This window comes from Streptomyces sp. NPDC002623, assembly GCF_053592635.1.
The window spans coordinates 57,672-171,531 of sequence record NZ_JBSFWB010000008.1; the positions used below are offsets into that span (position 1 = coordinate 57,672).

A 113,860-nucleotide genomic window follows, 5' to 3' on the forward strand; every position below is an offset into this window, starting at 1 on the left:
CCGATCCTGCGGCCCATGTACCCCGAGGCCGATCTGGGCCCGGCCGAGGAGCGTTTCGCGCTCTTCCTCATGCAGTACTGGGGCGGCCCGACGACCTACAGCGACAACCGCGGCCACCCGCGCCTGAGGATGCGCCACGCGCCCTTCGCCGTGGACCGAGCCGCGCACGACGCCTGGCTGAAGCACATGCGCGTCGCGGTCGACGAGCTCGCCCTGCCCGAGGAGCACGAGCAGACGCTGTGGAACTACCTGACGTACGCGGCGGCGTCGATGGTGAACACCCCGGAGTGACCCTCGGGGCCGACTCTCGGCTGTGACTGTCAGCTGTGCCCCTCGGGACCGGCTCTCAGGGGTGCTGTCGACGGACGCTGAGGGACGGCATCCCGAGCCCCGAGCCCGCACGCCGTACGGCGATCGACCCGTACGGGGTGCGCAGCCGCAGCCACCCGCCGAGCGAGAGCAACGCCAGGTCCCCCGAGCCCGCCGAGGGGCGAAGGAAGCCGAGCGACTGGGCCGCGTGCACGGCCCGCACGGGAAGACCGGTCTCCCCGACCGTCCGGGACCAGATCTCCCGCCCGATCCGGTCGAGTTCGGCCCGGGTCCGCAGTTCGGCCGCCAACTCCTCGGTACGGGACCGGAATTCGGCGACGGCCGCACCGACCATCGTCCGCAGCGCGTCCGGCGCGGGCAGCCCCGCCTCGGGCCGCCAGCCACCGCGCGGCGGCAGCACACCGGCCCACGGCGGCCCGGTGACGGCCGCGGGGACGACGGCGGTGGCCGCGCCGTCGTCGACGGACTCCAGCAGCTCGCCCGCCGAGACGGTCACGTCCAGCGTGACGTCTAGGCCGTTCTCGTACGGCTTGGCCAGCCGGACCGCGCGGATCGCGAGCACCTCGAAGGACGGCGGCCGGCCGAAGACGGCGAGCGCGGTGCCGGCCGCCTGCAGCCGTACCGCGGCCCCACGGTCGTAGTGGAGCAGCCGGGAGAGGAAGGCCGCGAGGTCCGCAGCCTCCCCCTCGTCGGCGAGGTGGAGCACCGTCATGCGGCGACGGCCTCCTTCTCGGCGGCCTGGTCGTCGTCCCGGTACTCGTTCAGGAACTCACGCTCGTCCGCGGTGATCCGGCGCGGCGTTTGAGTCTCGAAGTCGAACGGCACCACGACAGTGGAGGCCTGGACGTAGACGACGTCCCCGTCCTTCACCTCGTAGGTGATGGTGAAGGACGCCGCCTTTATCTCCGTGACCCACAGCTCGATGTCCACGGGCGTGTGCCGGTGGACGAGCTGCCGCTTGTAGTCGATCTCGTGGCGCGCCACCACGGACCCCTGCTTGAAGTTCTTCTCCGGGCGGAACAGGAAGTCGATACGGGCTTCCTCCAGGTAGCGGAGGAAGACCACGTTGTTGACGTGGCCGTACGCGTCCATGTCCGCCCAGCGCAGCGGGCAGCGGTAGATGTGCCGCAAGATCGATCAGCCCCGGGTCAGCTTCTTGTAGGTGGCGCGGTGCGGACGAGCTGCGTCCGCGCCGAGACGCTCGATCTTGTTCTTCTCGTACGACTCGAAGTTGCCCTCGAACCAGAACCACTTGGAGTCACCCTCGTAGGCGAGGATGTGCGTGGCCACTCGGTCCAGGAACCACCGGTCGTGGGAGACGACCACGGCCGCACCGGGGAACTCCAGCAGCGCGTTCTCCAGGCTGCTGAGGGTCTCGACGTCGAGGTCGTTGGTCGGCTCGTCGAGGAGGAGCAGGTTGCCGCCCTGCTTGAGGGTGAGCGCGAGGTTGAGACGGTTGCGCTCACCGCCGGAGAGCACACCGGCGGGCTTCTGCTGGTCCGGCCCCTTGAACCCGAAGGCGGAGACGTACGCGCGGCTCGGCATCTCGACCTGACCGACGTTGATGTAGTCGAGCTCGTCGCTCACCACGGCCCACAGCGACTTCTTGGGGTCGATGTTCTCTCGGCTCTGGTCGACGTACGAGATCTTGACGGTCTCGCCGACCTTGATGCTGCCGGAGTCCGGCGTCTCGAGCCCCTGGATCATCTTGAAGAGCGTGGTCTTGCCGGCGCCGTTGGGGCCGATGACCCCGACGATGCCGTTACGCGGCAGCGTGAAGGAGAGATCGTCGATGAGCACCTTCTCCCCGAATGCCTTGGAGAGGTTGTTGACCTCGACGACGATGGAACCGAGCCGCGGGCCCGGCGGGATCTGGATCTCCTCGAAGTCCAGCTTCCGCATCTTGTCGGCCTCGGCCGCCATCTCCTCGTACCGGGCGAGACGGGCCTTGGACTTGGCCTGACGCCCCTTGGCGTTGGACCGCACCCAGTCGAGCTCTTCCTTCAGCCGCTTGGCGCGCTTGGCGTCCTTCTGCCCCTCGACCTTGAGGCGGGTCGCCTTGGTCTCGAGGTAGGTGGAGTAGTTGCCCTCGTAGGGGTGGGCGCGACCGCGGTCGAGCTCCAGGATCCACTCGGCGACGTTGTCGAGGAAGTACCGGTCGTGGGTGACGGCGACGACGGTGCCGGGGTACTTCGCGAGGTGCTGCTCCAGCCACTGCACGGACTCGGCGTCCAGGTGGTTGGTGGGCTCGTCGAGCAGCAGCAGGTCGGGGGCCTCGAGCAGCAGCTTGCACAGCGCGACCCGGCGGCGCTCACCACCGGACAGGTTGGTGACGGGCCAGTCGCCGGGCGGGCAGCCCAGGGCGTCCATGGCCTGCTCGAGCTGGGTGTCCAGGTCCCACGCGTTGGCGTGGTCCAGGTCCTCCTGCAGCTTGCCCATCTCGTCGAGCAGCGCGTCCGAGTAGTCGGTCGCCATCAGCTCGGCGACCTCGTTGAAGCGCTTGAGCTTGCCCATGATCTCGGCGGCGCCGTCCTGCACGTTCTCCAGGACCGTCTTGGCCTCGTCGAGCGGCGGCTCCTGCAGCAGCATGCCGACGGAGTAGCCCGGCGACAGGAAGGCATCACCGTTGGAGGGGTGCTCCAGCCCCGCCATGATCTTCAGAACGGTGGACTTACCGGCACCGTTCGGCCCGACCACACCGATCTTCGCGCCGGGGAGGAAGCTCAGCGTCACGTCGTCAAGGATGACCTTGTCGCCGTGCGCCTTGCGCGTCTTGCGCATGGTGTAGATGTACTCAGCCAAGAGAAACCGTCCGGCAGCTTGAAATCAGGCAGTGGGCAGATACACCCCATCTTGCCTGAGGTCCACCCCCGGGTGGTAACCCATATGGTCGGGGGCGGCTGACCTGGGGGTTCGGGGTTGACGGCTGGGGCTCGTCCGTCGTTGCCGGTCGCCGGTTGCCGACGAGTGGCCTCGGAGGACGTCGGACACCCGTGGTCCGCGGACCAGGTCTTCGGCGTCCGGGGCGGACTGCGGCAGGCTCCGTGCAGCGGAGATGCACCGAGAAGATGCACCGATGAGATGCACCGATGAGTTCCGCCGGCCGGGCCGGTCTACAGGACGTACGTCATCGAGACGCCGACTGGAGACCCACCATGACGAATCCCGCGCACCCCGGCCGCATGCTGTTCGTGAACATCCCCGTGGCCGACCTCGAACGCAGCAAGGCGTTCTTCGCTGGTCTCGGGTTCAGCTTCAACCCGAACTTCACCGACGAGACCGCCGCCTGCATGCTGGTCGGCGAGCACGCCTTCGTCATGCTGCTCAGCCGTGAGAAGTTCGCGCAGTTCGCGAAACTGCCGATGGCCGATCCCACCACGCACACGCTGGCGCTGTACTGCTTCAGCGTGTCCTCCCGTGACGAGGTCGATACGGTCAGCGCCGCTGCACTCGCGGCGGGCGGCTCCGAGGCGGACGGGGCAGAGGACTACGGCTTCATGTACTCACGCAGCTTCTTCGACCTCGACGGCCACGGCTGGCAGGTCATGTGGATGGACCCGGCGGCGGTGGAGCAGGGCCCCGAGGCGTTCGCGGCCTCCACACAGAACGCCGATGCCCCGGCCTGACCCAAGCGGTCGCCGACCACAGCCCCACCACCTGTAATGCCCCGGACCACGATCGGTCCGGGGCATTCGACCGACGGAGTTCATTCTCGATAGACCACTACCCTGTCGCCCGTGATCTCCAGGTCGACACGAATGCGATCCGCTGCCGCTCCAGAATCTGCCGCAGCGCTTCCGCGCGGCAGAATGACATTCACTGTCCAGGGCCCCATGTAACGATTACCGGACCACTGGAACTCCGAGGGCAACTCGACATTGATTCGGGTGAACTTGTGAGGCGGTAGGGCGACAGAGACCGGGATGGAGAATTCAACCTCCGAGCCCCCGCGTACAACGGTGGCCTCGCTGTCGAGCGTGGCCGAGTGATCGCCGCTTGCCGAACATTGGATCGCGTAATCAGAGGGGACCGTCAGATGAACAGCCTTCACCAATTCATCGGTATCGCCGCCGTTGTGCACGGTCAATTCGATCACGTGCCCGTTTTTCGCTTCACCGACCCCACTCCCTCTCGTGGAATCCTCGCCCGCCGTTTCCCCTGTCCGCAAGGAGGCGATCGTCACCGGCTCCGGCTCGACTTGACTGCTCATCGCTTCCGGCTGACACGGATGACGGAGATGGCGTAGAAGACGCAGATGGCTCGGCTAAGCGTTCGGGCTCCGCATCTGCGGAATTGCCGGATTGAGAAGCATGATGGGCACGGCGTTTTCTTCTCAAGCCACCGGCCTGGACCGGCGTACGCGCCCCGTCACTGACGGGGTCGACGCCATGGAACGCAAACGATCAGTCCTGCGCCCTGTTCTCCTTGCGGCCGGTGAGGATCAGTGCCGCTCCGCCGATGACCACCAGGCCGATGGCCGTGCCCGCGATGAGGGGGGTGACGCTGGTGCCGCCTGTCGCGGCGAGGTCGGTGTCGTTCGTGACGGAGGTGCCGCCCACCGTGGCCGGGCTCGGTTCGCTGAGGGTCTGGGTGGTCAGGCCGGCGGTCTCGTCGGCCTGGGTCTGGCAGTCCAGGACGCCGGTGAAGCGGTTCTCGTCGCCTTGAGGCCCGTCGATCGTGAAGTCGTAGGCCTGGTCCTCCTGCAGCGGGATCGTCACCGTCTGGGACTCGCCCGCGGGGATGGCGTACTCGGTGCCCATCAGCTCGTAGACGAAAGCCGCGTCGCCCTGGTTGGTGGCGGTGATGTCCACGCCCGTCTTCGCGCAGTTCTTCGCCGCCGACAGCGCCGGAATGGCGCCCTGCTTCGCCCAGGTCGCGCTCGCCGTCGCCGACACCGTCGACTCGCTGGAGCCGGCCAGGATCTGGGTCTGGCTGCGGCTGTCGGAGGTGAAGGCGCGGCCGACGGGAACGGTGGTCGAGGCCTGGACGGTCAGCTCGGCCGAGCCGTCGGCCGAGTCGAGGGGCACGTCGAAGAACAGCTGGCTGCCGTTCGTCACCGACGTGACCTCCTTGCCGTCCTTCCCGACGATCCGTACCCCGCTGGTGGCGGCGTCCAGCGGGGGCGTCACCGTCACGCCGCTCGCGTTGGTGTGCACCGTCACCGGGCCGAGCAGTTCGCCGGGGTGGCCGGAGACGGCGGGTGCGTCGAGGGTGAGCGAGGCCTTGGGCTCGGCCAGGACCCGCGCGGCCTTCTGGAGGTAGTCCGCCAGCCGCTCGGCCTGCGGGTCGACGGCGTCGACGGCCGCGCCGTCCGAGTAGCGCCAGATGGCGACCTGGGTGCCGGCGGCCGCGTCCTGCTCGGTGAGACCGCCGTCGATGCCCGCCTTGTCCGCGAGCGCGGCGAGGTCGTTGACCTGGGGGTACGAGTTCTGCAGGATCCAACGGATGCGGCCCGCGTCCTGGTTGGCGCCGAGCGAGGTGCCGCTCCACGGCGTCTCGTGGTACTTGGCGTCCCGCTGCGTGGGGTTGAAGAGGTCGACGCAGTAGGTCTGCAGAGTGCCGCCGCCCTCGACGGACATCTCGAACAGGCCGGCCGAGACCTCCTGGTCCCCGCTCTCGGCATGGATCACGGCGGCGCCGAAGGTCTTGAGGCCGCCTATGGTCGCGGTGGCTCCGCCCTGACTCTGTGTCATCTCGGCGGCCGCGGCCGGGCCTGCACTCGCGAGCACGCCGAAGGCGGCGGCGACGAAGCCGGACACCAGCGTCGCCACCGTGAGGCAGACCGCCCCCCGTCCACGCACGAACGGCGCGGAGAACGAAGAAATCACGCAATTCCCCTTCGAGCAGGACCCGTTGATGTGGGGGGTACGGTCCCACCAGCAGAATCAGAAGCCCCGTGAGCCACGTCCGGCATCCTAGAGACGCCGCGCACCACGCTTACCGGTCATCTCATCGGATCGCCGATCCGACTCGGAATCGTTATCCCCAAGATCGTCCACCGGCCCGGCTTATCGACAAATCCATTCGGTCGCTTGGAACGCATTCGTCGATAAGCCGCAGTTCGACCTCGGGGGCCCGGTCACGACCGTTGACACTCCGTCACCACTGCGCGCCCCCCTCCGCGCCCCCACGCACCCCGCCCGTCCGCTCAACTCACCTCACGTCAGTCGCGTGGCCGCGCCTGGCCTCGCCTCACGACACCGCCACCGGCTCGCGTCGGCGCGCGGTATCGGGCTCCGGCTGCTTGGAGTCCATGGCATCCACGGAATCCGAGGCACCCATGGAATCCGAGGTACCCATGGAGTCCATGGCACCCGTGGAGTCCATGGCACCCGTGGAATCCACGGCCGGTGTCTCCCAGTTGGGCTCGGGCTGCGTGGGCGCTCCGACGGCCGTCGGCTCGGGGCGGCCCGAGCGCCGGAAGGCCGAGGTGCCCCGCGAGATGTCGTGGCCGATCGCCACCGCGTCGATGTCCGCCGACGTCCGGCTCTGCTGTCCCTCGCGCAGTTCCGTGCGCACCTTCAGCCTGCCCTGGACGATCACCGGGTCGCCGACGTTCAGCGAGGCCGTCGCGTTCGTGGCCAGTTGGCGGTTGGCCCACACCGTGAAGAAGTTGGTGTGCCCGTCCGTCCAGGCGCTCTTCTCGCGGTCCCAGTAGCGCGAGGTCACCGCCAGCCGGAACCTCGCCGACCCGCCCGCAGCCAGGTCCCGGTAGACCGGCTGCGTCGCCACGTTGCCCACCGCGCAGATGATCGTGTCGTTCACTTCGACCACTCCCTCGCCGGACGGTCGCGCCGCCCGGATACGCGTACGGGCCCGTCCCGTACGGTTGCGTCCGCCTCGGCGGTCACGGTCGCCGCGTTCACCGCGTACCGTCACCGCCCTCGCTGCGACCGCGTCCGTCGCGATCGCCGCGAAGCCAGACTGCCTCCGTCGGGCCGGGCCCGCCGAGCGCTGTGGATCACCGTCCGCCTGTGGAAAACTCCACCACCCGGACGAGTGATCTACGCCCCGCTCCCCATGATCACCCGGTCCCACGCGCCCTCACCGTGCGCCCGCATCACGTGCCCACACCGTGCGTCCTCACCGCGTGCCCGCACCGTGCGCCCTCCCCGCGTGCCCGCACCGCGCGTCCTCACCGTGTGCCCGCCCCCACGCCCGTGACCCGCGCGTACTGCTCCCGGACCTCCCGGTACCGCAGCAGTTCCGCGGCCACGGGGTCCAGGACGCGCGCCCGGCCGCAGCCTGCCGCCGCCTCCCGCAACCGGCGCTCCGCGTCCTGTCCGTACCGCCGGGCCGGTCCCCGGGCCGCCAGCCGGCAGCTCCACTCGACCAGCGGACCGCCGATGATGCCCGCCACCATCAGCAGCACCGGAACCCCGAGGTTCGGCGCCATGACCCCGACGATCTGGCCGACCAGCCACAGCCCGCCGACGGCCTGGAGGAGGGTCATGGACGCCTGCGCCAGAACGGCCGCCGGCCACCAGCCGGGCCGCGGCGGCCGTCCGGGCGGCAGTCCGGCGCGCTCCGCCAGCTCGTCCAGCGCCTCGGGCAGCCCCTGCGCACCGCGTACGGCCGCCTCCCGCACGGCCTGCGCCCACGGCATGGGCAGCCCCGCCGAGGCCCGCTCGGACACCGTGCGCACCGCCTGCTCGACCCGTTGCCGTGCGGTGGCCTCCTCGTCGGCCTGGGCGCGCACGGGGAGCCGTCCGGTGGGAGGGTCGCGCCGCTCCTGGTGCCACCGCCACAGCCGCAGCCACGGCGTTCCGCACGCGCGGCCCGCGTGGCGCAGCCAGGCGCGTTCGGCGGCCTCGCCCGCCGCGGTGGCGCCCACGGCGTCCGCGAGCAGGGCCGCGAACTCGTCCCGCGCCTCCTCGCTGAGCCCGGTCCGCCGCCCGGTGGCGTAGACGGACCGCAGTCGCCACGCGGCCACGTCCACGTCGGCGGCGATGCGCCGGGCCGCGGCACCGCGCTCCGCGACGAACTGACCGAGCAGCTCGCGCAGTTCCCCGATGCCGTCCCCGGTGAGCGCGGACAGGGCGAGCACGGTGGCGCCCGGTTCGCCGTATTCGCCGAGGGCTACGCCGTCCTCGTCGAGCAGCCGCCGCAGGTCGTCGAGGACCAGGTGGGCGGCCTCGCCGGGCAGCCGGTCGACCTGGTTGAGGACGACGAACATGACCTCCGCGTGGCCCGCCATGGGCCGCAGATAGCGCTCGTGGAGGACGGCGTCGGCGTACTTCTCCGGGTCCACGACCCAGATGACGGCGTCGACGAGCCCCAGGACGCGGTCGACCTGCTCGCGGTGCTGCACGGCCGCCGAGTCGTGGTCGGGCAGGTCGACCAGGACGAGCCCGCGCAACTGGGCCTCCGCGTCCGCGCTCTGCACCGGCCGTCGGCGCAGCCGGCCCGGGATGCCGAGCCGGTCGATGAGACTCGACGCGCCGTCGCTCCAGTTGCACACGATGGGCGCGGAGGTGGTCGGCCGACGGACGCCCGTCTCCGAGATGGTCACTCCGGCGAGGGCGTTGAACAGCTGTGACTTGCCGCTGCCGGTGGCGCCCGCGATGGCGACGACGGTGTGCTGCCCGGAGAGCCTGCGCCGGGCCGCCGCCTCGTCGAGGACCCGGCCGGCCTGGGCGAGCGTCCGGCTGTCGAGGCGCGTGCGCGAGAGCCCCACGAGTTCGCGCAGCGCGTCGAGGCGGGAGCGCAGGGCTCCGTCGTAGGCGAGCGGGGTCGAGGGCAGAGGGGCGACGCCACCGCCGCCGGGCCGCTTGTCCATGACGGCGGCCTGCTCGGCGGCCGAGGCCTCGCTCACGCGACGGGCGATGAGACCGTCGTCCCAGGCTCCGGCGGAGTCCGTGCGGGCGTCCGGACGCGACGGGGCGTCTTCGCCGGCGTCGGGCACGCGCGCGGGGTTCGCGGGGTTCTCCGCCGTGCCGACCTCCGCCATGCCGACCTCCTCGGGACCTCTGCGGCCCTGCGCCTGACCCCCGCCTTCCACATTCAGCTCCGCACCCGCACCCGCACCCGCACCCGCGCCGTCGCCTTCCCGCTCCCCCGAGGTCCTGTCGTCCGTGTGATCCATGTGATCCGTGTGATCTGTGTGATCCGTATGACCTGTCTGGTTGGTGTGATCGGTGCGGTCCGTGTGGTCCGTGTGGTCCTGGTCAGTGACGGCGGTCACCGGTCACCTCTCCTTCTGCAGTACGGACAGCGCGGCGATGAGTTCGGCCTGGGGTTCGGGGTGGACTTCGAGTGCGTCAAGCGGGGCGAGGCGGCGCTCGCGTTCGGTGTGCATCACACGGTCGAGATGTTCGGTGAGCAGCCGTCCGGCCCGGTCGCGCAGCCGCAGCGCGCCATGGGCGCCGATCCGTTCGGCGAGTCCCTCGCCCGCGGAACGCGCCCTGCGGCCGCCCAGCAGGGCGGTGGCGACGAGGGCGGCGACCACGTCCGGATCGGGCGCGAGACCGCGCTCCAGGCCGCGTACCTCGTCCTCGGCGTACTCCTCGAGCTCGCGCCGCCAGCGTCGTACCGCCAGGCCGATCCGGTGTTCGGCGTTCTCCTGCGAGGTGTCCCGGTCCGTCAGCGTCGGTGCGCTCGATGCCGGTTCGCGCCGCCAGGCTTCGTCGATGCGCTCGTCGGCCGCGGTGACGGCGCACAGCAGGAGCGCGCCAAGGCTTTCCACCAGGGCGTCCAGGAGTTCGCCTGCGGTGCAGTCCAGCGGGAAGGCCCGCCAGCGTTTGAGCGCGTCGCCGGCGAGCACCGCGCCGCTCTGCAGACGCCCCCGCACGCGCGTGTACTCGCTGTCGTACGCCCCGTCGACGGCGGAGGTGAGCCGCAGCGCGGCCGCGTACTGCGCGGCGGCGGCACCGGCCAGTTCGGGCATCCGGGCCTTGAGCGAGGCGAGCACGCCGTGGGCCGTGCGGGCCAACGCGTGGCGGCGGGCGCCGGGGTCCTGGGTGTGATGGACCAGCCAGGTCCGCAACGGCGCGACGGCGGTGGCCGGGAGGAGCCCGCCGCCCCAGGCGGACTCGGGCAGTTCGGGCACGGTGAAGCGCGGTACGTCGCCCAGCCCGGCCTTGGTGAGCAGGGCGCCGTACTGCCGGGACACCTCGGAGACGACCTGGTGGGGCACCCGGTCGAGGACGGTCACGAGCATGGCGTCGTACTCCTTGGCGGTGCGCAGCAGATGCCAGGGCACGGCGTCGGCGTATCGGGCGGCCGTCGTGACCATCACCCAGACGTCGGCGGCGCAGATCAGTTCTGCGGCGAGGACGCGGTTGCCGGCGACGAGGGAGTCGATGTCGGGCGCGTCGAGGAGGGCGAGGCCGGGCGGGAGGGTGTCGGCGGTCTCGATCCGCAGCACCCGTCTGCCGTCCTCGCCGGGGAGCAACAGGTCGTCCGCCGACTCCTGATGAGGCGCCCACACGCGTGTGAGGCCGGGCAGCACCCGCATGCCGCTGAACCAGTGATGGTCTTCCGGGTGGCACACGAGCACCGGAGTCCGTGTCGTGGGCCGCAACACGCCCGCCTCGCTGACCCGCCGCCCCACCAGGGAGTTGACGAGCGTCGACTTGCCGGCGCCGGTGGACCCGCCCACGACGGCCAGAAGCGGCGCTTCAGGCTGCCTGAGCCGGGGAACCAGGTAGTCGTCGAGCTGGGCGAGCAGTTCGTCGCGGTTGGCACGCGCGCGTGGGGCCCCCGCCAGGGGGAGCGGAAAGCGCGCGGCGGCGACACGGTCGCGCAGGGCGGAGAGTGCGTCGAGCAGCTGAGGCCGTACGTCCAAGGTCACCACACGCGAAGAATGCCCAATTTTAGGGGATTTATGAAGCATATAGGCATGTCTGCGCGCCGATAGGACACAAGGGACGGAAGGTACGACTGGGACAGAGGCACAGCGCAGGCATAACGAGTGCACAACACCCGTAGCCCTGGAGGGCAAAAGCGATGCACGATTCGCACCTGCCTGCGATTATCAGGACCGCTTCACCGAACCTCCACATTGAGCCACGGAGGCGAAGCAACCAGGACAAGGAACCGGGAGCCCTATCCTTGTCCCCGGCAACGTCACGGATCAGCCCACACCCGGGCAGCACGTACGAGGCCACCACACCCGGCCCCCGTAGCTCAGTGGATAGAGCAGGCGCCTTCTAAGCGCTTGGCCGCAGGTTCGAGTCCTGCCGGGGGCGCAAGTCTCCGCCCTCCCTCCGGGAGGGCTTTTTGTTGGTCGAGGGGCGCTGCTGTGCACGCCCTCAGCGGCCATATCCGGCCACCAGGGCAGAGGCGTCGCGCTGCGCGAACCGCACCGTGCCGGGGCCCGTCCCCGTCGCCGCCACAGCCGCCGGATGCACCCCGGCGACGACCATGTCCGCCAGGGCCAGTTCGGGCGGGGCGGCCAGTCGGTCCGGCCAGGACAGGACGGCCGGCGGTACATCGGGCGCCGACACCTCCAGACCGCTCGGCGGGACGCGCAGGCCCACGCCGAGGGCCTTCAGCACGGCTTCCTTCCTGGTCCAGACGCGCAGGAAGGCAGCCTGCCGCTCGGCAGCGGGGAGGGCGTGGAGAGCGGCCAGCTCGGTGCCGGAGAGAGCCGTCCGCGCCGCGTTCTCGACGTCGACGAACCCGTCGGCGTCCTCGACGTCCAGGCCCACCTGGACGCCCTGGCCGCCCCGGCACACGGCCACGCCGACGATCGCGCCGCTGTGCGTGACGGAGAACTCGTACGACGCAGGCGCACCCGGTGAATCCCGGGCGTCGAGCCGGACCTTTCCGTGCGGTCCGCCGCAGCGCGGGCACTCGCGCCGCAGCGGCACCCTCGCCGGGGGCACGTCGAGAAGTTCGCCAAGAAGCAGTCGGCTCAGGGCGCAGCCGACCAGGAAGCGGGCCCGATTGGCCGGGTCGACGGTCGCGTCGTGGCGACCCCGTTCCACGGGGTCCAGCAGATTCAGCAGGCCCTCGTGGGCATCGCCGAGGCGCGCCCACGAGACCTGCACCGGCATCTGCGCCGCTGCCTGCACCTGTACCTGCGCGGAAAGCACGACGCCGACCGGCAAACGGCTTCGGAAACGGCTAGTGAACCGCGCGCAGCATGCGCGTCACGTTGATCCGCGTCGGCGAAAGACCGAGCTCGACGCTCTGCATCATCCGCTCGCCGTTCAGCCGGCCGTAGGCGAGCAGATCCACGTTGGCCAGGCTGAATTCGGGCCAGGTGTGAATGCTCAGGTGCGAGGCGGAAAGCAGGAGAATCGCGGTGACGGCGCCGTTCGGGAAAACGTGCGACGCCTCACCGAGTACCGTGGCGTTTCCCTTTTCGGCGGCCGTGCGCAGCACCTGGAGGAGGCGCTCCTCGTCGGTCAGGATGCTGTGATCGCTCACCCACACATCGACGGCATAAGAGCACAGATCGTCGACGTTTATGCCCTCGGTGGCGAGGCTGGCGGAGTTGGTCATGGGGAACCGGGGGTGACGAACCGCTGCCCCCGTCTCCTTTCACATAGGTCTGCGCTGGTCCGCGCGGCCGAAGGGGAAGGTTGCGAGGCCGGTAAACGGCCCTCGATGGTGCCCAGCGTAGCATCCGGGGCGCTCTAGGGCTCGCGCGCGCACTGCGTCAAGGGGGACAGGGGGTGTCCGATGGATTTGGCCGAAAACCCACCTCGACCGTTTCGTGAATCATTCCAGAAAGCATCCCCGAACCACCATAAAATCATTCCCGAATAACCTTCGAAGCACCCCCGATCCGTCCCCGATCCGTCCCCGAATCACCCCCGAATCGCCTCGGAATCCGCCCGGAAAGAATTCCGGAGAACGCCTCGGAGAACTTCGCGCGAAACATTGCGGATTTTTCTTTTACATATCGGCCGCATACCCGAATCACCCACCGTTTCCGCATCCCCCGAGCGGGTCGGGCCGGCTGTCCGCCAGCCCGTATACTCGATAGTCCCGGAATCCACCAATCAGCTTGCCTGGAGCAGCATTGTGACGAACGCGCGTCGGCACCCTCGGAGTACCACCGCCGATTCTGTGCTCACGGAAGTCGCGGACGCCGTCCGGCTCCAGGAGGGTCCGCCCGGAGTACGGTCCGTCCTGCGCGCCCTGCGCCGGCTGGCCCCCGCCTCCACGAAGGACCTCAGCCGAGCGACCGGCCTGCCGGTGCCGATCGTGGCGGCCATGGGGAACGAACTGCGCCGTCGGGGGCTCGTCACCAAGGAGCGTCCGTCCCGGCTGACCGAGGCCGGTACGGACCTCGTCGCCGAGCTCGGCATGGATCTCTCCCTGGACGCGACCTGCGGCACCTGCGACGGGCGTGAGCTGGTCATCCCCGACGTGCTGGACGAGGCCGTGCGGCGGCTGCGCGCGCTCATGGAGTCGGGACCCGCCGCCGACATGGCCATCGACCAGTCGCACTGCACGGCCGAGACCAAGGTGCGCCGGGTGCTCGCGCTGCTCACCGCGGGCGCGCTGCCGGGCGGCTCGTTGCTGCTGATCGGCGACGACGACCTCGTCTCCCTCGCCGTCGCCGTGGTGGGCGACGTGCTCGGCGGTCCGATCGTCGAGCGGGTCACGGTCGTGGACATCTCGTCGGAGATCCTCGACTACATCCAGAAGGTGTCGGCCGGACTCGGCACCCGCGTCGAGACCGTCCAGCACGATCTGCGCCTGCCGCTGCCCGCCGAGCTTCACGGGCAGCACGACGTGGCCATGACCGACCCGCCGTACACGCCCGAGGGCGCCCGGCTCTTCCTCTCCCGTGCCGTGGAGGGGCTGCGGTCCGGTCCCGCGCACAGCGTCTTCTTCTCCTTCGGCGGCAAGAGCCCGGACGAGATGCTGGAGGTGCAGCGGGAGATCATGGGGCTGGGCCTGGTCACCAACGGCTACATCCGCAACTTCAACGAGTACGAGGGCAGCGGCATCCTCGGCGGTGTCGGCTTCTTCCAGCACCTCCTCACCACCACCTCGACCGCCCCCTCCCACCAGGGCGAGTTCAGCGGTCCCCTCTACACGGGCGACAAGCGGACCCGGCAGCGCGAGTACACGTGCGTGGCCTGCGACGCACGGGTCCGCGTCGGCCCCGGCGCCCGCTGGACCTCGGTCGCGGCCCTGCGCGAGGACGGCTGCCCCAACTGCGGCAAGGGCCCCTTCCGCCCTGGCCGCCTGGTCCCGGCGGAGGAACCGACGCCGCCGGTCCCGACCGAGGAGCCCCCGGCCGAGCAGCGCCCGACCGAGCAGCCCCCGGCCATTCAGCTCCCGACCACTCCGGCCCCGGCCTCTCCCCCCACGCCCACGCCCACGCCCACGCCCGCGGCCACGCCCACGCCCACGCCCACGCAGAAGGCCCCCGCCACAGCCGTGACTCCAGCCCCGCGCACGCACGGCTGGCATCGCCCCGCCGACGCCGACCGCGCCGCCCTCGCCGAGCGGGCGCGGCCGTACGTCACCCGTCAGGCCGACGAGCGTGATCTGCCGGCCATCGGCAGGTTCGAGGCCGAGATCGCCCGGGTCTCCTTCGGCGAGGACGCCATCGACGACCCGGAGCGCTGGGCGGCGCGCCTCGGCAGGGCGATGGAGAAGTCGAAGGAGGGCATGATCGTCGCCCACGGGCCGGGCGAGGAGCCCGTCGGCTGGTGCTGGGTGAGCATCAACCAGAACGCGATGACCGGCGACCGCTACGCCAACTTCCGCTCCCTGGCGGTGTCCCCGGTGGACAACCGCGGCGACGTCGCCGAACTCCTCCTCACCGCCGGCCTGGAGTTCTGCCTGGCGAACGGGATCACGGAGGTCGTCGGCCGGGTCCACGTGGGCAACGTCCCGATGCGCACGGTCTACCGCAAGTTCGGCTTCGACCCGACCAGCCTGTCGATGAAGCTCTTCCTGCCCGAGGAGGCGCGATGACGGTCTTCGACGCCGAGGGCGTCAAGTGCGTCGTCTGGGACCTCGACGGCACTCTCTGGGACGACGTCGCCGTGGAGACGCCCACCGACGAACTCCCCACCCCCCGCCCGGAGATGCTCGCCGCGATCGACGCGCTGGCGGCGCACGGCGTGCTCGCCGGCATCGCGAGCCGCAGCGCGCCCGCCGTCCTGGAGCGGCTGGCCGCCGGCCGTCCCGACGTGCGCGAGCGCTTCCTCGCGCCGCAGGTGTCCTGGCAGGACAAGAGCGAGTCGCTGCGCAGGATCGCCAAGGATCTCGGCATCGCCGTGGAGGCTCTGCTCCTGGTCGACGACTCGCCGTACGAGCGCGCCGAGGTCGAGGCCCTGCTGCCGGGCGTCCGCACCCTGGACCCCGCCGACGTGCCGGAGCTGCTGGCCGCGTTCGAGGGCCGGGAGGTCACCCCCGAGTCCCGCGAGCGCGTGCGCCGCTACCGCACCGAGGAGACCCGGCGGGCCGAGGGCGAGCGCTTCCAGGGCTCGCGCGAGGAGTTCCTGCGCTGGTGCGACATGCGCCTCACCGTCGGCGCGGCCACGCCCGAGGAGATCCCGCGCGCGCTGGAGCTCGCCGCCCGCACCCACCGGCTGAACTCCTCCGGCCTCACCCCCGACCGGCTGCGCGAGCTGGCCGCCTCGGACGGGCACGAGGTGTACACCGCCCGGATGGCGGACCGGTTCGGCGCGTACGGGATCATCGGCGCCGCGCTCGTCGACCGCACCGCTCCCGCGACCTGGTCCGTTCCGCTGCTCGCCCTCTCCTGCCGGGTCGCCGGACGGGGCGCGGCGGCGGCCTTCCTGTTCCGGCTGATGGAGCGCGCCCGGGAGGCCGGCGCCGAGGAGTTCCGGGTGACCCTGCGCCCGACCGACGCCAACCTGGAGATGCGCATCCTGCTCCGCCAGGCGGGCCTGCGCCGCACGGACGCCGCCGACACCTCCGCCGGCCCCGCCACGGCGAGCGCCGCGACCGCCGCGGATTCCGCGGTCCTGGGCCGGATGCTCCATGGCGATCTGCCCGCGCCGCCCGCATGGCTGCACGTATCCGACCGAGAGGACGCCGAGGCGTGACGGACGCCCAGCACACCCAGCACACCCCGACCCCCCAAGCCCCTCAAGCCCCTCAAGCCTCCCGAGCCCCCCAGGACCGGGTCGCGGTGGAGCGGGAGCTCCGTTCGATGATCGCCGAGGCCGCCCGTCTGGACGAGGCCTTCGTCGCGGAACTCCCCGCCGACACCGACCTGTTCGGCCCGCGGATCGGCCTCACCTCACTGGCCGGCGTGACCCTCCTGGGCACGATCGACCAACGCTTCGGCGTCGACGTGGCCGCGCTGGACCTGAGCCTGGACAGCCTGCAGTCGATCGCCACGCTGTCCGACTTCGTCACGACACACCTCCAGTCGCACTAGCCACCCGTCTGTACGTCCCTCCTGTTCAAAAAGGGTGATCCGTACGGCCGTGCCGTGACCCGTGCGGGGTGGCTGCGTTGAACGGGGAGTGCGACGGCGCCCCCTGCCGCCGCATGAACCGAGTCACTAAGGAGAACGTGATGTCTCGCATCGCGAAGGTGGCCGCTGTCGCCCTCGGCACCAGCGCCGTGGTGGTCAGCGGAGCCGGCCTGGCCATGGCGGACGCGGGTGCGCAGGGTGCGGCCGTGGGCTCGCCGGGTGTCCTGTCGGGCAACATCATCCAGGTTCCCGTGCACGTTCCGGTGAACGTCTGCGGCAACACCATCAACGTCGTCGGCCTGCTGAACCCGGCCTTCGGCAACACCTGCGCCAACGTGAGCGACCACCACAAGGGTGGCGACCACGACAAGGGTGGCGACCACGACAAGGGCGGCGACAAGCACAACGGCGGCTACGGCGGCTGAGCCGACCTCCGTACGCACCACCAGCACCACCAGCATTACCAGCACCACCAGCACGATCAGCACCACTAGTACGACCAGCACGGCCAGCACCACCAGGAGAGCCCCGGCACCTCGAGCGCCGGGGCTCTCCCGCGTCCCCTACGGGGTCCCGCGTCCCCTACGGTCAGGCGTACCGGTACGTCCCGGACGCGTCCTCCAACTGGTCCGGGGTCACGTCCCACGGGGCCAGCTTCTCGTGCCGGGCGACGACCCGGCGGTACTGGCGGCTGCGCGGTCCCGGCGGCTCGGCGGGCAGATAGCGGTGCTCGCCGTGCCGGCTCTGCCAGCGGGTCCACAGCAGGTCGACGAAGGCGTGGTGCAGCCAGAAGACGGGGTCGTTGACGGAGGCGCCGCCGAGCATGACCCCGCCGACCCACCGGTGCACCCGGTTGTGGTTGCGCCAGGCGGCGCTGCCCGAACCGCTCCCCCACCCCTCCAGCTTGTTGCGGAAGCCCTGGGCGGCCGTCGAGTCCCAGGGCTCGGTGTCGTAGACCGGGTCCTGCAGCGCCCGGTCCACGTCGCTCATGACGGGCAGGTCGATGGGGGCGCCGGCGCGGCCGAGGTCGCGGGTGAGGAACGCCCCGTCGGTCACGTTCTCCGTGATGGTCCAGTCGCCGTTGGCGTAGGCGAACGGGCCGGTGGTCACCTGGTGGTCTGAGGGCCGTCCGTTGCCGCCGAGGAGGTCCTCGGTCCAGGGGGTGGAGGTCGAGGCGCGGTCGCGCGTCCAGTCCCAGTACGGCAGCGTCACCGAGGAGTCGACCCGGCGCAGCGCCTCCTCCAGGTCCAGCAGGAACCTGCGGTGCCAGGGCAGGAAGGAGGGCGTCATGTGGGCGGTGCGCAGACCGCCGTCGCCGTCGGAGACGTAGTGGTCGATGTGCATCCGGACGAACTCGTCGTACTCCCCCCGCCGTTTGATCTCCAGCAGCGCGTTGACGAAGCGCCGCCGCTCGGCGGCGGTGAGCGTGCTGACGTCCTTACGGATGTAGGCCATGGTGTCCCCCCATGTGCGTGTCGTGGTGTGCCGGAACCGCCTCGCGCAGTCGCTCGCCCGGGCCGAGTCCGTCGACGGCGGCGCGGGCCGCCTCCAGCGGGGTGGTGTACGAGCGGTAGTGGTCGACCATGCTCAGCCAGGTGCCGTCGGCGCGCCGCATGAGGTGCAGCGGACGGCCGTCGACCGTGACCGTCCACCGGGCGTCGGACGCCGTGGCCGTGCGCCCCGTCGAGGTCAGGGCCCCGCTGATGTGCCGGCCCCGGTAGATCTCGTCGAAGGAGTCGAGGGAGTCGAGGGAGCCGTGGGAGTCGGGGAAGGAGTCCGCGGGGTTGTCGTCCGCCGGGCTCGAGGGCCAGGAGGCGGCGACGACGGGGACGATCGCGAGGGCGACGGCGCCGCCGAGCAGCCCGCGCAGCAGGTCACGCCGTCGGGTGTGGTTCGCCGGGCCGGGTCTGTCCGCGCCCGCCGACTCGGTGGTCGCGGGTACTCCGTCGACGCTGACGACCATGGTGTTCTCCTCGTCCGGTTCGGTTCTCCCTGGGGGTAACCGTCGAGTGGGCCGCCTGGTCACCACCCGGCACCGGATGCGGACATGAGGACGGGTGGGAGGACGGGTGGGAGGACGGGTGGGAGGACGGGCATGACGACGGGCCCGGACGAGGCGTCCGGGCCCGTGGTCTTGGCGGTTCTGCTACGGCTCTCCCCGTCTCCCTACAGCCCCTTGCCCAGCCCGAGGTCCGCGGTCGGCACCGTCTGCAGCACGGGCGTGAGCACGCCCGCCTCGGGCAGCTTCAGGTCCGGCAGCCCGAAGTGGTCGGGGTTGGGCGCGGTGAGCGGGGCGTCGACGTCGAGGCCCGGGCCGACGGTGCGCAGGTCGGAGGCGGGGGCGTCGAGGCCGATGTGGTTGAACTCGTTCCCGAGGATCTCCGGCAGGGGCGCCCGCACTCCCAGTCCGGGCAGTCCGGCGGCGACGGGCAGCTGCGGTACGACCCGCTCCGGGATGAGACGGCCCTCGACGAAGCGCGGTCCCTCGGGCGCGCCCGGCGTCGGCAGCGGGATCTCGCCGCCGATCCTGGGCAGTTCCACGTTGAGGGACTTCTCGACGCCGTCCAGCGGTACGGGGACGGGGACCGTGCCGATCGCGGCGGCGGGCGCCACACCGGCGGCGGCGCCGGCTGCGGCCGCGACACACGTGATCACTGCGGCGAGGGTTCCTCGGGTGGTCGACTTCATCTCGGGTACGGGCCCTTTCGGAGGTGTACGGGGGGGGTGCGTCCGTACCGGGTAACGAGCCGGAAAACGGCATCAGTTCACAATTCCCCCGGGTGCCGTATTAGTGCTACGAATGATCAGCTCGTCCAGAAATCCCACCATCGGGTCAGAATCAGCATGCCGACCACTCCGATGTGCAACAGCGGCAGAACCCAGGTGAATTCGGCGAGGAAACTCCGTACTCCGGCCGGAGCGGGCAGGAAGCCGTGGCGTACGTCGTACGAGACGGCGTACCAGAACAGGAGGATCGTGGCGACCCACGCCAGACAACACCACAGGCACAGGGCGTTGATCCGGTACAGGGACTCGAACTGCAGCCAGGACACGAACCCGACGCCGAACAGACAGCCGGCGGTGAAGGTGAGCCAGTACCAGCGGGGGAAGGCGGCGCCGGCCAGCAGGCTCACGCCGACGCACACGACGATCCCGTAGGCCACCAGGCCCAGCATCGGGTTGGGGAACCCGAACGCCGAGGCCTGGTCGCTCGTCATGACGCTGCCGCAGGAGACGACCGGGTTCAGGCTGCACCCGGGGGTGAAACCGGGGTCCTCCAGCAACTTGAACTTGTCGAGGGTGATGACCCACGCGGCCAGCAGTCCGGCCGCACCGGCGAGGACGAGCAGCAGGGCGTACGCGCGGCCGCCGCCCGCGACCACCGGCTGCGGCCGGGGCCGGGGCTGAGGCTGGGGCTGAGGCATCAGCCGCGCAGGCGGCGGGCGGGCAGGACGATGTGCGCCGCGGCCGTCAGGGTCTCGTCGGCGCCCGCGAACGCGGCCAGCGCCTCGGGCGTGACGGCCCGCCCGGGGGTGGCCTCCGGCCAGGCGCGGGCGGTGAGGACGAAGTAGGCGTAGCCGCGCTGCTCGACGGCCGCGAGCCACTCCGGCGGCGGCAGGCACTGGGCGTTGAGGTTCGGCATGTTCAGGACGGCCGCGCCGGACTGGACGAGCAGGCTGAACGGCAGGCTCGGCCGCTCGGTGCCGTCGACGACGTCCCCGCCGACGGACATGCCGTGGTCGGCGAGCAGTCGCCGGACGGCGGCGGCCGTCCCCTCGGGGCCGTCCTCGGTGTCGCCGAGGGAGTAGGCCAGGAGGTAGGGCATGTCGCTGCCGTCGGGGGCCTCGCCGCTCCACGGCATCACGACGAGGGTGCCCAGGTCGGTCACGCGGAAGGGGCGGGTGGTGCTGGGGGTTGAGGTCACCGCGCGACCCTATCGGCGCAGCGCAGGCCCTCCGGGCGCGTTCTCACCCGACCGGGGGACGCCGATCCGTTGCGCCACACGAACGAGGTACGCGCCGCTCGACCCGGCTCGAACAGCACCGAGGGCCGGTCCCGTCGGTGACGGGACCGGCCCTTCGGGGGCGAGCGGCTCAGCCCTGCAGCGGCAGTCCGCCGAGCAGCGCGTTGTGGCTGTTGAGGGCGCCCGTCGCGCCCTTGACGGTGCTGAGGACGGAGTCCTTGTTCTCGGTGTCGAGCGCGTTTGACTGGTGCTGCAGCGGCAACGCGTCCTCCAGGTTGATGGGCCCCCTGGCGAGGGTGTCCACGGCTCCGTTGAGGCTGGTGGGCGTGAGGTCGGCGGGGGCGGCGAACGCGGGCGCGGCGGCACCGGCGAGGACCAGGGATCCGGCAACGACAGCGGCAGCCTTCAGGGACTTCATCGGATTCCTTTCCGGGGAAATTCTGACGCCGTGCATAACGATCCCTGTCGGATGCGGAAACCCCGTACACAGAAAATTCCCGCGCCCCGGGGGAACTCCGGGGTGCGGGAATGGGGGGTGCCGGAACCGGTGGGCGGCCGTCAGTCGACGGGCGACGCCGGCGCCTCCACCGGCAGGCTCGGCAGGGTCGGGCCGAGCCCTGCGGCTGCCGCGGCCGCCCGCACCTTTCCGACGTCACCGATCTTGCTGAGCGCGGGCAGCTCGGGCTTCGCCGGAAGCGCGGGTTCGGCCGCGGCGACGGGCTTCGCAGGGAGCGCGGGCTCCGCCGGCAGTACGGGCTTGGCCGGGAGCGTCGTCACCGGGTCCGCCGGTATCGCCGGGGCGGCCGGGAGCGTCGTCGCCGGGGCGGCCGGGAGTGTCGTCGCCTGCTCTGCGGGGAGGGCCGGTGGGGCCAGCGGGTTCAGCGGGTTCAGCGGGTTCAGCGGGTTCAGTGGGGTCAGCGGGGCCAGTGGGGTGGTTGTCGTGAGTTTGGTGACGAAGGTCTTGATGGCGTCGGCGAGCTCGGTCGCCTGGGCGGCGGTGAGTTGGCCGTCGTCGAGTTCGAGGACGATGTCGATCAGGTCGGTGACCGGGGTGAAGTCGGTGCCGAATACACCGAGGTCCTCCGCCTGGGCGAGCAGCGCGGCCACGCCGGGGACGGGCGCATCGGAGGCCGCGGTGATGCGCTCACCGGCCGCGGCTCCGTCGGCCGCCATGGCGGCGGGTGCGGCGATGCCGAGGGCGAGGGTGGCGCAGAGTGCGGTGGAAGCGATACGCCGTACGGGCAGATCACGCATGGGAAATCCTCTCGATTGCGTCGGGTCTCGAGCCCACGGTGCAAACCGCCGTCGCACTCCGCAACACAAGGCCCGCCGAGCGTGTCGCGGCCCCATCCCCCGTTCGGGGCAGTGCCCCGAACAACGCCAACGGCCGCCCTCCTGGCGGGAGGGCGGCCGTTCGGCGAATGACGTGTCGTGACCTCTGAGGGACGACGTCAGTCGTTGATGCAGGTGTTGCCGAAGGCCGGGTTCAGCAGGCCGATCACGTTGATCGTGTTGCCACAGAGGTTGATCGGGATGTGAACCGGAACCTGGATGGCGTTGCCGGACAGCACGCCCGGGGAGTGCGCGGCGACGCCGTTCGCGTCACTGTCGGCGGCGGCGATGCCGGAGGCGCCGGCGACGGCCGCGGCGGCAACGGAGGTCAGGACCAGGCCCTTCGCGATACGCGACATGGAGAGGTGCTCCTTGGGGTTTTGACACAAACACCCGGGCGGGGATGCCCGGCGCTGAAGTCAACGCGCGGGACTCACGAGGGTTGTGCCGCCAAATGAGTGATGTCACCGGAGGCTCGACTTCACCATTCCGACACACTTGTCCGGTTTCGCAGGATTAATCCTGATATCGGCTAGAGTTGCGAACCGTCCGACCCACGCTTATAGCAAGCAAATCGCACGAAAGGGCACCGCCGCTCATGCGTAATTCCCTGGGTCCGTCGCTGCGCCGCGCGACGATCGGTGTCCTCGCGCTGGCCTCGCTCGGGGCGTCGGCCGGCGCCCGTGCGACCGGCGCGCCGAGCGCCGCGCCGCCCGCCGCCGAGGCCACGCGCCTCGCCTTCGCGCAGCGTTACCACGCGACACAGCACGGCGGGATCGTCCGCGCGGCCAACGCGGCCATCAGCTGCCGGGCCGCCCCGGCGATCGGCGCGGCGCCCGCCTGTCCCGCCGTGCGCCAGGGCAAGGCGGCCGCCAACAACGACTTCGACATGTTCTACGTCGACGTCGACAGCGACCCGAACACCTACAACTCCTCCCGCGCCGAGGTCCGTCTGCCGCAGGGCGCGCGGGTGTCGTACGCGCGGCTGTACTGGGGCGGCAACCTGCGCGTCGGCGAGCAGAAGCCGCCGAAGGACAACGGGCGGGTGCTGATCGCCGAGCCGGGCGGGGAGTACAAGGAGGTGCTCGCGGACACGGTCGTCGGCCACCGCGTGGCCCAGGGCGCCGACGCCTTCCAGGCCTCCGCGGACGTCACGAAGCTGGTGCGCGAGAGCGGTCGGGGGCTGTACACGGTCGCGCAGATCAACGTGGCCATGGGGAAGTCGGCGGCCGGGGCCTGGGGCGGCTGGACGCTGGTCGTGGCCTACGAGAACGCGGCCGAGCCGCTGCGGGACCTGTCGCTCTGGGACGGCTTCGACACCCTCGAGGCCGCCGCCGGGAAGGAACTCCGGCTGCGCGGGCTCGACATCCCCAAGGGCGCGAGCGGCCGGGCCGGACTCGTCGCCTACGACGGCGACCGCGGCGACCTCGGCCGTTCGGGTGATTCGTTCACCCTCTCGACCGGAAGCGGGGCCGCCGTCGCGCTCAAAGATCCGGTCAATCCATCTGACGATGTGTTGAACTCCACGATCAGCGAACCGGGGGAGGCTCCGGCGGCGCGTGTACCGGCGTACGTCAACACCCTCGGCTACGACTCCGACGTGTTCGATCTAGGCGGGGGTTTGCGGCGCGGCGGTGACCAGCTGACCGTTCGGCTCGTTTCCCAGCGGGACGCGGCGTGGGCCGGGGCGCTCTTCGTCGCCGTCGACACACGAAAGAAGTAGTCAGGCGCGTTCCCGCACGTCCCGAGCGCCACCGTGAGCGAGGAAACCGCGCAATGCACCAGCCAGAACCCGACGACAGAACCCGGGTCCTGCACCTCACCCAACCCGTGGACGGCGGGGTCCCCCGGGTCGTGACGGACCTGGCGCGGGCCCAGCTCGCGGCCGGCCTGCACGTCACCGTCGCCTGTCCGGCCGGCCGGCTCGCCGGGGACCTGCGGTCCCTGGGGGCCGACGTACGGCACTGGGCGGCGACCCGGTCGCCGGGGCCCTCGGTCCCCGGTGAGGTGCGGCGGCTCGTACGCGTGCTCGACGAGGTACGCCCCGACCTGGTGCACGCGCACAGCGCGAAGGCCGGTCTCGCCGGGCGGCTCGCGGTGCGCGGACGGATCCCGACCGTGTTCCAGCCGCACGCCTGGTCCTTCGAGGCGGTCGGCGGCACGACCGCGGCCCTGGCGCTCAAGTGGGAGCGGTTCGGGGCGCGTTGGGCACATCGCGTGGTGTGCGTGAGCGAGGCGGAGCGGGACACCGGTCTGCGCGCCGGGATCGCCGGGCGGTGGAGCGTCATCCCCAACGGCATCGATCCCGAGCGCTTCCACCCGGCTCCCGTCGACACCGTGCGGGCCGCCCTGCTCCCCCGGCTCGACCCGGCCGCCCCGCTGGTGGTGTGCGTGGGGCGGCTGTGCCGGCAGAAGGGGCAGGACGTGCTGCTGCGGGCGTGGGACGCCGTCGCGGCGAAGGCGCCCGACGCCCGGCTGGTGCTGGTCGGCGACGGGCCGGACGGGGAGCGACTGCGGGCCCGCGCACCGAAGTCCGTGCTGTTCGCCGGGGCCGTCGCCGATGCCGCGCCCTGGTACCAGGCCGCCGATCTGGTCGTGCTCCCCTCCCGCTGGGAGGGCATGGCGCTGACCCCGCTGGAGGCGCTGGCCTGTGGGCGGCCCGTGGTGGTCACCGAGGTGAACGGCGCCCGGGAGAGCCTCCCGGGTGCGCTCGCGGCCCGCTGTCTGGTGCCCGCCGAGAACCCGGCGGCGCTGGCCGACGCCGTCGCCGCACTGCTGCTCGACCCGCTGCTGCGCGAGTCGCTCGGCCACCAGGGGCGTCGTCACGTCCTGGCCACCCACGACGTGCGGCGCGCGGCCGAGGCGGTCGCGGGTGTGTACCGCGAACTGCTCACGACCACGGAAGGGGCGCACGTCGCGCCCACCGAGTGCAGGGAGTCCATCCACTCGTGACTGCGGAAAGCACCGTCCCCTCCCCGGGCGCGCAGCCCGGATACTCGCCCGTCTCGGTCATTCCGCGGCGGGAGAGCGCAGCGGGATTCCGGTTCCCCACCCGGCGGCCCGTGGCGCGGCCCGCGTCGCCGGTCCCGCTGCTGCTCGCCGACGGCCTCGCCGCCTTCGTGGGCGCGCTGGCCCTGACCGGGGCACAGCGCCGCCCGCTGCTGGTGGCCCTGCTGGTGGCGGCGACGATGCTGCTGCGCCCTCAGCACCAGCGCCCGGTGGCGGGGGTGCTGGACGAACTGCCCCTCGTGTGCGGCCGGATCGCCGTGGCCTGGCTGGCGCTCGGGACGCTCGTGGCGGCATGGAACCCGACGCACGCGCTGTCGGCCCGCACCCTGCTCCTCGGGTGTGCGGCGCAGGCCGCGGCCGGCTGCGTCGCTCGCGCGCTCGTGCATCTGCGGCGGCACCGGGCGCTGTTGCGCCGTCCGCGCGCCGCGCTCGTCATCGGCCCGGCCACGACCGCGCAGCGGGTGGCCGCCGCCGTGCTGCGCCACCCCCGGTGCGGGGTGCAGCCGGTGGGGATCGTGGCCGAACAGCCCGACGGCGCCGACGGACTGCCGGTGCTGACCACCGGTCAGGAGGTGCAGCGGGCCCTCATCCAGAACGGCGTCCGGGACGTGCTGTGCGTCCACCCCGCCGTGCGCAGTGTGCAGGGCCCGCTGCTGCGGGCGCTCGCCGAGTCGGGCTGCACGGTGTGGGAGATCGACGCCGACACCCCTTCGTACGCGAGCCGCGAGCAGCTCGCCGGGTTCTCCTGCCGGCGTCTCGACATGGGCGTCCGGCGCCGGGGCAGCCTGGGCAAGCGGCTGCTGGACATCGCCGTCTCCGGAACGCTGCTGCTGCTGGTGAGCCCGCTGCTGCTGGTGTGCGCGGTGGCGCTGCGGCTGTCCGACGGGCCGGGGGTGGTGTTCCGGCAGGAGCGCATCGGCAAGGACGGCAGGCCCTTCACCCTGCTGAAGTTCCGCACCCACCGGCCGGTCGACGAGCACGAGGCCGCGACCCGCTGGAGCGTGGCCGGCGAGCGGGAGATGAGCCCCTTCTGCCGCTTCCTGCGCCGGTTCTCGCTGGACGAGCTGCTCCAGCTGTGGAACGTCCTGTGCGGCGACATGAGCCTGGTCGGGCCGCGGCCCGAACGCCCCTTCTTCGTCGGCCAGTTCAGCCAGACCTACCCCGGATACGCGGCCCGGCACCGGATGCGGACCGGCATCACCGGCCTCGCCCAGGTGCACGGGCTGCGCGGCGACACCTCGATCGAGGACCGGGCCCGTTTCGACAACGCGTACATCGACAACTGGTCGCTGTGGCAGGACGTGTGCCTGCTGCTGCGCACCGCGGCCGCCCTCGTGCGACCGACCGGGAGCTGAAACCGAACCGATGACCCTCGCCCCGCCCCCGCCCCTCGCCCCGCCCCCGACTCTTCCCCTCCCGCTGTCCCGTGCCCGGTCGCTGTCGCCGGTGCTGCCGGTGGTCGCCGTGGTCGCCCTGCTCGCGCTGCCCGCCTCCCCCGGCGGGGAGGGCGGCGCGGGACCGGCCGACGCGCTCTCCGCGCTCGTCGTGGGGTGGTGTGTGGTCCGGGAGCTGCGACACCCGAGACGTCGGCTGTCGCACTCCGCGGCGGTGGTGCTCGGCCTGCCGGTCGTCGGGCTCACGCTCGCCGCGCTCAACGCCTCCTCGCCGGGCGCCGGGCTGACCGGCCTCGGCCGCTATCTCCAGGTGTTCGTGCTGGTTCCGGCGGCCGTGCTGCTGCTGATCCGGGGCCGGTCGGACTTCCGGATGCTCGCCTGGTCGTTCGTGGGGCTGGCGGGGTGGCAGGGGGCGGTCGGCGTCCACCAGTTCGTCACCGGGACCGGCGCCTCCTACCAGGGCGAGGACATCCGGGCGGTCGGCACCTTCGGATCGCAGGACGTGATGGGCATGGCGACCGTCGTGTCCTTCGGGCTGGTCTGCGCGGTCGGGCTGGCGCTCGGCCGGGCCTCCCTGCGGCAGCGGGCGATCGCCGCCGGTTTCGCGCTCGCGCTGCTGGTGCCGCTGGCGCTCTCCTTCAGCCGGGGCGCGTGGATCGCGACCGCGCTGACCTGCACCCTCCAGCTGGCCCTGGCCGGGCTGCGGCGGGCGCTGAAGGTCGGCGCCGCAGTGGCCCTGTCCGGGGTGGTCCTGGTGGGCGGGTTCGGCGTCGGCTCGGCGATGCTCCAGGAGCGCGTCAGCAGCATCACGCAGGTCGCGGACGCGCCCGACCAGTCCGTCACCGACCGGTTCACGATGTGGGCGGCCGCGGTCGGCATGTGGCGCGAACAGCCGCTCACCGGCGTCGGGTTGAAGGGCTTCCCCGAGCACCGGGACGCGCATGCGTCGCTCGCGCTGTCCTCCGGCAGCGACACCGCGGGCGCGGGCACCGGCTTCGTCCGGCAGCCGCTGCTGTCCCCGCACAACATGTATCTGCTGATCCTCGGCGAGCAGGGCCTGATCGGGCTGCTCGCCCTCGCGGGCGGCTGGCTGGCGCTGCTGGCGTGCGCGTTGCGGGGCCGGCTCCGGGTCGGGGACCGCGGTCCCGGTCTCGACTGTGCGCTCGTCGCCTGCGGGCTGCTGGTCTGGCAGCTGATCGACTTCATGTACGCCGACATCGGCGGGCCGTCGACCGTGCTGACCGCCGTCGTCTTCGGGCTTGTGGCCTGGTGGGCGCTGGTGGGCGGCAACGGCGGGAGCGACGGTTCCCATGGTGACGGCCCTCATGGCGACGGATCCCATGGCGGCGACTTCCATGGCGGCAACTTCCGTGACGGCAGCGGCGGGCGCGAGGGGGCGCTCGCGCGATGACGGTGAAGCCTCCTCGGACGCCTCGCACGGACGGACCCGTGTCCGTTCCGTCGGCGCGGACCGCCGGGCCGACCGCACGGTCCGGGGAGACGGCCGAGGAAGCTGCCGGGGAGGCCGGCGACCTTCCCCCGGCATCACGGGGTTTCCTCGCCAGGGCCGCGGCCGTCACCGCCGCCCTCTCCGTCGCCGGGGCGTTGCTCGGCCTGGTGCGGGACCAGGCGCTGGCCCGGCTGTTCGGGGCGGGCAGCGACACCGACGCGTTCCTCGTCGCGTGGACCGTGCCCGAGTTCGCGGCCACGCTGCTGATCGAGGACGGACTGGCGTTCGCGCTGATCCCGGCGTTCAGCATGGCGCTGGCCCGCCGCTCCCAGGGCGACCCCGGCGACCCGGTCCGGGCCCTGGTGGCCGGCACGCTCCCCCGGCTGTCGCTGGCGTTCGTCGCGGTCGGCGCCCTGTTCATCGGCATCGCCCCCCAGCTGGTCGCGGTCCTCGCCCCCGGTCTGCCCGACCCCGCGCTCGCCGTCGACTGCACCCGGCTGACCGCGACCTGCGTGGTGAGTTTCGGGCTCGCCGGGTACTGCAGCGCGGCCCTGCGCGCGCACCGGCGGTACGTGGCGCCCGCGGCGATCTATGTGGCCTACAACGTCGGCATCATCACCGGGATGTTCGTGCTCGGCGGGCGCTGGGGGGTGCGCTCGGCGGCGGCCGGGGTGGCGGTCGGCGGGCTGCTCATGGTCATCGTCCAACTGCCCTCTCTGTGCGGGCAGTTGAGGAAGAAGCGCCGGGCGGACGGGACGGAGCTCGTCGAGGAGCCCCGGCCCCTCGACACCGCGCTGCTCACGACCGTCCTGCTGTTCGCGCTGTGCCGGCAGTCCCAGACCCTCGTCGAGCGGTTCCTCGCCTCGAATCTGCCGGCCGGGGCGATCTCGCACCTCAACTACGCGCAGAAGGTCGCGCAGATGCCGATGATCCTGTCGGTGATGGTGTGCACGGTCACCTTCCCGGTGGTCGCGCGGGCGCTGGCCGAGGGGGACACCGAGCGGGCCCGCAACCGGGTGGAGCGGGATCTGGCACTGGCCGCCTGCATCGTGCTGCTCGGCACCGCCGCCGTGGTGGCCTGCGCGCCGCAGATGATCGAACTACTCTTCCAGCGGGGCGCGTTCACCGCACAGGACACGGCGGCCACGGCGGGCGTGATGCGGGTGTACGCGCTCGGGCTGCTCGGCCAGACCATGGTCGGCGCGCTGGCCCGCTCCTACTTCTCGGCGGGCCGCGGCTCCTGGTACCCGGTCGGCGCGATGGCCGCCGGGATCGCCGTGACCGCCTGGATCGGCGCACTGAGCGTCGACGCCTGGGGGGTGTACGGGATCGCCGCCGCCAACGCGACCGGCATCACCGTCACCGCCCTGGTGCTGCTGGCCGGGATGGGTCCGCGCAGCGTCCCGATCGGCGTCCGGGGCGTGCTGCGCGAGCTGAGCCGGCCGATGCGCGCGGCCCTGGTCGCGACCCCGGTCGGGGCCCTGGCCGCCGCGCAGTTCACCGACCCCATGGCCGGTCTCGCCGCCGGGGGCTGCACCGTGACCGTCGTCTTCCTGCTGCTCGGCCGCGCCCTGGGCGCCCAGGGCATCGTCTCCGCACTCCGTTCCGTACGTTCCGCGACCCGAAGGCTCTCCCATGGCCGCTCCTGACAACCGCCGACGCAGTTCCGTCCCGTGGGTGGCGATGTACCACTCCGTGAACGACTGCACCGAGGACCCCTACCGCATCACGGTCACCCCCGAACGGCTCGACAAGCAGCTGACGTGGCTGCGGCGGCGCGGACTGCACGGCGTCTCCATGGCCCGGCTGCTCGCCGCCCGCGCCGAGGGCCGGGGCCACGACCTGGTCGGCCTGACCTTCGACGACGGATACGCCGACTTCCTCACCGAGGCCCTGCCCGTCCTGCGCCGGCACGGCTGCACGGCCACCCTCTTCGTGCTGCCCGGCCGGCTCGGCGGCGACAACGCCTGGGACCCGCTGGGCCCGCGCAAGCCCCTGCTGACCGCCGACGGCATCCGCTGCGCGGCCGACGAGGGCGTCGAGATCGGCTCGCACGGCCTCACCCACGTCGATCTCACCAAGGCCGACGACCTCACCCTCAAGAAGGAGACGGTCGACAGCCGCGCCGCCCTCTCCGCGCTGCTCGGCACCGAGATCGACGGCTTCTGCTACCCGTACGGGACGATCGACCGACGGGCCATGGACGCCGTGCGCGAAGCCGGTTACGGCTACGGCTGCGCGATCGACCCCGGCGAGCTGAACGGCCTGCACGCCCTGCCGCGCGTGCACATCGGGCAGGACGACAACACGCTGCGCCTGTTCCTCAAGTACCGGCTGCACAGCCTGCGCCGGCGTCCCGTCGAGGGGCTGCGGTGAAGGCCCTGCACATCATCACGGGGCTGGGCGTCGGCGGCGCCGAGCAGCAACTGCGGTTGCTGCTGCGGCACTTGCCGGTCGACTGCGATGTGGTGACGCTGACCAACCCGGGGTCGGTGGCCGACGGGCTGACCGAGGACGGGGTCCGGGTCGTCCACCTCGGCATGGCCGGCAACCGCGATCTGGGTGCGCTGCCGCGCCTGGTCCGGATCATCCGCTCCGGCGGCTACGACCTCGTCCACACCCACCTCTACCGGGCCTGCGTCTACGGCCGGCTGGCCGCGCGCCTCGCCGGGGTCCGCGCCGTCGTGGCCACCGAACACTCCCTGGGCGACTCGCAGTTGGAGGGGCGGAAGCTGACCTCCGGGGTCCGCGCGCTCTATCTGGCCAGCGAACGGCTGGGCCGCACCACGGTCGCCGTCTCGCCCACGGTCGCCGACCGGCTGCGGAACTGGGGGGTGCCCGCCCCCCGGATCGAGGTCGTCCCCAACGGCATCGACCTGGACCGCTTCCGCTTCGATCCGATCGCGCGCCACACCACCCGGCGCCGCCTCGGACTGCCGGACGACGCCTATGTCGTCGGCGGCATCGGACGGCTCACGGCCGGCAAACGCTTCGACGTCGTGATCCAGGCCCTGGCTCAACTCCCGGACAACCACTGGCTGTTGCTGGTGGGCGGGGGTCCCGAGGAGAACGTGCTGCGGCGCACCGCGCACGAGGCGGGCGTCGCCGACCGCGTCCTGTTCACCGGCGAACGCCCCTATGTCTCCGACGGCACGCCCGGCCCCGACCTGCCCTCCCTGGCCTGCGCCATGGACCTGTTCGTGTCCCCCTCCCCCGAGGAGACCTTCGGCCTGGCGGTCGTGGAGGCCCTGGCCTCGGGACTGCCCGTGCTCTACGCCTCCTGCCCCGCGATCGAGCACCTGCCCGCGCAGGCGGCCGGCGCCCGCCGGGTGACCGGCGGCCCCCGGGCGTTCGTCCGCGCGCTGGCCGAAGCCCGCGCGCGGCCCCCCGGCCCGCGCACCGCCCCGGGCGCCGCCCGCCACTACGACATCGCCCGCAGCGCCGCCCAGCTCATGGACGTGTACGCGGCCACCGTCTCCGGACCAACCCGGCTCTCCCCCGCTTCCCCGACACCCCAGGGAGTCAGTTCCCCATGACCGAGAACCCCCGCCGTCCCGCCGCACTGCGCCGCACCAAGGCGCTCCCGCCCTGGTCCCTGCTCGCGGCCGGCGCCGTCGCCGGCGGCCTGCTCGGCGGCGCGTACGGAACCGTCAAGGCGCCCGTCTACTCGGCCACCGCCTATGTCGTCGCCGTCCCGACCGCGAAGTCCGACCCGGCGTCCGCGCTCGGCTTCGCGCAGGCCTACGGCCGGGTCGCCACCCAGCTCGCGGTGCTCGGGGACGCGCAGGTCTGGGCGGGCGTGCCGGTGAACACGCTGCGGCGAAACGTGCAGACGGCGACCTCGCCGGACGCCCCGATGGTCGCCATCACGGCGACCTCCACGCGCGCCGACCTGGCCGCCGACATGGCCAACGCGGTCTCCCGCTCGCTGACCCAGCACGCGAAGAGCTCCCGGTCCGCCACCAACGTCGAGCTCCAGCAGTTCGCGCGCGCCGTCCGGCCGACCGCGCCGTCCTCGGCGTCCCCGACGGTGACCACTCTGGTGGGGGCGAGCGCGGGCGGGCTGCTCGGCGGGCTGGCGCTGCTGGTGCGGCCGAGGCGGGACCGCGAGGAGGAGGCCGTGCGCCCCGCCGCCGTCCCCGGCCCGGCCCTCGCCGCCGAAGCCCACGGAGCGCTGTGAAGCCGACGTTCACGGCCGAAGTCGTCACCGACGAACAGGCGTTCGCCGCCCTCGCACCCGCCTGGGGCCGGCTGTACCAGCGGTGCGCGACGGCCACCCCGTTCCAGAGCCACGCCTGGCTGCACTCGTGGTGGCTCTCGTACGGCAGGCCCGGCCAGCTGCGGCTGCTGCTGGTCCGCGACGGCGCCGAACTCGTCGCCGCCGCCCCGCTGACGGCCGTCCGCCGACCGCTGCCCGCGCTGGTGCCGCTCGGCGGGGCGATCTCCGACTACGGGGACGTCCTCGTCGACGACGAACACGGCGAGCGGGCCGTGGCCGCGCTCACCGAGGGCCTCGCGGCGGCCGCCCGCACCGCGCTGATCGACTTCCGCGAGGTGCGCCCGGGCGGTGCGGTGGAGCAGGTCTACGAGCTGTGGCACGGGCCGCGGCGGCGGGTGAACGACTCGGTGTGCCTGGAGCTGCCCGCCGTCCCGATGGACGAGCTGGTGGCCCGGCTGCCCTCGGCGAAGGCCCAGCGCGTGCGCGCCAAGCTGCGCAAACTGACCGCGCTGGGCGTGCAGCGGCAGGTCGTGCGCCCGGAGGAGGTCGACCCGGCGCTGCGACGGCTGCTGGAACTGCACCAGTTGCAGTGGCAGGGCCGGAAGGTGACGGGCGAGCACCTGCTGCCCCGGTTCTGCGAGCACCTGGTGCGCTCGGTGGCGCCGATGGTGCGCTCCGGGGACGCGGTGGTCACCGAGTTCCGGCTGGACGACGACGTCGTGGCCGTCGATCTGACCCTGCTGTCGCGCCGGCTGGCCGGGGGCTATCTCTACGGCGCCCATCCGCAGCTGCGCGAGCGCAAGGCGGACGTGGCGGTGATGCTGCTCGACGCGTGCGCCGAGCACACCCGGGGCGGCGGGCACGCCGCGCTGAGCCTGCTGCGCGGCAACGAGCCCTACAAGCACCACTGGCGGCCCGAACCGGTCGTCAACCAGCGGCTGCTGCTGGCCCGTCGGCGCACCGCGCCGCTGCTGTCGGCGGCGCTGTGCGACGTGGCCGCGCGGCGGCGGGGCAAGGAGCTGCTGCTCCGGCTGGAGCAGCGGAAGGAGCGGGCCGGTGGCGGCAGGTCCTGACGCGGGCCTGCCGCCACGGCACCGCGGTTCACCCGCTGCGCGACCACCAGTCCAGGCGGAGGCACAGCTTGCCGCCGAGCCAGTACTCGACCCAGTCGCCGAGGTCCATCGGCAGGCAGTTCACCTGGGGTTCGGCGTTGGGCTCGGGCGTGGGTTCCTCAGCGGGCTCCTTCGTGGGGACCGTGGTGGGCAACGATGTCGTCGGCTCGACGGACGGTTCCGCGGAGGGCCCCGGAGTCGTCGGCGTCGTGCCCGGCTCGTCGGTGCGGCCGGACAGGAGCGAGCGGTAGACCGCGGACGACCGAGGGTTCTGCCGGCACTGCCACACGCCGTGCGGGCAGTAGTCGGTCAGCGTGTTGTACAGCGGCTTGTGCTCGTCCATCCAGGCGAGCATGCGCCGCATGTATTCGGCGTTGTCACCGTTACGGAAGAGTCCCCATTCCGGGTAGGAAATGGGCTTGCCGTGCGCTTTGGCGAAGTCCACGTGGGCCTGGAGCCCGTAGGGTTCTTTCACCTGCTCGTCGAAGGACAGACCGGTCGGCTGGTCGTAGGAGTCCATTCCGAGGATGTCGACCGTGTCGTCCCCCGGGTAGCACTGGGTCCAGGGAACGGCGTCCTTGCCGCGGCTCGGCGCGAAGTCGAACTTGAATTTCTGACCCGGCACCGAACGCATCGTGGAGACGATCCTGTTCCAGTACTTCTTCCAGGCCTCCGGGTCCGGCCCGCACCGATGGGTGTACGTGATGCCGTTCATCTCCCAGCCGAGCACGATCACCGTGTCCGGCACCTTCAGCGCGACCAGCCGCTCGGCGAGAGCCCGGTAGTGGTGGTCGAACTCCCCGGCCGCGCCCTGCCGCAGCAGCTTGCGCACCTCGGCGTCGGAGACGCCCTCCTCGTTGCGCTCCATCATGGGCACGTTGAGGACGAACATCCGGTCGTCCCGCTCCAGCCTCCACTTGGCCCACGCGTCGAGGAAGCCGGGCAGGCCCGCGATGTTGCGCCACCGGTCGCCCGGCAGGTAGGTGTGGCCGACGCGCAGCTTCGCGCCGCCCAGCCACTCGCTGAGCTCGGCGATCCGGGCCACGCCCCGGGCGCCGTAGTCGAGGTAGGCGCCGAACGCGGAGGCTGCGGCCTTCGTCGGCACGGTGGACGGCGTGGTGGACGGCGCGGGGGTCTGCGTCGGGGTCACCGGTACAACGGGCGCGACCGGTGCGACCGGTGCGACGGGCGGCAGGGGCGCGGTGGTCGGCAGGGTCGTCGCCGTCTGCACGAGGGCGGCCGGTTCGGGCACCGGCTCGGGCACCGGTTCGACCACCGCGGGTCTCGGGACGGTCGGGGTGGGAGCGGGAGGATCGGCGACCCGCACCACCCCCGCGCCCGCGGCGAATCCAGGTCCGGACGCCAGAACGGCCGACGCCGCGACCGACGCCGCGACAACGGCCAGCCGTCGGGACCGCGCGGTTCGCTGCTGTGGGGTCATGCCTGCTCCTTTCTCCACTCTCACGTAACGCGCAATGTCCGCGCATTACTGACACACAGTCATATGAAAGTCACACGAAAAGGAATTACGCCACCGCCATTAGGGCTTTCGAGTGCCTCGATCGCCCATACCGGTGAACTGAACCGAAGGACCGGCAAACCATGCCCGAGTCGTTGCTCGACACCCGCGTCCCCGCCGTACTCCTGCGGATCGACCGGAATCCCTTTCACCACGGAACGCTGGGTGCCGTGCGCTCGCTCGGCAGAGCCGGAGTCGATGTGCACGTGGTCGCCGACTCGACGGGAAGTCCCGTACGCACATCCCGCTTCGTACGCCAGTTGCATCCCCCGCCGCCGCCCGGCGCCGCCCCCGCCGACATCGCCGCCGTCCTGCTGCGGGTGGCCGCCCGCATCGAACGGCCCGCCGTCCTGATCCCGATGGACGACGCCGGCGCGATCGCGGTCAGCGCTCTACGCGCGGAACTCGCGCCCGCCTACCTGCTGCCCCAGCAGCCCGGCACGGTGCCCGAACGCGTCGCCGACAAAGCCGAACTGGCCGAGCTGTGCGCGGCGGCCGACGTGCCGCACCCGCTCACCGTGGTCCCGGACAGCGCGGCCCAGGCCGCCTCCGCCGCCTGGCGGCTCGGCCTGCCGGTGGTGGCCAAGTGGAGCCGGCCCTGGCTGCTGCCCGCCGACTCGGGGCTGCGCAGCACCCTCGTGGTGCGCTCCACCCAGGAGGCGCGCGACCTGTACATGCGCACCGAGGAGGCGGGCAGCCGACTGCTGCTCCAGGCCTTCCTGCCGCCGGGGCCGGACCGCGACTGGTTCTTCCACGGGTACGCCGACCGCTCCGGCGCGGTCGGCGGCGGCGGTGCGGGCCGCAAGCTGTGCGCCTGGCCGCGCGGCGCGGGACTCACCGCGGTGGGCGAGTGGACCGAGAACCCGCAGGTGCGGACGCTGGCCGAGCGGCTCACCGACGAACTCGGCTACCGGGGCATCCTCGACCTCGACTTCCGGCGCTGCGGCATGACGGGCGACTACCACCTGCTCGACTTCAACCCCCGGCCCGGCGCCCAGTTCCGGCTCTTCGCCGACGGCGGCGGGCTGGACGTCGTCCGCGCCCAGCACCTGGATCTGACCCACCGTCCGCTGCCCGCCGGGTCCCCGCTGCCGGGGCGGGCGTTCGTGGTGGAGAACTACGCGCCGCTGGCCGCACTGCGGCCCGCGCGGCGCGGCCCCGGCCGCGAGCTGGCCTGGCACGCGGGCGACGACACCGCCCCCGGCCGGGCCATGTGGGGGCTGTGGGGCGCCCATGTCGCCCGTCGGCTGCTCGGCCGGCTGCACCGGCTCGGCACGGCGGGCGCGGCCGGGGTGCGGCCCCGCGTGGTCCGTCAGTCCCCGCCACCGCCGCCGTCCCTGACGGGCCTGACCGAACCGACCGACGACGAGAAAGCGAGCAGTTGCTGATGTACGACCTGTTGGTAGTGGGCGCCGGCCCGTACGGCCTGTCCATCGCGTCCCATGCCGCGGCCGCCGGGCTGAGCCTGCGCGTCTTCGGCCGGCCGATGGCCTCCTGGCGCGACAACATGCCGGGCGGCATGTTCCTGAAGTCCGAGCCCTGGGCCTCCAATCTCTCCGACCCCGCAGCCCGTTGGCGGCTCGACGCCTACTGCGCGACCCAGGGCGTGACGGCCCGGCACGGGGAGCCGATCCCGGTGGAGATGTTCGCCGAGTACGGCCGGTGGTTCGCCCGCAACGCCGTCCCCGAGGTGGACGAGCGCATCGTGACCCGGATCGCGTCCCGGCCGGGCGGCTTCGAGGCGGTCACCGAGGACGGCCAGACCGTGCACGCCCGCACGATCGCCCTCGCGGTCGGCGTGATGCCGTTCGTCGAGATCCCGTCCGCCCTGCGCGGACTCTCCTCCGGCCTCGTCTCGCACAGCAGCCACCACGGCGACCTCGACCGCTTCCGCGGCCGGGACGTCACGGTGATCGGCGGCGGCCAGGCCGCCCTGGAGACGGCCGCCCTGCTCGCCGAACAGGGCACCCGGGTACGGGTGTTGGCCCGCGCCGACCGACTGTGCTGGAACGATGTGCCGCCGGCCTGGGAACGCCCGTGGTGGCAGTCGGCCCGCTCCCCGCTGAGCGGCCTCGGCTGCGGCTGGCGCAACTGGTTCTACGCGGAACGCCCCGGCCTCTACCGGCGGCTCCGGGAACCGACCCGGGCCCGGATCGCGGCGACGGCGCTCGGCCCGGCCGGCGCGTGGTGGGTGCGGGACCGGGTGGAGGGCGCCGTGGAGGTGCGTCTCGACCACGAGGTGACGGCGGCGCGGGCGGTCCCGGGCGGGGTGCGCCTCGAGGTGACCGGAACGGGCTCCTTCGAGACCGAGCATGTGATCGCGGCCACCGGCTTCAAGGCGACCCGCGACCGGCTCGGGCTCCTCTCCGGCGACCTGCGCGACTCGCTGGCCACGGTGCCCGACGGCTCCCCCGAGATCGGCCGGGACTTCGAGTCGTCCTGCCCCGGCCTGTTCATGGCCGGCCTGGTGACGGCGGCCGGCTTCGGCCCGGCGATGCGCTTCGTCTACGGCGCGACCTTCACGGCGGGGTCCCTGGTCCGGGGAGTCCGGCGCCGGCTGCGCACGGGCATGCCGAGCGGGGCGATCCCGGCGCCGGGTCGCCAGGACACGGCGCCGGCGGTACGGGGCTGAGCGACGCGGGTGCCGGGCGCGAGGGCGTCCGGCACCCGGTGCCGTTCACCGACGGGACGCGGCCCTGCCTCGCCGGTACAGGAGGGCGCCGCTGCCGATGAGCACCGCGCTGACCCCGGACGCGGCGAGCAGCGCCGCCTTGTCACTGCCGGTGTGCGCCAACTCCGGCGGCGTCGCGTGCCCGCCACCGCCACCCTGCGGGGGCACGGAGTGTCCGCCGCCCTGGGGCGGCGTCGAGTGCCCACCGCCGGAGGGAGGCGTGGAGTGTTCCCCACCGTGCGGAGGCGTCGAGTGCCCGCCACCGGAGGGCGGAGCGCTGCTGCCGCCGTGCGGGGGCGGGGAGGAGTGGTCACCACCGGGCGGAGTACCGCCCCCACCGCCGTGCGGAGGCGGCGACGAGTGATCACCACCCGGCGGAGTACCGCCCCCACCGTGCGGAGGCGGGATGGAGTGATCTCCACCGGGCGGAGTGCTTCCCCCGCCGCCGTGCGGAGGCGGCGACGAGTGATCACCACCCGGCGGAGTACCGCCCCCACCATGGGGAGGCGGGTACGAGTGATCGCCACCGGGTGGAGGCGGGGTGTGGCCCCCACCAGGAGGCGGCGGAGTGTGCTCGCCGCCCGGCGGAGGCGGCGGGTGCTCCCCGCCACCAGGCGGCGGCGTGTGATCTCCGCCGCCGCACGAGTCGCCGTAGCCCCCGCAGTCGTCGCCCGGACCGTGGTCTCCGTACCCGTGGTCGCCGTGCCCGGAGCCCCCTCGATCCGGACCCCCGTAACCCGAGTCGCCGTACCCGGTGCCCCAGTGATCCGATTCCTCGTAGCCCCTGTCCTCGTAGCCCTTGTCCCCGTAGCCCGAGTAGTCCTTGTATCCCGAGTCCTGGTAGCCCTGGACCCCGTGACCCGAGCCCCCGTGACCCGAGTCCCCGTGGCGAGACCCCCCGTATCCGGAGTCGTCGTCGCCGTAAGGCGTCCCGTGTGGGCCGTACGTCCCGTCGGTGAAGTGGGCGCGGTGCCGGTGCTCGGCCGACCGGTTGGCACAGGAGTTGCCGAACGTGGGGTTGAGCGCGGCGGCGGCGTCGACCGAGTTGCCGCAGGCGTTCACCGGGATGTTCACCGGGGCCTCGACATGGTTGCCCGACAGGAGTCCGGGCGATTCCTTGGCGGCCCCGTCGGCGTGCGAGTCGGCGAGGGCGGTACCGCTGCCGCACAGGGACAGAATGCTCGTCGCGGCGGCTGCCGCGACCATTCCCCTGCTCAGGGTCTGGCGCAATCTCGTTGTCTTCCTGCTTGATCCTGCGTGAAGAAGTGGGAAAAGCCGACCCTGGACCACCGAAGAGTCGTCCAAGGCCGGCCTCGACCCAGCCGTACGGCTGGTGTGATGCGTCGTCAGTCGTTGATGCAGACGTTGCCGGCGGTCGGGTTCAGCAGCGCGATGACGTTGATCGAGTTGCCACACACGTTGATCGGGATGTGGATCGGAACCTGAACGACGTTGCCCGACAGGACGCCCGGGGAGCCGATGGCCGCACCGTTGGCATCAGCGTCGGCGAAGGCGGGGGCGGCCCCGCCCAGCGCCAGGATCAGACCCGCGACAACAGCAGCACTCTTCTTCATGGGTTTCCCTTCTCCGCGGCCGTGCCCGGATGCACGACTCGCAAGCTGCAAACGAGAGATAGACAGCCGAAGCAACTGAGAAACGCGCGTCGCCCGGGAATTCACTCGAACGCATTCATAAGATTGACGCGTCAGGCCTACTGCAGAAAAAACGCTTCGCCAAATACACCACCGCCGGACGGCCCGCCGAAAAGACACGGACCGTCCGGCGAGCAGCGCCGGTGGACGTCGGCGGTCGAAGGTCAGCCGTTGGCCACGCCGTTGCCCGAGAGGGCGGAGATGTCGTCCAGGATGTGCGAGAGCGGCTCGTCGCCCTTGGCCTGGGTGGAGTTCTCCGCGCACTGCTGGTTCTGCGGGGAGGACAGGACGTTGATGTCCTGGACGTCGATCGGGACCGCGCCGAGGATGCCCTGCACGTTCCCCTTGACCGGCAGACCGATGCACAGTTTGTTCAGGGAGCTCTGGACCAGCGTGGCCTGGGGGCTCATGTCGCCCTTGGTCACCGAGTTGCCGAACTTCGACGAGGCACCGTTGCCGCTGGCGGAGGTGGTGCCGGCGTCGTCCCCGATGGCAAGCGCCTGAGGCGCGGCCGCCGCCGACACACCGATGACGGACGTGGCGACCGCTGCCACGGCCATTGCCTTCTTCAGCATTTCGCTTTTTTCCTTTCCCTGTCCTGGCCTCGCGCCAGGACCATGTGCCTGCCACCGACTCAACCCGGTACGCCGGCAATGGTTGCGGCACTTCACCCGATAGGAGTTCGCCCCCCATTTTTTTCGGGCCCCGGCAGGAATGGGCCATCAGAGTGAAGGGGGGCAACCAAACGTCACCTGGGCAGTTGATCAGAGCGCTCCGGTGGACGGGGTTTCTTCAGAAGGGACTAGCAAGTGATCAAGAAGGTTCTGGCCGCCGCCGCGGTCGCCGCTTCCGTCGTCGGCGTCTCCGCAGCTGCTGCCGCCCCCGCGCTCGCCATCGGCAACGACAGCGGCACCACCTCCGCCAGCGGCAACGGCGCCAGCCAGTCGTTCGGCAATTCGGCCACCTTCGGCAACATGAGCCCCCAGATGGCGCTCATCCAGGGCTCCCTCAACAAGCCGTGCATCGGCCTGCCGGTGAAGGGGAACCTGCAGGGCCTCGTCGGCGCTGTCCCGATCAACGTCCAGGACATCAACGTCCTGTCCTCCCCGCAGAACCAGCAGTGCGTCGAGAACAGCACCCAGGCCAAGGGCGACGAGGCGCTTTCGCACATCCTGGACGACATCTCGGTCCTCGCGGGCAACGGCGCCGCCAACCACTGACGTTCCACCCCGACAGCGGGTCGACGGACCACCGACGGCCCGCTGTTCGGCGCAGGCGCGACGATCACCCAGCGCCTCCCCCGGAGTCCGTTTTTCGAAAGGGAAAGAACATGAAGAAGCTGTGGGCAACCGCGGTTGTCGCCGCCTCCCTGGCCGGTGTCGCGGTCGCCTCCGCGCCGCAGGCCCTGGCCATCGGTGACGACAGTGGCACCACCTCCGCCAGTGGCAACGGCGCCTCGTCGGAGTTCGGCAACTCGGCCACGTTCGGCGACATGAGCCCGCAGCTCTCGCTGGTCCAGGGCTCGCTGAACAAGCCGTGCCTCGGCCTGCCCGCCAAGCTGAACCTGCAGGGCCTCGTCGGCGCTGTGCCGATCAACGTCCAGGACATCAACGTCCTGTCCTCCCCGCAGAACCAGCAGTGCGTCGAGAACAGCACCCAGGCCAAGGGCGACGAGCCGCTGTCGCACATCCTGGACGACATCTCCGCGCTGTCGGGCAACGGCGCGGGCAACGGCTGAGCCACCGCCTGACGTACCGCGACGGCGGGTCACCGGAACTCCGGTGGCCCGCCGTTTCGTGTGTCCCTTGAGGTGCGGTGCTAGAGGTCGAGGCGGCTTGCGTCGGTGATGGCTTCGGCGAGGTCGGCGACCTCCTTGTCCTCGGTCTTCCTCGCCAACGCGTCGGCTGTTTCGCCGAGTTCGCTCAGTGACGGGGCGTCGGGCAGTGAGCGCTCGGAATCGCGCAGGGCGTCGGCGAAGTAGGCGGCCGTCGTGGTGACCTGGAAGCGGACGGGTGCGTCGGTGAGGTCATCGTGCAGGGCGTCGGTCTCCAGCTGTCCGGTGGCCTCGTGCGGGGTGCGGGTGTCGGGGTCGAGCCAGCGGACGGTGGCCGTGGCGAGGTGGCCGTCGGCGCCGGACCTGGTGCGCACGGCGTAGAGGGCGGTGACGGTGTGGCCGGGGCCGATCTCGCCGCCGTCGACGCCGTCGTCGCGGAAGTCGTCGTCGGCGACGCGGCGGTCGTCGTAGCCGACGAGGCGGAACTCGGCGACCGTCTCGGGGTCGAAGGCGACCTGGGCCTTGGCGTCGCGGGCGGTCAGGTCGACGTTCTGGGGGAGGTCGGTGGAGAAGACCTTGCGGGCGTCCGCCTCGTTCGAGACGTAGGCGGTGTGGCCGTCGCCCTTGTCGGCGAGGCGTTCCATCAGGGCGTCGCCGTAGTCGCTGCCGACGCCCACGCCGAAGAGGGTGATGCCGTGTTCCTCGCGGGCGTCGGCGATGCGTTCCAGGATGGAGTCGGCGTCCGTGTCGCCGGTGTTGGCGAGGGCGTCGGAGACGAGCACGACCCGGTTGGTGGCGCCCTCGCGCAGGCCTTCGACGGCGGTCTCGTAACCGGTCTCGACGCCGGCGCCGAGGTTGGTGGAGTCGGTCGGCTCCAGGCCGTCGATGGCGTCGTGGACGCGGTCGCGGCGGTCGCCGAGCCTGGTCATCGGCAGGACGGTCTCGGCCTCGCCGCTGAAGGTGACGATGGCCACGGAGTCGTCGTCGCGGAGCCGGTCGGTCATCGTGCCGAGGGCGGACCGGGCGAGGTCCAGGCGGCCGGGTTCGGCCATCGAGCCGGAGACGTCGATGACGAAGGTGAGGGCGGCGGGCGGGCGCTCGCCCGATCCGGCGGCCTTGCGGGTGGCGAGGCCGACGCGGACCAGGGACCAGTCGTCGTCGCCGGTGCGGGCGCCGTCGACGGTGACCGAGAAGCCGTTGCCGTCGGGGCGTTCGTAGTCCTGGCGGAAGCTGTTGACGAATTCCTCGGGGCGGACGGTCGAGGGGTCCGGGAGCCGGCCTTCGGCGAGGGTGCGGCGGGCGTAGCCGTAGGAGGCGGTGTCGACGTCGAGGGCGAAGGTGGAGAGGTGGTCGGGGGCGGCCTTGCGGTCCCCGTCCGTGAGGTCCTCGTCCGCGCGGGGTTCGCTCGGGGCGGGGAAGCCGTCGCTGCGGTTCGCCGCTCCGTCCGAGGCCTTGCTGCTGTCGGAGTCGGCGCCCGCGCCGCAGCCGGTGAGCAGGAGTGCCGTGGCCGCCGCGGCGGCGAGGAGTCGCGCTGTCCGGTGGGTTTTCATGTCCCGTGCCCCCTGTGTCCGTCGATGTCTGTGACTGTGACGGGGCAGGGGGCCGGAACGTGCGGCACGGGGCGTTGCGGATACGTCTCGAAGAGGGCACGACGGCCGGTCTTCGAGACCGGTGGGTGATCCTCCGGTGACCTAGGAGACGACGTCCTTGCGGGCGAAACCCCTGAAGGCCAGGGCGAACAGGACGAGCGCGTACGTTACCGAGACGGCGGTGCCCTGGATCATGCCGGACCACTCGGGGGTGGGCTGGACGGCGTCGGCCCAGGCGAACTGCCAGTGCGCGGGCAGGAAGTCGCGCCAGTCGCCGAGTGCCGTGACGGCGTCCAGGACGTTGCCCACGATGGTCAGGCCGACCGCGCCGCCGACCGCGCCGAGCGGGGCGTCGGTCTTGGTGGAGAGCCAGAACGCCAGTCCCGCGGTGACCAGTTGGCTGACGAAGATGAACCCGATCACGATCAGCAGCCGCCCGGCCGCGGTGCCCGGGGCGAGTTCGCCGCCGGTGGGCAGTTCCAGCGGGCCCCAGCCGTAGGCCGCGGAGCCGACGGCGAGGGCGACGACCGGCAGCAGGACCATCGCGGCCAGGCTGAGGCCGAGGCCGACGACGAGCTTGGACCACAGCAGCCGGGCCCGGGGCACGGGCGCGGCCAGGAGGTAGCGCAGGGAGGACCAGCCGGCCTCCGAGGCGACCGTGTCCCCGCAGAACAGGGCGACCGGGATGACCAGCAGGAAGCCCGCCGAGACGAACAGGTTGACGGCGGCGAAGTTGGCGCCGGACGCGGTCGCGGTGTCCATCAGGGACACCGTGTTGTTGCGGCCGCCCGGCTCGCCGCCGATGGCGAAGGCGATGAGCAGGACGAACGGGAGGGCGGCGAGGACGGCGCCCATGACGATCGTGCGGCGGCGCCCCAGCTGGCGGACCAGCTCGACGCGCAGCGGGAGGGTGCGGCGGGCCTGGTAGCCGGAGGCGACCTCGGTGAGCGTGCTCATGCGGAACCTCCGATCAGGGTGAGGAAGGCGTCCTCCAGGCGGCGGTGCGGGCCGACGGAGGTCACCGGCACGTCGAGCCGGACGAGTTCGGCGACCAGGCGTTGGGCGGTGCCGTCGGTGTCCAGCCGGACGAGGAGGCCGTCGTCGGTGACGACCGCGGAGGCGATGCCGGGCAGCGCCGAGATCTTCTCCACGATCGGCTCCTCCACCGGGGTGCCGGTGCCCACGAGGAGGGTGTCGCCGGAGCCGATGATGGCGGCGACCGGGCCGGCCTGGACGAGCCGGCCCCGGTCCATGACCACGAGGTGGGTGCAGGACTGCTCGACCTCGGACAGGAGATGGCTGGAGACGATCACCGTGCGGCCGGCGGCCGCGTAGCGGATCATCACCTCGCGCATCTCGCGGATCTGCGGCGGGTCGAGGCCGTTGGTCGGCTCGTCGAGGATGAGCAGGTCCGGGAGGCCGAGCATGGCCTGGGCGATGGCGAGGCGCTGGCGCATGCCCTGGGAGTAGGTGCGCACCGCGCGGGCGAGGCCCTCGCCGAGGCCGGCGATCTTCAGGGCCTCTTCGAGGTGGGCGTCCTCGGCCGGGCGGCCGGTGGCCCGCCAGTACAGCTCCAGGTTCTCCCGGCCGGTCAGGTGCGGGAGGAAGCCGGCGCCCTCGACGAAGGAGCCGACGCGGGACAGGACGGGGGCGCCCGGGCGGATGGCGTGGCCGAAGACGCGGATCTCGCCGCCGTCGGGCTTGATCAGGCCCATCAGCATGCGCAGGGTCGTCGTCTTGCCGGCGCCGTTCGGGCCGAGCAGGCCGAGGACCTGGCCCTTCTCGACCTGGAAGGAGAGGTCGCGGACGCTGTAGCGGTCGCCGCCCGCGTACTTCTTGCTCAGGTCGGTGATCTGCAGCGGGACCTCGGCGAGCTCGGGGTCGGGCGCGGGGGCCGTGGTGACGCGGCGGCGGGCGGTCAGCAGCAGGGCCAGCGCCACGGCCGCGCCGGCGAGGGGCAGCCACCAGACCCAGGACGGGAGCGGGGCCGCCGCCGTCGTCACGGCCGGGGCGGTGGGGACCGACAGGTCGCTCTTCAGGGAGACCGTGTAGGTCGCCGGGGTCAGCGGGGAGGCGTAGCCGAGGTCGGTGGAGGCGAGGACCAGGCGCAGCCGGTGGCCTTCGTCGACCTCGTGGTCGATCGCCGGGAGCGTGATGGTGACGTCCTTGCCGGCCTTGGCGCCCTCGACCCGGACCGGGGCGACGAGCTGGGAGGGCAGCACCTGCTGGGCGCCGTCGGCGCCGACGTCGTAGACCTTGGCGAAGAGGACGGCCTGGTCGGTCGTCGACTTGACGTGGACGGTGACCGTCGGGGAGCCGGTGACGCGCAGGTCGCCGGTGACCGGGGCGGAGTCGAAGGAGGCGTACTGGCCGGGGAAGTCGAGCGAGATGCCGACGCCGAGGGAGGAGAGCTGCGAGAGGCCGCCGCCGCCGAGGCCGGGCAGGGCGGAGACGGCGGGCGGGCTGGCGCCGGCCGGGTTGGCGAAGGACTGCTCCGGGCGGCGGCCGGTCAGCGGGAACGAGCGGTCGCCGCTGGTCAGGCCGGGGTAGCCGGCCGCGCTCGCGCCCCTGAGCAGGGCGGCGCCGTCGGTGGAGTCGACGCCTCCGGTGCGGGTGACGCGGAAGGCGGGGCCGGTGTCGGCGGAGGTGTCCTTCTTGAGGTACCGGTCGAACCAGGAGGTGACGCGTGCCTGGACGCGGCTGCTCTCCAGGTCGCCGCCGTCGTGGCCGCCCGCGATCCAGTCGACGTCGACGGGTGCGCCGTTGGCCTTGATCGCCTTCTCGGCGGCGTCGGACTGGGCGAGGGTGAAGAGGGAGTCCGTCTGGCCCTGGATGAGGAGGGTGGGGACCTTGATGCGGTCGGCGACGGCGGACGGGGAGCGCTGTTCGAGGAGCGCGCGGGCGGCGGCGTCCGGGGTGCCGGACTCGGCGACGCGTTCGTACATCGTGGCCAGCGCGGGTTCGAAGTTGGCGGCGCCGCCGCCGGTGTTGAAGAAGATGCCGGCCCACAGCTTCTTGAACACGCCGTCGGGGAACAGGGCGTCCGCGAGGTTCCAGTAGGTGATCGCGGGGGCGATGGCGTCGACGCGGTCGTCGTACCCGGCGGCGAGGAGCGAGATCGCGCCGCCGTAGGAGGCGCCGGCCACGCCCACGCGCGGGTCGCCGGTCTTGTCGAGCTGGACCTGGGGCTGCTTCGCGAGCCAGTCGATCAGCTTCGAGACGTCGGCGACCTCGCCCTTGGGGTCGTTCAGCCCGATCTTGCCGGTGGACTCGCCGAAGCCGCGCGCCGACCAGGTCAGCACCGCGTACCCGTCCTGGGCGAGCTTCTCGGCCTGCGCGCGTACGTCGTCCTTGCTGCCGCCGAAGCCGTGTCCGAGGAGGACGGCGGGGCGGCGGCCCGATCCGCCGGCGGTGAAGTAGGAGGTGTCCAGGCGTACGCCGTCCACCGCCATGACCCGGTCGGCGCGGTGCACCGCGGGCGTGTCGTCGTCGGCGGCGACGGCCGTCCAGGTACCGGCACCGGCGAGTACGACCACTGCGGCCGCGGCGGAGATGATCCGTCGCGGCCGCCATGGTCCTCGCAGACCGGGCAATCGAAGATCCATGCTTCAACGGTACGGCGTCAACCTGTCGTGAAGATGTCGACCGTAGACCGAACTGGCCGACCTCCTGAGGGCGTACGCGACCGGCCGCGTGTACCGCAGGCGCGGTACACGGCGCCCGCCTGAATTCAGGGAAAACGTGCGGACGTTCGACGTACGGGCGTGCAAAGTGTGTCCCGTCAGGGTTGTGCGGGCACAGACGTTGCACAGGGGTGGGGACATATGGGACCGGGGCACAGGGCTGTCTGGGTGGCGATCACGGCGGCCGCGCTGCTGGCCGGTGTCGGGTGCGGCAGGCGGGCGGCGGAGGCCGCCGACGCGTCGTCCAAGGTCGTGGACGACACCGCCGGGATCCTGTCGGTGCTGACCCGGGCGGGCGACCTGAGCCAGGATCTGGGATCCGCCGAGGTCAGGATGACGACCGACCTGGGAGCCGGGCAGCCGGTCGCCATGGACGGCCTGTACACCTGGGGTGACGGCTACGCCTTCGACGTCGAGATGGACACCGCGGCCGCCCGGCTGCAGAGGCTCCAGGACGCCCCGCGGATCCGCGCGCTGTTCGTCGACGGCGTCTATTACTACGACGTCGATCCGCAGCCCGCCGGCCCGCTCGCGGGCAAGGAGTGGATGAAGGTGGACGCGTCGGCGATGTTCGGCGACGCGGGCCCGCAGGCCCCCTCCGAGAGCGCCGGCCCGGTGGCCTCCCTGAGCAGCCTGAAGTACGCCGACGACGTGGAGGAGCTCGGCAAGGAGACGGTCGGCGGTCAGCGCACGACCCACTACCGGGCCGTGCTCGACGGCGGCAGCCTGTACGACTCGGTCACCGGCGGCGCGGACTCGGTCACCGTGGACGTCTGGGTCGGAGGCAAGGAGCTGCCGGTGCGGTTGAAGCAGACCGTCGGCGAGGTGACCGTCACCATGGACTTCGTGAAGTTCGGCGGGACGGCCGCGGTGCAGGCTCCGCCGGCCGCGCAGACCGGCGATCTCACCGAGGCCGTCGAGCAGGGCGGCGGCGCACAGTGACACGAGCGCGCCCTGCCCCCTCGCGAGAGCGAGAGAGGACAGGGCGCGTCCGGGTCTGCGGGTGTTCGGGCCTCAGTGGTTGCGGGGGAAGCCCAGGTCGACGCCGGTGGGGGCGTCGGCGGGGTCGGGCCAGCGGGTGGTGACGACCTTGCCGCGGGTGTAGAAGTGGGTGCCGTCGTTGCCGTAGATGTGGTGGTCGCCGAACAGCGAGTCCTTCCAGCCGCCGAAGCTGTGGTAGCCGACGGGGACCGGGATCGGGACGTTGACGCCGACCATGCCGGCCTCGATCTCCAGCTGGAAGCGGCGGGCCGCGCCGCCGTCCCGGGTGAAGATCGCGGTGCCGTTGCCGAAGGGGGAGCTGTTGATCAGCGCCACGCCCTCGTCGTAGGTGTCCACGCGCAGCACGCACAGCACCGGGCCGAAGATCTCGTCCTGGTAGGCCTTCGCGGTGGTGGGGACCTTGTCGAGGAGCGAGATGCCGATCCAGTGGCCGTCCTCGAAACCGTCGACGGTGTAGCCGGTGCCGTCCAGGACGACCTCGGCGCCCTCGGCCGCCGCGCCGGTGACGTAGGAGGCGACCTTGTCGCGGTGGACGGCCGTGATGAGCGGGCCCATCTCGGAGGTCGGGTCGTTGCCGGGACCGATCTTGATCTTCTCGGCGCGCTCGCGGATCTTCTCCACCAGCTCGTCGCCGATCGAACCGACCGCGACGACCGCGGAGATGGCCATGCAGCGCTCGCCGGCCGAGCCGTAGGCGGCGGAGACGGCGGCGTCCGCGGCCGCGTCCAGGTCCGCGTCGGGGAGGACCAGCATGTGGTTCTTCGCGCCGCCGAGCGCCTGGACGCGCTTGTGGTTCGCGGAGGCCGTGGTGTGGATGTGCCGGGCGATCGGGGTCGAGCCCACGAAGGAGACGGCCTTGACGTCCGGGTGCTCCAGGAGGCGGTCGACGGCCGCCTTGTCGCCGTTGACGACGTTGAACACGCCGTCCGGCAGACCGGCCTCGGCGAGGAGCTCGGCGAGCTTCAGGGACGCCGAGGGGTCCTTCTCGGACGGCTTCAGCACAAAGGTGTTGCCGGTCGCGATCGCGATCGGGAACATCCACATCGGGACCATCGCCGGGAAGTTGAACGGCGTGATGCCCGCGACGACGCCCAGCGGCTGACGGATGGAGGAGACGTCCACCCGGCTGGCGACCTCGGTGGACAGCTCGCCCTTCAACTGTACGGTGATCCCGCACGCCAGGTCGACGATCTCCAGGCCGCGCGCGACCTCGCCGAGCGCGTCGCTGTGCACCTTGCCGTGCTCGGCGGTGATCAGCTCGGCGATCTCGTCGCGGTGCGCGTCCAGCAGCGCACGGAACTTGAACAGGATCGTGGTGCGCTTGGCGAGGGACGAGAGGCCCCAGGTCGCGAACGCGTCCTTCGCGGCCGCAACCGCCGCGTCGACCTCCTCGACGGAGGCGAACGCGACCTTCGTGGTGACCGCGCCGGTCGCCGGGTCCGTGACCGGCCCGTAGTTGCCCGACGCGCCTTCGACGGTCTTGCCGCCGATCCAGTGGTTGACGATCTTCGTCATGACCGAGTGCTCCTTCACAGATGGCGGCGTCGGGTAGAGACGTGCCGTTCGTACAGCTCACGTGCCTTCACCGCGGACGGTCGTGTCGCGGTCTCGGCCACAGGTACATCCCACCAGGCCTGCGCGGGCGGCGGGCCCGACACAGTGTCGGCCGTTTCGGTCTCCACGTAGACACAAGTGGGAGTGTCGGCGCGGCGGGCCTCGGCGAGGGCCTCGCGCAGTTCTTGGACGGTCTTCGCGCGCAGGACGCGCATCCCGAGGCTGGCCACGTTGGCGGCCAGGTCGACGGGCAGCGGGGCGCCGGTGAAGGTGCCGTCGTCCGAGGTGTAGCGGTACGCGGTGCCGAACCGTTCGCCGCCGACGGACTCCGACAGACCGCCGATCGAGGCGTAGCCGTGGTTCTGGATGAGCAGGATCTTGATCGCGATCCCCTCCTGCACGGCCGTCACGATCTCGGTCGGCATCATCAGATACGTGCCGTCGCCGACCAGCGCCCAGACGTTGCGCTCGGGGGCGGCGAGTTTCACTCCGATGGCCGCCGGGATCTCGTAGCCCATGCAGGAGTAGCCGTACTCCAGGTGGTACTGGTCCCGGGAGCGGGCCCGCCACAGCTTGTGCAGGTCCCCGGGGAGGGAACCGGCCGCGTTGATGATGACGTCCGACTCGTCGGCGAGGGCGTCGAGGGCCCCGAGCACCTGCGGCTGCGTCGGGCGCACGTCGGGCTCGTCGGCCTCGTAGCAGGCGTCGACGCGCTGCTCCCAGCGCTCCTTGTCCTCGGAGTACTCGGTGACATAGGCGTCCGCGACGCGGTGGCCGTGCAGTCCGAGGGCCTGCGTCAGCTCGCCCAGGCCGCTGCGGGCGTCCGCCACGAGAGGCAGACCGGCGAGCTTGTGGCCGTCGTAGGGGGCGATGTTGAGGTTGAGGAAGCGGACTCCGTCACCCGTGAACAGGGTGCCCGAGGCCGTGGTGAAGTCGGTGTAGCGGGTGCCCACGCCGATGATCAGGTCCGCGGTGCGGGCGAGTTCGTCGGCGGTGGCGGTGCCGGTGTGGCCGACGCCGCCCACGTCCTGGGGGTGGTCGTAGCGCAGCGAGCCCTTGCCGGCCTGGGTGGAGGCGACCGGGATGCCGGTGGCCTCGGCGAACTCGGCGAGGGCCTCCTCCGCGCGGCTGTGGTGGACTCCGCCGCCGGCGATGATCAGGGGGCGGCGGGCGGCGCGTATCGCGCGGACCGCCTCCGCGAGTTCGGTCGGGTCGGCGCCCGGGCGGCGGACGACCCAGGTGCGCTCGGCGAAGAACTCGTCGGGCCAGTCGTAGGCCTCGGCCTGGACGTCCTGGGGCATCGCGAGGGTGACCGCGCCCGTCTCCACGGGGTCCGTCAGCACCCGCATCGCCTGGAGGGCCGCCGGGATCAGGGCCTCCGGGCGGGTGACGCGGTCGAAGTACCTCGACACCGGGCGCAGGGAGTCGTTGACCGACACATCGCCCGCGTAGGGGACTTCGAGCTGCTGGAGCACCGGGTCGGCCACGCGGGTCGCGAAGATGTCGCCGGGGAGGAGGAGGACCGGGAGGTGGTTGACGGTCGCCAGGGCGGCGCCGGTCACGAGGTTCGTCGCGCCGGGGCCGATGGACGTCGTCACCGCGTGCGTGGAGAGCCGGTTCGACTGGCGGGCGTAGCCCACCGCCGCGTGCACCATGGACTGCTCGTTGCGGCCCTGGTGGAACGGCATCTCGGCGCCGTACTCGATCAGCGCCTGGCCGAGGCCGGCCACGTTGCCGTGGCCGAAGATGCCCCAGGTCGCGCCGATCAGCCGCTGCCGTACGCCGTCGCGCTCCGTGTACTGGGCGGCGAGGAAGCGGACGAGCGCCTGGGCGACGGTCAGCCTGGTGGTCGAGGTCGACGTCATCGGTAACCCCCTGTGCTCTCTACGTGGTCCGGGTGGAAGCAGATCCGCCACTCCCGGGTCTGGCCCGGTCCCGCCATGACGTTCAGGTAGTACATGGCGTGGCCCGGCTGGGCGATGGCCGGGCCGTGCCAGCCGTCGGGGACGAGGACGGCGTCACCGGAGCGGACCTCGGCGAGGACGTCGGCGCCGCCCTCGCGCGAGGGCGAGACGCGCTGATAGCCGAAGCCGCCCGGGCCGTCGATCTCGAAGTAGTAGATCTCCTCGAGCTCGGCCTCCTCGCCCGGCCGGTGCTCGTCGTGCTTGTGCGGCGGGTACGAGGACCAGTTGCCGCCGGGGGTGATCACCTCGACGGCGATCAGTTTGTCGCAGTCGAAGGCGTCGGCGGAGGCGAAGTTGCGCACCAGACGGGCGCAGTTGCCGCTGCCGCGCTCTTCGACGGGGACCTCCGGCGCGGGGCCGTAGCGGGCGGGGAGTTGTCGCTCGCACTTCGCTCCTGCCAGGGCGAAGCGGCCTCCCGCGCCGGAGGCGATCTGGACCCGGGCGTCTCGGGGAACGTACGCGAAGTCGGAGACCGACGCGAACACGCTTTCCCTGCCCAGGAGTTGGAACTCATTTCCGTCTGTTTGTACGGTACATCCGCCTTCGAGCGGAAGCACGATCCACTCACTGTCACCGGTGGTGAACAGGTGCGTGCCGCCCGGCTCCAGCTCGACGATCCGCAGGCTGCTGTGGGTCCAGCCGGCCCGCTTCGGGTCGATGTCGAGGACGTAGTTCCCGTCCGCGGTGGCGCCGCGCGGGACGTACAGGTCGTTGTTCGTCATGCGGCCCTCACAGCAGTCCGACGGCGGTGTCCACGGCGGCGGCGACGTCCCCGTCCGCCGGGTAGAGCAGCGAACGGCCGACCACCAGACCTCGCACGGTGGGGAGTTGCAGCGCCCCGCGCCACTTCTCGTACGCGCCGTCCTGGTCGTCGCCGACCTCGCCGCCCAGCAGGACGGCGGGGAGCGTGGACGTCTCCATGACCTCGGCCATGTCGTCGGGGTTGTCGGTGACCGGAACCTTCAGCCAGGTGTAGGCGGATGTGCCGCCCAGACCCGAGGCGATGGCGATCGACTTGGTGACGGCGTCGGCGGAGAGGTCGTTGCGCAGCTTGCCGTCCGCGGAGCGGCGGCTGATGAACGGCTCGACGAAGAGCGGGAGCTTACGGGCGGCCATGTCGTCGATGGCGCGGGCCGTGGTCTCCAGGGTGGTGAGGGAGCCCGGGTCGTCGTAGTCGATGCGCAGCAGCAGCTTGCCCGCGTCGAAGTTCAGCCGCTCGATGTCCTCGGCGCGGTGGCCGGTGAAGCGGTCGTCGAGCTCGAAGACCGCGCCCTGGAGACCGCCGCGGTTCATCGAGCCCATGACGACCTTGCCGTCGAGGGCGCCGAGGAGGAGCAGGTCGTCGAGGATGTCGGCGGTCGCGAGGACGCCGTCCACGCCGGGGCGCGAGAGCGCCAGGCAGAGGCGTTCCAGCAGGTCGGCGCGGTTGGCCATGGCCATCCGGTCCCCGCCGACGCCGAGCGCGCCACGGGCCGGGTGGTCGGCCGCGACGATCATCAGCCGGCCGGAGTCGTCGAGGAGCGGCCTGCGCGGGCGGCGGGCGGCGGCCTCGGCGATCGCCTCGGGGTACTGCGTGCGCAGGCGGACGAGTTCGGAGACGTCGACGGTCGTGGTCCCGGTCGTCCCGGCCGTCCCGGTCGGGGTCGCGGTCGAGGTCGCGGTCGGGGTCTCGGTCACGGGCTCGCTTCCGGAGGGCTGCTCGATCATGCCGTGGCAGCCCGTGTCGTAGGTCTCGTCGGGGGCGCCGCGCTTGCGGCCCGCCATCACAGCACCGCTCCGGCGGCGATCGCGGCCTCGACCTCGGCGACGGTCGGCATCGCGGAGGAGCACTCCAGACGGGAGGCGACGATCGCCCCGGCCGCGTTGGCGTGGCGCATGATCTTCTCCAGGTCCCAGCCCGCGAGCAGGCCGTGGCAGAGGGAGCCGCCGAAGGCGTCACCGGCGCCGAGGCCGTTGAGCACGTTCACCGGCAGCGGCGGGACCTCGGCGGACTCGCCCTTGCTGTTGACGGCGAGGACGCCCTTGGGGCCCTGCTTGACGACCGCGAGTTCCACGCCGGCGTCCAGCAGCGCCTGCGCCGCGGCCTGCGGCTCGCGCACTCCGGTGGCGACCTCCACCTCGTCGAGGTTTCCGACGGCGACGGTGGTGTGCTTCAGGGCCTCGGTGTAGAAGGGGCGGGCCGATTCCGGGTCCGACCAGAACATCGGGCGCCAGTCCAGGTCGAAGACCGTGGTGCCGGCCCTGGCCCGGTGGGCGAGGGCGGCGAGGGTCGCCGTGCGGCTGGGCTCCTCGCTCAGGCCGGTGCCGGTGACCCAGAAGATGCGGGCCTCGCGGACGGCGCCGAGGTCGAGCTCATGGGCGTCGATCTCCAGGTCCGGAGCCTTGGGCTGCCGGTAGAAGTACAGCGGGAAGTCGTCCGGCGGGAAGACCTCGCAGAAGGTGACGGGCGTCGGCAGCCCGGGCACGGAGGTGACCCAGCGGTCGTCCACGCCGAAGCCGCGCAGGGCCTCGTGCAGGTAGGTGCCGAAGGGGTCGTCGCCGGTGCGGGAGATCACCGCGGTCTCCCGGCCGAGCCGGGCGGCGGCGACGGCGACGTTGGTCGCCGATCCCCCCAGGAACTTCCCGAAGGACGTGACCTGCGGGAGTGGCACACCCGTCTGCAGCGGATAGAGGTCCACTCCGATCCGCCCCATGGTGATCAGGTCGTACGCCATCGAGTTCCCTTCGCCTTCGGCTCGTCCCCGGCACACGTCCTTTGTCCACGTCCGGTGTCGGCTCTCAGGGCTTTGTAGCCCCGCGCGGCGGACCCTGTCAATGTTTTGTCCAGACATTCGGACCAGCCCTTGACACCCCCTTCGGAGAGACCGCACGCTGACGCCCATGACGTCGTTGTCACCTGAGTCCTCACTTTCCCGCATCCGGATCGGATCGGCCCCCGACAGCTGGGGCGTCTGGTTCCCGGACGATCCCGCCCAGGTCACCTGGCAGCGCTTCCTCGACGAGGTCGCGCAGTCCGGCTACGAGTGGATCGAGCTCGGCCCCTACGGGTATCTGCCGACCGATCCCGCAGTCCTCACCGAGGAGACGTCGAAGCGCGGCCTGAAGGTCTCGGCGGGCACGGTCTTCACCGGCCTGCACCACGGCGAGGCCGTGTGGGAGAAGACCTGGGCGCACGTCGCGGACAACGCGGTGCTCGCGCAGGCGATGGGCGCGAAGCATCTCGTCGTCATCCCGTCCTTCTGGCGGGACGACAAGACCGGCGAGGTGCTGGAGTCCGACACGCTGACGCCCGAGCAGTGGCGCAATCTCACTTCGCTGACGGAGCGGCTGGGGCGGGAGGTGCGGGAGCGGTACGGGTTGCAGATCGTCGTCCACCCGCATGCCGACACCCACATCGACAGCGAGGAGAACGTCGTCCGGTTCCTGGACGGCACCGACTCCGACCTGGTCTCGCTGTGCCTGGACACCGGGCACTACGCGTACTGCGGCGGCGACAGCGTCAAGCTGATCGAGACGTACGGGTCGCGGATCGGGTACCTGCACCTCAAGCAGGTCGACCCGGCGATCCTCGCCGACGTGAAGTCGAAGGGGACGCCGTTCGGGCCGGCCGTCGCGCAGGGCGTGATGTGCGAGCCGCCTCGGGGCGTGCCGGAACTGGGTCCCGTCCTGGCGGCGGCCGGCAAGCTCGACGTCGATCTCTTCGCGATCGTCGAGCAGGACATGTATCCCTGCGAGCCGGACACTCCGTTGCCGATCGCTCAGCGGACCAGGGCGTTTCTGCGGTCCTGCGGGGCGTAGTTCGTTGTCTGCGGGTCGTGGGGGCTGGTCGCGCCCACGCGGCGGAGCCGCACACGCATACAGCCCCGCGCCCCTTTCAGGGTGTTGCCCTGCCGTAGCACCATAGGCACCCATGGCTGCCAGCACCGTGCACACTCGGTCGGGACAAGGACCAGGCGGGTCCTGGGAGTTCGCCATGGGCTTGCCGCATCCCCGGCTGCGGCCAGGGGTGATGAGTTATCGCGGGATACGGCTGGCCATGACCCGGCCCCGGCGGCGGTTGGAGACGCCGATCGGGGCCTCGACCCTGTTGCTGGGGTTCGACGAGCCCGTGCGCATCTCTCGCGGCGGACGGGCCCCGGACACGCTCGTGTCCGTGTACTGCGGGCCGACGACCACGCCGGCCGTCGGCGAGCACGGCGGGCGGATGTCGGGCATCGAGGTGCTGCTCACGCCCTGGGCCGCGTTCACCCTCTTCGGCACGCCTCAGCACGAGCTCGTCAACCGCACCGTCGACCCCGACGAGCTGCCGCACGCGCTGGCCACCTCCGTCGGCGAACTCGCCGCCGCGCTGGCCGCGCTGCCCGGCTGGGAGGAGCGGTTCGGGCTGCTCGACGAGGTGTTCGCCCGGTGGTGGGCGGCCGGCACGCCGAGTTCGGAGCGGGTGGCGCGGGCCTGGGCCCTGCTCGTGCGGACGGGTGGCGCGATACCGGTGCCCCGGCTGGCCGAGGAGGTCGGCTGGAGCGTGCGGCACCTGGAGAATCGTTTCCGGGAGCAGATCGGGCTCGGCCCCAAGGCGGCGGCCCGGGTGCTGCGGCTGCAAAGGGCCCGTCGGCTGCTGGCGGACGGGCAGAGCGCGGCCGAGACCGCGGCGCTCTGCGGCTTCTACGACCAGGCTCATCTCAGCGGTGAGTTCAAGGCCATGACGGGGTGCACGCCGAGGGAGTTCACGCAGGCCAGGCAGGGTTCGATGGCGGTGTCCCCGGCGGCGGACCGGCTGAGCGGGGAGGCGACGAGCCTGGTCCTGCCGGTTCGGCCGAACGATTGGTCCGGACCGGGTGCGCATTTTTCCAAGACCCGGCGCATTGGCTGAATACAGGCTGGGTCCCGCCAGTTGATCCGGTTGTTCCGGGGGGATGGCGGGGAACGGGGTCGGGTCGGATCCGTCGCAGCGGGTCCGACCCGCCTCCTGTCGGCGATACGTGTCGACGACTCGCGCGTCGGCGATGCGTGTCGGGCGATGCGTGTCGGCGACGCCCCGCCGCGGCTTCTGTCGGCGGTCCCGAGGCTTCCGTCGGCGGTCCTGGGGCGTTTGTCAACGCGCCCCTCCCACAGGCCCCGCGCATTCCTGTGCGTCACCTCTGTCACAAACACCCCCTTCTTGTCACACATGTCACGTGTACGCGGGTCTTGCGTCACACGCGGTCGACATCCGCCTCCCGACAGTCACCGAGCGTCGTTCACGGGGCACAGGCTCAGTGATCGCCAACGCAGCGCCGGGCTCCCCCGGGCGGCCTCCCGGCCGCCGCCCCCGCGTGCGCAGGAGGTGCAGCTCATGACCGACAGAAGGCTCTGGTCGTACAAGGAGATCGCGGCTCACATCAAGGTGCAGCCGGACACCGTACGGTCCTACCGCAAGCACGGACTGCTGCCCCCGCCCGACCACGTCGAGGGCGGCAAGCCCTTCTGGTACCCCGAGACCGTCCGCACCTGGGTCGCCGCCCGACCGGGCAACCGGGGGCGCAGGCTGGACTGACCCGCGACCGGCCCGCGGCGGAGCGAAAACCGGCTGTGCCCCACCGTGGCGTGGGGCACAGGCGGCCGCACAGGCGACGCCGGTCGCTTCCGGAGCCGCGGTTCGCTGACCTGCCGCCCTCCGCGCCGGCCCACGCCCACGCCCACGCCCCCGACATCAGCCTCGGCTTCGGCCTCGACATCAGCCTCGGCTTCGGCCTCGGCCGGCTCTCAGGCCCATGGCTCGATCACCGTCGCTCCCGCGCCCGGCGCCGTGCCCAGCGCCGCCAGTGCGTCCGGGACGGCGTCCAAGGTGATCGTCGATGTGACCAGCAGGTCGGGGCGCAGCACCCCCGCCCGGACCAGCTCCAGCATCTGCGGGTAGGTGTGGGCGGCCATGCCGTGGCTGCCCAGGATCTCCAGCTCCAGGGCGATGGCGCGGGCCATCGGGACGGGCGTCGTGCCGTCCGCCGAGGGGAGCAGGCCGACCTGGATGTGCCGGCCGCGGCGGCGCAGGCCGTTCACCGAGGAGGCGCAGGTGGCGGGGGAACCGAGGGCGTCGAGGGAGAGGTGCGCGCCGCCCCCGGTCAGCTCACGGACCGCCTCCGCCGGGTCCGGCACCCCCGTCGCGTCCACACACTGCGCCGCGCCGAACTTCCGCGCCAGGTCCAGGGCCTTCGGCGAGACGTCCACGGCGACCACCCGCGCTCCCGAGGCCGCCGCGATCATCACCGCCGAGAGGCCCACGCCTCCGCAGCCGTGCACCGCCACCCACTCCCCCGCGGCGACCCGGCCCTGCTGCACGACCGCCCGGAACGCCGTCGCGAACCGGCAGCCGAGGGAGGCGGCGGTGGCGTACGACAGGTCCTCGGGGATCGCGACCAGGTTCACATCGGCGTGGTCCAGGGCCACGTACTGGGCGAAGGAGCCCCAGTGCGTGAAGCCGGGCTGGGTCTGGCGTTCGCACACCTGGTGGTGGCCGGCCGTGCAGGAGGGGCAGCTGCCGCAGCCGCACACGAAGGGGACGGTGACTCTGGCGCCGGGGCGCCAGTTCCGCACTTCGGCGCCGACCTCCTCGATCACCCCGGCCAGTTCATGACCCGGGACGTGCGGGAGCGCGATGTCCGGGTCGTGGCCCTGCCAGCCGTGCCAGTCGCTGCGGCAGAGGCCGGTGGCCTCCACCCGGACGATGACTCCGTGTGGGGCCGGTCGAGGGTCGGGGACCTCGCGTACCTCAGCGGGTCGACTGAACTTCTCGAAGATCACCGCTCGCATCCGGGCTCCCGTCGCCGTCGTTGTCTGCGGGTACATCGTGGCTGGTCGCGCCGTTCCGCGCGCCCTTGGGGGGTTCCTCTCCCCCCTCGCTCAGTCCGAACCGCTCGTGGAACCTTCGCAACGGTCCCGGTGCCCACCAGGTCGCCTTGCCGGTCAGGCGCATCACCGCCGGGACCAGGAGGCTGCGGACCACCATCGCGTCCATCAGGACCGCCAGGGCGATGCCCAGGCCCAGCATCTTGGTGTTGGTGACGCGCGAGGTGCCTATCGCGACCATGACCACCGCCAGGATGACCGCCGCCGCCGTGATCAGACCGCCCGTGCGCTGCAGGCCCAGGCGGACCGCGCGGTCGTGGTCGCCGGTGCGGTCGTACTCCTCCTTGATACGGGAGAGCAGGAACACGCCGTAGTCCATGGAGAGGCCGAAGGCCACGCAGAACATCAGGACGGGGAGCGTCGTCTCGATGGAGCCCGGGCTGGTGAAGCCGAGCAGACCGGAGAGGTGGCCGTCCTGGAAGACCCAGACCACCGCCCCGAACATCGCCGTCAGGCTGAGGGCGTTGAGCAGGACCGCCTGGAGCGGGATCAGCACGCTGCCGGTCAGGAGGAAGACCAGGAGCAGGGTGACGATCGCCACGAAGGCCGCGGCCCAGGGCAGTTGGGCGCCTATCGCATGCTTGGAGTCGACCAGGACGGCCGCCGTGCCGGTCACCTTGGTGTCGAAGGGGGCGTCGGTGGCGCGCAGATCGCGTACCAGGTCCTGGGCCGCGTCGTCGACGGCCTCGCCCTTGGGCAGCACCGTGAAGTAGGCCGAGTCTCCGTTGACCGACGGACCGTCCACCCGGGCCACTTCGGGCAGGGCCGCGACGCGCTCCTTGTAGGCCGCGTACTGGGCCTGGGTGGCCTTGCCCTCCGCGAGGACCTCGAGACCGCCGCCGGGGCTGCCCGGGAAGCCGTCCCTGATGTGCTGCTGCACGATGTGGGACTCGGCCGAGGAGGGCAGCTGGCGGTCGTCCGCCGTGCCGAACTTCACGCCCAGGAAGGGCAGGCCGAGGAGGACCAGAACGGCCGTGGTCCCCAGGGCGAAGAAGGGGGCCCGGCGCATGACCAGACTCGCCGTCCGCCCCCACGCCCTGCCGCCCTCCTCGGCGGAGGTCTTCGCGGGCCCGCCCCGGCGGAACAGTCGGCGCAGGTCGAGGGCGTCGACCCGGTCGCCCAGCAGGACGAGCGTCGCCGGGAGCAGGATCAGGGCGGCCGAGGCGGCCAGCAGGACCACCGCCATGCCGGCGTAGGCGAAGGAGCGCAGGAAGTACTGCGGGAAGAGGAGCATCGCCGCGAGCGACACCGCGACCGTGAGCGCGGAGAACAGGACCGTGCGCCCGGCCGTGCGCAGGGTGGTGCCGATCGCCGTGACCGGATCGACGCCGGTGCCGAGCTCCTCGCGGAAGCGCCGGACGATGAACAGGGCGTAGTCGACGGCCAGGCCGAGGCCGAGGGCCGTGGTGAGGTTCATCGCGAAGATGGAGACGTCGGTGAACCGCGTGAGGCCGCTGAGGACCGCGTTGGTGCCGAGGATCGCGACGATGCCGATGCCGAGCGGCAGCAGGGCGGCGACGGCGCTGCCGAAGACCATCACCAGCAGGATCAAGGTGATCGGCAGGGCGATCAGCTCGGCGCGGGTCAGATCCTCCTGGATGGTCTTCTGCATCTCGTGCCGGACCGCGACGATGCCGCCCAGCTTGACCTCCAGCGGGCCGTGCGCACCCCGGTAGGAGGGCGCGATGCGGTCGAGGGTCTCGGCCGTCGCCTTCTCGTCGCCCGTGAGGCGGGCCGCTATCAGCGCCTCGTGGCCGTCCTTCGCGCGCAGGGCAGGGGCGGTCGAGGCGTCCGCCTGCCAGTAGGAGCCGACGCCGACGACTCCCTTCTCGGCGGCCAGGCGTTTCGTCAGCCGGTCGGCCTCGGCGGCGACGGCCTTGTCGTCGACCGAGGCCTCGCCCGAGTCGACGAGCAGCAGCAGATTGGGCTGGGAGCCGGGGAACTCGCGCTCCAGGGCCTTGGTCGCGTACGTGGACTGTGCGCCCGGGTCCTCCCAGCCGCCGCTGCCCAGTCGGTCGGCGACCCCGCTGCCGGCCAGCACGGCGAGCACGGTCAGCACCAGGGCCGCCAGCAGCGTCAGCCTGGGGCGGGCGGTCACGAATCGCGTCCAGCCCCGTGCGCGGGGTGGGCGGTTGACTTCGGTCATCGTGCGGTGTCCCCTTCACCTGGCGAACAGTCGTGAAACCCGTAGAATCGAAAACACGAGACATCGCTCGCGTTCTGACTGATCCCAGAATGCGAGCGACCGCTCGCGTTTGTCAACCGTGTACGAAGAGCTGGGGATGACGCGTGCCCGAGAGCCAGGAGCCCGAGAGCCGGGAGCCCGAGAGCCAGGAGAAGGAGCAGCCGCGCCGCCGTCAGGCGCGCGGCGAGCGGCGCATCGCGCAGCTGCTGGAGGCCGCGGCCACCGTCTTCACCACCAGCGGCTACACCGCCGCGAGCACCAACGCCATCGCCCGCGAGGCCGGTGTCTCGCCCGGCACGCTCTACCAGTTCTTCCCGAACAAGGAAGCGATCGCGATCGAGTTGGGCGACCGGCTCATGCACGAGATGCGCGAGGCCTACGGCGAGGCGCTGGCCCCCGTCGACCCGGCGACCCCGCTGGAGGAGGCCGTCGGCGCGGCCGTCGAGCGGTTCGTCGCCTTCAACTGCGACCACCCGGTGTTCTTCGCCCTGATGCACGGCCCCGACATCCCGGGCCACATCGCCGAGGAGCACGACGCGCTGCACGCGACGCTGCTCGCCCGCATAGAGGGCCTGCTCTCCTCCTTCCTGCCCGGCGCGCCCCGCGCGGACCTCATCCGGACCGCCCATGTCTGCCTGGGCATGTACAAGGCGGGCCTGGAGCTGATCCTGGGCCACGAGGGCGCCGAACGCGACGCGTACATACAGGAGCTGAAGAACGTGCTGACCCGCTACCTGGAGCCGCTGGTGCGCGAGGGCGGGAACGGGCCCGTGCACAGCGGAGCCGAAGCCACCACGGCCCCCTGACCCGACCCGACCCACCCCGCCTCGACCGGCCCCGACCCGCCCCGACCGGCGGGGCGCACTGCCGGCGTGCCGTCGCCCGGACGGCCGGCTGTTCGCCGAGGGGTACCTCCCGCGGCCGACGGCCGAGCAGGGCCACCTGTTCGCCTTCTTCTCCATCGGCGGGACGGCCCCGGTGGCACTGCTCGGGGTGGCCCGGGTGCACTCGTCGACGCGGGGGACCCTTCTTTGAGAAATACCCCCTAGGGGTATAGTGTGAAGTAACGGGAGGCCCCTCACGGCCCCGTCAGCCCCACCTGCCGCTACGAGGAGAACGACATGACCGCTCAGATCGACACCCCGGGCTCCGTCACCACCGTCTACAAGGTGAGCGGCATGAGCTGCGGCCACTGTGAGGGCGCCGTCTCCGGCGAGCTCTCGGAGCTCCCCGGTGTCACCTCGGTGAAGGCCGTCGCCTCGACCGGCGAGGTCACGGTCGTCTCCACCGCCGCGCTCGACGAGGAGGCCGTACGCGCCGCCGTCGACGAGGCAGGATTCGAGCTGGTCGGCCAGGCCTGAGGCGTCCCGTCCCGCACCACCCCCCTCCTCCACCCACCGGGCCGTACCGACCAGCTGATACTGGTTCCGTACGGTCCGGTCCGCTTCCTGGAGCACGGACATGACCAGCACCGCCACCGCGGACACCCCGATAACGTTCCCGACCTCCGAGGTCGAACTGCTCATCGGCGGGATGACCTGCGCCTCCTGCGCGGCCCGCGTCGAGAAGAAGCTCAACCGCATGGACGGCGTCACCGCGACGGTCAACTACGCCACCGAGAAGGCGAAGGTCAGCTACCCGGCCGGCATCGAGGTCGCCGATCTGATCGCGACCGTGGTGAAGACCGGGTACTCGGCCGAGGAACCCGAGCCGGAACCACCGGTCCAGGGCCGGGAAGAGACGCCCCGGGATCCCGAACTCGACAGCCTGCGGCACCGGCTGATCGTCTCCGTGCTGCTGGCCGCGCCCGTCGTGCTGATGGCGATGGTTCCGTCGCTGCAGTTCGACAACTGGCAGTGGCTCTCGCTGACGCTCGCCGCTCCGGCGGTCGTCTGGGGCGGCGGGCCGCTGCACAAGGCCGCGTGGACGAACCTGCGGCACGGCGCGGCCACCATGGACACCCTGGTCTCGGTCGGCACGCTGGCCGCGCTCGGCTGGTCGCTGTGGGCGCTGTTCTTCGGCGACGCGGGCATGCCCGGCATGCGGCACCCCTTCGAACTCACCGTCTCCCGCACGGACGGCGCCTCGGCGATCTATCTGGAGGTCGCCGCCGGCGTCACCGCCCTCATCCTGCTCGGCCGCTTTCTGGAGGCACGCTCCAAGCGGCAGGCGGGGGCGGCGCTGCGAGCGCTGATGGAGCTGGGCGCGAAGGACGTGGCCGTCCTGCGGGGCGGCAAGGAAGTGCGGATCCCGGTCGACCGGCTGGCGGTCGGGGACCGGTTCGTCGTACGGCCCGGTGAGAAGGTCGCCACCGACGGGACGGTCGTCGAGGGCGCGTCCGCCGTGGACGCGTCGATGCTGACCGGCGAGTCCGTGCCGGTGGACGTCGGTCCGGGCGACGCGGTGACCGGGGCCACCGTGAACGCCGGCGGGCGGTTGGTCGTCGAGGCCACCCGGATCGGCTCGGACACGCAGCTCGCGCGGATGGCGAGGCTGGTCGAGGACGCGCAGAACGGCAAGGCCGAGGTGCAGCGGCTCGCCGACCGGGTCTCCGGGATCTTCGTGCCGGTGGTGCTGCTGCTCGCGGTCGCCACCTTCGGCGGCTGGCTCGGCGCGACGGGCGACACGGCCGCCGCGTTCACGGCGGCCGTCGCGGTCCTGATCATCGCCTGCCCGTGCGCGCTCGGGCTCGCCACGCCCACCGCGCTCATGGTCGGCACCGGGCGCGGCGCGCAGCTCGGCATCCTCATCAAGGGCCCCGAGGTCCTGGAGTCCACGCGCCGCGTCGACACGGTCGTCCTCGACAAGACCGGAACCGTCACCACCGGCCGGATGACCCTGCAGGACGTGTACGTCGTGGACGGCACGGACGAGCGGGAGCTGCTGCGGCTGGCCGGGGCCCTGGAGCACGCCTCCGAGCATCCGGTCGCCCGGGCGGTGGCGGCGGGCGCCGAGGAACAGGTCGGCGAGCTGCCGGCGGCCGAGCGGTTCGAGAACGTGCCCGGGCGGGGCGTGCGCGGGTTCGTGGAGGGCCGTGAGGTGGCCGTCGGGCGCCTCTTCGAGTCCGTCCCGGAGGAATTGGCGCGCGCCAAGGACGAGGCCGAGCGGGGCGGTCGCACGGCCGTCGTCGTCGGGTGGGACGGAGTGGCGCGCGGGGTGCTTGCGGTCGCCGACGCGGTCAAGGAGACCAGCGCCGAGGCGGTGCGGGAACTGCGCGCGCTGGGGCTCACGCCGGTGCTGCTGACCGGGGACAACGAGACGGTCGCGAAGGCCGTCGCGGAGGCCGTCGGGATCGACCGGGTCATCGCCGAGGTGCTGCCGGAGGACAAGGTCGACGTCGTACGGCGGCTGCAGGGCGAGGGGCGGGTCGTCGCCATGGTCGGGGACGGCGTCAACGACGCGGCCGCGCTCGCCGCGGCCGACCTGGGGCTGGCCATGGGGACCGGCACGGACGCGGCGATCGAGGCGAGCGATCTGACGCTGGTGCGCGGGGATCTGCGGGCGGCCGCGGACGCGATCCGGCTGTCCCGGCGGACGCTGACCACGATCAAGGGCAACCTGGTGTGGGCCTTCGGCTACAACGTGGCCGCGTTGCCGCTGGCCGCGGCCGGGCTGCTGAACCCGATGATCGCGGGTGCGGCGATGGCGTTCTCGTCGGTCTTCGTCGTGACGAACAGCCTGCGGTTGCGCGCCTTCAAGTGACCGTCCCGAAAAGTCATACCCCCTGGAGTCCCGGGCGTGCCTCACATAAGCTCTTCACAAGGCTCGCGCATCATCCTTACGCTTGGGCCTCGATCGCCGTATCCGGTCTCTTGCGCATCTAACGGACATATGCAAGAGACTCAGATCACAGTGATGTGAACGTAACCATCGAAGGGGCTCGACGGTCTAAGTTGACGATGTCAGGAAGCGTCTTGGGGGGCGTGACCTGACATCTGAGGATGTCTTGGGGGACTTCCTCAGAGATGCGTTGCCGGGGCACGTACACCGGGAAGCTTTGAGCGGCCCTCCCAGCGTGCGCTGTCCCGGCAGATCGCACACAGGTGGTAGTACGACGAGTTCTGCTCGTTCTGCTCAACCGCAGGCACAACAACCGCACATGGTTACAAAACAGCGAATTCAGGCGCTGTCCTCACAACGCCCGGCCGGATCCCGTGGGGGGAATCCGCACCGGGACATGGGAAGGCGCCCTGGTCGTCGGCCCGTGGGGGGACCGCCGCCGGGGCGCCTTCCGTATGCCCACACGCAGGCCGCGCAAGCAGGGACCAGTCGAGCCACCTAAGGGGCGCGGGGAACTGCGCGACCAGCCCCCACGCACCCGCAGCCGAACAACAACGGCGGGGAACCATGCGGCCCCCCGCCGGCAGGCGTCAGCGCTGCTCGACCGGCACGAAGTCGCGCTCGACGACGCCCGTGTAGATCTGGCGCGGGCGCCCGATGCGAGAGCCGGGCTCCTTGATCATCTCGTGCCACTGGGCGATCCAGCCCGGGAGACGGCCGAGGGCGAAGAGGACCGTGAACATCTCGGTCGGGAAGCCCATGGCCCGGTAGATCAGGCCGGTGTAGAAGTCGACGTTCGGGTAGAGGTTGCGCGAGACGAAGTAGTCGTCGGAGAGCGCGTGCTCCTCGAGCTTCAGCGCGATGTCCAGCAGCGCGTCGTCCTTGCCGAGCGCCGAGAGGACGTCGTGCGCCGCAGCCTTGATGATCTTCGCGCGCGGGTCGAAGGACTTGTACACCCGGTGGCCGAAGCCCATCAGGCGGACGCCGTCCTCCTTGTTCTTCACCTTGCGGATGAAGGAGTCGACATCGCCGCCGTTGGCCTGGATGCCCTCGAGCATCTCCAGCACGGACTGGTTGGCACCGCCGTGCAGCGGGCCCCACAGCGCGTTGATGCCGGCCGAGATCGACGCGAACATGTTCGCCTGGGACGAGCCGACCAGACGGACCGTGGACGTCGAACAGTTCTGCTCGTGGTCCGCGTGCAGGATCAGCAGCTTGTCGAGCGCGGAGACGACGACCGGGTCGAGGTCGTACTCCTGGGCGGGGACCGAGAAGGTCATCCGGAGGAAGTTCTCGACGTAGCCCAGGTCGTTGCGCGGGTAGACGAACGGGTGACCGATCGACTTCTTGTAGGCGTACGCCGCGATCGTCGGGAGCTTGGCGAGCAGCCGGATCGTGGAGAGGTTGCGCTGCTTCTCGTCGAACGGGTTGTGGCTGTCCTGGTAGAACGTGGACAGCGCGGAGACCACCGACGACAGCATGGCCATCGGGTGGGCGTCGCGCGGGAAGCCGCGGTAGAAGTTCTTGACGTCCTCGTGCAGCAGGGTGTGCTGCGTGATGTCGTTCTTGAAGACGCTGAGCTCGTCGACGCTCGGCAGCTCACCGTTGATCAGCAGGTAGGCGACCTCGAGGAAGGTCGAACGCTCGGCCAGCTGCTCGATCGGGTAGCCGCGGTACCGGAGGATGCCCTGTTCGCCGTCCAGGTACGTGACGGCGGATTTATACGCGGCGGTGTTGCCGTAGCCGCTGTCCAGGGTCACCAGACCGGTCTGGGCGCGAAGCTTCCCGATGTCGAAGCCCTTGTCGCCGACGGTGCTGTCGATCACCGGGTAGGTGTACTCGCCGTCGCCGTACCGCAGTACTACAGAGTTGTCGCTCACGTCATCCCTCACCGACGTTGTGCCTCTTCTTCGAGGTTGCCCTGACTGTCTCTACCATCCCCCATTTGGCGCAGGAGAGTGCACTCGGGGTCGACCATTGGGCTTATTGGCGGCACTCAGTGCCGCCAACTACCTCATCCTGCCGCCTTGGTCACGGTTGGGGAAGTGCTCTGTGACCTTTGTGACTCATTTGATCGATCATTTTTTACGAAGGTCCGCGAGCCGAAAGTCCAGGGCCGTGCAGCGCCGGCCCGCCGACACCGTGCGTACCGCCTGGCCGATCGCCTTGCGGGAGCCGACGAGGACGACCAGCTTCTTCGCACGGGTCACGGCCGTATACAGAAGGTTCCGCTGCAGCATCATCCATGCTCCCGTGGTGACGGGGATCACCACGGCGGGATATTCACTTCCCTGTGAACGGTGGATGGTCACCGCGTACGCGTGCGCCAGTTCGTCCAGTTCGTCGAACTCGTACGGAACCTCCTCGTCCTCGTCGGTCAGCACCGTGAGGCGCTGGTCCACCGGATCGAGCGAGGTGACGACGCCCACGGTGCCGTTGAAGACACCGTTCTTCCCCTTGTCGTAATTGTTGCGGATCTGAGTGACCTTGTCGCCGACGCGGAAGACCCGGCCGCCGAACCGCTTCTCCGGGACGTCGGGGCGGCCCGGGGTGACGGCCTGCTGGAGCAGCCCGTTGAGCGCGCCGGCCCCGGCGGGTCCACGGTGCATGGGCGCGAGCACCTGGACGTCCCGGCGCGGGTCGAGGCCGAACTTGGCGGGGATACGACGGGCCGCCACGTCCACCGTGAGCCGGCCGGCCTCCTCCGTGTCGTCCTCGACGAAGAGGAAGAAGTCCTTCATGCCGTCGGTGAGCGGGTGCTGCCCGGCGTTGATCCGGTGCGCGTTGGTCACCACGCCGGACTGCTGGGCCTGGCGGAACACGCGCGTGAGGCGCACCGCCGGGACGGGGCTGCCGTCGGCGAGCAGATCGCGCAGCACCTCGCCCGCGCCGACGCTGGGGAGTTGGTCCACATCTCCGACGAAGAGCAGATGGGCGCCCGGCGGCACGGCCTTGACCAGCTTGTTGGCGAGCAGCAGGTCCAGCATCGACGCCTCGTCGACCACGACCAGGTCGGCGTCCAGCGGGCGGTCGCGGTCGTAGGCCGCGTCGCCGCCGGGCTTGAGCTCCAGCAGGCGGTGGACGGTGGAGGCCTCGGCGCCGGTGAGCTCGGCGAGGCGCTTGGCGGCGCGGCCGGTGGGGGCGGCCAGCACGACCTTGGCCTTCCGGGCCCGGGCCAGCTCCACGATCGAGCGGACGGTGAAGGACTTGCCGCAGCCGGGGCCGCCGGTGAGCACGGCGACCTTCTCGGTCAGCGCGAGCTTGACGGCCGCCTCCTGCTCGGGCGCGAGTTCGGCCTTCGTACGGGCCTTCAGCCAGGCCAGCGCCTTGTCCCAGGCCACGTCACGGAAGGCCGGCATCCGGTCCTCCCCGGTGCGCAGCAACCGCGACAGCTGGGCGGCGAGGGCGAGTTCGGCGCGGTGGAAGGGGACCAGGTAGACGGCGGTGACGGGTTCCGGGCCGCCGTCCGGGCCCGGGACCTTCTCGCGGACGACGCCGGGCTCCTCGCCCTCCTCGGCGGGCGCCGCGAGCTCGGCGAGGCACTCGATGACAAGGCCGGTGTCGACCTGGAGGAGCTTGACCGCGTCGGCGATCAGTCGCTCCTCGGGGAGATAGCAGTGGCCCTGGTCGGTGGCCTGGGACAGCGCGTACTGCAGGCCCGCCTTGACGCGCTCCGGGCTGTCGTGCGGGATCCCGACCGACTGGGCGATCTTGTCGGCGGTGAGGAACCCGATGCCCCAGACGTCGGCCGCGAGCCGGTAGGGCTGGTTCTTGACGACGGAGATGGACGCGTCGCCGTACTTCTTGTAGATGCGGACCGCGATGGACGTGGACACCTCGACGGTCTGGAGGAAGAGCATGACCTCCTTGATCGCCTTCTGCTCCTCCCAGGCGTCGGCGATCTTCTTCGTGCGCTTCGGGCCGAGGCCGGGGACCTCGATGAGCCGCTTCGGCTCCTCCTCGATGATCTGCAGGGTGTCCATGCCGAAGTGCTGGGTGATGCGGTCGGCGAAGACCGGGCCGATGCCCTTGACCAGGCCGGATCCGAGGTAACGGCGGATGCCCTGGACGGTGGCGGGCAGCACGGTCGTGTAGTTCTCGACGGTGAACTGCTTGCCGTACTGGGGATGGGAGCCCCAGCGGCCCTCCATGCGCAGGGACTCGCCGACCTGGGCGCCGAGCAGCGCGCCCACCACCGTGAGAAGGTCGCCGGCGCCTCTGCCGGTGTCGACCCGGGCGACCGTGTAGCCGTTCTCCTCGTTGGCGTACGTGATGCGCTCGAGCACGCCTTCGAGCGTGGCCAGTCGCCGTTCTCCCGCCTGGGCGGCCCCCGCCTGATCGGTCATGATCCGACCGTACCGCCCGGCACCGACAGGCCCGTCGGTTCGGGTCCGTCCGTGCCGGACGGGGCGGCCCGGACGGGGCCTGGACGACCCGTGTCCTGTTCATCACAGTCCGGCCTCGGGATGCGGCCGAAGGCTTGCTTTCTCTCATGTAATCGATTCCAATGGTCTCTGCAGGTCGATGTAATCGATTCCATGCGCACCCACAAGGAGGTGGTCCTGCGATGGCGAGCATCAAGGACGTCGCTGCCGAGGCGGGGGTCTCCGTCGCCACGGTGTCGCGCGTCCTCAACCACCATCCGTCGGTCAGCGAGGACGCACGCACGCGTGTGCTGGCCGCCGTCGAGGCGCTGGGCTACCGCCCGAACGCCGTCGCACGATCGCTGCGCACCGACCAGACCCGCACCCTCGGCCTGGTCATCAGCGACGTGATGAATCCTTACTTCACCGAGCTGGCCCGCTCCGTGGAGGAGGCGGCCCGTGCGCTCGGCTACAGCGTGATCATCGGCAACGCCGACGAACGGCCCGAACTCCAGGACCACCACGTACGGACCCTGCTGGACCGCCGGATCGACGGTCTCCTCGTCTCCCCCACCGACGGCGGCTCGCCGCTGATGCTGGACGCCGCGCGCGGGGGGACCCCGATGGTGTTCGTCGACCGGTGGATCCCGGGCGTGGACGTGCCCGTGGTCCGGGCGGACGGACGGGCCGCCGTCCGCGAGCTCGTGGCGCATCTGTACGCGCTCGGGCACCGGCGGCTGGCCATCATCGCGGGTCCGGCCGCCACCACCACCGGCAGCGAGCGCGTGGAGGCCTTCCGGGCCGCCCTGGCCGAGTACGGGCTCCCCCTCCCGGACGCCTACATAGGCCAGGGCGACTTCCAGGCCGAGAGCGGACGGCGGGTCACCGAGGGCTTCCTCGACCTGCCCGAGCCGCCCGAGGTCGTCTTCGCGGCCGACAACCTGATGGCACTGGGCGCGCTGGACGCCACACGCGCGCGTGGGTTGCGCGTTCCGCACGACCTGGCGCTGGCCGCGTTCGACGACATCCCCTGGTTCGTGCACACCGATCCGCCGGTCACGGCGATCGCCCAGCCGACGGGCGAGCTGGGGCGGGCCGCCGTGCGGGCGCTCGTCGACCGCATCGAGGGACGCCCCCCGCAGTCCGTCACCCTGCCCGCCCGCCTGGTCGTACGCCGTTCCTGCGGTGAGCCGGCGCTCGGCGGGCCGCCGACGTCCCTGACGCCCTCCCCTCCCCCAGAGCCGCCTGCGCAGGCACCTTCTGCGCAGTCCCCAGCAATGAACAGGAGCCAGACGTGAGCAACGCGGACGAACTGTTGCGCATCGAAGGCATACGCAAGACCTTTCCCGGTGTGGTCGCGCTCGACAGCGTCGACTTCGACCTGCGTCGGGGTGAGGTGCATGTGCTGCTCGGTGAGAACGGCGCCGGCAAGAGCACCCTCATCAAGATGCTCTCCGGCGCCTACCGGCCCGACGCCGGGCGGATCCTGGCCGGCGGCGAGGAGGTGCACATCCACGGTGCGCAGGACTCCGAACGCCTCGGGATCGCCACCATCTACCAGGAGTTCAACCTCGTCCCCGATCTGACGGTCGCCGAGAACATCTTCCTGGGGCGGCAGCCGCGTCGCTTCGGGATGATCGACCGCAAGCGGATGGAGGCCGACGCGGCCGTCCTGCTGGAGCGGGTGGGCGTGTCCGTCTCGCCGCGCGCGCTCGTGCGTGAACTCGGCATCGCGCGGCTGCAGATGGTCGAGATCGCCAAGGCGCTCAGCCTGAACGCGCGCGTGCTGATCATGGACGAGCCGACCGCCGTGCTGACCTCCGAGGAGGTCGAGAAGCTCTTCGCCATCGTGCGCGCCCTGCGCGAGGACGGCGTGGGCATCGTCTTCATCACGCATCACCTGGAGGAGATCGCCGCCCTCGGCGACCGGGTCACGGTCATCCGGGACGGCCGGTCCGTCGGCCAGGTGCCCGCCTCCACGCCCGAGGACGAGCTCGTACGGCTCATGGTGGGCCGCTCCATCGAGCAGCAGTACCCCAGGGTGCGGGCCGAGGAGAGCGCCGAGGCGGGCACGGCCCTGCTGTCGGTCGAAGGGCTCACGAAGGACGGCGTCTTCCACGACATCAGCTTCGAGGTGCACGCCGGTGAGGTCGTCGGCATCGCCGGGCTCGTCGGCGCCGGTCGTACCGAGGTCGTACGGGCCGTCTTCGGGGCGGACCCGTACGACCGGGGAGCCGTGCGGGTCGCGGGCGCGAAGCTCGCCCGGCACGACGTGGTCGCGGCGATGGCGGCCGGGATCGGGCTGGTGCCCGAGGACCGCAAGGGGCAGGGGCTGGTGCTCGACCAGTCGGTCGAGGAGAACCTCGGGCTCGTGACCATGCGCTCCGCGACCCGCGGCGGGCTGGTGGACCTCAAGGGCCAGCACGAGGCCGCGGCCCGGATCGCCGAGCAGCTCGGCGTGCGGATGGCCGGCCTCGGCCAGCAGGTGCGCACCCTCTCCGGCGGCAACCAGCAGAAGGTCGTCATCGGCAAGTGGCTGCTGGCCGACACCAAGGTGCTGATCCTCGACGAGCCGACGCGCGGGATCGACGTCGGCGCGAAGGTCGAGATCTATCAGCTCATCAACGAGCTGACGGCCGCCGGCGCCGCCGTGCTCATGATCTCCAGCGATCTGCCCGAGGTGCTCGGCATGAGCGACCGGGTGCTGGTGATGGCCCAGGGCCGGATCGCGGGTCAGCTCGCCGCCGAAGAAGCCACCCAGGACGCCGTGATGGCACTCGCCGTCAGCACACCCACCACCCCTGGTACCACCAGTACCTCCAGTACCACTACGACCACTGAAGTGGAGGCCGGCCGTGGCCGCTGACACGCTCAAGAGCACATCGGGCGTCGGGGGCGCCTCGGCGGTCCGCCGTCTGCTCCTCGACAACGGCGCGCTGACCGCGCTGATCGTCCTCGTCATCGCCATGTCGGCGCTGTCGGGCGACTTCCTGACCACGGACAACCTGCTCAACGTGGGTGTCCAGGCGGCCGTGACCGCCATCCTCGCCTTCGGCGTGACCTTCGTGATCGTCTCGGCGGGCATCGACCTGTCGGTCGGCTCGGTCGCCGCGCTCTCGGCCACCGTGCTGGCATGGAGCGCGACGCAACAGGGCGTTCCGGTCGTCATAGCCGTCCTGCTCGCCGTGGCCACGGGTATCGCGGCCGGTCTCGTCAACGGTTTCCTCATCGCGTACGGCAAGCTGCCCCCGTTCATCGCGACGCTCGCGATGCTGTCGGTGGCGCGCGGTCTGTCGCTGGTGATCTCCGGGGGCTCGCCGATCGCGTTCCCCGACTCGATCTCGCACCTCGGCGACACGCTCGGCGGCTGGCTGCCGGTGCCGGTGCTGGTCATGATCGTGATGGGCGCGATCGCCGCGTTCGTGCTCGGCCGGACGTACATCGGCCGTTCGATGTACGCCATCGGCGGCAACGAGGAGGCGGCCCGGCTGTCGGGTCTGCGGGTGCGCCGGCAGAAGCTCGCGATCTACGCGCTGTCCGGTGTGTTCGCCGCAGCGGCGGGCATCGTGCTCGCCTCCCGGCTGTCCTCCGCGCAGCCGCAGGCGGCCGACGGCTACGAGCTGGACGCCATCGCCGCGGTCGTCATCGGCGGCGCCTCCCTCGCGGGTGGCACGGGCAAGGCCTCGGGCACGCTGATCGGCGCGCTGATCCTGGCGGTGCTGCGCAACGGCCTGAACCTGCTGTCCGTGTCCGCGTTCTGGCAGCAGGTCGTCATCGGTGTCGTCATCGCGCTGGCGGTGCTCTTCGACACCCTGCGCCGCAAGACGGGCACGACCCCGGCGCCGGCCGGGACGGGCTCCGGCGGGGGCAAGGGCAAGCAGACACTGACCTATGGGCTCGCGGCCGTGGTGACCGTGGCGATCGTCGGCGCGACCTCCTTCCTGCACAGCGGGAACTCGTCGGCCACGAACCCGAAGGTCGGCCTGGCGCTGTCCACCCTCAACAACCCGTTCTTCGTGCAGATCCAGTCGGGCGCGAAGGCCGAGGCGAAGAAGCTGGGCGTGGACCTGACGGTCACCGACGCGCAGAACGACGCCTCGCAGCAGGCCAACCAGCTGCAGAACTTCACCGGTTCCGGCTTCGACTCGATCATCGTCAACCCGGTGGACTCGGACGCGGCGAGCAACTCGGTGAAGGCCGCCGACAAGGCGGACATCCCCGTCATCGCCGTCGACCGGGGCGTCAACAAGGCCACGGTGGACGCGCTGGTCGCCTCCGACAACGTGGCGGGCGGTGAGCTCGCGGCGAAGACGGTCGCCGAGAAGCTGGGCGGCACGGGCAAGATCGTGATCCTGCAGGGCCAGGCGGGCACCTCCGCGGCCCGGGAGCGGGCGGCGGGCTTCGCCAAGGGGCTGAAGGCCTACCCCGGTATCAAGGTGCTGGCCCAGCAGCCGGCCGACTTCGACCGCACCAAGGGACTCGACGTGATGTCGAACCTGCTCCAGGCCCACCCGGACGTCCAGGGCGTCATCGCCGCCAACGACGAGATGGCGCTCGGCGCGGTCAAGGCGCTGGGCTCCAAGGCCGGCAAGTCCGTCCAGGTCGTCGGCTTCGACGGAACCCCCGACGGCCTCAAGGCCGTCGAGAACGGGACGCTCTACGCGTCCGTGGCGCAGCAGCCGTCCCAGCTGGGCAAGATCGCTGTGGACAACGCGCTGAAGGCGCTGCAGGGCAAGAAGGTCGAGGAGACGGTGAAGGTGCCGGTGAAGGTGGTCACGAAGGAGAACGTGGCCGGATTCAGCGGCTGACATCGGAGAACGGGCGGGCGGTCACCCTGAGGGGATCTCCTTGACAGGGTCACCCTGACGGGGGCCGCCCGCCCCGAGTCACGCATCAGCCCCGTATCGAGCCACGCTTCAAGGGAGTCATTTCATGGACGACTACGATCTCCTGGTCGTGGGATCGGCCAACGCCGACCTGGTGATCGACGTCGAGCGGCGACCGGCCGCCGGTGAGACGGTGCTCGGTTCCGACCTGGCGGTCCACCCCGGCGGCAAGGGCGCGAACCAGGCCGTCGCCGCCGCCCGGCTCGGGGCCCGTACGGCCCTGCTGGCCCGGATCGGCGACGACGCGTACGGCCGGCTGCTGCTCGACTCGCAGCGGGCGGCCGGGGTCGACACCGTGGGCGTGCTGGTGGGCGGGGCGCCGACGGGCGTCGCGCTGATCACCGTGGACCCGTCGGGCGACAACAGCATCGTGGTGTCACCGGGGGCGAACGGCCGGCTCACCCCGCAGGACGTCCGCGCCGCCGCCGCTCTGTTCCGGTCGTCCAGGGTGGTCTCGGCGCAGCTGGAGATCCCGCTGGAGACGGTCGTCGAGGTCGCGGGGAGCCTGGCGCCGGGCAGCCGCTTCGTGCTGAACCCCTCCCCGCCGCTGCCGCTGCCGGCCGAGGTGCTCGACGTCTGCGACCCGCTGATCGTCAACGAGCACGAGGCGAAGGTGATCCTCGGCGATGCCTGCGTGAGCGAGGAGCCCGAGGACTGGGCGCGGATCCTGCTCGCGAAGGGCCCCAAGTCGGTGGTCGTGACGCTGGGTTCGCAGGGCGCGCTGGTCGCGTCCGCGGACGGCGGTGTCGAGCGGGTCGCGCCGGTGAAGGTGGACGCCGTGGACACGACGGGCGCGGGCGACTCCTTCACGGCGGCGCTGGCGTGGAAGCTGGGCACGGGCGAGTCCCTGGCCGGGGCGGCGGCGTACGCGGCGCGCGTCGGGGCGGTCGCCGTGACCCGGCGAGGCGCGCAGGAGTCGTTCCCGACGGCCGAGGAGGTGGCCTCACTATGAAGAAGGCGGGGATACTCAACCGTCATCTCGCCGGTGCGCTGGCCGAGTTGGGGCACGGGGACGGGGTGCTGGTGTGCGACGCCGGCATGCCGATCCCGGACGGCCCTCGGGTGGTCGACCTCGCCTTCATTGCCGGGGTGCCGTCCTTCGCGCAGGTCGTGGCGGGGCTGCTCACCGAGCTGGTCGTGGAGGGGGCCACGGCGGCCGAGGAGATCCGGGACGCGAATCCGGTGGCGGCGGCTCTGCTGGAGGAGCACTTTCCCGGGTTGGGGTTCGTCTCGCACGAGGAGCTGAAGAGGCTGTCGGCGGGGGCGCGGCTGGTGGTGCGCACGGGCGAGGCACGGCCGTACGCGAACGTACTGCTCAGGTGTGGGGTGTTCTTCTGAGGCCCAGGGGACGGATCGGCGTCCGGGAAAGCTTCGAGGGGGTCCGGTCCGTCGACCGGGCCCCCTCGGCTTTTCCCCTCCGCATCAGAACCCCCGCGATCCCCCCGGATCCCCCTCCAGAAGTCCTGATGCCATGTACGACACGCTGGGGGCCGGAAGGGTTGCAATAGACTTTCAAGATTTCTTCCAGGGGAGAGCGGGGAGAGGAGAGGACGCCCGGTGATCGGGACGATGTTCCGGACTGACGACGTACCGGTGGAGGACAGGTTCGACTACTGGCGGGAGCTGATCCACCGGGCGATCGCGCCCAGCGACATCAGCAGCGAGTACGCCGCCGACTTCTGGGCGGAGCAGCGGCTGATGGAGCTGGGGCCGGTGATGGTGTGGCCCACGTCGTGTCTGACGGCGCGGTTCGTGCGCAACGACCGGCTGATACGGCAGTGCGACCCCGAGATGTACCACCTGTCGCTGGTGCTCGGCGGCGGGCTGGGGCTCGACCACGTCGGGCGAACCGACTTCTACGGCCCGCACGACCTGTGGCTGACCGACACTTCACGGCCGTACGAGGTGCATCCGCCGTCCGACGGGAACCGCAATGTGGTCACCGGGGTGGGGGTGGACTTCCCCAAGGCGTTGCTGCCTCTGTCGCCCGACCGGATCCGGCCGCTGCTGGGCCGACGGCTGTCGGGGCGGGAGGGCACGGGCGCCCTGCTGACGGGCTTCCTGGCCGGCCTGGACCGGCAGTCGGAGTTCCTCCAGCCGTCCGACGCGCCGCGGCTGGGCGTGGTCCTGGTCGACCTGCTGGCGGCCTGGTTCGCCCAGGTGCTGGAGGCGGAGGCCGCACTGCCGCCGGAGACGCGGCACCGGGCCATGATCGCGCGCATCCGGGCGTTCGTCCGGGCGAACCTCCACGACCCCGAGCTGACGCCGCCGGTGATCGCCGCCGCGCACCACATCTCCGTCAGCTATCTGCACCGGCTCTTCCAGGAGGACGCGCAGGGCGAGACGGTCGCCGCCTGGATCCGCGCCCAACGCCTGGAAGGCGCCCGCCGCGACCTGGCCAACCCCGCACTGCGCGGCACGCCGATCCGCGCGATCGCCGCCCGCTGGGGCCTGCTGCGCGCCTCCGACTTCACCCGCGCCTTCCGCACCGCGTACGGACTCTCGCCCATGGAGTACCGGGTGCGGGAGTGGTCGGGGTGGGAGGGCTCGGGGCAGGAGGGTTCGGGGCGGGAAGGCTCGGGGCAGGAGGGTTCGGAGTGGGAGCAGCTCCGCAGTTGACGCTGCGCCAACAACAACCATGGACTCTCTGGTAACGACAGCCCCACGACTCACCCCGCATCCTGATCGGGCGGCAGCGAGCAGACGGCGAGCCGGTCTTGGTGCTCCATGCCCGCGGGGGTGGGATGGAGCACCAAGGCGATTCTCGGACACTGCCGTCGTGAACCGCTACGCCGTGTGTTCCACGAAGCGTGCCGCCGTCTCCGCCAGGACCTCGCGGCCGTCGCGCGCCCACAGTCCGTCGTTGAACAGCTCCACCTCGATGGGGCCCGTGTAGCCCGCCGCCTCCACGTAGGCCTGCCACTCGCGCATGTCGATCGCGCCGTCGCCGATCTGGCCGCGGCCGTTGAGGACGCCCTCGGGGAGGGGGGTCGTCCAGTCGGCGAGCTGGAAGGTGTGGATGCGGCCGCCCGCGCCCGCCCGGGCGATCTGGGCGGGGGCCTGGTCGTCCCACCAGATGTGGTACGTGTCGACCGTGACGCCGACCTGGTGGGCCGGGAAGCGTTCGGCGAGGTCCAGGGCCTGGGTGAGGGTGGAGACCACGCAGCGGTCGGAGGCGTACATGGGGTGGAGGGGCTCGATGGCCAGCCGTACGCCGTGCTGCTCCGCGTAGGGGCCCAGCTCGCCGAGGGCGTCCGCGATGCGTTCCCGGGCGCCGTGCAGGTCCTTCGAGCCGGGCGGGAGGCCTCCCGAGACCAGGACCAGGACTTGCGTGCCCAGGGTGGCCGCCTCTTCGATCGCCCGGCGGTTGTCGGCCAGGGCCGCCGTCCGCTCGGCCGGGTCGATCGCCGTGAAGAAGCCGCCGCGGCACAGCGTCGTCACCGTCAGGCCCGCGTCGCGGACCAGCTTGGCGGTCGCGTCCACGCCGTACGTCTGCACCGGCTCGCGCCAGAGGCCGACGCCGGGGATGCCCAACTCCAGGCATCCCTCGACCAGTTCGGGCATCGACAGCTGCTTCACCGTCATCTGGTTGATCGAGAAACGGGAGAGGGACGGGGAGGGGGAGAGGGAGGCGGTCACTGGGGCACTCCGTACAGGGCCAGCAGGGTCTTCATGCGTTCCTCCGCCAGTTTCGGGTCCGGGAACAGGCCCAGGCCGTCGGCGAGTTCGTAGGCGTGGGCGAAGTGCGGGAGGGAGCGGGCCGACTGCAGGCCGCCGACCATCGTGAAGTGCGACTGGTGGCCGGCCAGCCAGGCGAGGAACACCACGCCCGTCTTGTAGAAGCGGGTGGGGGTCCGGAAGAGGTGGCGGGAGAGCGCGACCGTCGGGTCCAGCAACTCCCGGAAACCGGTGACGTCGCCCGTGTCCAGGACCCGTACCGCCTCCGCCGCCAGCGGGCCCAGCGGATCGAAGATGCCGAGGAGGGCGTGGCTGAAGCCCTTCTCGTCGCCCGCGATCAGCTCGGGGTAGTTGAAGTCGTCGCCCGTGTAGCAGCGGACGCCCTGCGGCAGCCTGCGACGGATGTCGATCTCCCGCTGGGCGTCCAGCAGGGAGACCTTGATGCCCTCCACCTTGTCCGGGTGGGCCGCGATGACCTCCAGGAAGGTGTCGGTCGCCGCGTCCAGGTCCGAGGAGCCCCAGTAGCCCTCCAGCGCCGGGTCGAACATCGGGCCCAGCCAGTGCAGGATCACCGGCTCGGTGGCCTGGCGGAGCAGATGGCCGTAGACCTCGAGGTAGTCCTCGGGGGACGAGGCCGCCGCCGCCAGGGCCCGGGACGCCATCAGGATGGACCGGGCCCCGGATGCCTCCACGAGGGCCAGCTGCTCCTCGTAGGCCGCGCGGACCTCGGCGAGGGTCGCCGGGCCGGTGAGCTGGTCGGTGCCGACGCCGCAGGCGATCAGACCGCCCACCGCCTTGGCCTCGGCCGCCGACCGGCGGATCAGTTCGGCCGCGCCCGCCCAGTCCAGGCCCATGCCGCGCTGGGCGGTGTCCATCGCCTCGGCGACGCCGAGTCCGTGGGACCACAGGTGGCGGCGGAAGGCGAGGGTGGCGTCCCAGTCGACGGCCGCCGGGGAGTCGGGGCTCGTGTCCGCGAAGGGGTCGGCCACCACATGGGCCGCCGAGAAGACCGTCCGGGAGGTGAAGGGCGCGCCCGTGGTGAGGGCCAGGGGTTCGGCCCGGGGTTCGTACGCCCGCAGGCCGCCCGCGGGGTCCGGAAGTCGGATCGTCACAGCGTCACCTCCGGGACGTCCAGGCGGCGGCCCTCGGCGGAGGACTTCAGGCCCAGCTCGGCGAGCTGGACGCCACGGGCGCCGGCCAGCAGGTCCCAGTGGTAGGGGGCGTCGGCGTAGACGTGCCGGAGGAACAGCTCCCACTGCGCCTTGAAGCCGTTGTCGAACTCGCCGTTGTCGGGCACTTCCTGCCACTGGTCGCGGAAGACCTCGGTGGCGGGGATGTCCGGGTTCCAGACCGGCTTGGGGGTGGCGGAGCGGTGCTGGACGCGGCAGTTGCGCAGGCCCGCGACCGCGGAGCCCTCGGTGCCGTCGACCTGGAACTCGACGAGTTCGTCGCGGTTGACGCGGACGGCCCAGGAGGAGTTGATCTGGGCGATGGCGCCGCCGTCGAGCTCGAAGATGCCGTAGGCGGCGTCGTCGGCGGTGGCGTCGTAGGGCTTGCCGTTCTCGTCCCAGCGCTGCGGGATGTGGGTGGTGGCGATGGCCTGGACGGACTTCACGCGGCCGAACAGCTCGTGCAGGACGTACTCCCAGTGCGGGAACATGTCGACGACGATGCCGCCGCCGTCCTCGGCACGGTAGTTCCAGGACGGGCGCTGGGCGGCCTGCCAGTCGCCCTCGAAGACCCAGTAGCCGAACTCGCCGCGGATGGACAGGATCCGGCCGAAGAAGCCGCCGTCGATGAGGCGCTTGAGCTTCAGCAGGCCCGGCAGGAACAGCTTGTCCTGGACGACGCCGTGCTTGACGCCCTTCTCGTTCGCCAGCCGGGCCAGCTCCAGGGCGCCGTCGAGGCCGGTGGCCGTCGGCTTCTCGGTGTAGATGTGCTTGCCGGCGGCGATCGCCTTGGTGATCGCCTCCTCGCGGGCGGAGGTGACCTGGGCGTCGAAGTAGATCTCGACGGTCGGGTCGGCGAGGACCGCGTCGACGTCCGTGGAGACGTTCTGCGGGTCCAGGCCGTGCTGCTCGGCGAGCGCCTTCAGGGCGTGCTCGCGGCGGCCGACGAGGATCGGTTCCGGCCACAGCACCGTGCCGTCGCCGAGGTCGAGGCCGCCCTGTTCGCGCAGGGCGAGGATGGAGCGGACGAGGTGCTGGCGGTAACCCATCCGCCCGGTCACCCCGTTCATGGCGATACGGACTGTCTTGCGTGTCACGTCGATCCTTTCGCAGGCCAGGCGCAGGCGTAGGCCTTGGTGTCGTGCACAGCGTGGCTGCGCGTTTCGTACGCGGTTGTGCGCGCCGCGTACGCCTCTACCTGATCAGCGTTACAGCAAGCGCTTTCTATCCAAGGAGAAGCTAGCCTCTGATCGGTGGTCCGGACAAGACCGTGTCCATCCTGAGTTGTTCGAGGGGGCGAACAACCGGGGTCCCGGGCCGTAAGGTCTGCTCGACACGCCCGGAACCGCGCCCACGAGGCTGCTGTCTACCAGGGCGTACGGCGACATATGTCGTCGTGCGACGACGTACGACGACGTACGACACGATGCGTTTACCGGAGGACGACGAGATGACGGTGACCCTGGCGGACGTGGCGGCCCGCGCGCAGGTCTCGCCCGCGACGGTGTCGCGCGTGCTGAACGGGAACTACCCCGTGGCAGCCACCACCAGGGAGCGGGTGCTGCGGGCGGTCGACGAGCTGGACTACGTGCTGAACGGGCCGGCCAGCGCCCTGGCCGCGGCGACCTCCGACCTGGTGGGGATTCTCGTCAACGACATCGCCGACCCCTTCTTCGGGATCATGGCGAGCGCGATCCAGCTGGAGATCGGCGGGCCGGGCGGCCGCGCGGGGGGCGAGCGGCTGGCGGTGGTCTGCAACACCGGGGGCTCGCCCGAGCGCGAACTGACCTATCTGACCCTGCTGCAGCGGCAGCGGGCCGCGGCCGTCGTGCTGACCGGCGGGGCCATCGAGAACGAGCCGCACGCGGCCGCGATGGCGGCGAAGCTGCGCAGGCTGGCGGAGGCGGGCACCCGGGTGGTGCTGTGCGGGCGGCCGCCCGCGCCGGACACCCAGGCGATCGCGCTGACCTTCGACAACCGCGGCGGCGGACGGGAGCTGACCGAGCACCTGATCGGCCTCGGCCATCGCCGCCTCGGCTATATCGCGGGCCCCGAGGAGCGGACGACCACCCGGCACCGGCTGGAGGGCCACCGGGCGGCGCTGGCCGCGGCCGGCATCGAGGAGGACCCGCGCTGGACCGTGCACGGCCGCTACGACCGGCGGGCCGGCTACGAGGCCACGCTCGAACTGCTGCGCCGGGACCCGTCGCTGACGGCGGTCGTCGCCGCCAACGACTCCGTCGCCCTGGGCGCCTGCGCCGCCCTGCGCGACTCCGGGCTGCGCATCCCCGAGGACGTCTCGGTCGCCGGCTTCGACGACCTCCCCTTCAGCATCGACGCGGTGCCCTCCCTGACGACGGTGCGGCTGCCGCTGGCCGAGGCGGGGGCGCGGGCGGGACGCATCGCCATGGGCCGCGAGGAGCCGCCGCCGGGCGGGATCGCCACGGTGCGCGGGGAGTTGATGGTGCGGGGGTCCTCCGGGGTGCCCCGGAGTTGAGACTGCCCGCCGCGCACGAGCAGGGCGAACTCCTCGAGGTCGTCCGTATCGCCGATCCCGCCGGTCCCTTCACCTCACGGGGACTGGCGGGCGAGGCGGTCGAGGTCTGGGCCGGGGACGAGGTGCGGGAGGCGCTGGCCCTGATCCACGCGCTGCCGGACAGCGAGCGGTACCGCTGCTTCGTGCCCGGCTGGGGGATCCGCCTCTACGACGCCACCGATCCCGAGCCGCTCTTCGAGATCGCGTTCTGCTTCCGGTGCAACGGGGCACGCGTCCTGGGCCGGGACGTTCCGGCGGAGCTGCGGGTCCAGGACTTCGAGGCGGAGAGCACGGCCGGGCGGGAACTGCTGCGGCGGTTCCGCGCGTGTGTCTCCGACGGTCAGGCTGCTGGTGGCCGGGTAGCTGGCTGATGGTCGGGGGCCGGTAGTCGGGAGTCCGGCTAGCCGGGGGTTCGGTGGTTGGGGGTTCGGTGGTTGGGGGTTCGGTGGCCGGAGGGCCGGTGGCCGGAGGGCCGGTGGCCGCAGGGCCAGGGACCGCAGGGCCGGGGACCGGAGGGCCGGCGGTCGGGGATCCGGGGGCCGGAGGGCCGGGGACCGGAGGGCCGGCGGCCGCAGGGCCGGGGACCGGAGGGCCGGCGGCCGCAGGGCCGGGGACCGGAGGGCCGGGGCCCCCACTGGACCCGGAGCCCGGTCCGGAGTGACAGTAGGAAGCATGAGGCTTGCCTTCTCCACCCTCGGTGTTCCCGGTCTGCCGCTTTCCGAGGTGCTGCGGCTCGCGGTCGCGCACGGCTATCACGGCGTGGAACTGCGCGCCCATCCGGAGGAGCCCGTCCACCCTGGGCTGAGCCCGGTCCAACGGGCCGATGTCGCCGCCGAGTTCAAGGCGGCCGGCATCGACGTCCTGGGGGTCGCGGGGTACGCGCGGGTCGCCGCGCCGGGGGACGACGAACCGGTGATCGAGGAGATCCGCGGCCTCGTCTCGCTCGCCCGTGATCTCGGGGCGCCCTTCGTCCGCGTCTTTCCCGGCGGTGCGGACGCCCCGTCCCCGGCCGAGGCCGACGCCGTCGCCGCCCGGCGGCTCGGCACCGCCGCCGAGCACGCCGCCGACCTCGGCGTACGCATCCTGCTGGAGACCCATGACTCGCACCGGAGCGGGGCGGACGCCATCCGCATCCTCGGCCCTGTCGGACACCGGCAGGTGGGTGCGCTGTGGGATGTGATGCACACCTGGCTGAGCGGCGAGCAGCCGCAGGAGACGTATGCGGCGCTCTCCCCGTATCTCGGATACGTGCAGGTCAAGGACATCGCGTCGGCCGAGGACACCACCCCGCTCGCGCTGGGCGCGGGGGTGCTGCCGCTCGCCGAGTGCGTCGAGGTCCTGGCTCGGCACGGCTGGGACGGGTGGCTGTGCTGGGAGTACGAGAAGCGCTGGTACGAGAGCGCGGAGCCGCTGGCCGGGCTGCTGAGCGGGGGGCGCGAGCATCTGGGGCGGCTGCTCAACGACTCTGCTTGAGCGAGTCGGACGGGGCGAGTCGACGGAGTGAGTCGACGGAGCGAGTCCGGTTGGGCGGCTGTCGCCTGAGCTGGTCGGACTGAGCGAGTCCGGTTGAGCGAGTCCGGTTGGGCGGCTGTCGCCTGAGCTGGTCGGACTGAGCGAGTCCGGTTGAGCGAGTCCGGTTGGGTGGCTGTCGGCTGGGCTCGGGAGAGGTCGCCCGGAATATCGACTCGCTCCTCGGCCGCGTCGCGGGTTAGTCTCCCGGCCGTGCATCAGCAGCCCGCGGCGTCCGTCGCCGCCGTCGTTCCGTCATGAGCCTCCTGACCAGGACCCTCGTCGACGTTCGTCCGCTACGTTCTTCCCCCGTCTTCCGGCGGCTGCTGATCGGGCGCACGGTGTCCACGCTCGGCAGCTTCATGACCATGGTCACCGTGATGTTCCAGGTCTGGGACACGACCCACAGCTCGGTCTGGAGCGGCGCGGTCGGTCTGGCGCAGGCGCTGCCGCTGATCGGCGTCGGACTGTTCGCGGGCGCCTGGGTCGACCGGGCCGACCGGCGGCGCGCGTATCTCCTGAGCACCGTCGGCTCGGCGGTCTGCTCCGTCCTGCTGGCCGTGCAGGGCTTCACCGGGCATGTTCCGGTGCTCCTGGTGGTGGCGCTGGTGGCGGTGCAGTCATCGTCCGCGGCGGTGGGCGGGCCCGCGGCGGGGGTGTTCGTGCGTCGGCTGCTGCCCGAGGACCAGGTGGCCGCCGGTCTCGCGCTGCAGCAGGTCACCGGCCAGGCGATGATGCTGGTCGGGCCGGCCCTCGCCGGTGTCGTGCTCGGGTGGTGGGGGATCGGCGTCTGCTACCTGCTGGACGCCCTCAGCTTCGGCATGTCCTTCTACGGCGCGTACGGGCTGCCCGCGCTGCCGCCCGAGGGTGAGAAGGCCCGTCCCGGGGTGCAGGGCGTCCTGGACGGCCTGCGGTTCCTGACCGGTCACCGGGTGGTGCGGGGCGCACTGCTGGTCGACCTCGCCGCGACCGTCCTGGCGATGCCGCTGAGTCTGTTCCCGCTGGTCAACGAGGAGCGCTTCGGGGGCGACCCGCGCACGCTCGGTCTGTTCCTGTCCGTGCTCGCCGTGGGCGGGGTGGCGGCGACCGCCTTCTCCGGTCCGATCACGCGGCTGGCCCGCCCCGGCCCGGTGATGCTGTGCGCCTCGGGGACCTGGGGCGCGGCCCTCGCCCTCTTCGGACTGACGACCAGCGCATGGGCGAGCCTGTGGATGCTGGCGGTGGCCGGGGCGGCGGACTCGGTGGCCGTCCTGTCCCGCGCCACCATCGTGCAGACCCACACCCCGGACGCCCTGCTGGGCAGGGTGACGGCGGCCGAGGGGGTCGTCGGCCAGGCCGGACCCAACCTCGGCAACCTGCGCGCGGGCGCGGTGGCCGGCTGGACGGATGGAACGACCGCGCTGATCACCGGCGGCCTGATGTGTCTGGCGGCGGTCGTGGGCGTGGGCGCGACGACCCCGGAACTGCGGGGCGGACGCAAGCGCGGGACGACGGCACAGCCACGGCCGACGGTGCCGGACCCGCCGGGCGCGGCACCGGAAAGGCCGGACGCGGCACCGGAACGGCCGGGCGCGGCTGCGGCGGACCTGGACCCGGGCCTACCTCTGGACCCGGACCCGGAACCGGACCCGGCTACCGCACCCTGAGCTCCGTCGTCCCGTCCAGGCACCACTCCAGCACCGCCGGCCAGGGGCCGTAGCCCGCGTCCAGGTCGAGGTGGGCGGCGCCCGGGAGGAGTTCGGCCCGGAGGCCGAGGGGGTCGCCGTAGGCCGTCTGGGCGCCTTCCGGGAGGTACGGGTCGTCGTCCCCGGCGACGAGGCGGGTCGGGTGCGGGAGCTTGAGGCCGTCGAGGTTCTCGGGGAGCGCGAACCCCTCGACCTCGGGATACCGGGCGAGGACCGAGCCGGACGGCGGGGCCACGAGCAGCACCCGGTCGACGTCGGCGAGTTCCGGCAGCTCCCGGGCGACGGCGTGCAGCCAGAGCACGGCGGAGAGGCTGTGGGCGAGGACCACGCGGCCCCCGCCCGTGGGCGGCGCGGCGAGGTGGCCGCGCAGCTCCGTCAGCCAGGCCTCGAGGTCGGGGTCGTCCGGGTCGGGCAGTTGCGGGTAGGCGACGTCGTGGCCAAGTCCGGTGAGGCGGTCGGCGAGCCAGTGCTGCCAGTGGTCCTCGGGGCGGTGGTTCTGCCAGCCGTGGAGGATGAGGTAGGAGCGCGTGGTCATGGGCCGATGATTTCCGAACCCCGTGCCGCCGGTCCAGTCACCGCGTCTCCAGTCCCTGCGCCTCCCGTCCCCGCGCCTCCCGTCCCTCCGCCTCCCGTCCCTCCGCCTCCCGTCCCTGCGCCTCCAGTCACCGCGTCTCCCGGCGGCTCACCGCCGGGTATCTCGCCACCCGCTCCGTCAGCTTCCGCTCGCAGTCCGGCCATTCGTCCAGGGTCAGGGAGAAGATCGCGGAGTCGCGGAGGCGGTCGTCCTCGCCCGGGGCCCAGGAGCGGGACCAGTTGCGCAGGACGCCCTCGAAACGGGCGCCGACGCTTTCGATGGCCGCGCGGGAGCGGCTGTTGCGGGCGTCCGTCTTCAGATCGATCCGGGAGACGTCCCACTCCTCGAAGGCGTGCCGGAAGAGCAGCAGCTTGGCCTCGGCGTTGACGCCCGTGCCCTGGGCGGACCGGGCCAGCCAGGTGAAGCCGATCTCGATGGCGTCGAGCCGGTCCTCGGAGCGCCAGGAGCGCGGGTCCCAGTACGAGGTCGCGCCGACCACCCGGCCGGAGGCCAGGGAGATCTGCGCGTAGGGCGCGAGCAGGCCGCTCGCCGCGCGGGCGAGCTGGGCGTCGATGTACGCGTCGACCTCGTCGGCCCTGGGCACCCAGGTGAACTCGTACGTTCCCCGGTTCTCCTCCGCCGCCACCGCCAACTCGGCCGCATGCCGGTGCTCCAGCGGCTCCAGGCGCACCAGCGCGCCCTCCAGAACCGGCCCCCGCAGTTCGAATCCCACCCGACGTCGTCCTTCCCCGGCCGAACCTCAGCCGCTATCGCAACCGCTCCCCCAGTTCCGCGAACGCCTCGTGGAAACCGGGGAAAGTCTTGCGGACGCAGCCGGGGTCGTCGAACGAGATTCCGGGGACGCGCAGTCCGGTCACCGCGAAGGACATGACGATGCGGTGGTCGCCGTAGGTCTTGACGTCGGCGCCGGTCGGGGCGGCGCCGGGCCTGATCTCGATCCAGTCGGGGCCGGTGGCGACCTCCACGCCCAGCCGCCGGAGGTTCTCGGCGCAGGCCTCCAGCCGGTCGCACTCCTTCACGCGCGTGTTCGCCACGTCCTCGATGCGGACGGGTCCGGAGGCGAAGGGCGCGATCGCGGCGAGGGTCGGCATGGTGTCGGAGACGTCCCGCATGTTGACGGTGACGCCGTGCAGTTCGCCGGTCCCGGACACGGTCGTGCGGTCGGCGCCGACGTCCACCCGGGCGCCCATCCGCCGCAGGACGTCCACAAAGCCCAGGTCGCCCTGGAGGGCGCCCGCGCCGAGGCCCGGCACGGTCACCTCGCCGCCGGTCACCGCGGCCGCCGCGAAGAAGTAGCCGGCGGTGGAGGCGTCAGGCTCGATCGCGTAGGTCGTGGCGCGGTAGCCGCCGGGCGGGACGACGTAGGTGTCGCCCTCGCGGCCCACCTCGACCCCGAACGCCCGCATCATCGCGATGGTGATCTCGACGTAGGGCGCCGAGACCAGGTCCGTGACGGTGATGCGCAGGCCGGTGCGGGTGAGCGGGCCGAGCAGCAGCAGGGCGGTCAGGTACTGGGAGGACTGGCCGGCGTCCAGCGTCACCGCGCCGCCCTCGACGCCGGCCGCCCGCACGGTCAGCGGGTGGTGGCCCTCCGCTTCCTCGTGCCGCAGGTCCACGCCGAGGTCGCGCAGGGCGCGGGTGAGCGGGAGGAGGGGGCGGCGGCGCATCTGGGGGGAGGCGTCGAAGCGGTAGACGCCGTGGCCGGCGGCGGCGAGGGTCGGCAGGAAGCGGGCCGTGGTCGCGCCGTCCCGGCAGTAGACGTCCGCCTCGGCGAGCGCCGGTCCCTGCGGGCGGCCGTCGACCTGCCAGGCGTCCGGTGTGCGTCCGACGCGGTAGCCGAGCCGTGTCAGTCCCTCGGCGAACCCCTCGGTGTCGTCGGAGCGCAGGGGGCGCTGGAGGGTGGTGACGCCGTCGGCGGCCGCCGCGAGGAACAGGGCGCGGGCGGTGATGGACTTGGAACCGGGGATGTCGACGAGGGCCATGCCCCTCATGATCCCGCGCCGATCCGGTCGGTCGCCGGTACGTCCACGGGATGGACGACGGTCGGGGCGGTGTCCGCCGGGTGAACGGCGGCCGAGGGATGTCGGTCGCCCCACGGGTTGCCTCGTGTCACATACGCCCCGACTTCCGGAAATCCGTGCGTGAGTGGGAACCCTGTCCCCGCCCCGCTCGTCCAATTCGCAAGCTGTCGGATGACTCACCTCGGTGCGGTGTCGGCCCTCGCCACTGGCTGCGATCGCTGACCCACCCTCTCCGCCGCACCCGGGCCGGCAGCCGAGCCGTCATCGGCGCGCCCCCTCCAATGCGCCGATGGCGGCGCCCCCGCGGGTAGCGTGCGCCACCGGAAGCCCCCTCCCGGCCACCGGAACCCCCCTCCGGAAGGAGCGCACATGCCCTCCAGACGCACCGTCCTCGCCGCCGGCGCCGGCGTCACCGCCGCCCTGACCGTCGGCGGTACGGCACATGCAGACGACCGTCGGCTCCGCGCCCTCCTCTCCCGGATGACGCCGGCGGAGAAGGTCGGCCAGGTCTTCGTCTCGCGGGTCCACGGCCATTCGGCGACCGCGCCCGACCAGGCCGACGCCGACGCCAACCTCGCCCAGTTCGGCGTGCGCACGGCCGCCGAGCTGCTCGCCCGCTACCGGCTCGGCGGGATCATCTACTTCGCCTGGGCCCACAACACCCGCGACCCGCAGCAGATCGCGGCCCTCTCCGACGGCATCCAGCGGGCCTCCCTCCAGCAGCCGCGCGGGCTGCCGGTGCTGATCTCCACGGACCAGGAGCACGGCACCGTCTGCCGGGTGGGCCGACCGGCCACGCTCTTCCCGGGGGCGATGGCGATCGGGGCCGGAGGGTCGCGGGCCGACGCCCGCACGCTCGGGCGGCTCGCGGGCCGCGAGCTGCGCGCGATGGGCATCCGGCAGAACTACTCCCCGGTGGCCGACGTCAACGTCAACCCGGCCAATCCGGTCATCGGCGTCCGCTCCTTCGGCGCCGACCCGCAGGCGGTGGCGGGGCTGGTCGCGGCGGAGGTCGAGGGCTATCAGGCGGCCGGGGTCGCGGCGACCGCCAAGCACTTCCCCGGGCACGGGGACACCGCCGTCGACAGCCACTACGGCTTCCCCGTCATCACCCACACGCGCGAGGTGTGGGAGGCGCTGGACGCGGCGCCGTTCCGCGCGGCGATCGCCGCGGACGTCGACTCCCTCATGACCGCGCACATCCTGGTCCCCGCCCTGGACGACTCCGGGGATCCGGCCACCCTGTCCCGCACCGTCGTCACCGGCATCCTGCGCGAGCAGCTCGGCTATGACGGGGTCGTGGTCACCGACGCCCTCGACATGGCGGGCGTGCGCACGAAGTACGGCGACGACCGGGTGCCCGTGCTCGCGCTCAAGGCCGGCGTCGACCAGCTCCTCAACCCGCCCGAGCTGGACGTGGCCTGGAACGCCGTCCTGAAGGCCGTCCAGGACGGGGAGCTGGCCGAGGAGCGGCTCGACGAAGCGGTCCTGCGGATCCTGCGGCTGAAGGCGCGGCTGGGCCTGTTCGACGAGCCGTACGTCGGCCAGGACGAGGTCGGCCGGACGGTCGGCACACCGGCGCACCTCGCGACGGCCGAGCAGCTGGCCGCACGAACGACGACCCTGCTGGTCAACGAGGGCCCGGTGCTGCCGCTCTCCCCCCGCACGCAGCACCGGCTGCTGGTCGTCGGCGCCGACCCCGTCTCCCCCACCGGCACCACCGGCCCGCCCACCGGCGTCCTCGCCGCAGCCCTCGCCGAACTGGGCTTCCGGGCGACGGCCCGGTCCACGGGCACGGACCCCTCCGCCGAGACGATCACGCAGGCGGTGACGGCCGCGGGCGCGGCCGACGCCGTGGTGATCACGACCTACAACGTCACGGCGGCCAGTGCCCAACGCACCCTGGTGGAGCGCCTGACGGCGACGGGGCGGCCGGTGGTCGCAGTAGCAATCCGCAACCCCTACGACGTCGCCCACCTCCCTTCCGTCAAAGCCTTCCTGGCCGCCTGCTCCTGGACCGACGTCGAGCTGCGGGCCGCCGCCCGGGTCATCGCCGGGAAGGCCGGACCGCTCGGGAGACTGCCGGTGCCGGTGCGGCGGGCGGACGATCCGACCCAGGTGCTGTATCCGATCGGGCATGGTCTGTCGTACTAGGCGTACGCCGAGCGCTCGACGCGTCTCCCGCACCACGCGCAAAGCGCCCCACGCGGCTGGCGTGCGCCCTGCGTCGCGGGTCACGCTGGTCAGGCCCTGATCGTCGGGCGAACGGGAGATGCCATGCGTGGGAGACGGTCCGTGGACACGCGGGTGGGGGCGGTGTGCTGGGCGTTGGCCTTCGTCCTGGTCTTGACGGGGTGCCAGATCCTGTCCTCCGAGGAGGCCGGGCACGGGTCGTCGACGCCGGCCCGGACGCCCTCCTCACTGCTCCCCGTGTCCGGCTTCGGCACGATCTTCCTCGCCGTCGACGAGTGCAGCTCCTTCGGGACGACCAGCTTCACCGAGGTGCCGTGCACCGGCGAACGGGCGGCGGCCCGGGTGGTCGCCCGGCACGAGGGAAAGGTCGGCGAGGGCCCGCTCTGTCCGCCGACCACCGACTTCGTTCTGCACATCGGCGAGCAGCCCGCAGAGGGCGGCACGGGCTCGATCCCGCAGGGCTACGCCTGTATGCGCACCCTCCAGCCGCCCCACCCCGGCGACCCGGGCGCCGGCGGCGGCCCCCGCACGATCGTCGGCGACTGCGTCTACGGCGCGGGCAGCGGCCAGGTCCGCGAGACACCGTGCGACGGCTCCGGCGCGAGAAAACCCCAGTACCAGGTGATGAAGGCCGTGGACGCCCGTTCGCACTGCCCGGCGTCCACGGCCCTCTATGTCCAACTCGGCGACGACACGCATCCGGTGGGCTGCGCACGGCCGGTGTGAGTCACGCTACGGACGCAGCGTCAACTCCCGCTCCGTGTCCTGTGCGTCCAGCTTCACGTCGAACTTCGCCAGTGGCTTCGCCTCGGTCACCGTGGTCGGGGCGACGCCTGCCCATTGCAGGATGCGGGCGGTGGCGAAGGCCTTCTGGTCGGGGACCAGGCCGGCCACGTTGGCGCCGTGGTTCAGGCCGGGGGCCGTGAAGACGTACGAGTCCTTCGCTCCCTTGTCGACCCGGAACCGCTCGCTGCCCCACGGGTCGTTCTGGCCGTAGACGTAGAGCATGTGCCGGGCGTTGTGGCGGACCCAGCTGTCCACGTCACGCATCGCCGTCGGCTGGAACCTGGTCGGGATCGCGCGCGGGACGAAGTTGCGCGGCGGCTGGTAGCCGTAGCGGATGTACTTCTTCTCGATGTGCGGGAAGCGGATGTCCGGCGCGCCGAGCTGGGTGGCCGCCTGGTAGAAGTACGGCGTGTACGGCTCCAGGCCCTGGTCGGTGTAGAAGGAGAACCCGGAGATCGTGTCGATCGAGTCCCAGATCTGGTCGTCGGTCGCGGCCTTGGCGTCCGGCGGGATCAGCTCGTCCTCGTCGCAGTCGGCGATCAGCGCGTACTGCCAGAAGCCCCACACGTAGTCGAGGACGACCGCCTCGAACGCCTGGTCCAGGCTGCCGACGGTGGTGAAGGTGTAGCCGTTCTCCGCCGCGTACGCCTCGTACTTCTTCTTCAGCGGCTCGCGGCGCACGAGGGCCTCGCGCTGGACCGCGTTGAGACGGTCGCGGCACTCCTTGGTGCCGACCTTCGCGAAGAAGCGGTCGTAGGCCGAGTCCTCGTCGTTCACCACGTCGTTGGGGGCGACGTAGGCGACGACGCCGTCCATGTCACGCGGGTAGAAACGCTCGTAGTAGGTCGCGGTCATGCCGCCCTTGGAGCCGCCCGTGGAGACCCAGTTCTTGCTGTAGATCTTCTTGAGCGCCTTGAAGATGCGGTGCTGGTCGCTCGCCGCCTGCCAGATGTCCAGCTTGGTCCAGTCGGCCGGGTCGGGGCGGGACGGCGTGAAGAAGCGGTACTCCATGGAGACCTGGTTGCCGTCCACGATCCGGGTCGGCTCACTGCGGCTCGGGTTGGTGGAGACGTTGTAGCCGCCGGTGTAGAAGACGGTGGGGCGCGCGACGTCCTTGTGCAGCACGGTGATCCGCTGCTGGAACGTGCCCTTGGAGGGGCGCCGGTGGTCCACCGGCTGGGTGTATTCGAGGACGAAGTAGCGGTAGCCGGGGTACGGCTTCTCCTGGACCAGGCTCATGCCCGGGACGGAGAGAAGCCGGTCCTTGATGTCCGCCGGCCCCGGTTCGGCGGCGGTGGCCGCTCCCGCCGTGCTCAGCGTGCCTATGAGCACGGTGAGCGCCAGCAGCCATCTGAGCGCCTTGCGCATGCGCGTGCACCCTCCCTGTGAGACAGATGTGCGTCGCCGGAAGCTATCGGAGCAACACCGGTCGCGCCAGAGGGGGTTGACAGGCCATCAGGGGGTCAGCAGGAGAACCAGGGCGAGCTGTACCTGCTGCTGCCCACCGCTCCGGTCACCCGTACGTACCGGTGTCCCGCGTAAACCCGCACCGGGGGTGAACTCTTGGTGTGCTGCCGTGACTTCGGCACGGCAGCGTGACCGCGCGCCTGCAGGCTCACCGCCATCAGCCGCTTGGTGCCCGGGTTCTTCTGGACGGTGACGGCACAGACGTAGCCGCCGTCCCGGTAGACCAGCACGGAGCCGGCGGAGAAGGACAGGGTGCGCACCTTCCGGCCCGTGCACGAGGAGCCGGACGCGGCCTGGGCGCTGCCCGGCGCCGCCACGGCGAGCAGCCCGGACACGAGCAGCACGACCAGCCCGCCCGTCAGCCGTCGCACCGCCGTACCCCGCCTACCTATGCCCACGGTCCCCGTCCCCCTCCTACGTTCGCCGTACGCGCCGGCCGTTCTCGCGATGGCCGCACTCGCGATTGCCGTACTGATGTACGGACGCACGACATGTGTCGGATGGTTGCACGGCCGTCACCGGCACGCGCCCACCGGCGACAGCCCCAACCACCCGTCACACCGCCGCAGGCTCGTCCTCCCCGACGAACGTGCGCCACAAAGCGGCATACCTTCCGCCGAGGCGGAGCAGCTCGTCGTGCGTGCCGTCCTCCACGACCCGGCCGTGATCCATCACCACGACCCGGTCCGCGCGGGCTGCCGTGGTCAGGCGGTGGGCCACCACCAGGGTGGTGCGGCGGCCTGCCAGACGGTCCGTGGCCTGGTTGACCTGGGCTTCCGTCGCCAGGTCCAGTGCGGCTGTCGCCTCGTCGAGGAGCAGGACGTCCGGGTCGACGAGTTCGGCGCGGGCCAGTGCGATCAGCTGGCGCTGGCCCGCGGAGAGGTTGCGGCCGCGCTCGGCGACCTCGTGGAGGTAGCCGCCGTCGAGCGTCGCGATCATCTCGTGCGCGCCGACCGACCGCGCCGCCGCCTCCACCTCGGCGTCGGTCGCGGCCGGACGGCCGTAGGCGATGGCGTCGCGGACGGTGCCGGGGAAGAGATACGCCTCCTGGGGGACGACGCCCAGACGGTGGCGGTACGAGGTGAGGTCGAGGGACCTGATGTCCGTGTCGTCGACCGTCACCCGGCCGCCCGTCGGGTCGTAGAACCGGGCCACCAGCTTCACCAGGGTCGACTTGCCGGCGCCGGTCTCGCCGACGAACGCGACCGTCTGGCCGGCGGGGATCCGCAGGTCGATGCCGCCGAGCGCCTCCTCCTCCGCGCCGTACGCGAAGTGCACGTCCTCGAAGGCGATCTCGCCGCGCAGGGAGAGCACTTCGAGCGGCTCGTCGGCCGTCTTCGTGGACGTCGGCTCCTGGAGCAGCTCCTGGATGCGGCCCAAGGACACCGTCGCCTGCTGGTAGCCGTCGAAGACCTGGGAGAGCTGCTGGACGGGGGCGAAGAACAGGTCGATGTAGAGGAGATACGCCACCAGGGCGCCGGTGGTCAGCGTCGCCGCGTCCACCCGTCCCGCGCCCGCGATCAGGACCGCGGCGGCGGCTGCCGAGGACAGCAGCTGCACGAACGGGAAGTAGATCGAGATGAGCCACTGGCCCCGGATGCGCGCCCTGCGGTAGCTGTCGCTGCGTTCCGCGAACCGGGCCCCGCCGTCCCGCTCGCGCCGGAAGGCCTGCACGATCCGCAGCCCGGACACCGACTCCTGGAGGTCGGCGTTGACCGTCGACACGCGCTCGCGGGCGAGTTCGTACGCCTTCACGCTCGCCCTGCGGAAGAAGTACGTGGCGATGATCAGGGGCGGCAGCGTCGCGAAGACGACCAGCGCGAGCTCCACGTCGATGACCAGCAGGGCGACCATGATGCCGAAGAAGGTGACGACCGAGACGAAGGCGGTGACCAGGCCGGTCTGGAGGAAGGTCGACAGCGCGTCCACGTCCGTCGTCATCCTCGTCATGATCCGGCCGGTCAACTCCCGCTCGTAGTAGTCGAGTCCGAGTCGCTGGAGCTGGGCGAAGATCTTCAGACGGAGGGTGTAGAGGACGCGTTCGCCGGTGCGGCCGGTCATCCGGATCTCGCCGGACTGCGCGACCCACTGCACCAGCACGCCGGCCAACGCGAGCAGCGAGGCCGTCCAGACGGCGCCCAGCGCCATCCGCGTCACGCCCTGGTCGATGCCGTGCCGGATCATCACCGGCAGCAGCAGGCTCATACCGGCGTCGACGGCGACCAGGCCGAGGCTGACGAGCAGGGGCGCGCCGAAGCCGCGCAGCAGCCTGCGCAGACCGTAGGACTCCTCCGGCCGGACCGCCTGTCCCTCGTCGACCTCGGGTGTGTCGGCGGCCGGGGGCAGCGCCTCCACCTGGGCGAGGAGTTCGGGGGTGGCCGGCGAGTCGGCGAGGGCCGGGTCCTTCGGCTGCCGGTCGCCGGTCCACAGCCGGGGGGTCACCCCGCGCTCGGCGTCGAACTCGGCGTCCAGCTCGTCGCGGACGGAGGTGTCCTCGCCCGGCGCCACCGGCTGGGCGTGGCCGGGTGAGACGCCGCCGAGCTCGTCGGGGTCGGTGAGCAGCCGGCGGTAGAGCGGGGAGCGTTCCTGCAGCTCCTCGTGGGTGCCGAGGTCGGCGAGCCGGCCGGAGTCGAGGACGGCGATGCGGTCGGCGAGGTTGAGGGTGGAGCGGCGGTGGGCGATGAGGAGGGTCGTGCGGCCCTCCATGACGTGCTTGAGCGCCTCGTGGATCTCGTGCTCGACGGCCGCGTCCACGGCGGAGGTGGCGTCGTCGAGGACCAGCAGGCGCGGGTCGGTGAGGATCGCGCGGGCGAGCGCGACGCGCTGGCGCTGGCCGCCGGAGAGGGTGAGGCCGTGCTCGCCGACCGTCGTGTCGTAGCCGAGGGGCAGCTCGGCGATGAAGCGGTCGGCCTGGGCGGCGCGGGCGGCCGCCTCGATCTGCTCCTGGGTGGCGTCGGGACGGCCGTACGCGATGTTGGCGCGGACCGTGTCGGAGAACAGGAAGGAGTCCTCCGGGACCAGTCCGATCGCGGCGCGCAGCGAGTCGAGGGTGAGCTCGCGGACGTCATGGCCGCCGATCAGGACCGCGCCCCGGGTGACGTCGTAGAAGCGGGGCAGGAGGAGGGAGACCGTCGACTTGCCGGAGCCGGAGGAGCCGACGACCGCGAGGGTCTCCCCCGGGCGGATCTCGAAGGTCAGCCCGTCGAGCACCGGGTGGTCGGGGTCGTAGCCGAACGCGACGTCGTCGAACTCGACGGCGGCGGGGGCGTCGGCCGGGAGTTCCTTCCCGCCGTCCTGCATCGACGGCTCGGTGTCGATCAGTTCCAGGACGCGTTCGGTGCCCGCGCGGGCCTGCTGGCCCACCGTGAGCACCATGGCGAGCATCCGGACCGGGCCGACGAGCTGGGCGAGGTAGGTGGAGAAGGCGACGAACGTGCCGAGGGTGATGTGCCCGCGCACGGCCAGCCAGCCGCCGAGCGCCAGCATGGCGACCTGGCCGAGGGCGGGGACGGCCTGGAGGGCGGGGGTGTACCTCGAGTTCAGGCGGATCGTGCGCAGCCGGCCGGCGAACAGCCGGCGACCGACCTCGGCCAGCTTCCCGGTCTCCTGGTCCTCCTGCCCGAAGCCCTTCACCACGCGTACGCCGCTGACGGCGCCGTCGACCACGCCCGCGACCGCCGCCGCCTGCGCCTGGGCGTACCAGGTGGCGGGGTGGAGCTTCGTACGGCTGCGTTTGGCGATGTAGGCGAGGGCGGGCGCGACGGCCAGGGCGACCAGGGTGAGCGGGAGCGACAGCCACGCCATGATCACCAGGGAGATCAGGAAGAGGAGGAGGTTCCCGATCGTCATCGGGAGCATGAAGAGCAGGCCCTGGATGAGCTGGAGGTCGCTGGTGGCGCGGCCGACGACCTGGCCGGTGGACAGCTCGTCCTGCCGACGGCCGTCGAGCCGGGTGATCGTCTCGAACATCGCGGTCCGCAGGTCGTGCTGGACGTCGAGGGCGAGACGGCCGCCGTAGTAGCGGCGGACATAGGTGGCGGCGTAGACGAGCACGGCGGCGCCGATCAGGGCTCCCGCCCAGGGGGCCATGTCACGGGTGTGGCCGACGACGACGTCGTCGATGATCACCTTGGTGACCAGCGGGACCAGCGCCATCACGGCCATGCCGGCGAGGGAGGAACCGAGCGCGAGGACGACGTCCGTCGGGTGGCGCCAGGCGTACTGGGCCAGCCTGCGCGCCCATCCTCGTGGTTTCTCCCCCTGGTGCACTGCCACGCCGGAGCCCTCCTTCAGACCTGATCTTCCGGAAGGCACCAACGTCGAAAGGAGCGGATTTCATCCCTCCGCAACAAAAGCGACCGCGCGCGGTCGGATGCATACCCGCAGGTGTCAGACGCGTACCCGCAGGTAGTAGAAGCGGGTCGTCTGGGTCGCGCCCTGGTTGTCGTCGCTGACCAGGAGGACCTTGAGGCGGCCGCGCTCCCGGCCGGTGATCGCCATGCCCTCGATGTTGTCCAGGAGGGGGTTCGGCTGGGGCTGCTTGGCCGTGGCGCCCAGTGACGGGCAGGTCACGATGTCGGTGAGCAGCGTCTTCTTGATCAGGCGGACCTCGTCCTGGCCGGTCAGGTTCTCGATGCCGGTCGTGTTCGTCGCGCGCCGCGGGTCGGCCAGATAGAGGCGGACCGTGTTGCCGACGCCGGCGGTGAAGCCGCGCTCCAGGACCAGAAGGCGGCCGTCGGGGGTGGCCTGCACCTCGGGGACGCCGAGGCCGGTGTCGGTGCGGTACGCGTACTGGGCGCCGAGCCGGAAGTGGTCGCCCTTGGTCCGCTGCCAGGTCTGGAAGCGGACGATGCCCGCGCTGTCCCCGGAGATCGCGTACTCCATGGACGCGAGGAGGGTGCGGCCGCCGGGCAGGAGGGTGAGGCCCTCGAAGGTCTGGTTCACGGTGGCGCGGCCCGCGGGGGCGACCAGGAGCGAGGACGGCACCGGAAGGCGGTCGAGGATCTTGCCGTCGGCGCTGTAGCGACGGATGGACGGCTCGGTCTCGGAGGAGATGAGACGGGTGCCGTCCCGGTCTATGACCAGGCCCTCGGAGTCGAGGGCGGCGCCGTTCTCGTCGGCGAGCGCGACGACCTTCTTCGGGGCGAGGGTCGTGGCATTCAGGTCGAAGAGGGAGGAGCGGTCGGAGAGGGCCGCGAGGGAGCCGTCCCGGTCGACGGCGAGGGCGGAGAAGTTGCCGACGAACGTGCCGTCGTAGGTCGTCTTGTCGAGGGCGTCGGAGAAACGGTCGAGGGAGACGGTCGGCGAACAGGCGTTGCTTGCGGCGGTGTGGGCGTTCGCGGGCCCGGCGGCGGTGAGAGCGGTGGCCGCCGCCAGGCCGGCGGTGAGGGTGGCGAGTACGGTTCGCAGGCGCATGGACGTCACCGTAGGACGGACCGGTGACGTGCGGTGGGACAGCGCGTAAAAGATCGCTCAGGACGCGGCCAGGTCCTTGTGGACGACCTTGGCGACGCCCTGGATGGTCGTGATGCCGTAGTTCATCGTGCTGTTGCCGTGGGTGAGGACGCTGATCATGTAGTCGTGGCCGCCGCCCTTGAAGGTGCCGACGCTGTGCACCCGCCAGCCGTGCGTGGCGCGCGACAGCCAGCCGTTCTTGACGTGCCAGGAGACGTTCGAGGGCCGCCCGTACGGCGTGCCCCAGCGCTGCGCGGAGACGACCTGGCCCATCAGCGTGTTGACGTAGGCGCGCGAGGCGTCGGTGAGGACCGTGTTCTTGGCCGTGAGCAGTTTCATCAGCTTCTGCTCGTCGGTGACGGTGATCTGGGTCAGGCCCCAGTAGCCGTTCGCGCCCGGCTTGGTCTGCGTCATCTTCGCGGCCGTCAGGAAGCCCCTGATCTTCGTCAGGCCGAGCTGCTTCCACAGGGTGGAGGTGGAGGCGTTGTCCGACTTGGTGATCATGGCCTTGGCGAGGGTCTTCTCACGGCTGGTCAGCGCGCGGTGCGTCTTCTGCGCGTCCCACAGCAGCGCGGAGAGGACGGTCACCTTGACGACGCTGGCCGAGTCGTAGGCCGTCGAGGCGCGCAGGGTGCAGGTGGTGTCGGTGCTGCGGTCGTAGACGCCGACCGCGATCGTGCCCTTGCGGTTTGCGAGCGCCGCGGTGATGTCCTTCTTCAGCTTGGCCGCGAGCCCGGCCTTGGCCGACGTACAGCTGACGGTGGGGGTGGCGGCCGCCGCGGGTGCGGCGGTGGCCACGCCGGTTATGAGGACGCCGGTGCCGAGTGCGGTGGCGACCAGCCCCCTCCTGCGTCTGAGAGTCCGGTGAGTCATACACGCTTGACTCACCAGTTCGTATGAATGGTTGTACGAGTGCCCGGGGATATCGGCGACACCGGGGATATTGGGGAACGCCTGGGCAACCCGTTACCGACCCCAGTGCTTCTTCACAGGTTGCGGCCAGGCTCGGCACAGCGACCACCCACAACCGGCGTACAGCATCCGCAGGGTGACATCAGCCACCGATCCGCACCCCCACACGACCGTGTCCCCCGACTGGGCCCCGCCGTCGGCGACCACCGCGGCGCCGCCACCGGACAAGGCGCCACGCTGGTCGCTGCCCGCGCTGCTCGCGATCCTGGTCCTCGCGGCCGTGCTCTACGGCTGGAACCTGTCGGGCAACAGCCTCAACAGCTTCTACAGCGCCGCGATCTACAGCGGCACGCAGAGCTGGAAGGCATGGTTCTTCGGCTCGCTCGACGCCGGGAACTTCATCACCGTCGACAAGCCGCCCTTCGCGCTCATGATCATGGGCCTGTCCTGCCGGATCTTCGGCTTCGGCACCTGGCAGATGATGGCGCCGGAGATCGCGGCGGCCCTGGGCACGATCTGGATCCTGCACTCCTCCGTGAAGCGGGTGTTCGGGCATGCGGCGGCGGCCGTCGCGGCCCTCGTCCTCGCGCTGACGCCGATCACCGTCGCCATCAACCGCGACAACAACCCCGACACGATCCTTGTGCTGCTGATGGTGGCGGGCGCCGCTCTCGCGCTGCGCGCCACGCGCGACGACCGGCTGCTGCCCCTCATCGGCTCGGCGGTGTGCTTCGGCCTCGCCTTCAACACCAAGATGCTCCAGGGCTACATCGCCCTGCCCGCCGTCTTCGCCGTGTACCTGTACGCGTCGAAGCTGGGCTGGAAGAAGAAGGCCGTCAACCTGGCGCTGGCGGCCGTGGCGCTGGCCGTCGCCAGCTTCTGGTGGGCGGCGGCCGTGTCCCTCGTCCCCGCCGACGACCGGCCGTACATCGGCGGCTCGACCGACGGCAGCGCATGGGACCTGATCATGGGCTACAACGGCCTCGGCCGGGTCCTCGGCGGCGAGGGCAACGGCGGGGGCGGGGGCGGCGGGGGCGGCACCTTCGCCGGGACCGCCGGCATCGGCCGGATGTTCAACGACGTCCTCGGCGGCCAGATCTCCTGGCTGATCCCCTTCGCGGGCATCGCGTGCGTCGCCGGCCTGGTGCTGTGCGGCCGCGCCGCGCGCACCGACGTCACCCGGGCCGCGCTGGTGCTGTGGGGCGGCTGGCTCGCCCTGCACTACCTGACCTTCGCCATGGCCGAGGGCACCATGCACCCGTACTACACGACCGCGCTCGCCCCGGGCATCGCGGCGCTGTGCGGTGGCGGCGGCGTCATGCTGTGGCGCGCCTTCCGCGGCGGCGACGCCCGCTGGTCGTGGGTGCTGCCCGCGGGGCTCCTGGTCACCGGCGTCTGGGCGATCGTGCTGCTGCGCCGCGCCACCGGGTGGAACACCTGGCTGTGGCCGGCCGTGGGCGTGGTCATGGTCCTGGCGGTCGTGGGCCTGTTCGTGCTCCGGTCCGCGAGCTCCGGCACCCGGCTGCGGCTGCTCGGCGCGTCCGTCGTCGCGGCGATCGTGGCGGCCCTCGCGGGTCCGACCGCGTACGCCGCCTCGCCGGCCTTCGGCTCCTCCAGCGGCATGATGGGCGGCACCAACCCGACCGCGGGCCCCTCCACCGGCGGCGGCATGGGCGGTCCCGGCGGCGGTGGCGGCGGCCGGGGCGGCAACGGCGGCGGTCCCGGCGGCCAGGCGGGCGGCGGCACTCAGGCGGGCGGCCAGGCGGGCGGCGAGTTCCCCGGCGGCGGCAACGGCCAGATGAACCCGGGCGGCGGCACCGGCGAACTCCCGCAGGGCGGCGGCGCACCCAGTGGCGCGCCGAGCGGCCAGAACGGTCAGGACGGCCAACAGGGCGGGGCCGGCGGGGAGTTCCCCGGCGGCGGCACTCAGGGCGGCGGCGAGAGCGGCGGCACGGCTCCGGGCGGCGGGACCGCCGGCGGTCCCGGCGGCAGTGGCGGCGGAGGCATGGGCGGTGGCGGTGGCGGCGGTATGGGCGGCGCCGACAGCCAGCTCATCTCGTACCTGGAGAAGAACCAGGACGGCGCCAAGTGGCTGATCGCGGTGTCCAACTCGCAGAGCGCGGGCCAGATGATCCTCAGCTCCGGCAAGCCCGTCATCTCCATGTGGGGCTTCACCGGCTCCGACCAGGCGATGACGCTCGCCAAGCTCAAGGAGCTGGTGAAGAAGGGTGAGCTGCACTACATCCAGCTCGGCGGCGGCGGTATGGGCGGCAACAGCAGCCTGAACCAGGAGATCACCACCTGGGTGCAGAAGAACGGGACGGCGGTGAAGGAGAGCGAGTACAGCTCGACTTCGACGTCGGGGTCGACCTCGGGGTCGACCTCGGGTTCGGCCTCCGAGTCGGACGCCTCGTCGTCGTCCTCGTCCTCGTCCAACACCTCCACCATCTACCGGCTGGACGCCTCCGACGTGAGCTGACCGGCACGGCGTCAACGGCCCCCGACTCTTCTGTCGGGGGCCGTTTCCATGCGTTCTCGGTGCATCAACTCGCGTAGACACGGGGCGATTTGCCGGTTCCCGTCACCTGATGGACATGTCAGATTCATTGCCATGACCGCATGTGCATGTCACTCTCCCGATTGCCGCCTCCAATCAACCCGCGTAGATCGGACACCTACATGCTGGCGACACGCATACGCCGATGGAAGTCGGTGGCGCTTGCCACCACTGCCGTCCTGGTCGGTCTCACCGCGCCCACGCTCACCGCGACCCCCGCCGCGGCGACCACGACGGCCTACGACGCGACGTACTACAAGAACGCGGTCGGCAAGACGGGTACGAGCCTGAAGTCGTCCCTGCACACGATCATCAGCGCCAACGTCACGAAGATCTCGTACTCCGCGGTCTGGGACGCGCTCAAGGTCACCGACCAGGACCCCAACAACAGCAGCAACGTGCTCCTGCTGTACAGCGGCGTCTCGCGCAGCAAGTCCCTCAACGGCGGCGACGTCGGCGACTGGAACCGCGAGCACACCTGGGCCAAGTCCCACGGCGACTTCGGCGAGGCGATCGGCCCCGGCACCGACCTGCACCACCTGCGCGCCTGCGACGTCCAGGTCAACAGCATCCGCGGCAACCTGGACTTCGACAACGGCGGCAGCACGGTCACCAACGGCGGCGGCAGCACCGTCGACTCCGACTCCTTCGCGCCGCGCGCCGCGGACCGGGGCGACGTGGCCCGCATCATCCTCTACATGGCCGTCCGCTACGAGGGCGACGACGGCTGGCCCGACCTGGAGCCCAACGAGAAGGTGGCCAACGGCAGCAACCCGTACATGGGCAAGCTCGCCGTTCTGAAGGCCTGGAACGAGGCGGACCCGCCGAGCGCCTTCGAGGAACGGCGCAACCAGCTCATCTACGACACATACCAGCACAACCGCAACCCGTTCATCGACCACCCGGAGTGGATCGAGGCGATCTGGTAGTCCCGGCGTGACGCGCTGAACGCGCACCGGACCCACACTGAACTCCCCTTGCCCAGAAGGGGAGTTCAGCTTTTTTGGGCCATGCTTCACACCCGTTTGAAGCAGACCGTGTAGGCGATCTCCGGAAAGTCACTCGACCGCCATGTGGTCAACGGGTACGAACCGCAGTAGGCGCTGTCGTAGTACCGGGCGACGCGCCCCATGACCACCGCGTTGGCCCGGCTGCACGAGGCCGCCTGGAACTCCAGATGTCCCGGGGTACCGGTCGCCAGGAGACAGGAGCCGACGACGGCCCGCCCGGCCGCGTCGGGAAAGTTCATCGACAGACACTGCACGACATTGAGCTCGCTCCACGCGGCCGTGGACGACAGGGTCTGCTCGACGTTGGAGTACGGCCCGCAGCGCGAGATGTCGTCGGTGCCGGTCAGACGCGCCTTCACGGTGAAGTTGCCGGTGACGCAGTCCCGTCTGGCCCAGTTGCTCCCACGGGAGTTGGGGCCGTAGACGCACTGGCCCGCCACGGCGTGATAGGCGGTGCCGGCCTGGTAGGAGAGGCACAGCACACGGTTCACGTAAGCGTTGCTGACCGGGTAGTCCACGTCGGCCACGCCGGCGCACTCAGCCGTGTCCGAGGTGCCGTCGAGCGCCTTCATCACCTTGAAGACGCCGTTCCGGCAGTCGGACGCCTCGAGTTCCGGCTTGGCGTACGTCCCGTCGTTGGCGAGGCAGTCGCCCTGGCCCGCGGTCTCCATCACACTCGTCGGGGTCGGGCTCGGCGTCGGAGTGGGCGTCGGCGTCGGCGCCGGTGTCTCGACCGGGTCGGTCGTGGGGTCGTCCGGCGGCTCGTCGTCCGTCGATGTGTCCGGACCGGTGTAGGTGTCCGACGACGACTGCGTGGAGCCGAGGTCGTCGTCGTCGGAGCTGCTGTCCGCGAAGTGGTTCGGCAGCCAGACCAGGAGCACCGCGCAGACCAGGACGGCCAACGCGGCGAGCGCCCCACGCGATCCCGAACCGCCGGGACCGGGGCCCGGCTCAGGCGGCGGCGGGTCCGGAGTCCCCGACGGCTCCGGCCCCGGCTCCGGCTCCGGCCCCGGAAGTGCGGGCGTCGGCGTCGGCGGGGTGGGGGCGGGCCTGTTGACGACGTCGTGCGCCTGCATGAGCCGGCGCAGGGCCTGGTTGCGTGCATGGATCGCGGGTGCGGCCTTCTGCACGGGCAGATAGGCCCCCGGCGCGACCGTGCCGGTCGCCGCCTCGCAGATCTCGACCACCTCTTCGGGCGTCGGCCGCTCCGCGGGATCCTTGCGCATGCAGCGCCGGACCAGCTCGCGGACCTCGGCGCCCAGGACGCTCAGATCGGGCTCTTCGTTCGCGATGAGGTTGATCATGCCGAGCGGGTCCTCGGCCGTGAAGGCGTCCTTCCCCGTGGCGAGGAAGTAGAGCGTGGAGCCCAGGGTGAAGACGTCCGACTTGCCGGTGATCTTCGCCCGGCCCGACACCTGCTCCGGGGACCGGTAGGCCGGCGTGCCCAGTTGTACGTTCGTGCGGACCATCAACGTGGTCGCCACGGACTTGGCGATCCCGAAGTCGATGATCTTGGGGCCGGTTTCGTCCAGCATGATGTTGGCCGGTTTCAGGTCGCGGTGCACGACGCGGACCTTGTGGATGTCCTTCAGCGCCTGCGCGATCCCCGAGGCGATCAGCAGGACCTCCCGGTCGGGCAGCGGGCCCGCCTCCCTGACCAGTTCCTGGAGCGAAGGCCCGCACACGTAGGTGCTGGCCAGCCAGGGTTCGGCGGCCTTGGGGTGCGCGTCGACCAGTCGCGCGACACGGCTGCTGTCCACCTTCCACAGGAGATCGACCTCCCGGGCGAAGCGGTCCCCGAACTCGGGGTCCTGGCCCAGATCGGCCCGCAGGACCTTGACGGCGACGGACTGTCCGGCGGGAGGGAAGGCCAGATAGACCCTGCCGACGCCGCCTGCGCCGAGGCGCGCCCTGAGCTCATAGGGGCCGACCTTGCGCGGATCGCCCTCCTTCAGCGACTCGAAGCGATACTCGGCGCCGCCGCGCACGGCCGCCTGACCGCGCACGAACAGGAACTGGTCCGGTCGGCCGCTGTAGTGCAGATCCGGCACCGGAGGAACGCCCGCGTTCGAGATCGCGTTCTGGACGCTCGCATCGCGCAGCCGGCGTGCGACGTCCTCGTGGAGATGGGCGACCGTGGCTCCGAGGGACTGCTCGCCGTGCGCCTCGCGGACCGCCTCGGAGAGAAACTTCGTGAAGTAGGTGAGGCCGCCCTCCTCCTGCTCGAAGAACGTCCGCTGGGTGTGACCGCAGGCGGCCCAGATGTAGGTGCCGGCGCCACGCGACGAATGGGCGTTCTCGGCATGGGCGGACGGGGTGGCCCCGGATTCGACCTCTCGGGTGGCGAGGCCGGCGCAGCAGCAGTCCAGGATGAGGATCTTGATGCGCGCCTTGCTGTTGCGTTCCACCTGCTCCCGTACGTCACGGAAGCGGAGCGAGGTCAGCGCCCGCTGCGGGACGTCCTCACTCGTGTCGGTCAGGGCGAGCCCGAGATCAACCTGATGGTTGCTTCCGAACAGCGGCTGGCCATGGCCGACGTAGTAGAAGAGCAGTACGTCCTCGACGTCGCCGATCAGCTCGGTCATCTCCCGCAGCAGCTTGCCGCTGTCCCGCCGGTCCCTGAACGTGGTGATGCGGCCCTTGGGCCATTCGCCCGGCCCGGTCAGCAACCGGCGCATCTCCTTGAGACTTTCGGAAGCCGCCGGCATGGGACTGCGGTCCGCGAAGCCTGCGGTGTACCGCGAAGTGCCCAACAGGATCGCGCGCGACCGACCGAAGTCGATGTCGTCACGCTGGCTCATCCGGACCCCTCCGGACCCTCCGGATCCTCCGAACGCTCCGGAGCCGCATCCGAACCCGCCTCCAAGGACTTGGCCGTCTCGATGACCTCCTGCAACACGGCCTGGGCGTTGCGTCCCGTCACCTTGAAGCGCCGGTCGCCGACCTCCAGTTCGATGTCCGTCACCTGCCCCTGGATCCACAGTTGCAGGGCGTGCACCGCCGCGACGAGCGGACCGCCCGCGGCGCACACCACGGCCAGGAAGTCCCAGACGGTTCCCTGACTGTTGGGCTCAGGAGGCCGCTCCCTGGCCTCCACCGCGACCCCTTGGTGCCCGTCCAGCCATGCGCGCAGGCTTTCCAGTTGGCCGCCGTTGCTCAGAAACACGCGAAGTTCGACCGTCATTGTGCAGTAACACCGCAACTTCCCCCGGCATCCCTACTGGTAGCCGTCCTAGTTGTAGGTGGTGAGCTCCGGACAGCAGGTGCAGAGGGAGACTAGACCGCCCCCCGAACGCCCGTCCAGGCGCTCCACGGCGCGTCGCCCGACCGTGGCCGGACAGCGTGACGGTACGTCAGCAGCCGTCGGCGCCGTCGAGTCGCTCGGCCCGGGGAGCGCCGTACCAGCGCCACTCGGTGAGGCGCGCCCGCCCCGGCAGCTCGCCCCGCCCGGTCGCCCACAGCAGGGTCGGCCACCGGGCGGTGTCGGTCGGGGCGGCCGGGAAGAGACGCGTCAGCGCGCGGTCGCACAGTCCGGGTTCCGGTGCCCACTCCACCCCGAGCCCTTCGGCGACGTCGTGCAGGTGCACCAGCGTCTCGACGACGCCCATCGCGGCGAAGCCCTCGGGGTCGGAGGCGCCGAAGACATGGTGGGACCTGACGCTCGGCGCGGTCGTCCGCACCATGGCCGTGAGCAGAGCCCCACTGGCCTCCAGCACCTGAACGAGCCCGGCCGCCCCGGCCGCCCGGTCCGCGAAGACGACGTTCGCCGGCCCGCCGGACCTCTCCCGCCGCCAGACGAAGGGGATCTCCCGGTCCGACGGCGGGCTCTGCGGCCCCAGTTGGGCGGCATAGGCGAACAGGTCGTCGGCCAGATGCTCGACGGTCTCCCAACAACTCCACTCCAGGGAACCGGCTTTGGCGTCCCAGTCGACTGCCCCGGCACCCCGGAGGGCGGCAGCGGCTTGGCGTACGGCGGACTCGACATCGTCGGCGGTGACACGGGGGGCGGGCATGCCGGGACCGTATCAACGATCATCTTGGCCGACAGGGAATTGCGGGGCTCTTGGCGGGCTCGCCGATCACTGGAAGATCAACACAGTATGGGGAGCGCGCGGGCGGATGTGAGGGTGTTCCCGTTGATGCGCCGTACACGAAAATCCGATCACGGCCACCGCCAACCATCAGCGGGGATCGAAGTGTCAGGCATCTACCGGGACCGGACAGCGGTTCGTGATCGCGGCGCGGTACAACTTTCCCTACATCATCAAGGCCCGCGCACGGCGCGGGCGCGCGCCGCCTCTGCGGCGCGGCCTGCCTCCTGTCTGCGCCCCGGCTGGCCGCGCCCGGCGGCGCGCTCGGCGGCTGCGGGCATGAGGTGGGGAGACACCCTTTGTGGCTGGGGCGGTCGGCTCCACGGCTTTAGGCAGCCACTTTGGGGCGAGCCTCTAAGATCATGGCCCCAACGTCGCGCTTTACGGGCAGGTCCACTGACTGCCCGACTCGCCATCAGCTTACGGGGCCATGATCACTCGCCCCAAAGCAGCTCCAGCCCAAAGCCGCTCCGCCGACCTGCGGGTTAACTTCCAGAGTCATTTCCTCCCGCCGAGGGCCATTCGCGCGTTCCCCATCGAATTTCGTCAAACAGCGATTCAAACTCCTTCTCGCTGGAAACTGAGAATGTCGCGTGAATGTCGAGCAATCTCCAGGCGGCCCAGGTTACCGAGTCCTGCATGTCCCTCAAGAAGTTGCCTTCGCTGAGCTTGCGAACTTCACCGCCGTGGGCGACAGTACTTCTGACGGAGTAGAAATCTTCATGCTCCTTCGCCCGCTTTGACCTTGCTCTGGGGTCTGGTTCAAGAAGGGCGTACCGCTCCTTCATGGCCCGTCCGGGCAGAGCAGATTTTGATCCCAGCAGAGCATCCAGTGCCACGCCCGCCGCCAAGGCTGCATCGTCCTGCGCTGAAGCCCAATAACTTTCAGCGAACCAGCGAGCAGCGACGTGTAGCCGCCGCAAGAAGCTGTTCTCTTGCATTAGGCATGTCTCGACGGCGGCATGCAGTAAATCGTCCGCTAGTAGCTCTTTCAGGGGTACAGGATCTTCTCCACGCCATTGAATGCCACCGCTGTTTCCAATGGCATCTATCACCAGTGGGTTGGAGTATAGTTCCGCGTGGTCACCTGACTCTCTAACGCTGGCCTCGACCGCCTTTCTGTCCAGTGCGATACCTCTGAGACCTGGACGATTCGTGTCCCCTCTGAGGGACCACAAATTGCGATCGCTCTTATTCGTGACGAGCATCATTGTTAGGTTCACCAAGGCATGGAAGTTCCTTGCCGCTTGGCGGCGTGCCATGCCTCGTTGCCCCGGAACGAGCGCGGCAAATCCGACTCGCGGCTCCCTATGCTTGAGCTCGCTTACATAGGTTTCGATTTGACTTCTGTGTGCTTGCCCTCGACCGCCCAAATTTTGAACTGAATCAACAAATTTCTCATCTAGGAGACCGATTACATTTTTCTTTCCCATCCTTACGGGCTCCCCAGTCCATTCAATGTTTGAAACCGGGAAGATGACAATGGATGGTTCGGTATAGATAATGCGCGCGAGTAGTCGCCTTGCTTTATCTTCCGGTTCTTCGGATCCGTGGACGAAGGCGATGAGTGTCGCCAGAAATCCCCAAAGCTCTTCCAAGCTCCACCGATCACGTACCTGTGGCTGTTTGGCGAGCAATGCGTGAAGCTCCTCCAATCTCCCAACACCCTCTGCGGATAGGCGAACTGGACCGCTCGGTGAAGAGATGGCGGCGGTCTGAGAGTGTCGGTAGGATTCGGTGCACCAGCCATAATCCCAGGGTTTTGTGTTATCGGAGTATTCGGCATTGGCGACAGCGGTCAAAACTAGTTCTGTTGCTTTGGTGTGAATTTTGTCCATGTCGGCAGTCTGGCAGTTCCAGCTCTCGCAATCAGCCGAATTATGGAAAGATCATGTAGCTGTCAGAGACGCGAAACTTTGCGCGCCACAGCCATGCGGTCAGGCCCGAGGCCAACGACGGGCCGCGGCATCCGAGATGACCTGGTCAACAGGGCTGCCGCTACGGTCGGATCGTTCAGCCCCCTGGGCCGTCCCTGGGCCGTGCGAGGCCGACCAACGCTGACAGGCGACGCCCGAGGGTGACCACCCCCACCCCGCTCCGGCCTGGGGTCCCGGAGATGATCTGCCACACTGGACGTGTTATGCCTGCACCCGGAGATCTGGCATCCATCCAAGGTCGTCGGGTCCAGACGACAGGTGGATCGCCCCCCGAAGACACTGCGTGATCGAATTGACCGACGTGAGCCGTCGTTCTCAAGCTTTAGATTCCAGCCGACCGTTGAACGTCCATCCAGTCCTCTCGGCTGGGCGGCTGTCGAGCATTCGGCAGTGCCTGTTATGCCGAACTCACGGTTGGTGAGCAGCGCCTCCGCTAGCTTCGAGGTGTGACTCTTGAGCTGCCTCATCTGACGGCGCCGGTCGGAGACCCCTGAGGCCGGCGCAGCCGTCAGGGTTGACGGGATCGCTGCGAGTTCTTTCGTCGTAGCTACTCCCACGACGGCGACCCTTGTTCATGCCTCGAAGCCGTACTCCAACACATACGCAGACGAGTCCAACACCATGTCGTTCACCTCGACCGCAGCGCCCTGGGCGTCGAAAGCGGTACGGGCGACCAGCACCACCGGCACACCTGACGGCAACCCGAGCTGTTCGGCCTCGGTCGCGCTCGGCATTCGGGAGCGAATCTCCTCACGGAAGCGGACGGGTTTGCGGCCGAGTTCCGCCAACCGGGCGTAGAGGCCACCGGGTCCGGTATCGGATTGGGTGATCGGCGTGCCTGAGACAAGGTCCGCAGGGAGATAGGACGTGGCAAGCAGCACGGGCTTGCCATCCAGGCTGTAGCGGCGGTGCCGAACGCACACCCTCGCCCCCTCTCCCAGGGTCAGAACACCCGCAATCACAGCCGGGGCATCCTCTTCAGTCACCTCGACCGAATCGACAAGGAGTTCCCGGCCGGCGGCATCCGCCTCCCAAACGGATCGCCCCTCTCCCCACTGAGCGCGAGCGAGGCGCTCGATGCCCCGCCGTCGGATCGGTCGGAAGGCCCGGACGAACACTCCGACACCCTTGCGTGCCTCGACCATCCCCTCGGCCTGCAGAACACCCAGCGCCTGCCGGGCCGTCATACGCGCCACACCGTGCGCCGCCATGAGCTCGTTCTCACCGGGCAGACGCTCACCCGGCCCGTACCGACCGGCCTCGATGGCCGCTCGCAGTTCTGCGGCGATGCGCTGGTACTTGGGCTGACGCCTCGCATCCGGGCTGCTCATCCAGGCCACTCCTCTGATCATCTCTAGACATCCTAGGCATCAGACGTCGCAGCCACAGCCGGACGACGACTCCGTACGGGCAATTCCGTACACATCTCTAGAGATGTGCAGCGAAGCTCCCGGATGGATGCTTCACTGGCGACATCTCTAGAGATGTAAAGGTCCGCCAGTCGCCTTGGAGGTCGTCATGCAGGTCCACACCACGTCCTCGCACGCCTCGAGTCCCGACATGTCAGAGGTCCAGTGGCAAGTACCGCACAGTCCTCGCAGCGCGAGCCGCGCCCGGTGTCTTCTGCGCACCCAGCTCACCGAGTGGAAGATCAATGGCGAGGCGGCCTTCGCGGCCGAGCTGGTGCTCTCGGAGTTGGTCACCAACGCACTCCGGCACGCACGCACCCCGGCGGGACGCGAAATCGGCGTGCGGATCGCCCAATACGAAGGACGCCTACGGGTGGAGGTCGCCGACGCCAACAACGCCCGTCCCCAGCCGAGAAAGGCAACTGCCGAAGACGAGCACGGTCGCGGCCTCGCCATGGTCGAGGCTCTCGCGCAGCGATGGGGCTGCTGCCCTCGGCGCAATGGCATCGGCAAAGCGATCTGGGCCGAACTGTCACTGTCCCAATGACGATGGGCTGAGCAGGACAGGGACAGGACCGTTTGCTCAGTCCAGATGCGTCGGTGCGAACATCCGCAGCACCGCCGGAAGCACCACCACCGACGGGCCCGGTGCCCTCAGCGCCTTCGCCAGGTCCGTCTCCAGGGTCTTCGGGGACGTCCGCACGGCCGGGACGCCGAAGGACTCCGCCAGGGCCACGTAGTCGGGGCGGGTCAGTTCCGTGGCCGTGGGTTCGCCGAAGGCTTCCGTCATGTACTCGCGGAGGATGCCGTAGCCGCCGTCGTCGACGATCAGCCAGGTGACGTCGAGGGCGTACTGCTTCGCCGTCGCCAGTTCCGCGATCGAGTACAGCGCGCCACCGTCCCCCGAGACCGCGAGGACCGGGCGGGTGGGGTCCGCGACCGCCGCGCCCAGGGCCGCCGGGAAGCCGTAGCCGAGGCCGCCGGCGCCCTGGGCGGAGTGCATGTGGTTGGGGCCCTTGGCGTCGAACGCCGACCACGCCCAGTACGCCAGGATGGTCATGTCCCAGAAGGACGGGGAGGCTGCCGGGAGCGCCGCTCGCACCGACGCCAACACGTCCTGTTCCAGGGTGAGTTCCTGGGCCGCGATACGGTCGGCCACCTTCGTCAGGACCTCGCGGACGCGCTGTGGAGCCGTTTCGTCCGTCCGCGCGGACACCGTCTCCAGCAGTGCCTGCAGGGCGAGACGGGCGTCCGCATGGATGCCTAGCGCCGGGTGGTTGGACTCGAGTTTGCCGAGGTCCGCCTCGATCTGGACGACTCGGCCGCGGGGCTTGAACGTGTGGTAGTTGGAGGAGAGTTCGCCTAGTCCCGAGCCCACCACCAGGAGTACGTCCGCGTCTTCCAGGAAGTCCGTGGTGTGGCGGTCCTCGATCCAGGACTGGAGGGAGAGCGGGTGCTGCCAGGGGAAGGCGCCCTTGCCGCCCGGGGTGGTGACCACGGGGGCCTGGATCCGCTCCGCGAGCGCGCGCAGCTTCTTCGACGCGTCCGCCCGCACCACTCCCCCGCCCGCGATGATCGCCGGGCGGGCGGCCGTCGACAGCAGGTGTGCCGCCACTGCCGTCAGTTCGGGGCGGGGCGGGAGTTCCTCCGGGAAGGCGTCGCCTCCCGTCACCACCGGGAGCGACGTCTCGGCCAGCAGCACGTCCTGCGGGATCTCCACCCACACCGGGCCGTGCGGCGCCGTCAGCGCCGACTTCCAGGCCGCCTCGATCGCGGACGGGATCTGGGACTGGGCGCGGACCGTGTGGACGGACTTCACCACGCCCCTGAAGGAGGCCGACTGGTCCGGGAGTTCGTGGAGGTAGCCGTGCCTGCCGCCGCCCAGGCCCGCCGTCGGGATCTGGCTGCTGATGGCCAGCACCGGGGCGGAGGCCGCGGCCGCCTCCTGGAGGGCCGCGAGGGAGGTCAGTGCCCCCGGGCCCGTCGAGAGCAGGAGCGGGGCCGCCTCGCCGGTGATCCTGCCGTACGCGTCCGCCGCGAAGCCCGCGTTGTTCTCCACCCGCAGGCCGATGTAGCGCAGCGCGGAGCGGCGCAGGGCGTCGAACATGCCCAGCGCGTGCTGGCCGGGCAGTCCGAAGACCGTCGTCGTGCCGAGCGCGGCCAGGGTCTCCACGACCAGGTCTCCGCCGATGCGGCCGGAAGGAGGGTTGAGCGCAGCGGAGATCTGCGCCTCCGTCGGGCGGAGTACCAGGTCGTGGTCGTGAGTCACTTCGCTTCCGAGTCCTTCCGGGCCGCCGCGATCTGACGGGACATGATCGTGGTCAGTTCGTACGCCGTGTGGGACGCGGCCACCGACGTGATCTCCGCGTGATCGTACGCGGGGGCCACCTCGACGACGTCCGCCGAGACCAGGTTGCAGGACGCCAGGCCGCGCAGGATCTCGAGGAGTTCGCGGGAGGTCATGCCGCCCGCTTCCGGGGTGCCGGTGCCGGGGGCGTGCGCCGGGTCCAGGCAGTCGATGTCGATGGAGATGTAGAGCGGTCGGTCGCCGATGCGCTGCCGCAGCTGGTCGGCGATCTCGTCGGCGCCGCGGCGGTAGACGTCCGCCGACGTGACGATGCCGAAGCCCATCTTCTCGTCGTCGGTCAGGTCCTGCTTGCCGTACAGCGGGCCGCGCGTGCCGACGTGCGAGAGGGCCTCGGTGTCGAGGATGCCCTCCTCCACCGCCCGGCGGAACGGCGTGCCGTGCGTGTACTCCGCGCCGAAGTACGTGTCCCAGGTGTCGAGGTGGGCGTCGAAGTGGAGCAGGGCCACGGGTCCGTGCTTCCTCGCGACCGAGCGCAGCAGCGGAAGGGCGATGGTGTGATCGCCGCCGAGGGTCATCAGACGGGCGCCCGTGCCGAGCAGGTCGTCTGCGGCCGCCTCGATCGTCTCCACGGCCTCGTGGATGTCGAACGGGTTCACCGCGATGTCGCCGCCGTCCGCGACCTGGGCGAGGGCGAAGGGGGAGGCGTCCTGCGCGGGGTTGTACGGCCGCAGCAGCCGGGACGCCTCACGGATCGCGTTGCCGCCGAAGCGGGCGCCCGGGCGGTAGGAGACTCCGGAGTCGAACGGCACGCCCACCACGGCGACGTCGGCGCGGCCGACCTCGTCGAGCCGGGGCAGCCGGGCGAAGGTCGCGGGGCCCGCGTACCTCGGGATGCGGGAGGAGTCGACGGGGCCGCGGGGCATCTCGTTGCCGCTCATGGTCGTATGCCTTCTTTCTCTCGCTTCGTCGCCTGGTCCGCCATCGAGCGTAGGTGGCGGGAGAGCCGACACGAAGTGTACGTTTCCTCCATCCAAGGGGCAGACAGTGGAGGGAACGCACACCATGGCGGAGCAGTCGGCCGTTCCTCTCACTCCACCGGTACCCCTCGCCGCCCTCCTGGCCCGGGAGGACCTCGCCCTGCGCCAGATCGCCGGGCCCGCCGATCCCGGTGTCGTGCTGCACGGGGCGCACGCCTCGGAGATGACCGACCCGTACCCGTACCTGCTGGGCGGCGAGCTGCTGCTGACGGCGGGGGTGCACATTCCGGGGACGGCCGGGTCACGGGCCTACTTCGACGACTACGTGACGCGGATCGTCTCCGGCGGCGGTGCGGCCCTGGGGTTCGGGGTGGCGCCGGTGCACGACACGGTGCCGGGGGCGCTGGTCGCCGCCTGCGAGGCGCACGGGCTGCCGCTGCTGGAGGTGCCGCCGCGGACGACCTTCGCGGCCGTCGCCCGGGCCGTCTGGCAGCTGATGGAGCGCGCCCGCACGGCCGAGCTGCGCCGGGTGACGGAGGCGCAGGCGAGCCTCGCGGCCGCCGCCTCCCGGCCGGACCCGGTCCCTGCCGTCCTGCGGCAACTGGCCCAGCGGGTCGCGGGGCGCGCGGTGCTGTACGGGCCGGAGGGGACGGAGATCGCGGGGGCGGGGCAGGCGTCCCCGGACGACCTTCCCCTCGCCGACCTCGCCCGCATCCTCACCGCCCGAGCCTCGGCCGCCCCCGGCTCGACCCCCGCCTCGACCCCGGCCTCGACCCCCGCCTCGACCCCCGCCTCGGCCCCGGCCTCCACCTCGGCCATCGCCTCCACCGCCAGCGACACCGCCCCCTCCGGCGCCCATCTCGCCGCCTACGCGCTGGGCGCCGGTCAGGGGTTCGTGCTCGGGGTCGCGGCGCCTCGGCGGGACCCCGGTGACCACACCATCGCCTCCGTCGCCGCCGTCCTGCTCTCGCTCCTCACCGGCGAGCAGCAGAGCGGCTCGGGAGCGGCCCGCTCCTCCGCGCTCGTGCGGCTGCTGCTGGGCGGCGCGCCCGAGGAGGTGGCGCCGCTGCTCAGCCGGGGATCCGGTCAGCGGTGGCTCGTCGTGCACGCACGGCCCGAGGCGCAGGCGCCCGACCCCGTGGCGGCCTCGGCGCTCGGCGCGGCGCTCGGGTCACCGCTGGTGGACCTGGCCGCAGACGTCGTCCGGGTCCTCGTGCCGGCCGACCGGACGCCGGGGCCGCAGCCGGGCTGGACCCTCGGCGTCAGCGCGGCCGCGGACCCCGCCGGCTGGCCGGCCGCCGACGCGCAGGCGGGCCGCGCGCTGGCCCGGGCCCGCGCCACCCGCACGGCCCTCGTCCGGCACGGTTCCGGCGCCGGTCTGCTCGGCCTGTTGCCGCCGGACGAGGCCCGCGCCCACGCCCGGACGCTCCTCGCCCCGCTCGCCGCGAGCGCCCCGCTCGCCGAGACCCTGCGCACCTGGCTCTCCCTGCACGGCAGCTGGGACCGCACGGCGGTGGCGCTGTCCGTGCACCGCAACACCGTGCGGCAGCGGATCGCCCGCTGCGCAACCCTGTTGGGGACGGATCTGGACGATCCCGACGTACGGATGGAGCTGTGGTTCGCGCTCAGAAATGAGTGAGTGACGCGTGTCCCAGCGGCCGGAACAGCCAAGACGCGCACCGCCCGCTGCCTCACAATGGAAACCATGCCGATACCCGGGACGCCCAGCCGCGCCGAACTCGTCGACCACCTCGTCAGAACCCGTATCGCAGGTGATGTCGCCACACCGCGCGAGAACAACCTCTCCCACTACCGCCAACTGGCCAACGGCGTCCGCAACTTCTGGCTCGGCCTGGAACTCGGCGACCGCTGGAGCGACGAGCAGGACGTGCTCGCGGTGATGGCGGAGCGGGTCGGCGTGAACGACGATCCCGAGTACCGCTACGGCCAGGACACCATCGACCCCGAGCTGACGGTCGACGGTCTGGACCGGTTGGCGGCCCGGCTGCGCAAGGCGGCCGAGGGACGGCAGCGGGTCCTCTTCGCCACCGGGCACCCCGGCGGCCTCCTCGACGTGCACCGGGCCACGGCCGCCGCCCTGCGCACGGCCGGCTGCGAGATCGTCGTCATCCCGGAGGGGCTGCAGACGGACGAGGGGTACGTCTGGCAGCTCGCCGACGTGGCCGTCCTCGAACACGGCGCCAGCCTGTGGCACACCCACTCGGGCGAGCCGATGAAGGCCATCCTCACCGCGCTGGAGCGCGAGGGCCGCCCGCTGCCCGACCTGGTGGTCGCCGACCACGGCTGGGCGGGCTACGCGGGCCGGCACGGCGTCGACTCCGTCGGGTACGCCGACTGCAACGACCCGGCGCTGTTCATCGCCGAGGCGGAGGGCACCGTCCAGGTGGCGGTCCCGCTGGACGACCATGTCGTCAGCCCGCGTCACTACGACCCGATGGTCGCCTACCTCCTCGCCGCGGCGGGCCTCGGCGAGGATCCCGAGCAGGACTAGGACGGTCCTAGCGCGGGGCCCGGACCACGCCTTCCTGGATCACCGATACCGCGAGGCGGCCGTCCTGCGTGTAGATGCGGGCCTGGCCGAGGCCGCGGCCGCCGTGCGCGGACGGCGACTCCTGGTCGTACAGGAGCCATTCGTCGGCGCGGAACGGGCGGTGGAACCACATCGCGTGGTCCAGGGACGCGCCGACGACGTCACCGACCGCCCAGCCGCCGCGGCCGTGCGCGAGGAGGATCGAGTCGAGGAGCGTCATGTCGGAGACGTAGGTGGCGAGGACGACGTGCAGCAGCGGGTCGTCGGCCAGCTTGCCGTTGGCGCGGAACCAGACCTGGGAGTGCGGCTCGCGCGGTTCGCCGTACTGCCCGTA

96 protein-coding genes and 1 tRNA gene (2 of these 97 only partly in view) are annotated in these 113,860 nt (G+C 71.4%); 44 read left to right on the forward strand and 53 right to left on the reverse strand.

Annotation, left to right across the window (positions count from 1 at the left end):
• A protein-coding gene (locus tag ACWD4O_RS16510) for a globin (RefSeq protein WP_451280405.1) crosses the window boundary here: on the forward strand, window positions 1-291 show its 3' portion. 123 nt of this gene lie to the left of the window's left edge; only the last 291 of its 414 coding nucleotides appear in the window; its start codon lies off the left edge, out of view; the stop codon is at window positions 289-291.
• 55 nt (window positions 292-346) lie between these two features.
• On the opposite strand, the gene ACWD4O_RS16515 is transcribed toward ACWD4O_RS16510, so the two are convergent.
• Genes ACWD4O_RS16515 through ettA form a run of 3 tightly spaced genes read right to left on the reverse strand, consistent with a single transcriptional unit; the run spans window position 347 to window position 3,132 of the window.
• A complete protein-coding gene (locus tag ACWD4O_RS16515; RefSeq protein ID WP_451280406.1) occupies window positions 347-1,042 on the reverse strand; it encodes a hypothetical protein in 696 nt (231 codons plus the stop codon).
• Window positions 1,039-1,461: an acyl-CoA thioesterase gene (locus ACWD4O_RS16520; RefSeq protein ID WP_451280408.1), complete on the reverse strand. Its 423-nt coding sequence runs from the start codon at window positions 1,459-1,461 to the stop codon at window positions 1,039-1,041. The genes ACWD4O_RS16515 and ACWD4O_RS16520 overlap by 4 nt, the downstream gene beginning before the upstream one ends.
• Before the next feature lie 6 nt (window positions 1,462-1,467).
• The gene (gene ettA, locus ACWD4O_RS16525; protein WP_351906380.1) at window positions 1,468-3,132 is read right to left on the reverse strand and encodes an energy-dependent translational throttle protein EttA; all 1,665 of its coding nucleotides are present in this window, start codon (window positions 3,130-3,132) and stop codon (window positions 1,468-1,470) included.
• 353 nt (window positions 3,133-3,485) lie between these two features.
• Between ettA and ACWD4O_RS16530 the strand changes: the two genes are divergently transcribed.
• On the forward strand, window positions 3,486-3,956 hold the full coding sequence (locus ACWD4O_RS16530; RefSeq protein WP_451280410.1) for a VOC family protein: 471 nt from the start codon (window positions 3,486-3,488) through the stop codon (window positions 3,954-3,956).
• Window positions 3,957-4,036: 80 nt separating this feature from the next.
• Here the strand turns inward: ACWD4O_RS16530 and ACWD4O_RS16535 are convergent, their stop codons facing one another.
• The 5 genes from ACWD4O_RS16535 to ACWD4O_RS16555 all read right to left on the reverse strand — a co-directional run bounded on the left by ACWD4O_RS16535 (window position 4,037) and on the right by ACWD4O_RS16555 (window position 11,125).
• Window positions 4,037-4,540 (reverse strand): hypothetical protein, encoded by a 504-nt coding sequence (locus tag ACWD4O_RS16535; RefSeq protein WP_451280412.1) that lies wholly within the window; start codon window positions 4,538-4,540, stop codon window positions 4,037-4,039.
• A gap of 193 nt (window positions 4,541-4,733) precedes the next feature.
• Window positions 4,734-6,158 (reverse strand): TQXA domain-containing protein, encoded by a 1,425-nt coding sequence (locus ACWD4O_RS16540; protein WP_451280413.1) that lies wholly within the window; start codon window positions 6,156-6,158, stop codon window positions 4,734-4,736.
• Between the two features lie 364 nt (window positions 6,159-6,522).
• Window positions 6,523-7,095 carry a single-stranded DNA-binding protein gene (locus ACWD4O_RS16545; protein WP_451280414.1) on the reverse strand — a complete coding sequence of 191 codons (573 nt, stop codon included), beginning with the start codon at window positions 7,093-7,095 and terminating at the stop codon, window positions 6,523-6,525.
• A gap of 370 nt (window positions 7,096-7,465) precedes the next feature.
• Window positions 7,466-9,415, reverse strand: a complete 1,950-nt coding sequence (locus tag ACWD4O_RS16550) for a GTPase (RefSeq protein WP_451280416.1) — start codon at window positions 9,413-9,415, stop codon at window positions 7,466-7,468.
• Between the two features lie 102 nt (window positions 9,416-9,517).
• Entirely contained in the window at window positions 9,518-11,125 is a 1,608-nt protein-coding gene (locus ACWD4O_RS16555) for a dynamin family protein (RefSeq protein WP_451280418.1), read from the reverse strand.
• A gap of 321 nt (window positions 11,126-11,446) precedes the next feature.
• Between ACWD4O_RS16555 and ACWD4O_RS16560 the strand changes: the two genes are divergently transcribed.
• Window positions 11,447-11,519: transfer RNA gene (locus ACWD4O_RS16560), tRNA-Arg, on the forward strand.
• 63 nt (window positions 11,520-11,582) lie between these two features.
• On the opposite strand, the gene ACWD4O_RS16565 is transcribed toward ACWD4O_RS16560, so the two are convergent.
• Window positions 11,583-12,368: a 4'-phosphopantetheinyl transferase family protein gene (locus tag ACWD4O_RS16565; RefSeq protein WP_451280419.1), complete on the reverse strand. Its 786-nt coding sequence runs from the start codon at window positions 12,366-12,368 to the stop codon at window positions 11,583-11,585.
• A 31-nt stretch (window positions 12,369-12,399) separates the two neighbouring features.
• A complete protein-coding gene (locus ACWD4O_RS16570) occupies window positions 12,400-12,780 on the reverse strand; it encodes an S-adenosylmethionine decarboxylase family protein (protein ID WP_069773010.1) in 381 nt (126 codons plus the stop codon).
• 570 nt (window positions 12,781-13,350) lie between these two features.
• Here ACWD4O_RS16570 and ACWD4O_RS16575 point away from each other — a divergent pair.
• The 4 genes from ACWD4O_RS16575 to ACWD4O_RS16590 all read left to right on the forward strand — a co-directional run bounded on the left by ACWD4O_RS16575 (window position 13,351) and on the right by ACWD4O_RS16590 (window position 17,121).
• Window positions 13,351-15,219, forward strand: coding sequence for a GNAT family N-acetyltransferase (locus ACWD4O_RS16575; protein WP_451280421.1), 1,869 nt, complete (start codon window positions 13,351-13,353; stop codon window positions 15,217-15,219).
• Window positions 15,216-16,319 (forward strand): HAD-IIIC family phosphatase, encoded by a 1,104-nt coding sequence (locus ACWD4O_RS16580; RefSeq protein WP_451280422.1) that lies wholly within the window; start codon window positions 15,216-15,218, stop codon window positions 16,317-16,319. The genes ACWD4O_RS16575 and ACWD4O_RS16580 overlap by 4 nt, the downstream gene beginning before the upstream one ends.
• Window positions 16,316-16,657 carry an acyl carrier protein gene (locus ACWD4O_RS16585; protein ID WP_451280424.1) on the forward strand — a complete coding sequence of 114 codons (342 nt, stop codon included), beginning with the start codon at window positions 16,316-16,318 and terminating at the stop codon, window positions 16,655-16,657. The genes ACWD4O_RS16580 and ACWD4O_RS16585 overlap by 4 nt, the downstream gene beginning before the upstream one ends.
• Window positions 16,658-16,797: 140 nt before the next feature.
• Window positions 16,798-17,121: a chaplin gene (locus tag ACWD4O_RS16590; protein WP_451280425.1), complete on the forward strand. Its 324-nt coding sequence runs from the start codon at window positions 16,798-16,800 to the stop codon at window positions 17,119-17,121.
• Between the two features lie 163 nt (window positions 17,122-17,284).
• Here ACWD4O_RS16590 and ACWD4O_RS16595 read toward each other — a convergent pair whose 3' ends face one another.
• The 8 genes from ACWD4O_RS16595 to ACWD4O_RS16630 all read right to left on the reverse strand — a co-directional run bounded on the left by ACWD4O_RS16595 (window position 17,285) and on the right by ACWD4O_RS16630 (window position 22,351).
• Complete coding sequence (locus ACWD4O_RS16595; protein WP_451280427.1) at window positions 17,285-18,151, reverse strand: tyrosinase family protein; 867 nt, start codon at window positions 18,149-18,151, stop codon at window positions 17,285-17,287.
• A complete protein-coding gene (locus ACWD4O_RS16600) occupies window positions 18,135-18,659 on the reverse strand; it encodes a tyrosinase family oxidase copper chaperone (protein WP_451280428.1) in 525 nt (174 codons plus the stop codon). Before ACWD4O_RS16600 ends, ACWD4O_RS16595 begins: the two co-directional genes overlap by 17 nt.
• A gap of 203 nt (window positions 18,660-18,862) precedes the next feature.
• A complete protein-coding gene (locus ACWD4O_RS16605; protein WP_451280429.1) occupies window positions 18,863-19,384 on the reverse strand; it encodes a hypothetical protein in 522 nt (173 codons plus the stop codon).
• Between the two features lie 116 nt (window positions 19,385-19,500).
• The gene (locus tag ACWD4O_RS16610; protein ID WP_451280431.1) at window positions 19,501-20,121 is read right to left on the reverse strand and encodes a vitamin K epoxide reductase family protein; all 621 of its coding nucleotides are present in this window, start codon (window positions 20,119-20,121) and stop codon (window positions 19,501-19,503) included.
• The gene (locus tag ACWD4O_RS16615; protein WP_451280432.1) at window positions 20,121-20,621 is read right to left on the reverse strand and encodes a DUF5949 family protein; all 501 of its coding nucleotides are present in this window, start codon (window positions 20,619-20,621) and stop codon (window positions 20,121-20,123) included. The genes ACWD4O_RS16610 and ACWD4O_RS16615 overlap by 1 nt, the downstream gene beginning before the upstream one ends.
• Before the next feature lie 169 nt (window positions 20,622-20,790).
• Window positions 20,791-21,078: a hypothetical protein gene (locus tag ACWD4O_RS16620; protein WP_450945816.1), complete on the reverse strand. Its 288-nt coding sequence runs from the start codon at window positions 21,076-21,078 to the stop codon at window positions 20,791-20,793.
• Between the two features lie 140 nt (window positions 21,079-21,218).
• Window positions 21,219-21,914 (reverse strand): hypothetical protein, encoded by a 696-nt coding sequence (locus ACWD4O_RS16625; RefSeq protein ID WP_451280434.1) that lies wholly within the window; start codon window positions 21,912-21,914, stop codon window positions 21,219-21,221.
• Window positions 21,915-22,111: 197 nt separating this feature from the next.
• Window positions 22,112-22,351 carry a chaplin gene (locus tag ACWD4O_RS16630; protein ID WP_450945814.1) on the reverse strand — a complete coding sequence of 80 codons (240 nt, stop codon included), beginning with the start codon at window positions 22,349-22,351 and terminating at the stop codon, window positions 22,112-22,114.
• A gap of 239 nt (window positions 22,352-22,590) precedes the next feature.
• On the opposite strand from ACWD4O_RS16630, the gene ACWD4O_RS16635 reads away from it, so the two are divergent.
• From ACWD4O_RS16635 to ACWD4O_RS16675, 9 genes are read left to right on the forward strand one after another with little or no spacing between them, the layout of a single operon-like run.
• Window positions 22,591-23,715 carry a DUF3344 domain-containing protein gene (locus ACWD4O_RS16635; protein WP_451280435.1) on the forward strand — a complete coding sequence of 375 codons (1,125 nt, stop codon included), beginning with the start codon at window positions 22,591-22,593 and terminating at the stop codon, window positions 23,713-23,715.
• A 53-nt stretch (window positions 23,716-23,768) separates the two neighbouring features.
• On the forward strand, window positions 23,769-24,944 hold the full coding sequence (locus ACWD4O_RS16640; RefSeq protein WP_451280436.1) for a glycosyltransferase: 1,176 nt from the start codon (window positions 23,769-23,771) through the stop codon (window positions 24,942-24,944).
• Window positions 24,941-26,356, forward strand: a complete 1,416-nt coding sequence (locus tag ACWD4O_RS16645; RefSeq protein WP_451280437.1) for an exopolysaccharide biosynthesis polyprenyl glycosylphosphotransferase — start codon at window positions 24,941-24,943, stop codon at window positions 26,354-26,356. The genes ACWD4O_RS16640 and ACWD4O_RS16645 overlap by 4 nt, the downstream gene beginning before the upstream one ends.
• Before the next feature lie 10 nt (window positions 26,357-26,366).
• The gene (locus tag ACWD4O_RS16650; protein WP_451280439.1) at window positions 26,367-27,806 is read left to right on the forward strand and encodes an O-antigen ligase family protein; all 1,440 of its coding nucleotides are present in this window, start codon (window positions 26,367-26,369) and stop codon (window positions 27,804-27,806) included.
• Window positions 27,803-29,494 carry a murein biosynthesis integral membrane protein MurJ gene (gene murJ / locus ACWD4O_RS16655; protein ID WP_451280441.1) on the forward strand — a complete coding sequence of 564 codons (1,692 nt, stop codon included), beginning with the start codon at window positions 27,803-27,805 and terminating at the stop codon, window positions 29,492-29,494. Before ACWD4O_RS16650 ends, murJ begins: the two co-directional genes overlap by 4 nt.
• Window positions 29,481-30,221: a polysaccharide deacetylase family protein gene (locus ACWD4O_RS16660; RefSeq protein ID WP_451280443.1), complete on the forward strand. Its 741-nt coding sequence runs from the start codon at window positions 29,481-29,483 to the stop codon at window positions 30,219-30,221. The genes murJ and ACWD4O_RS16660 overlap by 14 nt, the downstream gene beginning before the upstream one ends.
• Window positions 30,218-31,381, forward strand: a complete 1,164-nt coding sequence (locus ACWD4O_RS16665) for a glycosyltransferase (protein WP_451280445.1) — start codon at window positions 30,218-30,220, stop codon at window positions 31,379-31,381. Before ACWD4O_RS16660 ends, ACWD4O_RS16665 begins: the two co-directional genes overlap by 4 nt.
• On the forward strand, window positions 31,378-32,025 hold the full coding sequence (locus ACWD4O_RS16670; RefSeq protein WP_451280447.1) for a lipopolysaccharide biosynthesis protein: 648 nt from the start codon (window positions 31,378-31,380) through the stop codon (window positions 32,023-32,025). Before ACWD4O_RS16665 ends, ACWD4O_RS16670 begins: the two co-directional genes overlap by 4 nt.
• Window positions 32,022-33,137 (forward strand): GNAT family N-acetyltransferase, encoded by a 1,116-nt coding sequence (locus tag ACWD4O_RS16675; protein WP_451280449.1) that lies wholly within the window; start codon window positions 32,022-32,024, stop codon window positions 33,135-33,137. The genes ACWD4O_RS16670 and ACWD4O_RS16675 overlap by 4 nt, the downstream gene beginning before the upstream one ends.
• Before the next feature lie 28 nt (window positions 33,138-33,165).
• Here the strand turns inward: ACWD4O_RS16675 and ACWD4O_RS16680 are convergent, their stop codons facing one another.
• The gene (locus ACWD4O_RS16680; protein ID WP_451280451.1) at window positions 33,166-34,617 is read right to left on the reverse strand and encodes a glycoside hydrolase family 26 protein; all 1,452 of its coding nucleotides are present in this window, start codon (window positions 34,615-34,617) and stop codon (window positions 33,166-33,168) included.
• Window positions 34,618-34,778: 161 nt separating this feature from the next.
• Between ACWD4O_RS16680 and ACWD4O_RS16685 the strand changes: the two genes are divergently transcribed.
• Window positions 34,779-36,083: a carboxylate--amine ligase gene (locus ACWD4O_RS16685; protein WP_451280453.1), complete on the forward strand. Its 1,305-nt coding sequence runs from the start codon at window positions 34,779-34,781 to the stop codon at window positions 36,081-36,083.
• Window positions 36,083-37,327 carry an FAD-dependent oxidoreductase gene (locus ACWD4O_RS16690; protein ID WP_451280455.1) on the forward strand — a complete coding sequence of 415 codons (1,245 nt, stop codon included), beginning with the start codon at window positions 36,083-36,085 and terminating at the stop codon, window positions 37,325-37,327. Before ACWD4O_RS16685 ends, ACWD4O_RS16690 begins: the two co-directional genes overlap by 1 nt.
• A 45-nt stretch (window positions 37,328-37,372) precedes the next feature.
• On the opposite strand, the gene ACWD4O_RS16695 is transcribed toward ACWD4O_RS16690, so the two are convergent.
• The 3 genes from ACWD4O_RS16695 to ACWD4O_RS16705 all read right to left on the reverse strand — a co-directional run bounded on the left by ACWD4O_RS16695 (window position 37,373) and on the right by ACWD4O_RS16705 (window position 39,593).
• Complete coding sequence (locus ACWD4O_RS16695; RefSeq protein ID WP_451280457.1) at window positions 37,373-38,596, reverse strand: chaplin family protein; 1,224 nt, start codon at window positions 38,594-38,596, stop codon at window positions 37,373-37,375.
• 116 nt (window positions 38,597-38,712) lie between these two features.
• The gene (locus ACWD4O_RS16700; RefSeq protein WP_451043393.1) at window positions 38,713-38,940 is read right to left on the reverse strand and encodes a chaplin; all 228 of its coding nucleotides are present in this window, start codon (window positions 38,938-38,940) and stop codon (window positions 38,713-38,715) included.
• Window positions 38,941-39,182: 242 nt separating this feature from the next.
• Complete coding sequence (locus ACWD4O_RS16705) at window positions 39,183-39,593, reverse strand: rodlin (RefSeq protein ID WP_451280459.1); 411 nt, start codon at window positions 39,591-39,593, stop codon at window positions 39,183-39,185.
• A gap of 234 nt (window positions 39,594-39,827) precedes the next feature.
• Here ACWD4O_RS16705 and ACWD4O_RS16710 point away from each other — a divergent pair, with 234 nt between their 5' ends.
• Complete coding sequence (locus ACWD4O_RS16710) at window positions 39,828-40,238, forward strand: rodlin (RefSeq protein ID WP_358805067.1); 411 nt, start codon at window positions 39,828-39,830, stop codon at window positions 40,236-40,238.
• Window positions 40,239-40,348: 110 nt separating this feature from the next.
• Window positions 40,349-40,756 (forward strand): rodlin, encoded by a 408-nt coding sequence (locus tag ACWD4O_RS16715; protein WP_451280461.1) that lies wholly within the window; start codon window positions 40,349-40,351, stop codon window positions 40,754-40,756.
• A gap of 80 nt (window positions 40,757-40,836) precedes the next feature.
• Here ACWD4O_RS16715 and ACWD4O_RS16720 read toward each other — a convergent pair whose 3' ends face one another.
• The 3 genes from ACWD4O_RS16720 to ACWD4O_RS16730 all read right to left on the reverse strand — a co-directional run bounded on the left by ACWD4O_RS16720 (window position 40,837) and on the right by ACWD4O_RS16730 (window position 45,986).
• Window positions 40,837-42,342 (reverse strand): YfbK domain-containing protein, encoded by a 1,506-nt coding sequence (locus tag ACWD4O_RS16720; RefSeq protein WP_451280463.1) that lies wholly within the window; start codon window positions 42,340-42,342, stop codon window positions 40,837-40,839.
• Between the two features lie 141 nt (window positions 42,343-42,483).
• A complete protein-coding gene (locus ACWD4O_RS16725) occupies window positions 42,484-43,338 on the reverse strand; it encodes an ABC transporter permease (RefSeq protein ID WP_450945797.1) in 855 nt (284 codons plus the stop codon).
• Window positions 43,335-45,986 (reverse strand): CocE/NonD family hydrolase, encoded by a 2,652-nt coding sequence (locus tag ACWD4O_RS16730; RefSeq protein ID WP_451280464.1) that lies wholly within the window; start codon window positions 45,984-45,986, stop codon window positions 43,335-43,337. The genes ACWD4O_RS16725 and ACWD4O_RS16730 overlap by 4 nt, the downstream gene beginning before the upstream one ends.
• A gap of 246 nt (window positions 45,987-46,232) precedes the next feature.
• Between ACWD4O_RS16730 and ACWD4O_RS16735 the strand changes: the two genes are divergently transcribed.
• Window positions 46,233-47,006, forward strand: a complete 774-nt coding sequence (locus ACWD4O_RS16735) for a hypothetical protein (protein ID WP_451280466.1) — start codon at window positions 46,233-46,235, stop codon at window positions 47,004-47,006.
• Between the two features lie 72 nt (window positions 47,007-47,078).
• Here the strand turns inward: ACWD4O_RS16735 and mmsA are convergent, their stop codons facing one another.
• The 5 genes from mmsA to iolC are packed head-to-tail and all read right to left on the reverse strand — an operon-like array spanning window position 47,079 to window position 53,298.
• The gene (gene mmsA / locus ACWD4O_RS16740) at window positions 47,079-48,581 is read right to left on the reverse strand and encodes a CoA-acylating methylmalonate-semialdehyde dehydrogenase (protein WP_351906497.1); all 1,503 of its coding nucleotides are present in this window, start codon (window positions 48,579-48,581) and stop codon (window positions 47,079-47,081) included.
• Window positions 48,582-48,595: 14 nt separating this feature from the next.
• Window positions 48,596-50,485, reverse strand: a complete 1,890-nt coding sequence (iolD, locus tag ACWD4O_RS16745; RefSeq protein ID WP_450945794.1) for a 3D-(3,5/4)-trihydroxycyclohexane-1,2-dione acylhydrolase (decyclizing) — start codon at window positions 50,483-50,485, stop codon at window positions 48,596-48,598.
• On the reverse strand, window positions 50,482-51,306 hold the full coding sequence (gene iolB / locus ACWD4O_RS16750; protein WP_398425279.1) for a 5-deoxy-glucuronate isomerase: 825 nt from the start codon (window positions 51,304-51,306) through the stop codon (window positions 50,482-50,484). Before iolB ends, iolD begins: the two co-directional genes overlap by 4 nt.
• A gap of 7 nt (window positions 51,307-51,313) precedes the next feature.
• Window positions 51,314-52,348 carry a Cgl0159 family (beta/alpha)8-fold protein gene (locus tag ACWD4O_RS16755; RefSeq protein ID WP_451280469.1) on the reverse strand — a complete coding sequence of 345 codons (1,035 nt, stop codon included), beginning with the start codon at window positions 52,346-52,348 and terminating at the stop codon, window positions 51,314-51,316.
• A complete protein-coding gene (gene iolC, locus ACWD4O_RS16760) occupies window positions 52,348-53,298 on the reverse strand; it encodes a 5-dehydro-2-deoxygluconokinase (protein WP_451280471.1) in 951 nt (316 codons plus the stop codon). Before iolC ends, ACWD4O_RS16755 begins: the two co-directional genes overlap by 1 nt.
• Window positions 53,299-53,464: 166 nt before the next feature.
• On the opposite strand from iolC, the gene ACWD4O_RS16765 reads away from it, so the two are divergent.
• From ACWD4O_RS16765 to ACWD4O_RS16775, 3 genes are all read left to right on the forward strand, one after another.
• Window positions 53,465-54,382, forward strand: a complete 918-nt coding sequence (locus ACWD4O_RS16765; RefSeq protein WP_351906512.1) for a sugar phosphate isomerase/epimerase family protein — start codon at window positions 53,465-53,467, stop codon at window positions 54,380-54,382.
• Window positions 54,383-54,620: 238 nt separating this feature from the next.
• A complete protein-coding gene (locus ACWD4O_RS16770; protein ID WP_451280859.1) occupies window positions 54,621-55,454 on the forward strand; it encodes a helix-turn-helix domain-containing protein in 834 nt (277 codons plus the stop codon).
• A gap of 462 nt (window positions 55,455-55,916) precedes the next feature.
• Window positions 55,917-56,117 (forward strand): helix-turn-helix transcriptional regulator, encoded by a 201-nt coding sequence (locus tag ACWD4O_RS16775; RefSeq protein WP_451280473.1) that lies wholly within the window; start codon window positions 55,917-55,919, stop codon window positions 56,115-56,117.
• A 209-nt stretch (window positions 56,118-56,326) separates the two neighbouring features.
• Here the strand turns inward: ACWD4O_RS16775 and ACWD4O_RS16780 are convergent, their stop codons facing one another.
• Both ACWD4O_RS16780 and ACWD4O_RS16785 read right to left on the reverse strand, forming a co-directional pair.
• The gene (locus tag ACWD4O_RS16780; RefSeq protein WP_451280475.1) at window positions 56,327-57,370 is read right to left on the reverse strand and encodes a zinc-dependent alcohol dehydrogenase family protein; all 1,044 of its coding nucleotides are present in this window, start codon (window positions 57,368-57,370) and stop codon (window positions 56,327-56,329) included.
• Window positions 57,330-59,612, reverse strand: a complete 2,283-nt coding sequence (locus tag ACWD4O_RS16785; protein ID WP_451280477.1) for an MMPL family transporter — start codon at window positions 59,610-59,612, stop codon at window positions 57,330-57,332. The genes ACWD4O_RS16780 and ACWD4O_RS16785 overlap by 41 nt, the downstream gene beginning before the upstream one ends.
• A 143-nt stretch (window positions 59,613-59,755) precedes the next feature.
• On the opposite strand from ACWD4O_RS16785, the gene ACWD4O_RS16790 reads away from it, so the two are divergent.
• The 3 genes from ACWD4O_RS16790 to ACWD4O_RS16800 all read left to right on the forward strand — a co-directional run bounded on the left by ACWD4O_RS16790 (window position 59,756) and on the right by ACWD4O_RS16800 (window position 63,353).
• Window positions 59,756-60,457, forward strand: coding sequence for a TetR/AcrR family transcriptional regulator (locus ACWD4O_RS16790; RefSeq protein ID WP_451280479.1), 702 nt, complete (start codon window positions 59,756-59,758; stop codon window positions 60,455-60,457).
• A 315-nt stretch (window positions 60,458-60,772) separates the two neighbouring features.
• Window positions 60,773-61,012 carry a heavy-metal-associated domain-containing protein gene (locus ACWD4O_RS16795; RefSeq protein ID WP_358805082.1) on the forward strand — a complete coding sequence of 80 codons (240 nt, stop codon included), beginning with the start codon at window positions 60,773-60,775 and terminating at the stop codon, window positions 61,010-61,012.
• 100 nt (window positions 61,013-61,112) lie between these two features.
• The gene (locus tag ACWD4O_RS16800; RefSeq protein WP_451280480.1) at window positions 61,113-63,353 is read left to right on the forward strand and encodes a heavy metal translocating P-type ATPase; all 2,241 of its coding nucleotides are present in this window, start codon (window positions 61,113-61,115) and stop codon (window positions 63,351-63,353) included.
• 668 nt (window positions 63,354-64,021) lie between these two features.
• Here the strand turns inward: ACWD4O_RS16800 and ACWD4O_RS16805 are convergent.
• Both ACWD4O_RS16805 and recD2 read right to left on the reverse strand, forming a co-directional pair.
• Window positions 64,022-65,311 carry a citrate synthase gene (locus ACWD4O_RS16805; RefSeq protein ID WP_358805084.1) on the reverse strand — a complete coding sequence of 430 codons (1,290 nt, stop codon included), beginning with the start codon at window positions 65,309-65,311 and terminating at the stop codon, window positions 64,022-64,024.
• Window positions 65,312-65,509: 198 nt separating this feature from the next.
• Window positions 65,510-67,777 (reverse strand): SF1B family DNA helicase RecD2, encoded by a 2,268-nt coding sequence (gene recD2, locus ACWD4O_RS16810; protein ID WP_451280482.1) that lies wholly within the window; start codon window positions 67,775-67,777, stop codon window positions 65,510-65,512.
• 221 nt (window positions 67,778-67,998) lie between these two features.
• Between recD2 and ACWD4O_RS16815 the strand changes: the two genes are divergently transcribed.
• From ACWD4O_RS16815 to ACWD4O_RS16840, 6 genes are all read left to right on the forward strand, one after another.
• Window positions 67,999-69,093, forward strand: coding sequence for a LacI family DNA-binding transcriptional regulator (locus tag ACWD4O_RS16815; RefSeq protein WP_451280484.1), 1,095 nt, complete (start codon window positions 67,999-68,001; stop codon window positions 69,091-69,093).
• Complete coding sequence (locus tag ACWD4O_RS16820) at window positions 69,090-70,661, forward strand: sugar ABC transporter ATP-binding protein (protein WP_451280485.1); 1,572 nt, start codon at window positions 69,090-69,092, stop codon at window positions 70,659-70,661. The genes ACWD4O_RS16815 and ACWD4O_RS16820 overlap by 4 nt, the downstream gene beginning before the upstream one ends.
• Window positions 70,651-72,603, forward strand: a complete 1,953-nt coding sequence (locus ACWD4O_RS16825; protein WP_451280487.1) for an ABC transporter permease/substrate-binding protein — start codon at window positions 70,651-70,653, stop codon at window positions 72,601-72,603. The genes ACWD4O_RS16820 and ACWD4O_RS16825 overlap by 11 nt, the downstream gene beginning before the upstream one ends.
• A gap of 124 nt (window positions 72,604-72,727) precedes the next feature.
• The gene (locus tag ACWD4O_RS16830; protein WP_451280489.1) at window positions 72,728-73,633 is read left to right on the forward strand and encodes a ribokinase; all 906 of its coding nucleotides are present in this window, start codon (window positions 72,728-72,730) and stop codon (window positions 73,631-73,633) included.
• Window positions 73,630-74,019 carry a D-ribose pyranase gene (gene rbsD, locus ACWD4O_RS16835; protein ID WP_451280490.1) on the forward strand — a complete coding sequence of 130 codons (390 nt, stop codon included), beginning with the start codon at window positions 73,630-73,632 and terminating at the stop codon, window positions 74,017-74,019. The genes ACWD4O_RS16830 and rbsD overlap by 4 nt, the downstream gene beginning before the upstream one ends.
• Window positions 74,020-74,238: 219 nt before the next feature.
• Window positions 74,239-75,300: an AraC family transcriptional regulator gene (locus tag ACWD4O_RS16840; protein WP_451280492.1), complete on the forward strand. Its 1,062-nt coding sequence runs from the start codon at window positions 74,239-74,241 to the stop codon at window positions 75,298-75,300.
• 168 nt (window positions 75,301-75,468) lie between these two features.
• On the opposite strand, the gene ACWD4O_RS16845 is transcribed toward ACWD4O_RS16840, so the two are convergent.
• The 3 genes from ACWD4O_RS16845 to ACWD4O_RS16855 are packed head-to-tail and all read right to left on the reverse strand — an operon-like array spanning window position 75,469 to window position 78,625.
• Window positions 75,469-76,266 (reverse strand): sugar phosphate isomerase/epimerase family protein, encoded by a 798-nt coding sequence (locus ACWD4O_RS16845; RefSeq protein ID WP_451280860.1) that lies wholly within the window; start codon window positions 76,264-76,266, stop codon window positions 75,469-75,471.
• A gap of 50 nt (window positions 76,267-76,316) precedes the next feature.
• The gene (locus ACWD4O_RS16850) at window positions 76,317-77,471 is read right to left on the reverse strand and encodes a dihydrodipicolinate synthase family protein (RefSeq protein ID WP_451280494.1); all 1,155 of its coding nucleotides are present in this window, start codon (window positions 77,469-77,471) and stop codon (window positions 76,317-76,319) included.
• Complete coding sequence (locus ACWD4O_RS16855) at window positions 77,468-78,625, reverse strand: Gfo/Idh/MocA family protein (protein WP_351906565.1); 1,158 nt, start codon at window positions 78,623-78,625, stop codon at window positions 77,468-77,470. Before ACWD4O_RS16855 ends, ACWD4O_RS16850 begins: the two co-directional genes overlap by 4 nt.
• Before the next feature lie 353 nt (window positions 78,626-78,978).
• Between ACWD4O_RS16855 and ACWD4O_RS16860 the strand changes: the two genes are divergently transcribed.
• The 4 genes from ACWD4O_RS16860 to ACWD4O_RS16875 all read left to right on the forward strand — a co-directional run bounded on the left by ACWD4O_RS16860 (window position 78,979) and on the right by ACWD4O_RS16875 (window position 83,219).
• Window positions 78,979-80,025, forward strand: coding sequence for a LacI family DNA-binding transcriptional regulator (locus ACWD4O_RS16860; RefSeq protein WP_351906568.1), 1,047 nt, complete (start codon window positions 78,979-78,981; stop codon window positions 80,023-80,025).
• Window positions 80,022-80,435: a hypothetical protein gene (locus ACWD4O_RS16865; RefSeq protein ID WP_451280496.1), complete on the forward strand. Its 414-nt coding sequence runs from the start codon at window positions 80,022-80,024 to the stop codon at window positions 80,433-80,435. The genes ACWD4O_RS16860 and ACWD4O_RS16865 overlap by 4 nt, the downstream gene beginning before the upstream one ends.
• Before the next feature lie 301 nt (window positions 80,436-80,736).
• On the forward strand, window positions 80,737-81,537 hold the full coding sequence (locus ACWD4O_RS16870) for a sugar phosphate isomerase/epimerase family protein (RefSeq protein WP_451280498.1): 801 nt from the start codon (window positions 80,737-80,739) through the stop codon (window positions 81,535-81,537).
• 293 nt (window positions 81,538-81,830) lie between these two features.
• Window positions 81,831-83,219 carry an MFS transporter gene (locus ACWD4O_RS16875; RefSeq protein ID WP_451280500.1) on the forward strand — a complete coding sequence of 463 codons (1,389 nt, stop codon included), beginning with the start codon at window positions 81,831-81,833 and terminating at the stop codon, window positions 83,217-83,219.
• On the opposite strand, the gene ACWD4O_RS16880 is transcribed toward ACWD4O_RS16875, so the two are convergent.
• From ACWD4O_RS16880 to aroA, 3 genes are all read right to left on the reverse strand, one after another.
• A complete protein-coding gene (locus tag ACWD4O_RS16880; RefSeq protein WP_451280502.1) occupies window positions 83,206-83,793 on the reverse strand; it encodes an RBBP9/YdeN family alpha/beta hydrolase in 588 nt (195 codons plus the stop codon). The genes ACWD4O_RS16875 and ACWD4O_RS16880 overlap by 14 nt on opposite strands.
• 127 nt (window positions 83,794-83,920) lie before the next feature.
• Entirely contained in the window at window positions 83,921-84,565 is a 645-nt protein-coding gene (locus tag ACWD4O_RS16885; RefSeq protein WP_451280504.1) for a GNAT family N-acetyltransferase, read from the reverse strand.
• A gap of 34 nt (window positions 84,566-84,599) precedes the next feature.
• Window positions 84,600-85,835, reverse strand: a complete 1,236-nt coding sequence (aroA, locus tag ACWD4O_RS16890) for a 3-phosphoshikimate 1-carboxyvinyltransferase (RefSeq protein ID WP_451280506.1) — start codon at window positions 85,833-85,835, stop codon at window positions 84,600-84,602.
• Between the two features lie 408 nt (window positions 85,836-86,243).
• Between aroA and ACWD4O_RS16895 the strand changes: the two genes are divergently transcribed.
• Together ACWD4O_RS16895 and ACWD4O_RS16900 are read left to right on the forward strand one after the other, a co-directional pair.
• Complete coding sequence (locus ACWD4O_RS16895; protein ID WP_451280508.1) at window positions 86,244-88,028, forward strand: glycoside hydrolase family 3 protein; 1,785 nt, start codon at window positions 86,244-86,246, stop codon at window positions 88,026-88,028.
• Window positions 88,029-88,151: 123 nt separating this feature from the next.
• A complete protein-coding gene (locus tag ACWD4O_RS16900; protein ID WP_451280510.1) occupies window positions 88,152-88,793 on the forward strand; it encodes a hypothetical protein in 642 nt (213 codons plus the stop codon).
• A 6-nt stretch (window positions 88,794-88,799) separates the two neighbouring features.
• On the opposite strand, the gene ACWD4O_RS16905 is transcribed toward ACWD4O_RS16900, so the two are convergent.
• The 5 genes from ACWD4O_RS16905 to ACWD4O_RS16925 all read right to left on the reverse strand — a co-directional run bounded on the left by ACWD4O_RS16905 (window position 88,800) and on the right by ACWD4O_RS16925 (window position 96,647).
• Window positions 88,800-90,221: a S28 family serine protease gene (locus tag ACWD4O_RS16905; RefSeq protein ID WP_451280512.1), complete on the reverse strand. Its 1,422-nt coding sequence runs from the start codon at window positions 90,219-90,221 to the stop codon at window positions 88,800-88,802.
• 95 nt (window positions 90,222-90,316) lie between these two features.
• On the reverse strand, window positions 90,317-90,691 hold the full coding sequence (locus tag ACWD4O_RS16910; RefSeq protein WP_451280514.1) for a hypothetical protein: 375 nt from the start codon (window positions 90,689-90,691) through the stop codon (window positions 90,317-90,319).
• A gap of 184 nt (window positions 90,692-90,875) precedes the next feature.
• Window positions 90,876-94,595 (reverse strand): ABC transporter ATP-binding protein, encoded by a 3,720-nt coding sequence (locus ACWD4O_RS16915; protein WP_451280515.1) that lies wholly within the window; start codon window positions 94,593-94,595, stop codon window positions 90,876-90,878.
• 114 nt (window positions 94,596-94,709) lie between these two features.
• Window positions 94,710-95,735, reverse strand: coding sequence for an esterase-like activity of phytase family protein (locus tag ACWD4O_RS16920; RefSeq protein ID WP_451280516.1), 1,026 nt, complete (start codon window positions 95,733-95,735; stop codon window positions 94,710-94,712).
• Between the two features lie 57 nt (window positions 95,736-95,792).
• A complete protein-coding gene (locus ACWD4O_RS16925; RefSeq protein ID WP_451280518.1) occupies window positions 95,793-96,647 on the reverse strand; it encodes a serine hydrolase in 855 nt (284 codons plus the stop codon).
• A gap of 175 nt (window positions 96,648-96,822) precedes the next feature.
• Here ACWD4O_RS16925 and ACWD4O_RS16930 point away from each other — a divergent pair, with 175 nt between their 5' ends.
• Window positions 96,823-99,165 (forward strand): glycosyltransferase family 39 protein, encoded by a 2,343-nt coding sequence (locus ACWD4O_RS16930; RefSeq protein WP_451280520.1) that lies wholly within the window; start codon window positions 96,823-96,825, stop codon window positions 99,163-99,165.
• A gap of 200 nt (window positions 99,166-99,365) precedes the next feature.
• Window positions 99,366-100,172 carry an endonuclease I family protein gene (locus tag ACWD4O_RS16935; protein ID WP_451280521.1) on the forward strand — a complete coding sequence of 269 codons (807 nt, stop codon included), beginning with the start codon at window positions 99,366-99,368 and terminating at the stop codon, window positions 100,170-100,172.
• An 86-nt stretch (window positions 100,173-100,258) separates the two neighbouring features.
• Here ACWD4O_RS16935 and ACWD4O_RS16940 read toward each other — a convergent pair whose 3' ends face one another.
• The 5 genes from ACWD4O_RS16940 to ACWD4O_RS16960 all read right to left on the reverse strand — a co-directional run bounded on the left by ACWD4O_RS16940 (window position 100,259) and on the right by ACWD4O_RS16960 (window position 107,612).
• Entirely contained in the window at window positions 100,259-103,054 is a 2,796-nt protein-coding gene (locus ACWD4O_RS16940) for a caspase, EACC1-associated type (protein WP_451280522.1), read from the reverse strand.
• A complete protein-coding gene (locus tag ACWD4O_RS16945; protein ID WP_451280524.1) occupies window positions 103,051-103,437 on the reverse strand; it encodes an effector-associated constant component EACC1 in 387 nt (128 codons plus the stop codon). The genes ACWD4O_RS16940 and ACWD4O_RS16945 overlap by 4 nt, the downstream gene beginning before the upstream one ends.
• 169 nt (window positions 103,438-103,606) lie before the next feature.
• Window positions 103,607-104,266, reverse strand: a complete 660-nt coding sequence (locus ACWD4O_RS16950; protein ID WP_451280526.1) for a hypothetical protein — start codon at window positions 104,264-104,266, stop codon at window positions 103,607-103,609.
• 563 nt (window positions 104,267-104,829) lie between these two features.
• Complete coding sequence (locus tag ACWD4O_RS16955) at window positions 104,830-106,182, reverse strand: hypothetical protein (RefSeq protein WP_451280528.1); 1,353 nt, start codon at window positions 106,180-106,182, stop codon at window positions 104,830-104,832.
• Window positions 106,183-106,853: 671 nt separating this feature from the next.
• Complete coding sequence (locus ACWD4O_RS16960) at window positions 106,854-107,612, reverse strand: GntR family transcriptional regulator (RefSeq protein ID WP_451280530.1); 759 nt, start codon at window positions 107,610-107,612, stop codon at window positions 106,854-106,856.
• Window positions 107,613-107,799: 187 nt separating this feature from the next.
• Here ACWD4O_RS16960 and ACWD4O_RS16965 point away from each other — a divergent pair, with 187 nt between their 5' ends.
• Entirely contained in the window at window positions 107,800-108,237 is a 438-nt protein-coding gene (locus tag ACWD4O_RS16965; protein WP_451280532.1) for an ATP-binding protein, read from the forward strand.
• A gap of 36 nt (window positions 108,238-108,273) precedes the next feature.
• Here ACWD4O_RS16965 and ACWD4O_RS16970 read toward each other — a convergent pair whose 3' ends face one another.
• A complete protein-coding gene (locus ACWD4O_RS16970; RefSeq protein ID WP_451280534.1) occupies window positions 108,274-109,959 on the reverse strand; it encodes a thiamine pyrophosphate-binding protein in 1,686 nt (561 codons plus the stop codon).
• Window positions 109,956-110,936: an agmatinase gene (speB, locus tag ACWD4O_RS16975; RefSeq protein ID WP_451280536.1), complete on the reverse strand. Its 981-nt coding sequence runs from the start codon at window positions 110,934-110,936 to the stop codon at window positions 109,956-109,958. The genes ACWD4O_RS16970 and speB overlap by 4 nt, the downstream gene beginning before the upstream one ends.
• Window positions 110,937-111,060: 124 nt before the next feature.
• On the opposite strand from speB, the gene ACWD4O_RS16980 reads away from it, so the two are divergent.
• Together ACWD4O_RS16980 and ACWD4O_RS16985 are read left to right on the forward strand one after the other, a co-directional pair.
• On the forward strand, window positions 111,061-112,614 hold the full coding sequence (locus ACWD4O_RS16980; protein WP_451280538.1) for a helix-turn-helix domain-containing protein: 1,554 nt from the start codon (window positions 111,061-111,063) through the stop codon (window positions 112,612-112,614).
• A 66-nt stretch (window positions 112,615-112,680) separates the two neighbouring features.
• Complete coding sequence (locus tag ACWD4O_RS16985; RefSeq protein WP_451280540.1) at window positions 112,681-113,487, forward strand: phosphatase; 807 nt, start codon at window positions 112,681-112,683, stop codon at window positions 113,485-113,487.
• 7 nt (window positions 113,488-113,494) lie between these two features.
• Here the strand turns inward: ACWD4O_RS16985 and ACWD4O_RS16990 are convergent, their stop codons facing one another.
• Window positions 113,495-113,860: the final stretch of an acyl-CoA thioesterase gene (locus tag ACWD4O_RS16990; RefSeq protein ID WP_451280541.1), read on the reverse strand. The gene runs 501 nt beyond the window's last position; only the last 366 of its 867 coding nucleotides appear in the window; its start codon lies off the right edge, out of view — the gene reads right to left on this strand; its stop codon occupies window positions 113,495-113,497.

Excerpts from the sequence above, each read along its gene's own strand:
- ACWD4O_RS16570 (WP_069773010.1), bottom strand. The coding sequence starts at position 12,780 with ATGACCAACTCCGCCAGCCTCGCCACCGAGGGCATAAACGTCGACGAT.
- ACWD4O_RS16700 (WP_451043393.1), bottom strand. The coding sequence starts at position 38,940 with ATGAAGAAGAGTGCTGCTGTTGTCGCGGGTCTGATCCTGGCGCTGGGC.
- ACWD4O_RS16945 (WP_451280524.1), bottom strand. The coding sequence starts at position 103,437 with ATGACGGTCGAACTTCGCGTGTTTCTGAGCAACGGCGGCCAACTGGAA.
- aroA (WP_451280506.1), bottom strand. The coding sequence starts at position 85,835 with ATGGCCCTCGTCGACATCCCCGGTTCCAAGTCCATCACCGCCCGCGCC.
- ACWD4O_RS16685 (WP_451280453.1), top strand. The coding sequence starts at position 34,779 with ATGCCCGAGTCGTTGCTCGACACCCGCGTCCCCGCCGTACTCCTGCGG.
- ACWD4O_RS16780 (WP_451280475.1), bottom strand. The coding sequence starts at position 57,370 with ATGCGAGCGGTGATCTTCGAGAAGTTCAGTCGACCCGCTGAGGTACGC.
- ACWD4O_RS16775 (WP_451280473.1), top strand. The coding sequence starts at position 55,917 with ATGACCGACAGAAGGCTCTGGTCGTACAAGGAGATCGCGGCTCACATC.
- ACWD4O_RS16660 (WP_451280443.1), top strand. The coding sequence starts at position 29,481 with ATGGCCGCTCCTGACAACCGCCGACGCAGTTCCGTCCCGTGGGTGGCG.
- iolC (WP_451280471.1), bottom strand. The coding sequence starts at position 53,298 with ATGGCGTACGACCTGATCACCATGGGGCGGATCGGAGTGGACCTCTAT.
- ACWD4O_RS16980 (WP_451280538.1), top strand. The coding sequence starts at position 111,061 with ATGGCGGAGCAGTCGGCCGTTCCTCTCACTCCACCGGTACCCCTCGCC.
- ACWD4O_RS16880 (WP_451280502.1), bottom strand. The coding sequence starts at position 83,793 with ATGACCACGCGCTCCTACCTCATCCTCCACGGCTGGCAGAACCACCGC.
- ACWD4O_RS16925 (WP_451280518.1), bottom strand. The coding sequence starts at position 96,647 with ATGACTCACCGGACTCTCAGACGCAGGAGGGGGCTGGTCGCCACCGCA.
- ACWD4O_RS16680 (WP_451280451.1), bottom strand. The coding sequence starts at position 34,617 with ATGACCCCACAGCAGCGAACCGCGCGGTCCCGACGGCTGGCCGTTGTC.
- ACWD4O_RS16755 (WP_451280469.1), bottom strand. The coding sequence starts at position 52,348 with ATGGCGGGCCGCAAGCGCGGCGCCCCCGACGAGACCTACGACACGGGC.
- ACWD4O_RS16715 (WP_451280461.1), top strand. The coding sequence starts at position 40,349 with ATGAAGAAGCTGTGGGCAACCGCGGTTGTCGCCGCCTCCCTGGCCGGT.
- ACWD4O_RS16955 (WP_451280528.1), bottom strand. The coding sequence starts at position 106,182 with ATGGACAAAATTCACACCAAAGCAACAGAACTAGTTTTGACCGCTGTC.
- ACWD4O_RS16960 (WP_451280530.1), bottom strand. The coding sequence starts at position 107,612 with ATGAGCAGCCCGGATGCGAGGCGTCAGCCCAAGTACCAGCGCATCGCC.
- ACWD4O_RS16550 (WP_451280416.1), bottom strand. The coding sequence starts at position 9,415 with ATGGATCACACGGACGACAGGACCTCGGGGGAGCGGGAAGGCGACGGC.
- ACWD4O_RS16800 (WP_451280480.1), top strand. The coding sequence starts at position 61,113 with ATGACCAGCACCGCCACCGCGGACACCCCGATAACGTTCCCGACCTCC.
- ACWD4O_RS16650 (WP_451280439.1), top strand. The coding sequence starts at position 26,367 with ATGACCCTCGCCCCGCCCCCGCCCCTCGCCCCGCCCCCGACTCTTCCC.
- ACWD4O_RS16870 (WP_451280498.1), top strand. The coding sequence starts at position 80,737 with ATGAGGCTTGCCTTCTCCACCCTCGGTGTTCCCGGTCTGCCGCTTTCC.
- ACWD4O_RS16965 (WP_451280532.1), top strand. The coding sequence starts at position 107,800 with ATGCAGGTCCACACCACGTCCTCGCACGCCTCGAGTCCCGACATGTCA.
- ACWD4O_RS16600 (WP_451280428.1), bottom strand. The coding sequence starts at position 18,659 with ATGGTCGTCAGCGTCGACGGAGTACCCGCGACCACCGAGTCGGCGGGC.
- ACWD4O_RS16985 (WP_451280540.1), top strand. The coding sequence starts at position 112,681 with ATGCCGATACCCGGGACGCCCAGCCGCGCCGAACTCGTCGACCACCTC.
- ACWD4O_RS16720 (WP_451280463.1), bottom strand. The coding sequence starts at position 42,342 with ATGAAAACCCACCGGACAGCGCGACTCCTCGCCGCCGCGGCGGCCACG.
- ACWD4O_RS16590 (WP_451280425.1), top strand. The coding sequence starts at position 16,798 with ATGTCTCGCATCGCGAAGGTGGCCGCTGTCGCCCTCGGCACCAGCGCC.
- ACWD4O_RS16605 (WP_451280429.1), bottom strand. The coding sequence starts at position 19,384 with ATGAAGTCGACCACCCGAGGAACCCTCGCCGCAGTGATCACGTGTGTC.
- ACWD4O_RS16670 (WP_451280447.1), top strand. The coding sequence starts at position 31,378 with ATGACCGAGAACCCCCGCCGTCCCGCCGCACTGCGCCGCACCAAGGCG.
- ACWD4O_RS16920 (WP_451280516.1), bottom strand. The coding sequence starts at position 95,735 with ATGCGCCTGCGAACCGTACTCGCCACCCTCACCGCCGGCCTGGCGGCG.
- mmsA (WP_351906497.1), bottom strand. The coding sequence starts at position 48,581 with ATGACGAAGATCGTCAACCACTGGATCGGCGGCAAGACCGTCGAAGGC.
- ACWD4O_RS16785 (WP_451280477.1), bottom strand. The coding sequence starts at position 59,612 with ATGACCGAAGTCAACCGCCCACCCCGCGCACGGGGCTGGACGCGATTC.
- ACWD4O_RS16860 (WP_351906568.1), top strand. The coding sequence starts at position 78,979 with ATGACGGTGACCCTGGCGGACGTGGCGGCCCGCGCGCAGGTCTCGCCC.
- ACWD4O_RS16705 (WP_451280459.1), bottom strand. The coding sequence starts at position 39,593 with ATGCTGAAGAAGGCAATGGCCGTGGCAGCGGTCGCCACGTCCGTCATC.
- ACWD4O_RS16770 (WP_451280859.1), top strand. The coding sequence starts at position 54,621 with ATGACCCGGCCCCGGCGGCGGTTGGAGACGCCGATCGGGGCCTCGACC.
- iolD (WP_450945794.1), bottom strand. The coding sequence starts at position 50,485 with ATGACGTCGACCTCGACCACCAGGCTGACCGTCGCCCAGGCGCTCGTC.
- speB (WP_451280536.1), bottom strand. The coding sequence starts at position 110,936 with ATGAGCGGCAACGAGATGCCCCGCGGCCCCGTCGACTCCTCCCGCATC.
- ACWD4O_RS16950 (WP_451280526.1), bottom strand. The coding sequence starts at position 104,266 with ATGCCCGCCCCCCGTGTCACCGCCGACGATGTCGAGTCCGCCGTACGC.
- ACWD4O_RS16620 (WP_450945816.1), bottom strand. The coding sequence starts at position 21,078 with ATGAAGTCCCTGAAGGCTGCCGCTGTCGTTGCCGGATCCCTGGTCCTC.
- ACWD4O_RS16725 (WP_450945797.1), bottom strand. The coding sequence starts at position 43,338 with ATGAGCACGCTCACCGAGGTCGCCTCCGGCTACCAGGCCCGCCGCACC.
- ACWD4O_RS16635 (WP_451280435.1), top strand. The coding sequence starts at position 22,591 with ATGCGTAATTCCCTGGGTCCGTCGCTGCGCCGCGCGACGATCGGTGTC.
- ACWD4O_RS16830 (WP_451280489.1), top strand. The coding sequence starts at position 72,728 with ATGGACGACTACGATCTCCTGGTCGTGGGATCGGCCAACGCCGACCTG.
- ACWD4O_RS16795 (WP_358805082.1), top strand. The coding sequence starts at position 60,773 with ATGACCGCTCAGATCGACACCCCGGGCTCCGTCACCACCGTCTACAAG.
- ACWD4O_RS16900 (WP_451280510.1), top strand. The coding sequence starts at position 88,152 with ATGCGTGGGAGACGGTCCGTGGACACGCGGGTGGGGGCGGTGTGCTGG.
- ACWD4O_RS16875 (WP_451280500.1), top strand. The coding sequence starts at position 81,831 with ATGAGCCTCCTGACCAGGACCCTCGTCGACGTTCGTCCGCTACGTTCT.
- ACWD4O_RS16895 (WP_451280508.1), top strand. The coding sequence starts at position 86,244 with ATGCCCTCCAGACGCACCGTCCTCGCCGCCGGCGCCGGCGTCACCGCC.
- ACWD4O_RS16940 (WP_451280522.1), bottom strand. The coding sequence starts at position 103,054 with ATGAGCCAGCGTGACGACATCGACTTCGGTCGGTCGCGCGCGATCCTG.
- ACWD4O_RS16640 (WP_451280436.1), top strand. The coding sequence starts at position 23,769 with ATGCACCAGCCAGAACCCGACGACAGAACCCGGGTCCTGCACCTCACC.
- ACWD4O_RS16815 (WP_451280484.1), top strand. The coding sequence starts at position 67,999 with ATGGCGAGCATCAAGGACGTCGCTGCCGAGGCGGGGGTCTCCGTCGCC.
- ACWD4O_RS16905 (WP_451280512.1), bottom strand. The coding sequence starts at position 90,221 with ATGCGCAAGGCGCTCAGATGGCTGCTGGCGCTCACCGTGCTCATAGGC.
- ACWD4O_RS16935 (WP_451280521.1), top strand. The coding sequence starts at position 99,366 with ATGCTGGCGACACGCATACGCCGATGGAAGTCGGTGGCGCTTGCCACC.
- rbsD (WP_451280490.1), top strand. The coding sequence starts at position 73,630 with ATGAAGAAGGCGGGGATACTCAACCGTCATCTCGCCGGTGCGCTGGCC.
- ACWD4O_RS16595 (WP_451280427.1), bottom strand. The coding sequence starts at position 18,151 with ATGGCCTACATCCGTAAGGACGTCAGCACGCTCACCGCCGCCGAGCGG.
- murJ (WP_451280441.1), top strand. The coding sequence starts at position 27,803 with ATGACGGTGAAGCCTCCTCGGACGCCTCGCACGGACGGACCCGTGTCC.
- ACWD4O_RS16535 (WP_451280412.1), bottom strand. The coding sequence starts at position 4,540 with ATGAGCAGTCAAGTCGAGCCGGAGCCGGTGACGATCGCCTCCTTGCGG.
- ACWD4O_RS16765 (WP_351906512.1), top strand. The coding sequence starts at position 53,465 with ATGACGTCGTTGTCACCTGAGTCCTCACTTTCCCGCATCCGGATCGGA.
- recD2 (WP_451280482.1), bottom strand. The coding sequence starts at position 67,777 with ATGACCGATCAGGCGGGGGCCGCCCAGGCGGGAGAACGGCGACTGGCC.
- iolB (WP_398425279.1), bottom strand. The coding sequence starts at position 51,306 with ATGACGAACAACGACCTGTACGTCCCGCGCGGCGCCACCGCGGACGGG.
- ACWD4O_RS16630 (WP_450945814.1), bottom strand. The coding sequence starts at position 22,351 with ATGTCGCGTATCGCGAAGGGCCTGGTCCTGACCTCCGTTGCCGCCGCG.
- ACWD4O_RS16730 (WP_451280464.1), bottom strand. The coding sequence starts at position 45,986 with ATGGATCTTCGATTGCCCGGTCTGCGAGGACCATGGCGGCCGCGACGG.
- ACWD4O_RS16625 (WP_451280434.1), bottom strand. The coding sequence starts at position 21,914 with ATGCGTGATCTGCCCGTACGGCGTATCGCTTCCACCGCACTCTGCGCC.
- ACWD4O_RS16690 (WP_451280455.1), top strand. The coding sequence starts at position 36,083 with ATGTACGACCTGTTGGTAGTGGGCGCCGGCCCGTACGGCCTGTCCATC.
- ACWD4O_RS16515 (WP_451280406.1), bottom strand. The coding sequence starts at position 1,042 with ATGACGGTGCTCCACCTCGCCGACGAGGGGGAGGCTGCGGACCTCGCG.
- ACWD4O_RS16845 (WP_451280860.1), bottom strand. The coding sequence starts at position 76,266 with ATGACGGTGAAGCAGCTGTCGATGCCCGAACTGGTCGAGGGATGCCTG.
- ACWD4O_RS16530 (WP_451280410.1), top strand. The coding sequence starts at position 3,486 with ATGACGAATCCCGCGCACCCCGGCCGCATGCTGTTCGTGAACATCCCC.
- ACWD4O_RS16580 (WP_451280422.1), top strand. The coding sequence starts at position 15,216 with ATGACGGTCTTCGACGCCGAGGGCGTCAAGTGCGTCGTCTGGGACCTC.
- ACWD4O_RS16610 (WP_451280431.1), bottom strand. The coding sequence starts at position 20,121 with ATGCCTCAGCCCCAGCCTCAGCCCCGGCCCCGGCCGCAGCCGGTGGTC.